Origin of the sequence: Pseudoalteromonas sp. MIP2626 (assembly GCF_013414205.1) — a bacterium.
GTDB classification, from domain to species: Bacteria; Pseudomonadota; Gammaproteobacteria; order Enterobacterales; family Alteromonadaceae; genus Pseudoalteromonas; species Pseudoalteromonas nigrifaciens.
This window is the reverse complement of the sequence record NZ_JAATTW010000008.1, coordinates 1-86,839: the sequence shown is the minus strand read 5'-3', so window position 1 is coordinate 86,839 and position 86,839 is coordinate 1. Positions and strand designations below refer to the sequence as shown.

79 protein-coding genes and 1 pseudogene are annotated in these 86,839 nt (G+C 40.1%); 47 read left to right on the top strand and 33 right to left on the bottom strand.

The genetic code is table 11. The features are described 5' to 3' along the window. Positions 1-283: 283 nt before the first annotated feature. Both HC000_RS06420 and HC000_RS06415 read right to left on the bottom strand, forming a co-directional pair. A complete protein-coding gene (locus HC000_RS06420) occupies positions 284-529 on the bottom strand; it encodes a hypothetical protein (RefSeq protein WP_011327603.1) in 246 nt (81 codons plus the stop codon). Between the two features lie 78 nt (positions 530-607). Beyond that, positions 608-1,078, bottom strand: coding sequence for a hypothetical protein (locus tag HC000_RS06415; protein WP_179807245.1), 471 nt, complete (start codon positions 1,076-1,078; stop codon positions 608-610). Between the two features lie 104 nt (positions 1,079-1,182). Here HC000_RS06415 and HC000_RS06410 point away from each other — a divergent pair, with 104 nt between their 5' ends. Further along, positions 1,183-1,566, top strand: a complete 384-nt coding sequence (locus HC000_RS06410; RefSeq protein ID WP_011327605.1) for a response regulator — start codon at positions 1,183-1,185, stop codon at positions 1,564-1,566. 175 nt (positions 1,567-1,741) lie between these two features. Here HC000_RS06410 and rpsT read toward each other — a convergent pair whose 3' ends face one another. Further along, positions 1,742-2,002 (bottom strand): 30S ribosomal protein S20, encoded by a 261-nt coding sequence (rpsT, locus tag HC000_RS06405; RefSeq protein ID WP_002958225.1) that lies wholly within the window; start codon positions 2,000-2,002, stop codon positions 1,742-1,744. 253 nt (positions 2,003-2,255) lie between these two features. On the opposite strand from rpsT, the gene murJ reads away from it, so the two are divergent. The 13 genes from murJ (at position 2,256) to HC000_RS06340 (ending at position 17,291) form a co-directional block, all read left to right on the top strand. Continuing rightward, complete coding sequence (gene murJ / locus HC000_RS06400) at positions 2,256-3,836, top strand: murein biosynthesis integral membrane protein MurJ (protein WP_255319054.1); 1,581 nt, start codon at positions 2,256-2,258, stop codon at positions 3,834-3,836. Positions 3,837-3,921: 85 nt separating this feature from the next. Then, positions 3,922-4,848: a bifunctional riboflavin kinase/FAD synthetase gene (ribF, locus tag HC000_RS06395; RefSeq protein ID WP_011327607.1), complete on the top strand. Its 927-nt coding sequence runs from the start codon at positions 3,922-3,924 to the stop codon at positions 4,846-4,848. Between the two features lie 29 nt (positions 4,849-4,877). After that, entirely contained in the window at positions 4,878-7,706 is a 2,829-nt protein-coding gene (ileS, locus tag HC000_RS06390) for an isoleucine--tRNA ligase (protein ID WP_179807244.1), read from the top strand. Between the two features lie 10 nt (positions 7,707-7,716). After that, entirely contained in the window at positions 7,717-8,217 is a 501-nt protein-coding gene (lspA, locus tag HC000_RS06385; protein ID WP_011327609.1) for a signal peptidase II, read from the top strand. Next, positions 8,214-8,654, top strand: coding sequence for an FKBP-type peptidyl-prolyl cis-trans isomerase (gene fkpB / locus HC000_RS06380; protein WP_011327610.1), 441 nt, complete (start codon positions 8,214-8,216; stop codon positions 8,652-8,654). Before lspA ends, fkpB begins: the two co-directional genes overlap by 4 nt. After that, positions 8,654-9,583, top strand: a complete 930-nt coding sequence (ispH, locus tag HC000_RS06375) for a 4-hydroxy-3-methylbut-2-enyl diphosphate reductase (protein WP_011327611.1) — start codon at positions 8,654-8,656, stop codon at positions 9,581-9,583. The genes fkpB and ispH overlap by 1 nt, the downstream gene beginning before the upstream one ends. Positions 9,584-9,630: 47 nt before the next feature. Beyond that, positions 9,631-10,665: a histidine kinase gene (locus HC000_RS06370; RefSeq protein ID WP_179807243.1), complete on the top strand. Its 1,035-nt coding sequence runs from the start codon at positions 9,631-9,633 to the stop codon at positions 10,663-10,665. After that, on the top strand, positions 10,662-11,363 hold the full coding sequence (locus HC000_RS06365; RefSeq protein WP_179807242.1) for a LytTR family DNA-binding domain-containing protein: 702 nt from the start codon (positions 10,662-10,664) through the stop codon (positions 11,361-11,363). The genes HC000_RS06370 and HC000_RS06365 overlap by 4 nt, the downstream gene beginning before the upstream one ends. Positions 11,364-11,505: 142 nt before the next feature. Then, positions 11,506-12,072: a type IV pilus modification protein PilV gene (gene pilV, locus HC000_RS06360; RefSeq protein ID WP_179807241.1), complete on the top strand. Its 567-nt coding sequence runs from the start codon at positions 11,506-11,508 to the stop codon at positions 12,070-12,072. A gap of 1 nt (position 12,073) precedes the next feature. After that, entirely contained in the window at positions 12,074-13,084 is a 1,011-nt protein-coding gene (locus tag HC000_RS06355; RefSeq protein ID WP_179807240.1) for a PilW family protein, read from the top strand. Then, positions 13,072-13,602: a pilus assembly protein PilX gene (locus tag HC000_RS06350; protein ID WP_179807239.1), complete on the top strand. Its 531-nt coding sequence runs from the start codon at positions 13,072-13,074 to the stop codon at positions 13,600-13,602. Before HC000_RS06355 ends, HC000_RS06350 begins: the two co-directional genes overlap by 13 nt. A gap of 1 nt (position 13,603) precedes the next feature. Next, entirely contained in the window at positions 13,604-16,855 is a 3,252-nt protein-coding gene (locus HC000_RS06345) for a PilC/PilY family type IV pilus protein (RefSeq protein WP_179807238.1), read from the top strand. 10 nt (positions 16,856-16,865) lie between these two features. Then, positions 16,866-17,291 (top strand): type IV pilin protein, encoded by a 426-nt coding sequence (locus HC000_RS06340; RefSeq protein ID WP_218910949.1) that lies wholly within the window; start codon positions 16,866-16,868, stop codon positions 17,289-17,291. A 6-nt stretch (positions 17,292-17,297) separates the two neighbouring features. Here HC000_RS06340 and HC000_RS06335 read toward each other — a convergent pair whose 3' ends face one another. After that, positions 17,298-17,834 (bottom strand): GspH/FimT family pseudopilin, encoded by a 537-nt coding sequence (locus tag HC000_RS06335; RefSeq protein ID WP_179807237.1) that lies wholly within the window; start codon positions 17,832-17,834, stop codon positions 17,298-17,300. 75 nt (positions 17,835-17,909) lie between these two features. Continuing rightward, on the bottom strand, positions 17,910-18,461 hold the full coding sequence (locus HC000_RS06330; RefSeq protein ID WP_011327620.1) for a GspH/FimT family pseudopilin: 552 nt from the start codon (positions 18,459-18,461) through the stop codon (positions 17,910-17,912). A 160-nt stretch (positions 18,462-18,621) separates the two neighbouring features. Between HC000_RS06330 and glnB the strand changes: the two genes are divergently transcribed. After that, entirely contained in the window at positions 18,622-18,960 is a 339-nt protein-coding gene (glnB, locus tag HC000_RS06325; RefSeq protein ID WP_011327621.1) for a nitrogen regulatory protein P-II, read from the top strand. Between the two features lie 60 nt (positions 18,961-19,020). On the opposite strand, the gene HC000_RS06320 is transcribed toward glnB, so the two are convergent. Continuing rightward, positions 19,021-19,785 (bottom strand): outer membrane protein assembly factor BamD, encoded by a 765-nt coding sequence (locus tag HC000_RS06320; protein WP_011327622.1) that lies wholly within the window; start codon positions 19,783-19,785, stop codon positions 19,021-19,023. Positions 19,786-19,926: 141 nt separating this feature from the next. Between HC000_RS06320 and rluD the strand changes: the two genes are divergently transcribed. The 3 genes from rluD (at position 19,927) to clpB (ending at position 24,312) form a co-directional block, all read left to right on the top strand. Beyond that, a complete protein-coding gene (rluD, locus tag HC000_RS06315; protein ID WP_179807236.1) occupies positions 19,927-20,904 on the top strand; it encodes a 23S rRNA pseudouridine(1911/1915/1917) synthase RluD in 978 nt (325 codons plus the stop codon). Continuing rightward, complete coding sequence (gene pgeF, locus HC000_RS06310) at positions 20,904-21,638, top strand: peptidoglycan editing factor PgeF (protein ID WP_179807235.1); 735 nt, start codon at positions 20,904-20,906, stop codon at positions 21,636-21,638. Before rluD ends, pgeF begins: the two co-directional genes overlap by 1 nt. A gap of 97 nt (positions 21,639-21,735) precedes the next feature. Further along, positions 21,736-24,312 carry an ATP-dependent chaperone ClpB gene (clpB, locus tag HC000_RS06305; protein WP_179807234.1) on the top strand — a complete coding sequence of 859 codons (2,577 nt, stop codon included), beginning with the start codon at positions 21,736-21,738 and terminating at the stop codon, positions 24,310-24,312. Positions 24,313-24,373: 61 nt separating this feature from the next. On the opposite strand, the gene HC000_RS06300 is transcribed toward clpB, so the two are convergent. Further along, complete coding sequence (locus HC000_RS06300; protein WP_179807233.1) at positions 24,374-25,921, bottom strand: PAS domain-containing methyl-accepting chemotaxis protein; 1,548 nt, start codon at positions 25,919-25,921, stop codon at positions 24,374-24,376. A gap of 427 nt (positions 25,922-26,348) precedes the next feature. On the opposite strand from HC000_RS06300, the gene gshA reads away from it, so the two are divergent. Then, entirely contained in the window at positions 26,349-27,926 is a 1,578-nt protein-coding gene (gshA, locus tag HC000_RS06295; RefSeq protein ID WP_179807232.1) for a glutamate--cysteine ligase, read from the top strand. A gap of 133 nt (positions 27,927-28,059) precedes the next feature. After that, positions 28,060-28,671 (top strand): hypothetical protein, encoded by a 612-nt coding sequence (locus tag HC000_RS06290; protein ID WP_058372888.1) that lies wholly within the window; start codon positions 28,060-28,062, stop codon positions 28,669-28,671. Between the two features lie 59 nt (positions 28,672-28,730). Here the strand turns inward: HC000_RS06290 and HC000_RS06285 are convergent, their stop codons facing one another. Next, positions 28,731-29,999, bottom strand: a complete 1,269-nt coding sequence (locus tag HC000_RS06285) for a CNNM domain-containing protein (RefSeq protein ID WP_179807231.1) — start codon at positions 29,997-29,999, stop codon at positions 28,731-28,733. A 61-nt stretch (positions 30,000-30,060) separates the two neighbouring features. Then, positions 30,061-30,867, bottom strand: a complete 807-nt coding sequence (gene ccsA, locus HC000_RS06280) for a cytochrome c biogenesis protein CcsA (protein WP_011327630.1) — start codon at positions 30,865-30,867, stop codon at positions 30,061-30,063. A 252-nt stretch (positions 30,868-31,119) separates the two neighbouring features. Here ccsA and ffh point away from each other — a divergent pair, with 252 nt between their 5' ends. From ffh to rplS, 5 genes are all read left to right on the top strand, one after another. Beyond that, complete coding sequence (gene ffh / locus HC000_RS06275; RefSeq protein WP_011327632.1) at positions 31,120-32,499, top strand: signal recognition particle protein; 1,380 nt, start codon at positions 31,120-31,122, stop codon at positions 32,497-32,499. Positions 32,500-32,760: 261 nt separating this feature from the next. Next, positions 32,761-33,009, top strand: a complete 249-nt coding sequence (gene rpsP / locus HC000_RS06270) for a 30S ribosomal protein S16 (protein WP_011327633.1) — start codon at positions 32,761-32,763, stop codon at positions 33,007-33,009. Positions 33,010-33,026: 17 nt separating this feature from the next. Then, entirely contained in the window at positions 33,027-33,563 is a 537-nt protein-coding gene (gene rimM / locus HC000_RS06265; RefSeq protein WP_011327634.1) for a ribosome maturation factor RimM, read from the top strand. Next, entirely contained in the window at positions 33,563-34,330 is a 768-nt protein-coding gene (gene trmD / locus HC000_RS06260) for a tRNA (guanosine(37)-N1)-methyltransferase TrmD (protein ID WP_011327635.1), read from the top strand. The genes rimM and trmD overlap by 1 nt, the downstream gene beginning before the upstream one ends. Before the next feature lie 33 nt (positions 34,331-34,363). After that, entirely contained in the window at positions 34,364-34,723 is a 360-nt protein-coding gene (gene rplS / locus HC000_RS06255; protein ID WP_011327636.1) for a 50S ribosomal protein L19, read from the top strand. Between the two features lie 548 nt (positions 34,724-35,271). On the opposite strand, the gene HC000_RS06250 is transcribed toward rplS, so the two are convergent. Then, on the bottom strand, positions 35,272-36,105 hold the full coding sequence (locus HC000_RS06250; protein WP_086995304.1) for a mechanosensitive ion channel domain-containing protein: 834 nt from the start codon (positions 36,103-36,105) through the stop codon (positions 35,272-35,274). Positions 36,106-36,411: 306 nt separating this feature from the next. On the opposite strand from HC000_RS06250, the gene tyrA reads away from it, so the two are divergent. Further along, positions 36,412-37,545: a bifunctional chorismate mutase/prephenate dehydrogenase gene (gene tyrA / locus HC000_RS06245; protein ID WP_041454671.1), complete on the top strand. Its 1,134-nt coding sequence runs from the start codon at positions 36,412-36,414 to the stop codon at positions 37,543-37,545. 55 nt (positions 37,546-37,600) lie between these two features. Here tyrA and HC000_RS06240 read toward each other — a convergent pair whose 3' ends face one another. Beyond that, positions 37,601-38,761 carry a chorismate mutase gene (locus HC000_RS06240; RefSeq protein ID WP_086997942.1) on the bottom strand — a complete coding sequence of 387 codons (1,161 nt, stop codon included), beginning with the start codon at positions 38,759-38,761 and terminating at the stop codon, positions 37,601-37,603. A 437-nt stretch (positions 38,762-39,198) separates the two neighbouring features. On the opposite strand from HC000_RS06240, the gene HC000_RS06235 reads away from it, so the two are divergent. Then, entirely contained in the window at positions 39,199-42,207 is a 3,009-nt protein-coding gene (locus HC000_RS06235; RefSeq protein ID WP_179807230.1) for an EAL domain-containing protein, read from the top strand. Positions 42,208-42,222: 15 nt separating this feature from the next. Here HC000_RS06235 and HC000_RS06230 read toward each other — a convergent pair whose 3' ends face one another. Next, positions 42,223-42,552 (bottom strand): translation initiation factor, encoded by a 330-nt coding sequence (locus HC000_RS06230; RefSeq protein ID WP_011327641.1) that lies wholly within the window; start codon positions 42,550-42,552, stop codon positions 42,223-42,225. Between the two features lie 130 nt (positions 42,553-42,682). On the opposite strand from HC000_RS06230, the gene HC000_RS06225 reads away from it, so the two are divergent. The 4 genes from HC000_RS06225 (at position 42,683) to HC000_RS06210 (ending at position 47,000) form a co-directional block, all read left to right on the top strand. After that, positions 42,683-42,988: an STAS domain-containing protein gene (locus HC000_RS06225; RefSeq protein ID WP_011327642.1), complete on the top strand. Its 306-nt coding sequence runs from the start codon at positions 42,683-42,685 to the stop codon at positions 42,986-42,988. Positions 42,989-43,252: 264 nt separating this feature from the next. Then, positions 43,253-44,902 carry a fused response regulator/phosphatase gene (locus HC000_RS06220; RefSeq protein ID WP_179807229.1) on the top strand — a complete coding sequence of 550 codons (1,650 nt, stop codon included), beginning with the start codon at positions 43,253-43,255 and terminating at the stop codon, positions 44,900-44,902. A 55-nt stretch (positions 44,903-44,957) separates the two neighbouring features. Beyond that, on the top strand, positions 44,958-45,617 hold the full coding sequence (locus HC000_RS06215; protein ID WP_011327644.1) for a GAF domain-containing protein: 660 nt from the start codon (positions 44,958-44,960) through the stop codon (positions 45,615-45,617). 189 nt (positions 45,618-45,806) lie between these two features. Continuing rightward, positions 45,807-47,000 carry an aromatic amino acid transaminase gene (locus HC000_RS06210; RefSeq protein WP_011327645.1) on the top strand — a complete coding sequence of 398 codons (1,194 nt, stop codon included), beginning with the start codon at positions 45,807-45,809 and terminating at the stop codon, positions 46,998-47,000. A 272-nt stretch (positions 47,001-47,272) separates the two neighbouring features. Here the strand turns inward: HC000_RS06210 and HC000_RS06205 are convergent, their stop codons facing one another. The 9 genes from HC000_RS06205 to HC000_RS06165 all read right to left on the bottom strand — a co-directional run bounded on the left by HC000_RS06205 (position 47,273) and on the right by HC000_RS06165 (position 56,494). Beyond that, positions 47,273-48,124: a Tim44-like domain-containing protein gene (locus HC000_RS06205; protein WP_089367937.1), complete on the bottom strand. Its 852-nt coding sequence runs from the start codon at positions 48,122-48,124 to the stop codon at positions 47,273-47,275. A gap of 160 nt (positions 48,125-48,284) precedes the next feature. Continuing rightward, complete coding sequence (locus HC000_RS06200) at positions 48,285-49,040, bottom strand: DUF3379 domain-containing protein (RefSeq protein WP_011327647.1); 756 nt, start codon at positions 49,038-49,040, stop codon at positions 48,285-48,287. Continuing rightward, positions 49,040-49,597 (bottom strand): sigma-70 family RNA polymerase sigma factor, encoded by a 558-nt coding sequence (locus tag HC000_RS06195; RefSeq protein WP_011327648.1) that lies wholly within the window; start codon positions 49,595-49,597, stop codon positions 49,040-49,042. Before HC000_RS06195 ends, HC000_RS06200 begins: the two co-directional genes overlap by 1 nt. A 59-nt stretch (positions 49,598-49,656) precedes the next feature. Continuing rightward, positions 49,657-51,303, bottom strand: coding sequence for a BatD family protein (locus HC000_RS06190; RefSeq protein WP_179807228.1), 1,647 nt, complete (start codon positions 51,301-51,303; stop codon positions 49,657-49,659). Continuing rightward, positions 51,297-53,174, bottom strand: a complete 1,878-nt coding sequence (locus HC000_RS06185) for a VWA domain-containing protein (protein WP_179807227.1) — start codon at positions 53,172-53,174, stop codon at positions 51,297-51,299. The genes HC000_RS06190 and HC000_RS06185 overlap by 7 nt, the downstream gene beginning before the upstream one ends. Next, complete coding sequence (locus HC000_RS06180) at positions 53,174-54,160, bottom strand: VWA domain-containing protein (protein WP_011327651.1); 987 nt, start codon at positions 54,158-54,160, stop codon at positions 53,174-53,176. The genes HC000_RS06185 and HC000_RS06180 overlap by 1 nt, the downstream gene beginning before the upstream one ends. Beyond that, positions 54,153-54,587 (bottom strand): DUF4381 domain-containing protein, encoded by a 435-nt coding sequence (locus tag HC000_RS06175; RefSeq protein ID WP_011327652.1) that lies wholly within the window; start codon positions 54,585-54,587, stop codon positions 54,153-54,155. The genes HC000_RS06180 and HC000_RS06175 overlap by 8 nt, the downstream gene beginning before the upstream one ends. Positions 54,588-54,589: 2 nt before the next feature. Further along, positions 54,590-55,534 (bottom strand): DUF58 domain-containing protein, encoded by a 945-nt coding sequence (locus HC000_RS06170; protein ID WP_086998270.1) that lies wholly within the window; start codon positions 55,532-55,534, stop codon positions 54,590-54,592. 3 nt (positions 55,535-55,537) lie between these two features. Continuing rightward, complete coding sequence (locus HC000_RS06165) at positions 55,538-56,494, bottom strand: MoxR family ATPase (RefSeq protein WP_011327654.1); 957 nt, start codon at positions 56,492-56,494, stop codon at positions 55,538-55,540. A 328-nt stretch (positions 56,495-56,822) separates the two neighbouring features. Between HC000_RS06165 and fadI the strand changes: the two genes are divergently transcribed. Then, positions 56,823-58,133: an acetyl-CoA C-acyltransferase FadI gene (gene fadI, locus HC000_RS06160; protein WP_011327655.1), complete on the top strand. Its 1,311-nt coding sequence runs from the start codon at positions 56,823-56,825 to the stop codon at positions 58,131-58,133. Then, the gene (gene fadJ, locus HC000_RS06155) at positions 58,133-60,322 is read left to right on the top strand and encodes a fatty acid oxidation complex subunit alpha FadJ (RefSeq protein ID WP_179807226.1); all 2,190 of its coding nucleotides are present in this window, start codon (positions 58,133-58,135) and stop codon (positions 60,320-60,322) included. Before fadI ends, fadJ begins: the two co-directional genes overlap by 1 nt. 345 nt (positions 60,323-60,667) lie before the next feature. Here fadJ and HC000_RS06150 read toward each other — a convergent pair whose 3' ends face one another. Then, on the bottom strand, positions 60,668-61,054 hold the full coding sequence (locus HC000_RS06150; protein ID WP_011327657.1) for an MmcQ/YjbR family DNA-binding protein: 387 nt from the start codon (positions 61,052-61,054) through the stop codon (positions 60,668-60,670). A 192-nt stretch (positions 61,055-61,246) separates the two neighbouring features. Between HC000_RS06150 and yeiP the strand changes: the two genes are divergently transcribed. Together yeiP and HC000_RS06140 are read left to right on the top strand one after the other, a co-directional pair. Next, positions 61,247-61,819, top strand: a complete 573-nt coding sequence (yeiP, locus tag HC000_RS06145) for an elongation factor P-like protein YeiP (protein WP_011327658.1) — start codon at positions 61,247-61,249, stop codon at positions 61,817-61,819. Between the two features lie 139 nt (positions 61,820-61,958). Continuing rightward, positions 61,959-62,153, top strand: coding sequence for a hypothetical protein (locus tag HC000_RS06140; RefSeq protein WP_011327659.1), 195 nt, complete (start codon positions 61,959-61,961; stop codon positions 62,151-62,153). Positions 62,154-62,176: 23 nt separating this feature from the next. On the opposite strand, the gene HC000_RS06135 is transcribed toward HC000_RS06140, so the two are convergent. Further along, on the bottom strand, positions 62,177-64,432 hold the full coding sequence (locus tag HC000_RS06135; RefSeq protein ID WP_179807225.1) for a bifunctional diguanylate cyclase/phosphodiesterase: 2,256 nt from the start codon (positions 64,430-64,432) through the stop codon (positions 62,177-62,179). 64 nt (positions 64,433-64,496) lie between these two features. Then, the gene (locus HC000_RS06130; RefSeq protein WP_179807224.1) at positions 64,497-67,220 is read right to left on the bottom strand and encodes an insulinase family protein; all 2,724 of its coding nucleotides are present in this window, start codon (positions 67,218-67,220) and stop codon (positions 64,497-64,499) included. A 192-nt stretch (positions 67,221-67,412) separates the two neighbouring features. Between HC000_RS06130 and sixA the strand changes: the two genes are divergently transcribed. Beyond that, a complete protein-coding gene (sixA, locus tag HC000_RS06125) occupies positions 67,413-67,883 on the top strand; it encodes a phosphohistidine phosphatase SixA (protein WP_089367948.1) in 471 nt (156 codons plus the stop codon). A 27-nt stretch (positions 67,884-67,910) separates the two neighbouring features. After that, positions 67,911-68,261 carry a RidA family protein gene (locus tag HC000_RS06120; protein ID WP_011327663.1) on the top strand — a complete coding sequence of 117 codons (351 nt, stop codon included), beginning with the start codon at positions 67,911-67,913 and terminating at the stop codon, positions 68,259-68,261. Positions 68,262-68,302: 41 nt separating this feature from the next. Here HC000_RS06120 and HC000_RS06115 read toward each other — a convergent pair whose 3' ends face one another. From HC000_RS06115 to HC000_RS06100, 4 genes are read right to left on the bottom strand one after another with little or no spacing between them, the layout of a single operon-like run. Further along, positions 68,303-68,950: a lactate utilization protein gene (locus HC000_RS06115; protein ID WP_011327664.1), complete on the bottom strand. Its 648-nt coding sequence runs from the start codon at positions 68,948-68,950 to the stop codon at positions 68,303-68,305. Then, a complete protein-coding gene (locus HC000_RS06110) occupies positions 68,950-70,449 on the bottom strand; it encodes a LutB/LldF family L-lactate oxidation iron-sulfur protein (RefSeq protein WP_011327665.1) in 1,500 nt (499 codons plus the stop codon). Before HC000_RS06110 ends, HC000_RS06115 begins: the two co-directional genes overlap by 1 nt. Continuing rightward, entirely contained in the window at positions 70,446-71,222 is a 777-nt protein-coding gene (locus HC000_RS06105) for a (Fe-S)-binding protein (protein ID WP_011327666.1), read from the bottom strand. Before HC000_RS06105 ends, HC000_RS06110 begins: the two co-directional genes overlap by 4 nt. A gap of 12 nt (positions 71,223-71,234) precedes the next feature. After that, on the bottom strand, positions 71,235-72,932 hold the full coding sequence (locus HC000_RS06100) for an L-lactate permease (RefSeq protein WP_011327667.1): 1,698 nt from the start codon (positions 72,930-72,932) through the stop codon (positions 71,235-71,237). A gap of 115 nt (positions 72,933-73,047) precedes the next feature. Here HC000_RS06100 and HC000_RS06095 point away from each other — a divergent pair, with 115 nt between their 5' ends. Beyond that, positions 73,048-73,950 (top strand): LysR family transcriptional regulator, encoded by a 903-nt coding sequence (locus tag HC000_RS06095; RefSeq protein ID WP_179807223.1) that lies wholly within the window; start codon positions 73,048-73,050, stop codon positions 73,948-73,950. A 39-nt stretch (positions 73,951-73,989) separates the two neighbouring features. On the opposite strand, the gene HC000_RS06090 is transcribed toward HC000_RS06095, so the two are convergent. After that, entirely contained in the window at positions 73,990-74,913 is a 924-nt protein-coding gene (locus tag HC000_RS06090) for an AEC family transporter (protein WP_011327669.1), read from the bottom strand. Positions 74,914-74,954: 41 nt separating this feature from the next. Next, positions 74,955-75,512 (bottom strand): endonuclease SmrB, encoded by a 558-nt coding sequence (gene smrB, locus HC000_RS06085; protein ID WP_179807222.1) that lies wholly within the window; start codon positions 75,510-75,512, stop codon positions 74,955-74,957. Between the two features lie 123 nt (positions 75,513-75,635). Here smrB and prmB point away from each other — a divergent pair, with 123 nt between their 5' ends. The 3 genes from prmB (at position 75,636) to HC000_RS06070 (ending at position 78,259) form a co-directional block, all read left to right on the top strand. Then, positions 75,636-76,571 carry a 50S ribosomal protein L3 N(5)-glutamine methyltransferase gene (prmB, locus tag HC000_RS06080; RefSeq protein WP_011327671.1) on the top strand — a complete coding sequence of 312 codons (936 nt, stop codon included), beginning with the start codon at positions 75,636-75,638 and terminating at the stop codon, positions 76,569-76,571. 105 nt (positions 76,572-76,676) lie between these two features. Next, the gene (gene aroC, locus HC000_RS06075; protein ID WP_179807221.1) at positions 76,677-77,774 is read left to right on the top strand and encodes a chorismate synthase; all 1,098 of its coding nucleotides are present in this window, start codon (positions 76,677-76,679) and stop codon (positions 77,772-77,774) included. A 125-nt stretch (positions 77,775-77,899) separates the two neighbouring features. Further along, the gene (locus HC000_RS06070; protein WP_179807220.1) at positions 77,900-78,259 is read left to right on the top strand and encodes a DUF4112 domain-containing protein; all 360 of its coding nucleotides are present in this window, start codon (positions 77,900-77,902) and stop codon (positions 78,257-78,259) included. Positions 78,260-78,268: 9 nt separating this feature from the next. Here the strand turns inward: HC000_RS06070 and HC000_RS06065 are convergent, their stop codons facing one another. Next, positions 78,269-78,961, bottom strand: coding sequence for a 2'-5' RNA ligase family protein (locus tag HC000_RS06065; RefSeq protein ID WP_257025436.1), 693 nt, complete (start codon positions 78,959-78,961; stop codon positions 78,269-78,271). A gap of 303 nt (positions 78,962-79,264) precedes the next feature. Here HC000_RS06065 and HC000_RS06060 point away from each other — a divergent pair, with 303 nt between their 5' ends. The 4 genes from HC000_RS06060 (at position 79,265) to HC000_RS06045 (ending at position 82,948) form a co-directional block, all read left to right on the top strand. Beyond that, complete coding sequence (locus HC000_RS06060) at positions 79,265-79,819, top strand: elongation factor P hydroxylase (RefSeq protein WP_011327675.1); 555 nt, start codon at positions 79,265-79,267, stop codon at positions 79,817-79,819. After that, positions 79,809-80,924, top strand: a complete 1,116-nt coding sequence (locus HC000_RS06055; RefSeq protein ID WP_179807218.1) for an ATP-NAD kinase family protein — start codon at positions 79,809-79,811, stop codon at positions 80,922-80,924. Before HC000_RS06060 ends, HC000_RS06055 begins: the two co-directional genes overlap by 11 nt. 30 nt (positions 80,925-80,954) lie before the next feature. Continuing rightward, entirely contained in the window at positions 80,955-81,230 is a 276-nt protein-coding gene (locus HC000_RS06050) for a YfcL family protein (protein ID WP_011327677.1), read from the top strand. 161 nt (positions 81,231-81,391) lie between these two features. Then, positions 81,392-82,948: an AbgT family transporter gene (locus tag HC000_RS06045; protein WP_011327678.1), complete on the top strand. Its 1,557-nt coding sequence runs from the start codon at positions 81,392-81,394 to the stop codon at positions 82,946-82,948. A 450-nt stretch (positions 82,949-83,398) separates the two neighbouring features. Here the strand turns inward: HC000_RS06045 and HC000_RS06040 are convergent, their stop codons facing one another. Both HC000_RS06040 and HC000_RS06035 read right to left on the bottom strand, forming a co-directional pair. Beyond that, a complete protein-coding gene (locus HC000_RS06040; RefSeq protein WP_179807217.1) occupies positions 83,399-85,249 on the bottom strand; it encodes a DEAD/DEAH box helicase in 1,851 nt (616 codons plus the stop codon). 160 nt (positions 85,250-85,409) lie between these two features. Continuing rightward, positions 85,410-85,673 carry a GrxA family glutaredoxin gene (locus HC000_RS06035; protein WP_011327680.1) on the bottom strand — a complete coding sequence of 88 codons (264 nt, stop codon included), beginning with the start codon at positions 85,671-85,673 and terminating at the stop codon, positions 85,410-85,412. Positions 85,674-86,022: 349 nt separating this feature from the next. Here HC000_RS06035 and HC000_RS06030 point away from each other — a divergent pair, with 349 nt between their 5' ends. Both HC000_RS06030 and HC000_RS18505 read left to right on the top strand, forming a co-directional pair. Then, positions 86,023-86,469: an Hsp20 family protein gene (locus tag HC000_RS06030; protein ID WP_011327681.1), complete on the top strand. Its 447-nt coding sequence runs from the start codon at positions 86,023-86,025 to the stop codon at positions 86,467-86,469. 290 nt (positions 86,470-86,759) lie between these two features. Further along, positions 86,760-86,839: pseudogene (locus HC000_RS18505) on the top strand (heat-shock protein); the annotation flags it as partial.

Genomic DNA, 86,839 nt, shown 5'->3' with positions numbered 1-86,839 from the left:
GCGTAAATCTGGTATCTTTCTTCTTGTGTCAGCTGTTTATATTTCATTAAAGCAATTTCCTTTGGCGAGAAAATGGCAGAATTATAACAGCTGGCCATCTAATCTGAGAAATTGCACTTATTATCCGAATTTAGGGTTGTAAAGTAGTAACTATACGGCGTTAATTCAGTTGCAGTTAACTATCGTAATGAGTTAGCAGTAGCTGCAATCAGCTTGGTTGTTAAATATTAGGCAAAAAAAAGCCCAGCTAAGCTGGGCTATAAAATATTCTAAGGAGAAGTGCTTAATTTTGGGTTACAGTAAATTGCCCAAAAGTATAAACTTTAAACAAATAAAATGTATTGATTAACACCAAACTCATATTCGAAACAATACTCGACGACATAAGATCTAAGCTAAATGATAAAAATAGCAAACCACAGGCACTAACCGCGGCAATACGCAGTAATGTGAGTTGGTTAATAAAGAATGCACCTAAACCTAGTGCAAGTAATATCGTGTTTAAAAGCCAATCTAGCTCGTTCAGCATGGTAGTTTCAATAGTTCATTTGTTGAAAAAAGGAGCGCCATTATGTTGATCTTTTGCACACCTTTCAACCAAGTAATTTTAAATTTTCAGATTAGTTTTTTTAATGCTAAAAGTAAGCTTTATTGCCGCAATAATTCCATTATCGGCAATTACTTTATATTTTTGACAGCTTTTTGAGTTAACCGTATCAGTACATAAATAAAGTGCCTTACGCTTACTGTCTAGCTGTGGCTGTAAGTTTGAATCGAGGAGCGTTGCGCCGTAACCAAATACCCCAGGCCAATAAATGCTATTACTCACCATACCTAATTTATGATAACTAAGCAGTGTAGGCTTAGGGATTATAATTATTATAAATAGTAATAGTCCAAGCGTGGTCAGCAAGCTGCTTTTAGACTTTTGCGCTGCTTTATTGTTAGCGCTTGTATTAGCACTTTGTTTAATATTATTAGGCTTTGTAGCCGTACTGCGGTTTTGCTTGTTTTTTGTTGTTTTTGTACTTCTAGGTGCTTTACCTAGTAATGATTGTTTTTTTGTATTTGTAGACATAAAGCAAATCTGGCCTTTTTGGTGTAGTTCTCTATAATAAATAACTGTATTTAAAGCAAATGATAGCATTTGCAAACATTGCTTTTAGCCTATAAGGATCAAATATGAACACGCAGCTTGCAATTTTAATCGTTGATGACGTTAGTACTGTGCGCAGCTTTTTAAGCCAAACATTGATGCATTTAGGCATAGAAAACGTAAAAGAAGCATCAACTGCCGCACAATGTATTAATGAGTGTCGTGCTGCAAATTATAACATGATTTTTTTAGATATAGAGTTACCTGATGGCGATGGTAAAGAGTTAATTGAGCAAATTAATCAACTGAACCCAGAAACAAACGTGGTTATGGTGTCGGCGCACTCAGGGGTTGAAAATGTAAAAGATGCAATTGATAAAGGGGCTAAAGGTTTTGTGGTAAAGCCTTTCTCTCCTAAAAAAATAGCAGCTATGCTGAAAAAGTTTTATCCCGAGCTAGAAGGGGTTTAATAACTTACGCGCCATTTTATTAAAAGCGCTTATTTAAGCGCAACTGCCCTAAATAAGAATGTGTGATGATTTTGCTGTATGAATTAGCTATATATCTGTTTAACGCTGTAAATATTAAATATAAAGCAAAAAAAAAACCGGCCAAGGCCGGTTTTTATATTCTTGCAAAAACAAATTATAGTGCTTTAATTTTAGCAGCTATGCGGCTCTTATGACGAGCAGCTTTGTTTTTGTGAATTAGACCCTTAGTTGCGTAACGGTCTAGGATAGGTGTAGCAACAGAAAAAGCTTGCTGTGCAGCTTCTTTATCACCAGCTTCAATAGCTACGATTACTTTTTTGAAGTAAGTACGCATCATTGAACGACGACTTGCGTTGTGCTGACGGTTTTTTTCGCTTGTAATAGCGCGTTTTTTTGCAGACTTGATGTTAGCCAAGGTTTGCTCCTAACAATCTTAAATAAAGCTTAAATTAAAGGCCGTGGAATATGCCTGTTTTTATCATGAATGTCAATTTAATTTTGACAATCCAAGAAAAACTGCTCCTTATAACGAACATCAATTTGCCGCTCTAGCAGTTAATATCGACATTGTAACAAAGCATGAGGATTCAGCCTAGTGCTTTAAAGCGATTTATAAAAAAGACTATGGCATAATTACTTATCTTAATGATTTTTAGTGTGGGTTTGCGGTGTCAAAAGGTTTATTTCGCTCCGGTATGATTGTTAGTTGTATGACAATGATATCGCGTATTTTAGGGTTAGTTCGCGATGCGGTTGTTGCAAACCTCCTGGGAGCCGGTGCTGCGGCCGATGTTTTTTTGTTTGCTAATCGAATTCCTAACTTTTTACGTCGTTTATTTGCAGAAGGTGCGTTTGCTCAAGCATTTGTACCTGTATTAAGCGAAATAAAAGAGCAGCAAGGCGACGACAAGGTTAAACTTTTTGTTGCGCAAGCAGCAGGAACCTTAGGCACTATTTTATTAATAGTGACAATTGTAGGTGTGGTTGCGTCTCCGGTTATTGCTGCACTATTTGGCACAGGTTGGTTTATAGATTGGTGGCAAGGTGGCCCTGATGGCGAAAAGTTTGAACTTGCCAGTGCATTATTAAAGCTGACATTTCCGTATTTGTTTTTTGTAAGCCTTGTGGCGCTAAGTGGGGCGGTTATGAATGTATATAACCGCTTTGCTGTGGCTGCGTTTACCCCAGTGTTATTAAATATATCTATTATTTTGTGTGCTATTTTTTTACATGACCAATTTTCGGTAGGTGCATATGCATTAGCTATCGGTGTATTTATTGGTGGTGTGGTGCAATTACTGTTTCAGTTGCCTTTTTTATATCGGGCAAAAATGTTGGCGCGCCCGCGCTGGGCTTGGCAAGACGAAAATGTAAAAAAAGTACGTAAATTAATGCTGCCTGCTTTGTTTGGAGTATCTATTAGCCAAATAAACTTATTGCTCGATACCGTTATTGCTTCATTACTCATGACCGGCTCAATTGCTTGGTTGTATTACTCAGACCGTTTAATAGAGTTTCCGCTGGGATTATTTGGTATTGGTATAGCAACGGTTATTTTACCGGCACTGTCAAAATTACACAGTAGTAAAAAAAGCAGTGATTTTCAGCATACCTTAGATTGGGGGGTGCGTTTTGTAATATTTTTGGGCCTGCCTGCTATGATAGGGTTAATGATTATTAGCCCACTTATTATTACTGTGTTGTTTGATCATGGTGCATTTAAAGAAGCGGGGATTGATCATGTTAAAGCGGTGAGCTTAGGGGTAATGGCTTATTCGGTTGGTTTAGTCAGCTTTATGCTAATAAAGGTATTAGCCCCTGGATTTTACGCCCGCCAAGATACTAAAACCCCAGTGCGCATTGGTATTATTACCTTGGTACTTAATATGGTGTTTAATATAATGCTTGCGCCTTTTATTGGCTATTTAGGATTGGCCTTAGCCACTTCAATGTCGGCAAGTTGTAATGCATTTTTGCTTTACAGGCAGCTTAAAAAAGAAAATGTGTACCAGTTTTCGTCAATGAGCTTATATTTTACCCTTAAATGCTTTGTTGCAAGTATTGTTATGGGGTTACTGGTTTGGTTTACCAGCGAGCAGTATAGTTGGACGACTTGGCACTTTAGCGAACAGGTTATTTTACTCCTAGTGTTGCTAGCAATTGCAGGGTTAAGTTACTTTACGCTGTTATTTTTGATGGGTGTGCGACTAAATACGATAAAAAGTGTAGCAATTACTGAATCGAACTAAAAAAAAGATTATAATCGGCAACTCTGCAACTTCATTCAATTTTGAGTTGTGAATTAATAACTCGCTTAAAAAGGCATTGGGTGGCATGGAGTTAATTAGAGGTATACACAATATTCGCTCACAACATTTTGGTTGTGTGCTTACTATTGGTAATTTTGATGGTGTTCACTTAGGTCATGCTGAAGTATTAAAAGGCTTACTTATTGATGCTAAAGCAAATAATTTACCTAGTACGGTAATGTTGTTTGAGCCTCAACCACAAGAGTTTTTTGCTAAAAGTAATGCGCCAGCGCGTTTAACTCGCTTACGAGATAAACTGCTATTGCTCAGCGAGTTAGGTATTGAACGAGTTATTTGTATTAGCTTTAATCAGCAATTTGCAAATATGCATGCAGAGCAATTTGTTAGTGATATTTTAATTAAAAAGCTAGGCGTTAAAGCATTAACGGTTGGTGATGATTTTAGATTTGGCAAGCAGCGACAAGGTAATTTTGACTTACTAGTAAGTATGGGCAAACAAGCGAGCATGGATGTTAAAAGCACCGCGAGTTTTCGCCAATTAAATGCTAGAGTAAGCAGTACTTTAATTCGTGAAGCGCTTGCCGCTGGTGATTTAAGCACTGCAAAGGTAATGCTTGGTCACAACTATGCCATTTCAGGGCGTGTTATACATGGTTGGAAACGTGGCCGAGAGCTGGGTTTTAGAACCGCAAATATAGCGCTTAAACGTCAAGTTTGCCCGGTAAATGGGGTGTTTGCTGTGCAAGCAACCATAGCAGGGAAACAAGTTTATGGGGTTGCCAATATAGGCAATAAGCCCACCTTTAATGGAACTCGTGCCTTATTAGAAGTTCATCTTTTTGATTTTGCACAAGACATTTATGGACAGTTTATGCATGTGGAGTTGATTAAAAAACTCCGCGATGAGAAAAAATTCGAGACATTAACACAATTAACGGCGCAAATAGCAACTGACGTTGCCGCCGCTAAGCAGTGTTTTGGTTTAAATTAGGTAGCCGATAGATACGGAATGTAGGATTAATGAGCGACTATAAACATACTTTGAACTTACCGGAAACACCGTTTCCAATGCGTGGCAATTTGGCACAACGTGAACCAAAAATGCTAAAAGCATGGTATGAAGACGACCTATATGGTCAAATTCGCAGTGCTAAAAAAGGTAAAAAAACCTTTATTTTGCATGATGGACCTCCGTATGCAAACGGCGATATCCATTTAGGCCATTCAGTAAATAAAATATTAAAAGATATTATTGTTAAGTCTAAAACCTTATCTGACTTTGACTCGCCATTAGTACCTGGTTGGGATTGTCATGGTTTACCAATAGAGTTAATGGTTGAGAAAAAAGTTGGCAAGCCAGGCGTTAAAGTAACCGCGAGCGAGTTTCGCGAAAAGTGCCGTGCATACGCTAAAAAGCAAGTTGAAGGTCAAAAGGTCGACTTTAAACGTTTAGGTGTATTTGCCGATTGGGACAAGCCTTACTTAACCATGAACTTTGATTTTGAAGCGAATGCTATTCGTGTACTTGGTCGTATTATTGAAAAAGGCCATTTACATAAAGGTGCTAAGCCTGTGCATTGGTGTACCGATTGTGGTTCTGCTTTAGCCGAAGCCGAAGTTGAATACCAAGATAAGCAATCACCAGCAATTGACGTACGCTTTATTTTTAACGACCAAGACGCAGTAGTAAGTGCGTTTGATTTAGCCGATGGTCATAAAGGTACAGGTAAAGTTGGTACTGTTATTTGGACTACCACCCCGTGGACGCTGCCTGCTAACCGAGCAGTAGCAGTACATGCAGAATTAGAATATGCACTAGTACAAGTTGAAGATGAAGGTAAGCAGCAACGCTTAATATTAGGCTCTGAGCTCGTTAAAGATGCAATGGACCGTTTTGGTTTTAATAACTTTCATGTATTAGGTTATGTTAAAGGTGCGGCGCTTGAAAATTTACAAGTAGCACACCCTTTTTACGACTTTAGTGTTCCTGTAATTGTAGCTGAACATGTTACGACTGACTCAGGTACGGGTGTTGTACATACTGCTCCAGGGCATGGTCAAGAAGATTTCGTGGCTGGACTTGAATACAAACTAGAAGTGGCTAACCCGGTTGGCGCAAATGGTGTGTACTTGCCAGACACTGAGTTATTTGCCGGTCAGCATGTGTTTAAAGCTAACGCGAGCATTGTTGAAGTGCTTAAAGAGCATGGCGCATTAATGCATCACCATGCTATTACGCATAGTTACCCACATTGCTGGCGTCATAAAACGCCAATTATTTTCCGTGCTACACCACAGTGGTTTATTAGTATGGATCAGGCTAATTTGCGTCAAGATTCATTAAACGAAATTAAAAACACGCAGTGGTTACCAGAGTGGGGCGAAAGCCGCATTGCAAACATGGTTGAGGGCCGTCCAGATTGGTGTATATCACGCCAACGTACTTGGGGTGTACCAATTGCATTGTTTGCTGATAAAGACACCGGTGCTATTCATCCAAATACGCAAGAGTTAATTGAACAAGCAGCACAATTGGTTGAAAAGTCAGGTATTCAAGCATGGTACGATTTAGACCCAGCGACACTGTTAGGTGAAGAAGGTGCTAAGCAATACATGAAAGTGCAAGACACTCTCGATGTATGGTTTGACTCGGGCGTATCGCATGCGTGTGTTGTTGATGCGCGTGAAGACTTAGCTGGTCCTGCCGATTTATACCTTGAAGGTTCTGATCAGCATCGTGGTTGGTTTATGTCGTCTATGATGACATCGGTCGCTATTAACGGCCATGCACCATACCGCCAAGTACTTACTCATGGTTTTACCGTTGATGAAAACGGTCGTAAAATGTCTAAGTCGTTAGGTAATGTTATTTCACCACAAAATGTGATGAATAAACTAGGCGCCGATATTTTACGCTTGTGGGTTGCCTCTACCGATTACACCGCAGAAATGACGGTGTCGGATGAAATATTTAACCGCTCAGCAGATCGTTACCGCCGAATTCGTAACACTAGTCGTTACTTATTAGCTAACCTAAATGGTTTTGATCCAAAAACAGATCAAGTAGCTGTTAATGATATGGTTGAGCTTGATAAGTGGATTGTTGGCCGTGCAGCACAATTACAAACAGAAATTTTAGCTGCCTACGATAGCTACCAAATGCTGTTAGTAACGCAAAAGCTAATGAACTTTTGTACCGGTGAGCTTGGCTCGTTCTATTTAGACGTAATTAAAGACCGCCAATACACAGCTAAGAGTGACAGCCACGCACGTCGTTCTTGTCAAACAGCGCTGTACCATATTGCTGAAGCAATGACGCGTTGGATGGCACCAATTATGAGCTTTACTGCTCAAGAAATTTGGGAAGCATTACCGGGTGAGCGTAGTGACTACGTATTTACATCAACCTGGTACGAAGGCTTACAAGCTCCTACTAACAGCCAGTTTAGTAACGATGATTGGTTAGAAATTCTAACAGTGCGCGATGAAGTAAACCGCCTATTAGAAGCTGCACGTAAAGAAGAAGTGATTGGTGCAACGCTCCAAGCAACTGTTAATTTATATACAGGCAAAGCGCTCGCAGCTAAATTATTAGCACTTGGCGACGAGCTGCGTTTTGTATTTTTAACATCAGCAGTAAACGTAACCGAAGTTGATAGCCAGCCGGCAGATACACAAACTACCGAAATTGATGGTCTTTATATTAGTGTTGCTGCAACCGACGCACAAAAGTGTGAGCGTTGTTGGCATTATAGCGCTGATGTAGGTGTTGAGCCTGCTCACCCTGAAATTTGTGGACGCTGTGTAAGCAATGTTGACGGTGAAGGCGAGCAACGTCAATTCGCTTAGGAGTTAATTAGTGAGCAAACTAGCCCAAAAAAGTGGTTTAGTGTGGCTATGGTTAAGTCTACTGCTGTTAGTAGTAGACTTTGCTAGTAAAACACTTGTTGTAAGTAGTATGGCTTATCAAGAGTCGATTAATTTACTGCCTGTTTTTAGTATTACTTATGTACATAACTACGGTGCAGCTTATAGTTTTTTAAGTGATGCAGGTGGTTGGCAACGTTGGTTTTTAAGTGCTATTGCAATTGCTATTAGTGGATTGCTGGTGTGGTGGTTAAAGCGCCTGCCAGCAACTAATAAAGTATTATGCGCTGCCTATTCATTGGTACTTGCCGGTGCAATTGGTAACTTATACGACCGTATTGCATACGGTTATGTAATTGACTTTATACACGTATTTTATAAAAACTCACATTTTCCGGTATTTAATGTTGCAGATTGCGCTATTTGTATTGGTGCAGCATTATTATTATTTGACGCCTTTACAGGCGAAAGTCCGAAGGAGCATAAAGCATGAGCCAAGCTGTAATTGGTGAAAACTCACAGGTTATTTTTCATTTTTCTATTAAGTTAGAAGATGGCTCTGCTGCCGACTCAACCAAAGTGCATAACAAGCCTGCTAAATTAACTATGGGCGATGGTAGCTTAACAGCTAACTTTGAAAAGTGCTTATTAGGCTTAAACGCAGGTGAGAGCAAAACCTTTGAGCTAGAACCAGAAGATGCATTTGGTCAGCCAAATCCAGATAATATTTACTATGTTGATCGCAGTAAATTTGGCCCAGAAACCCCAGCTAAAGTAGGTGCTATAATAGCGTTTACTCAGCCTGACGGTACCGAGCTTCCGGGGTTAGTGCGCGAAGTGCAAGGCGAGTCGGTAACGATTGATTTTAATCACCCGCTAGCGGGTCAGCGTTTAACCTTTGAAGTAGATATTATTGAGGTGCAAGGTTAATGGAAATATTACTAGCCAACCCACGAGGCTTTTGCGCCGGGGTTGATCGCGCCATTAGTATTGTTGAGCGCGCTTTAGATATTTTTGAAAAGCCAATTTACGTACGCCACGAAGTGGTGCATAACCGCTATGTGGTTGACGGCTTAAAAAGCCGCGGTGCGGTATTTGTCGAAGAGCTTGATCAGATACCTGACGACAGCATAGTTATATTTAGTGCGCATGGCGTATCGCAAGCGGTACGCACCGAAGCAAAGCGTCGTGACTTAAAAATATTTGATGCAACCTGCCCACTGGTTACTAAAGTACATATGGAAGTAACCCGTGCGAGCCGCAAAGGCATAGAGTGTATTTTAATTGGCCACCAAGGACACCCAGAAGTTGAGGGCACCATGGGGCAGTATGGCAATGATGGCGGCGGTATTTACCTGGTAGAAACCGTAGAAGACGTAGCTAAGTTGAATGTAAAAAATGCTGACAACTTATTTTACTGCAGTCAAACAACGCTCTCGGTAGATGATACTGCTGATGTAATTGATGCGCTGCGCGCTAAGTTCCCTGCTATTGATGGGCCGCGCAAAGATGATATTTGTTATGCAACGCAAAATCGTCAAGATGCCGTTCGCGACTTAGCCGACAAAGTAGACGTGTTGTTAGTGGTTGGCGCTAAAAACAGCTCGAACTCAAATCGTTTGCGTGAACTTGCCGATAAAATGGGCACTAAAGCTTATTTAATTGACGATGCCACAAACGTGCAAGAGTCATGGTTTACTGGTATTAATGCTGTTGGGGTAACCGCAGGAGCATCAGCACCTGAAGTGTTAGTGCAACAGGTTATAACCCGCTTAAAAGAACTTGGTGGCAATCAAGTTACTGAAAATCCTGGCGAAGAAGAGAACATTGTATTTGCTGTTCCTATTGAGCTGCGCTAATCTTAATTAAATATATATCTAATTAATTAGCTTAAAAGGGAGCCGTTATGAGCAAATCGCCACAAGTGGATGGGTTGCTTTTTTCGGCTCTTTTTAATGAGCGAGGCGTACTTGCCTCGTTAGTTGTATCGCAAGTTGTTGCTATTGTTCTGGCTTTTGCACCCAATGTAGAAGATGATATTTGGCTTCGCCTTGGAATAATAAGCTTATTTTTACACTTAATAGTGTTAGTCAGTACCTCTTCTTTATACTTCTGTAGATTTTTTTTACAAAAACGTACTCAAACTTTTCAGTTAAGTTTGTTTTTTGTCTTTTTTTTATTATCTACATGCATTTTTAGTATTTTATTTTCTCATTTTGCTTTTGATATAGATGATACAAATAGCCTAATTTATTTCATACTTCGTAATTGTATTATAGTGGCTTTACTGACTGCTTTATTCGTCCAGTTTTTATTAATTTATTTTGAAAAAGAGCAGCAAACTAAAGCGCTTGCCCGCGCAGAGCTTGATGCATTACAAGCACGTATTCGCCCACACTTTTTATATAACAGTTTAAATACCGCTGCAGAGCTTACCCATCATGATGCAACCGCAGCTGAGCAGGCTATTTTAGCCTTAGCTGCCTTATCTCAAGCGGCAATGCGCTCAGGGCAAAGTGTGCCATTAGAGGACGAAATAACCCTTAGCAAGCAATATGTTGCACTAGAAGCATGGCGTTTTGGTAACCGCTTAAAGCTCGATTGGCAAATACCCAATGAGCTTCCCGCGCTTAATATTCCCTGTTTAACTTTGCAGCCTTTAATTGAAAATGCCGTGTGCCATGGCGTAGAGCCTAGCGAAACAGGCGCTGTCATTAAAGTTGAGCTGCATGTTACAAGTGGCTATTTAACTATTATAGTCACTAACCCAATAGCCGTGGCAACCACCAATACTCGACCAAGTAACGGCATGGCGCTGGAAAATATTCGCCAACGACTTAATATTTATTACAAGGGTAAAGCGCAGCTCACTATTGCTAATAAAAATGGCGTATTTAGAGTGAAAGTAGTGATCCCTAAACATATTGAGAGTCAATTATGAATGTAATTATTGTTGATGATGAACCCTTAGCTAGAGCGCGTTTAGTACGTTTATTGGCGGCTCAAAATATAGTTGTACAAAATGAAGCGAGCAATGGCACAGAAGCACTTGCGTTAAGTAAAGTAAACCAGCCTGACTTAGTGTTTTTAGATGTTGATATGCCGGGTATTAATGGCTTGGAGGTAGCAAGTGAGCTTAACAAACTTGCAGTTCCACCCGCCATTGTATTTATTACCGCCCACCCTGAGCACGCGCTAGACGCATTGCAATTAAATGCGGCGGGTTATTTGGTAAAGCCTGTATCGGCGCAATCATTACAAAAAGTAGTTGAACAACTTGGGCGCTTAAATAAAGTACATATACAAAAACAACAAACAACAAAAATTACGTATCAGCTCGCGGGCACATTAAAAAGTATAGAAATGGAGTGTATTTATTATTTTGCTGCTGAAGAAAAATATACAAAAATGGTATTTAAAGGGGGCAGTGCGCTTATAGAGCAAAGTTTAAAACAATTAGAAACCCTTTATCCCACACATGTTTTAAGAGTACACCGCAATACGTTAGTAAATAAAAAAAAGGTGGTTGCTCTGCACTCATTAAGTAGCGGTAGTCATGCTATTGAACTACAAAATTGCCAAGAGCTGTTAGTGGTTAGTCGCCGCGAGCTAAAAACAGTTAAATCTAGCTTGTGTTAACTCATTTACTATAAAGCTATTTTGGCAAAAACAGTGTTTATTAACCGTTTATCAACAAAATCAACCGTTAGTCTTAGTAGTTCTTGAATCTATATTTTATTTGCATACACTTATAATCAGATAATATTTATTTGGTTTTATTATGTATTCACCCCCAATTAAGCGACGCAAAGGCTTCACTTTAATCGAAGTACTTATTGCTTTTATCATCCTCAGCTTTGGTTTGTTAGGCGCCGTTGCACTGCAAGCAAAAGCCAAACAAGCCAGTTTTGACTCTATGCAGCGCGCCGCCGCTGTGGCTTTAGGTAACGACATTATTCAGCGCATTCGAGCAAATGATACCATTGCATCAATTGGAAAGTATGGGAAAGCAGAAATAGACAGTACAGGTGCACTTGCTACAACTGATGCTTGTTTTGGGAAAAGCTGTGATTCATCAGGAATAGCGGATATGGATATAGTGCAATGGAAACGCGCCATTCGAGCTAGCGAAAATACGGGAACTTTAGATGATGCCACAATATGTATAAATCCAGCCTCAGTAGCAGATACTGGAGGGAAAGGGTTCAACATTGAAGTAATTATAGCATGGCAAGGGCGGCAAGAGTTCAAAGCAAATACGAATACAGGAAAAGTTACCTGTGGTGATAAAACTAATAATAAACGCCGTTTAGTGGTCTTAACCAGCTATATATATGTTAGGAGCTAACATGAAGCAAAAAGGCTTTACGCTAGTAGAAGTAATGATTTCGCTATTTATAGGCGGTTTAATTCTTGGTGGCGTTATGTTTACTTTTATTAGTATGAAAGTAACCACAAAAGACACTATGACTATCGGTGAACTCCAGGAGTCAGGACGTTTAGCTATAAATATTATGCAACGCGATATCGAGCAAGTTGGCTTTTGGGGAACTTATTATGATGACTCGTTCACAGCAGTAAATACAACCGTTTCTGCAACGACGATTACAGGTGATTGTTCAGATGGAACTAATAACGGCAGCTTTCCAGATTTAACCAGTAGCAGTAATTTTCGTACTATTTATGCAAAAACTACTAAGAGTAAAGATAACCTGCATTGCATAAACGATGGCATTATTCCTGCTGATAATAAAGAGACCGATATTCTTCAGCTCAAGTTTTTACAAGGTGATCCTCAATATGATGCTGTTGCAGGTACTAATACAACTAGCGATAAAATAAATTATTTTATCGCAGAACAAGAACAAGCAAGTTTTGTAACCGGTAAACATACCCCAACAAATATCAATGCAACTATTTGGCCATATAGTCATCATGTTTATTATATTAAAGAAGAAAAGTATTTAGTAAATAATAAAGAAATAAAAGTCCCCGCATTAAGACGAAAACGATTAGTAAATGGAAAAATGACCTCTGAAACGATAATGGAAGGTGTTGAAAACATGCGTTTTCTTTTTGGCCTTGATACTAATAGCGATAGCAAGGTTGATACTTATAAAAGCTCGGCAGCTATCTCTGCTACAGAATGGGAAAATCGTAAAGGTATTTTAACCGTTCAACTCTTCTTATTAATTAGATCACTGCAACCGGACCCCGGTATAAAAATAAAAAAACAAGAATATACATTAGGAGATGGACCCGAAAAACGAGTTTTAAAATTTGATGATAATTATAGACGCACTGTTTTTACAACAACTATTCGCTTAAGTAATGTTGGAGGGAACTTATGGAAAATTTAAAGTTGTTACCAAATAAGCAACAAGGCGTGGTGCTTTTAACAGCATTAATTATGGTGATAGCTGTTACCGGCATTGCAGTTACTCTTATGAGTAGTAGTACAATTGATATTAAAATTACTAATGCAGCACAAGAGCGAGAAGTTGCAGAAAATCAATTGATTGGCGAAGTGCAAAGAGTAATTGCGTCAGAAGCTAAAAAAGGTGCTGATAGTGACTTTTTTCTTACTCCAGATGAGATCGCTACAGATTCGGGTAAGCTTGATGCTGATGGTAATAAAATAATTATACCAGAGAAGGACATTACAGAGCCTGGGCACGAAATGAAAAGCATAATGACGAATTTAAATCGTGGTTCGCTAGAGCTTAATTGTCCTCGTAGTTATAGTTTTACAGCGGGTGTTTCATGCAATATGGTTCAAGTATCTACTACGATAGAATATGGCTCTAAAAGCAAGCATCAACTAACCATAGTTACTGGTATAGCTCAAGAGATGGCCAGTACGGGGAAGGGAATTTAAGATGAAATTTAAACTTTATATCGTACTCGTTTTATTATTTACATCAGTAATTAATATGCATGTATACGCTGAGGATATTGAGCTTTACGTAAATAAAGATGCAAATTCAGATGAAAAACCGCGAGTACTATTAATTTTTGATACCTCTGGGAGCATGGCCTTTTCTTCAAGTACAGGGGATGAGTGTAACGATAGGTGGTCAGGTAATCGAAGATTATGCTCTGATAGTAGGCTTGAGGCTGCTCAGTCAGCTATGAGTCAACTGGTTGAAGTTAATAAAGATTCTATCGATTTTGGCTTGATGCGCTTTAACGGCACTGACGGTGGCTATGTTTTAAATGGTATTGGCAGTTCGCCCGATTCCATAAAAGCATCTATTAATGATCTTCCTGCAAGTGGGGGGACTCCATTAGCTGAAACATTGTGGGAGGCTTATTTATATATTACAGGAAAAGAGTTGGACTATGCTTTTGATGTGAGCAGAAACAAAAGAGATATAACGATAGAAACTCCAATAGTTACGCAAGAAATTGTTAGAAAATGCAAAGATGTTCCTTATAGATATTGGAGTCGATGGTACAGTAAATGGGTTTGGGGGACTAAAGAGGAATGCACATCTGTTTTAGAAGATGTTGTTTCTAGCTATTCTTATATATCACCTTTTGCTGATAGTGTGGCTGAAGCAAAGCGGTGTGATAATTCAGTAAATATTATCTATATGACAGATGGAGACCCATCTTCGGGAAGTGATAATGGAAGCGATTATGATATTAGCGCCGAGCATAATAAGTATTTTGGTCGTGCTTTAACTGGCGATGATTATGTATACAGTAACCTTTTGCATCAATTAGCTAAAATCATTCATGGAACAGACGACACAATTGTCGATTTGTACCCTTCTACTCCCGATATTAATGAAACAGGGCGTCTATATACGATTGGGTTTGGCTCTGGTATGACTGCAGATGGTCAAAACTTATTAAAACAAGCCTCAACATTAGGTGGTGGTAAAAATTTGCCTGCAACTACACCAGAAAAGCTTTCTGAAGCTTTAAATAATGCTGTAGCAGCGATTAGACAGGAAAATAGTACTTTTACAGCCCCTTCAGTTGCAAGTAATAATGTAGATCAAACTCGGAGTCGAGATGCCATATACTTAGGTATGTTTTACCCTGAAAAGCATACAAGATGGCGTGGTAATCTAAAAAAACTGAAATTATCAGGTAACAAAGTTATTGATTCCAAAGATATTGAGGCGTTTGATAGTGATGGCCTTATAAAAACGAGTGCGCATACATTTTGGAGTGCTGATGGAACTTCCGATGGTAGCTCTGTAAAAGAGGGTGGAGTAAATGCTGCATTAATAAGCAGTGACAAAACTCGCAAAATACTTACAAACGCAAATACTAATGCATTAATAGATTTTAATCTTGATAAAATTAAAAGTGCCTATGACACTAATAAAAAAGCTGCTGTTATTTTTGATGTAAAAGAATCTGACTTAAAAAATACTATAGATTGGGCGCGTGGAGTTGATGTTGATAATGAATTTTCAACATCTGCAGTGCGCGGTGATATATTTGGTGATCCACTACACTCAAAGCCAGTTGCAATAGATTATGGTAACGGTGATATTCGTATTTTAATTGGCACTAATGCTGGTTTTTTACATATGTTTAAAGATGATGATACTAATAATAAAGTTAGTGAAAGTTGGGCGTTTATTCCCTCTGACCTATACAAAATCATTAAGCCTCTTCGTGAAAAAGAGAGTGGTAAAAAATACGGCATAGATGGACCTATTAGCGTTTATTTCAACAATAAGAGCCTAAATGGTAATGGTTTAAATGATGGAACTATTAACGCAAATAAAGGCGACCAAGTCTGGGCTGCTGTAGGTATGCGCAGAGGCGGTCGTAATTATTATGGCTTAGATATTACAAAGCCAGACTCCCCAAGTTTAATGTGGACTATTAAGGGCGGTGAAGGGAAATTTAAAAACCTTGGCCAAACGTGGTCTAAACCCCAAGTTGCTTATATAAAATCAAAAGGAAATACACCCCTTTTAATATTTGGGGCTGGTTATGATATTAATAAAGATTCGAATGATGCCGATAAAGCTAATATAAAAACGGAAGATAAAATTGGCCGCGGTATTTATATCGTTGATGCAAAAACAGGTGAAAAGGTTTGGATTTTAGCACCTAAGGGAGATGCATCTAAGGATACCGAATTTAAAGGGAAATATAGTATTGCTGCCGATGTAACGTTATTAGATTCTAATTATGATGGCTATACAGACCGGATATATGCGGCAGATACTGGTGGAGGTATCTGGCGTATAGATATATCAGATGAAGGAAAATTTAGTCATTTTCAGTTAGCAGATCTTGGTAATGATGCAGATAGACGTTTTTTTTACAAGCCCGTAGTGGCGAGAACTATGTTTAGTAAAGTAACTATAACCGATGATGGTGTAGTCACTCGATTAGATACACCTTATGATGCAATTGTGATTGGTAGTGGAAATCGTTCTAACCCTAATGGAGGAGGCACTGCTGATGAATTATTTATGATTAGAGATGAAAATACAGTTACTAAATTATTCGAATCTGCGCCTGAAGTTATAACGCCTAGTATGTTAATGGGGATGAATAATGATAAATTTGGTAGTGCATTAGATAATGTAACTGAGTTTGTAAAATTAGAAGATGAACTTGCGAATGATTTTGTTGGGTGGCGTTATAAACTCGCTACTGGTGAAAAGTCGTTAGCAGCAGCAACCGTTGTTGGTGGGGTTGCTTATTTTACATCTTTTACTCCTACATTGGATTCATCAATTAAAAATCAATGTTCATTAAGTGGAGGAGGGGGTTCTCTTTACGCATTTCATTTGCACTACGGTACTAAAGTTTATGACGATCTGAAATTTGCTACAAGTACAGAGGTGCCAGATACGCCCCAACTTTATTTTGGTTCTTCATGTGCAGATAGTGATGATAACGGAAAATGCGATGATGATCCTGATGAGGAAGTAAAAAGTCAGTTTTATTTAATTGGTCCGGGCATCAAAGGTGAAAATGCTGAAAACCCGCTGCAACCACTTGAAATTACAGGCCCAGGATTAAAAGTTGTAGATGATAAGATACAACTTGTTAATGAAAAAGCATTGGGATTTGGGTTTAAAACACAACAAACATATATTTATAAACGTGAAGAAAATGATGAAAACATGCAGAATGAAGACGATTAAGGAGGTTTGAATGATAAAAAAACAACGTGGGTTTACCTTAATTGAGCTGATGATAGCTGTTGCTATCGTCGGCATACTTGCAGCAATTGCATTGCCTAATTATACAGAGTATGTGAAGCGTGCTTCGCGCGCAGAGGCAGTTGCTGCATTATTAGATGCAGCTAATAAGCAAGAGCAGTACTTTGTAGATAACAGAGAGTATACAGAATTAGCGAGTGATTTAGGGATTCAAAGTAAAACAGAGAATGGGCATTTCGAATTAGCGATTAAAGTAGTTGATAAAAATACTTTTACAATCACAGCAAAACCTATTGCAGGGCCGGTAAAAGGAGATGGTGATTGCACTGCACTATCTATAACTGATATAGGTACTAAAGGTGCGCAAGGAGCAAAAACAAACGAAGGAAAGGATATTGACTATTGTTGGGGAAGATAATTAGAGTTACCTTTCCTGGCATTTATCAGTCGATTTAATACGTATTCTGCCAGTTTGACTTACAGATAAAGCCAATCCTTCGAGATTGGCTTTATCGCTATTAGGGCAATATATAAAAGTCCCATTTTGAAAACCGTTTAATGAGCCATCGGGCCTAAAAGTAAGTGCCTCTCGGGGGTACTCTAAGCTATCAAACTCATGGGTGTGTTCAAAGGTGCTTAGCATTAGCTCATCGTTATTAAGAGAAGTAGATTTATCGTTATCGATAAATAACGATATTTGCTCCTCCCAATCACCTTTTTGACATTCATTGTTTTTTAACGCGCATAAAGTAACGTATGTACCGTTTTCTATGGCGTAAAGGCGAGCATAGTTAATATTTCGGTGTAATAAGTTTACTTGATTATCAGCACGGTTTAGCGCTAAAAAATCAGGAAAAAACCACATAGAAAGCTGGCTAATAATAGCCACAATAGCAATTGTTACCATTAGCTCAAGTAAGGTTATACCATTATGCTTAGTTGAATATGTTATTAACTTCATCCCTGAAGCCTTAAATGGAGAGGTGATTATTTTAGTTTAGTAAATAATCAAAAAATAACAATATGGAGCTTGTTTTTAACTGCACTTAAGGTTGGTGTCTCCAACGTAAAAGGCAGTGCCCGATTGAGATACAGTTAATGCTTTATTATTCTCGTTATCGCTATTAGGGCAATATATAAAATCCCCAGGGCTTGTGGTAATGCGGCCACTGGTGTTAAAACGAAGGCTGTTAACTTTACCGCTATATTCCACTTTATCATTTCTAGAAACGGCCTCCATTACACGCAATAGGCTATCATTATCTTTTTTGTAGTTGCCATCACGATCAGCATCGACAAATAAAATAACACTACTCGTCGCTCCCCATTGACTTTGACAAGTTAAAGTTGGCTGATTGCTTGCAACATTAGCGCTAGAAGCAGGACATACAACGACTATTTCATCGGTGCTTGCCGCTTGCGCGCGCGCATAACTAATATTACGTTTTAGTTCTAATAAAAAGTTCTCGGCGCGGTTTTCCTCTAGCATGTCGCTACTGTTCCACAATGCAATGGTGGCAATAATACCTACAATAGCCACAGTCACCATCAGCTCGAGTAAAGTGAATCCGTATTGTATTTTTTTCATATTGATCCCGTAGGTTACTTATTGTTTTAGTATAGCTATTTTTATTAGCATAATCATAGCATGGCAGATTGTTTTATCAGCGTAATACAGTCACTTTGTTTGCTATGAGCCTTGTGATTGTCTAAAATCGAGGCAACTGTAGCTTTAAAAAGTAATTAATATGAAAAAAATAGAAGCAATCATTAAACCTTTTAAGCTTGATGATGTGCGTGAAGCCCTATCAGAAGTAGGCATTACAGGTATGACAGTAACTGAAGTTAAAGGGTTTGGGCGTCAAAAAGGCCATACCGAGTTGTATCGTGGTGCGGAATACATGGTTGATTTTTTACCTAAAGTTAAATTAGATATTGTACTGGGCGATGATGATGTTGACCGTGCAATTGAGGTAATAATTAAAACGGCACAAACAGGAAAAATTGGTGATGGTAAAATATTTGTCACTGAAGTTGAGCGTGTTGTGCGTATTCGTACTGCAGAGGAAGATGAAGAAGCGATTTAAGCTTTATTACAACAAGTACGCTAAAAAGGCGCTTACTCAAGTTAGTAAGCGCCTTTTTAATTATTTATTTCTGCTGTTAAAAATTCGTGTTTGTTTAGCGTCTTCGCTAAGCTCACTTAAGCCTAACTTATCGTAGCTTTTTTCCATCATTTCAAGTGCAGAATTTAAGTAGCTGCTTTGCGAGTAATGTTCTACTACAAACTTACCGCGGTTAGCTGCTGCTAAGTAGGCTTCACGTTCATAATAGTAAGTGGCCACTTTTAGCTCATACCTTGCCATACGGTTTAACAACCACACTAAACGACGTTTTGCCTCTGGGGCGTAGTCACTTTGTGGAAAACGCTTAACCAAGGTTGATAAATCGGTAAAGGCCACACGTGTACGGTTAGCATCGCGGTCAGCTCTATCAACACCAAAATATTCTTGGAATGCGTTTTTATCGGCTTTAATGTTAACTAATCCACGCATGTAATACATGTAGTCTAAATCTTTATGATTTGGGTTTAAGCGAATAAAACGGTCGATTGTTGCTAGTGCTTGCTCGGTATTACCCGATTGGTAATGCGCATAGACTAAATCCATTTGTACTTGTTTAGAAAATGGGCCAAACGGGTAGCGAGAGTCAATAGCACTTAAAAGTTCAATTGCGCGTGCATATAAACCAGAATCTAAAGTTTGCTTGGCATCTTCATACAAAGCGTGAGCCGATTTATTAGGTACACGTTGAATGTCTTCTTGGTCAGGAGCCGACGAACAAGCACCTAAACTAAGCACTGAAACTGAAAAAACAATGGCGAATGCACGTTTCCCTATTTTATTTATCATTTTATTTGTTACCTTCGTTGTCTACGGCTAGGCCAAGTCGGTAAAACCGAGTAAACTATGCGTATTATATTATGCTTTTATTAAAAGCGATTCTAACCCAGTCGAGCAAAGCTTGCACTGGTAAATTGGGTAAAATTACTAATGTCAGAGCAAATTTCTCTTCAAGCCGACGTTCCAACCGACTTAGGTGGTAAACGTCTAGACCAAGTATTAGCACAATTGTTCCCTGATTATTCACGATCAAGGATAAAAACGTGGATTTTGGATGATAAAATCACCGTTGATGGCGAAATATTCAACACACCGCGCACTAAACTGCTTGGTGGTGAAGTACTTAATGTTGAAACAACCATTGAAGCACCTCGTGAATACATAGCGCAAGATATCAAATTAGACATTGTTTATGAAGATGATGATATTTTGGTAATTAATAAACCTATGGGCTTGGTAGTTCATCCTGGTGCAGGTAATCCAGATGGCACAGTGCTAAATGCATTGCTACATTACCACCCAGAAATTATTAATGTACCTCGCGCGGGCATTGTGCACCGATTAGATAAAGACACTACTGGCCTTATGGTGGTAGCTAAAACTATTCCGGCACAAACGCATTTAGTAACCGCACTGCAAAAACGTGAAAATTTCACGCGAGAATACGAAGCGCTTTGCAATGGCACAATGACCGCTGGTGGCATGGTTGAAAAGCCTATTGGCCGCCATGCAACGCAACGTACGCATATGGATGTACATGAACAGGGTAAGCCAGCCATTACGCATTACCGTGTTGCTGAAAAGTTTCGTGCTCATACACGTTTACGTTTACGTCTTGAAACCGGTCGTACTCACCAAATACGTGTGCATATGGCTTATTTAAATCATCCGCTTATTGGCGATCAGTCTTATGGCGGCCGTCCGCGTCCACCTAAAGGGGCAACGCCTGAGTTATTTGAATTGCTGCGTAGTTTTAAACGCCAAGCATTACATGCGGTTAAATTAAGTATTGCGCACCCAATTACGGGTGAAATGATGACATGGCAAGCACCTATTCCAGATGACATGGTTGCTATGACACTGGCACTGCGTGAAGACACAAAAGCTAATCCTGGCATAGATAGATAATGCAGTTTTTATCAGCAGCATGGCAAGTCCCTATAACAGGTGTGAGTACATTAAATACCACACGTGTAGGCGGTGTTTCAGAAGCGCCGTTTAAGAGTTTAAATTTAGGGCTGCATGTTGGTGATAATAAACAACAGGTATTAAAAAATCGTGCTTTGTTGGATAAGCATTTGCCAAATAGTGCTGTATGGATAGATCAAGTTCATAGTGGCGATGTACTCATTGTTGATGGGCAATTTAAATTTAACGCTCACCATCAAGGAGATGCACTATATACACAACTCGTTGCTCAGCCTTTGGCAATAATGACCGCCGATTGCTTGCCCATTTTACTTGCCAGTAACGATGGAAAAGAAGTAGCTGCCATACATGCTGGTTGGCGTGGATTAGAGCAAGGTGTAATTAAAAATACGCTAAACTGCTTTAATGCCAAAAAAAGTGAAATAAGTGCCTGGTTAGGTCCCGCAATAGGGGCTGATAAATTTGAGGTAGGTAGCGAGGTGTTTGCATTGTTTAATGCCCGAAACCCTTTGTTTGCCAAAGCGTTTAAAGCGTGTGCAAACCAAAAGTACCTTGCCGATATTTATCACCTTGCACGTATTCAATTGCGTCAATTAGGGATTATAAATATTACCGGTGGTGAGCACTGTACGGTTTCTCAAACTGAACAGTTTTTTTCGTACCGACGCGACGGCCAAACCGGACGCATGGCAAGTTTGATCTGGCGCAACTAATTTATCAATATAATAATTATATTTACTGCAACACCTTGAACAACCCCCCTAACATACCCATTATTTAAGCAATGAGTTTTATTAATAGGTAACCCCAATGCGTTTAGATAGATTTACCAGTAAATTTCAGTCTGCGCTTTCTGATGCGCAATCTTTAGCCCTTGGCCGCGATCATCAATTTATTGAGCCGGTACACTTAATGTATGCTTTGTTAAAGCAAAGCGGCTCAAGCGTGCGCGCGTTATTAGCACAAGCAGGTGTTAGTGCTGACGAGCTTAATACTAAGCTTTCCCAAGAAATAGAAAAACTATTTAAAGTGGAAGGCGTAGGCGGCGATGTGCAGCTATCGAACAACACTATATCCTTGATCAACTTATGCGATAAGTATGCGCAAAAGCGTAAAGATAAATATATTTCTAGCGAACTGTTTGTATTAGCTGCTTGCGACGATAAAGGCCCGCTGGGTAATATTTTTAAAACCTTAAATATCACCTCCGACAAAATAGAAACGGCCATTAATGCAGTGCGTGGTGGGCAAAAGGTTGATGATCCAAATGCCGAAGAAACACGCCAAGCACTTGAAAAATACACCATAGATTTAACCGAACGTGCAGAGCAAGGTAAGCTTGATCCGGTTATTGGTCGAGATGATGAAATTCGCCGAACAATTCAAGTTTTACAACGCCGAACTAAAAACAACCCAGTATTAATAGGTGAACCCGGTGTAGGTAAAACCGCGATTGCCGAAGGTTTAGCACAGCGTATTATTAATGGTGAAGTACCAGAGGGATTAAAAAACAAGCGGGTACTTTCGCTTGATTTAGGCGCGCTGGTGGCCGGTGCTAAATACCGCGGCGAATTTGAAGAGCGATTAAAATCAGTATTAAATGAACTGGCTAAAGAAGAAGGCCAAGTGATTTTATTTATTGATGAAATACACACAATTGTAGGCGCAGGTAAAAGTGATGGCGCAATGGATGCAGGCAATATGCTAAAACCGGCACTTGCCCGTGGCGAATTACATTGCGTAGGTGCCACCACTCTTGATGAATATCGTAAATACATTGAAAAAGACGCCGCCCTTGAGCGTCGCTTTCAAAAGGTATTAGTAGAGGAGCCTTCGGTTGAGGATACTATTGCTATATTACGAGGCTTAAAAGAGCGCTACGAGCTGCATCACTCTGTTGAAATTACCGATCCTGCTATCGTTGCTGCTGCGCAATTATCGCATCGTTATATTAGTGACCGTCAATTACCCGATAAAGCAATTGACCTAATAGATGAAGCGGGCTCTTCTATTCGTTTACAAATAGATTCAAAACCAGAGTCATTAGATAAGTTAGAGCGCCGTATTATTCAATTAAAACTTGAAGATAACGCACTCGCCAAAGAAAAAGACGAAGCAAGTTTAAAACGCCGTACTGAAATGCAAGAGCTGATCACCGAGCTTGAAGGAGAGTACAATGAGCTTGATGAGGTATGGACTGCCGAAAAAGCATCTTTACAAGGCACTCAAGTTATTAAAGCTGAGCTAGAACAAGCACGACTTGATTTAGATGTAGCTCGAAGAGCCAGCGATTTACAGCGTATGTCGGAGCTACAATATGGCCGCATACCAGAGCTTGAGCGTAAACTTGATTTAGCATCGCAAGCAGAAATGCAAGAAATGACCTTGCTAAAAAACCAAGTGGGCGAAGATGAAATAGCCGAAATACTCTCACGTTGGACCGGTATTCCAGTATCGCGGATGCTACAAGGTGAGCGAGAAAAACTATTGCAGATGGAAGAAAAGCTACATGAAAAAGTAATCGGACAAGATGAAGCCGTTGTAGCGGTAGCTAATGCTATTCGCCGCTCACGTGCAGGGCTTGCCGATCCTAATCGCCCGATTGGCTCGTTTTTGTTTTTAGGCCCAACCGGGGTCGGTAAAACAGAATTAACCAAAGCACTCGCCGGCTATATGTTCGACACCGAAAGTGCCATGGTGCGTATTGATATGTCTGAGTTTATGGAAAAACATTCAGTAGCACGTTTAGTTGGTGCGCCTCCTGGGTATGTTGGCTACGAAGAGGGCGGGTATTTAACCGAAGCCGTGCGTCGTAAACCTTACTCAGTTATTTTATTGGACGAAATAGAAAAAGCACACCCAGATGTGTTTAATATTTTGCTACAGGTTTTAGATGATGGACGTTTAACCGACGGTCAAGGACGCACGGTTGATTTTAAAAATACCGTTATCATCATGACCTCAAACTTAGGCTCAGATATAATTCAAGAGCAAGCGGGCAATAACGATTACGTTACTTTGAAAGAAAAAGTAATGAATGTATTAATCAATGAGTTTAGACCTGAGTTTATTAACCGTATTGATGAAACCGTTGTTTTCCACCCACTAGCTAACGAGCACATTAAAGAAATTGCTGACATTCAGTTGAGCAAATTACGAGAGCGTTTAACGCAAATGGGTTATTTACTCGAAATAAGCGACGCTGCTTTAGATCGTATTGCCGCAAGTGGTTTTGATCCGGTTTATGGTGCGCGTCCGTTAAAACGAGCTATTCAACAAACGATTGAAAATCCATTAGCGCAAAAATTACTCAATGGTGATTATATGCCAGGTAGTGTTGTTGTAATTGATGCAAATGACGACGGTTTAGTGTTTTCAAGCCGTTAAGCGTTATAAAGTAAAAACGAAAAAGCCGCTAACATAGCGGCTTTTTTATTTGTGCTGACAATTAAATTTTAAAAGTAAGCAGTAAGTCGTTGATCTTTCTTGAGCCTTCAACTAACTCAGCAGCGCCCCTGGCAACATTAAAACTTAAGTTTAAATTATCATCACCTAGGTTTTTAATCTGCTCTACATTAGTACCTATGTCGTGGCTCACTACTTGTTGTTCTTCTGCAGCAGCCGAAATACCAGTAGCGAGTTGCGCTATTTCGCTAATTTGAGTGAAAATGCTATCAAGCTCTTGCTGTGTTTGCGTTGTAGTATTTACACAACTGTCGGCTTGTTGCTTCGTGTTTTGCATTATTTTTGACCAGCTAAACAAGGTGTCTTGAATTTCCTTTATTGAGCTGTGAATTTGCGCAGTGGCATTTTGTGTTCTTGATGAAAGCGCTCTTACTTCATCGGCAACTACAGCAAAACCACGGCCATGCTCACCTGCTCTTGCAGCTTCTATGGCAGCATTTAGCGCAAGTAAGTTAGTTTGCTCGGCAATACCTTCAATTTCACTCATTACTTGGCCAATTTTATCGGCTTCTGAAGCTAGGCTGTTAGCGGTTGTTGCTGCTTGCTCTACCTGAACGGCTAAATCAGAAACCATGGCATTATTATCGGCAATGTGTACTTTTATATCGGAGCAACTTTGATAAGTAACACTTACTTTATCGGCAGTGGTGCAGGTGTTACTTGATATTTCACCTATAGTCGAACTCATTTGCGCCATTGCAGATGCTATTTGCTCAAGCTGCGAGCCTTGCGACGAAATGCCTTGCTCTGTGAGCGTTGACTGTTGATCTAAATTTAAAGCAATATCATTAAAGCTTAAGGTAGAGTCTTTCATACGCCCCAGTACAGTGCGTAATTTAGCGCTTAGCATTTGCTCTCTGTAATCACTAATACTGTGAGGGTGTCGGCCACTATATATATAACGAGATATAGAATCGGCCTGTTGTTTTTGCTGCTTTAATATTCTTGGCGTTGTTATTAGCTCATCATAATTTAAAGCAAGTATAACTAAGCAAACCACTAAGCTAATTAGTGCAATAGCAAATGAAGCCCATACAGCAGTTGCAACTAACCAACATAATAAAGCAAATACACTTAAGCTTTGTCTTAAACTTGTGCGTTCGCGCCAATTAAAGAATGACTTTTTAGCATTTACTTTACTGTAAAATAGTTCTGCACGGCGTTTTAACTGTGGGCTTAATTTGGTTCTTACAGATTGATAACCAATTAACTGGCTGTGCTCAAAAATAGGAGTTACAAATGCATCAACCCAGTAATAGCGGCCATCTTTACAACGGTTTTTAACTGCGCCGCGCCAAGAGTGGCCTTGCTTTAATGTTTCCCACATTTCTTTAAATGCAGCTTTTGGCATGTCAGGGTGGCGTACTATACTATGATTTTTACCAGTAAGTTCTGCTATATCATACCCGGCTATAGTACAAAATGCTTGATTAGCGTAAGTGATCACTCCGCGCAAGTCAGTTGTTGATACCAGTTCTTGTTGTTCTTCGAAGGTCACTTCTTCATTTATTAAGCTTTGATTACGACGCATATTATTCTTTAATCATCCTTTGTAATACTTATTATTATACTTGCTTATATAAAGCGGTAGTAGGGTAATCCCATTATGAAGGTCACTCAGTTTATTTATTGCCTGTATTTGTGATCTAAATCAAGATTAAAGTTATATAAGCTATATATAACATACCAGTATGGGACTAATACGGCTAATAGTTAGCTAATTATTTACTTTAGTACGGTTAGCTTTTGTTTTGATAAGATAAATAATAGTGCAAAGCAATTGTATATTTTGTATAGCAATGGCAAGATTATCGTTTATGGCGTTAAATAAAGCGTGTTTAAAGCAAAGCATATACAATAGAACTATAAATAGTATTTTTTCTTAGTATTTATCTTGAGTATAGGTAATTAGACCCCATAACCTTATGATTAAGCCACTTGGCTCGAGGAAGTATTTTTTGGCAACACATGATCTAACAAACGCGCTTGACGCTCTTTCAGTAACGCAGCATAAACATGCAATTAACGGAATAAAACGTGGTATTGAGCGTGAGTCACTAAGAATTAAAAGTGATGGCGTTATCTCTGCACAAAAACACCCAGAAGGGGTGGGCAGTGCGCTTACCAATGGCCAAATTACGACCGATTTTTCAGAGTCGTTACTTGAATTTATTACCCCAGTTAGTGAATCGTCCACACAAACGCTGCAGCAATTAAAAGACTTACAAAAGTTTACCCTAGAAAAAATGGGTGACGAATTACTTTGGCCTATTAGTATGCCGTGCTTTATTGAACATCAAGACGACATAGTTATTGCGCAATTTGGCAGTTCAAATGTAGGGCAAATGAAAACACTTTACCGTGAAGGGTTAAAAAACCGTTACGGCAGTATGATGCAAGCTATTGCTGGTGTGCATTTTAATATTTCGTTTCCAGATTCATTGTGGCAGTCATTACATACGCTAAAAAATAGCGACCTTAGTTTAGAGGATTTTATATCTGATGGTTACTTAGCGCTTATTCGTAATTTTAAACGTGAATTATGGCTGATCAGTTATTTATTTGGTGCATCACCTGCGTTATGTAGTTCGTTTTTACAGGGTAGAAAAACCGATTTACCATTTAAAAAGCTAGGTAAAGGCACCCTGTATTTAGAAGTAGGCACTGCGCTGCGCTTAGGTAACTTAGGTTACACCAATAGCGCACAATCATCACTGCGTGTAATGTATAACTCGTTAGATGAATATGTAGCTGGTTTGAAAAAATCAATTAACACACCTTCAGATATTTACGGCAACCTTGACGATTACACCAGCGAAAATCCAAAACAGTTAAATAAGAATATTCTGCAAATAGAAAACGAATTTTATTCGCCAATTCGCCCTAAACGTAATGCTAAAAACGGTGAAACACCAACAGATGCACTACTTAGAGCCGGTATTGAATATGTCGAAATTCGCGCATTAGATGTTAATCCATTTAGTGAAGTGGGCATAGATATAGAGCAGTTCCACTTTTTAGATGTGTTTTTAACTTATTGTTTATTAAAAAGCTCACCGGCAATGGATTGGGAAGAGCAAACACGCAGCACAGAAAATCTTGATACAGTAGTAAATAAAGGGCGAGAAAAAGGCCTTGAACTTAATTACTTTAATCAACCGCGTACCCTTCAATCTTGGGGTGAAGATATATTTTCGCAATTAAGTGAAGTGGCAAAATACATGGATACTGCCTACGGCGTTAGTTATTATTCAAGTACTATTGAGCGCATGGCAACTTGGATTAATAACCCAGAACTTACATATTCTGGGCGTTATGTAGCTGAGTTAGAAGCTTCAGGGCTAGATAACGGCCATTATGCGCTAGCAATTGCTGAAAAGTATAAGCAAAGCCATCAAGCTGCAGACTATCAAGTGTTTTCAAAGCAATGGTTAGAGGAGCAAGTTACACGCTCTAACGACGCTCAGCGTGCTATTGAGCAAAGTGACTCAGTATCATTTACCGCATTTTTAAATGCTTATTTTGATCCTAAATAAATAGTTAGTTTTAAGCAAAAAAAACGCAGCTCAAGGTAGCTGCGTAATTATTTTAGGGAAGAAACAATGCTGCTCTGCTGCATTGTCAAAATCAGACTACTGATTTTTGCAAAAGTTCAGCGAGATAAACCAAATGAAAAAAAATGTAGTTGTTTTATCATTAGCGCTTAGTTTAGCCGGTTGTGCCACCGCTCCACCAAAGCAGCCTGATGATATTTGTAAAATTTTTGAAGAAAAAAGAAGTTGGTACTTTGGTGCCAAAGATGCTCAAGAAAAATGGGGCGCTCCCAAGCACGTACTTATGAGCATGATGTACCAAGAAAGCTCGTTTAAACATGACGCAGCTCCACCAATGCAGTATTTCTTATGGATTATTCCTACCGGTAGAGCAAGCTCTGCTTATGGCTACTCACAAGCAAAAACGATGACCTGGTCTGATTATATTCGTGAAAGTAAGAATAGTGGCGCCGATAGAGACGACTTTGATGATGCTATCGACTTTATGGGCTGGTTTGCTTATAAAACCCATAAAATAAACGGCGTATCTAAATGGGATGCCTACGGTCAGTATCTTAATTATCACGAAGGGTGGGGCGGTTACAAACGCGGTACTTACAAAAAGAAAAAATGGTTAATGGGTGTGGCTAATAAAGTAAAACACCGTGCGAGCCGTTATGGTGCGCAGTTAAAGCGTTGTGAAGCAGATTTAAATAAAGGGTGGTTAGAGCGTTTGTTTTTTGGCTAATAACATCTGTTGTATTTATTTAGCCTACAAAAAAGGAGCCAATTGGCTCCTTTTTTAGTTTATTTTTTACGTTTTTTCGGCTGTATTTTAACCAGCTTTATCATGTTTTCTTTTACTTCAAGTACTTCAATAGGGTAGCCGGCAATACGCAAACTTAAATTGGCATCAGGAATGTTTTCTAAATACTCAACTATTAAGCCGCTGAGTGTTTTAGGCCCGTCGAGTGGAAACTCCCAGCCCATTTCTTTATTTAAGTCGCGCACGTTAGCACCGCCATCTACAATGCACGAGCCATCGGTTTGTGTGGTTACTTCTTCGCTTGGCGTACGAGTTTGGGTGGTGGTAAAATCGCCTACCACTTCTTCAAGTATATCCTCTAGGGTAACTAAACCTTGAATGTCGCCATACTCATCTACCACCAAGCCAATACGCTCTTTAGATTGCTGAAACTTTAATAGCTGCGTATTTAGTGATGTGCCTTCAGGAATGAAATAAATTTCACGTACAGCGCGTAGCAACGATGGTTTATCAAATTGCTCTTTTGTAAGTAACCTAAGCGCATCACGCGAATGAATAAACCCCACCGCGTCATCTATGTTATCTCTATATAACAATACACGCGTATGTTGTGCATGAGTCAGTTGGCGGCTAATAAGTTTCCATTCATCGTTAATATCTATGGCCACAATTTCGTTACGTGGGATCATAATATCTTCAACGGTTACTTGTTCTAAATCTAAAATTGAGGTCAACATGCTTTGGTGACGCGCAGGAATAAGTGCACCAGACTCATTAAGTACTGATTTTAGCTCTTCTTTACTCATGCTGTGCTCATCTATTTGTGCCGCACTAATACCAAATAACCGCAATATGCCGTTGGTTAGCCAGTTAACAACAACGACAAATGGGAAAAGGATTTTTAGTAATCCTTTAAGCACAACAGAACTTGGGAAGGCAACTTTTTCAGGGTAGAGAGCAGCAAGTGTTTTTGGGGTTATTTCTGCAAAAATAAGCACTACTAAGGTTAACGCACCTGTTGCCACAGCAATACCTAAATCACCGTATAAACGAATACCAATAATAGTAGCAACTTGTGCAGCGGCAATATTAACTAAATTATTGCCGATTAAAATTAAACCAATGAGCCTATCCGGACGACTAAGTAATTTACTGACACGTTTAGCAGCGCGATGATTCTCTTTGGTGAGATGTCGCAGGCGTATACGATTGATTGACATAATTCCGGTTTCTGAGCCAGAAAAATAAGCAGAAAAAAGTACCAAAAAACCTAAAATGATAAACAAGGTACTGGTCGATATGGCGTCCAACGATGGATCCTTTTATTATAAACTAGCGTGTATTAGGCTAGAGTGAGTTAGTAGAGTCAAGTTAAAATTTATTTAGAATAACTTCTTGTATAAAACGACTGCCAAAATAAGCCAGTGTAAGAATAAAAGCAGCAACCATAATAGCAATAACCACAGGTTTACCACGCCAGCCTTTTTTCATATGGCCAAGCGCAATCACAGCAAAAATACACCATGCAACAAGCGATAATATCGTTTTATGGATAAATTGAGTAGCGAACATACCATCGAGAAATACAAATCCCGACAATAGTGCCAAAGTGAGTAATATAGTACCTAAGTTAACCAATTGATACAGTTGGCGTTCAACCACCATTAGTGGTGGTAAATGGCTGTGTACAATAGCTAAATCTTTACGCTTTAAGCGCTTATCAATAAAGTAAAATTGTACGCCATATAAAGTAGCAATAATTAAAATACAGTAAGCGAGTAATGATAACGAAATATGGGTTACTAAGCCCACATCAACATCAATACTTTGCAGTAAAATATGGTGTGGTATAAACAAGCTTGCCATAGTTAGTAGTGCAGCAAAGCCGTACACGACCGGCAATAATAAGGTCGCCGGAAACTTTAACGATACCGTAGTGACAGAAATCACAATAACCCAGCAGGTTAAAAGCGCCACATTGACAATACTTAAATCTTGTCCGTCTGCTCTAAAAACCGAATTTACTAACAACAGCATGTGCGCCAAAATAGCCACAGTACTCAATATAATAGTTAGCTTTTGGCTAGGCCCTTGTTGATGAAACAACCGTGAGAGCACGTAAGACGTTGCTAACACATAAAATAAACTGGCAATAATAGTTAAGCTAATAATCAGCATTGTGCTTGGGCCACTTAATTTGAGTCAAATAATTAATGATTGTTATATAGCCATTGTATTTTATAGCAAAGCAAATGCATAGACCTTAAAAAAAGAAACTCAACAAGCTGCACTTGAACACTGTATTGTAAGACACCATTTACGGTATACTGCTTTTAATTGAAATTTAATAATATTAATTCTATTAATACAGCGCACAGAGTTAAAGGCGCTTTAATTGGATTGGTATAAACGTCTTATCGGAACCGTAATATGTTTGAGAATCTCCAAGAACGATTAGGTAAAACCTTAAAAAACATTAGTGGCCGTGGCCGCCTAACAGAAGAGAATATTAAAGACACTCTTCGTGAAGTGCGCATGGCATTTTTAGAAGCCGATGTGGCGTTGCCCGTTGTTCGCGATTTTGTAAAACAAGTTAAAGAGCGTGCGGTAGGTGTTGAAGTTACAAAAAGCTTAAGCCCAGGCCAAGTATTTGTAAAAATAGTACGTGAAGAACTCGAAAAAGCCATGGGTGAAGCCAACGAAGAGCTAAGCCTAAATGCACAACCCCCTGCTGTTGTTATGATGGCGGGTTTGCAAGGTGCTGGTAAAACCACCAGTGTTGCTAAACTGGCTAAGTTTTTAAAAGAGCGCAAAAAAAAATCAGTACTCGTAGTAAGTGCCGATGTATACCGTCCTGCAGCAATTAAGCAACTAGAAACGCTCGCTGCTGAAGTTGGTGTTGATTTTTTCCCAAGTGATATTTCGCAAAAGCCGGTTGATATAGCAACCGCAGCTATTTCTCATGCGAAAAAGAAATTTATTGATGTGGTATTAGTCGATACTGCAGGTCGACTGCATGTTGATAGCGACATGATGGATGAGATTAAAAATCTTCACAAAGCAATTAACCCAATCGAAACCTTGTTTGTTGTAGATGCAATGACAGGTCAAGATGCGGCAAATACAGCTAAAGCATTTGACGAAGCCCTGCCACTTACCGGTGTTATATTAACAAAAACCGATGGTGATGCGCGTGGTGGTGCTGCTTTATCTATTCGTCATATTACCGGTAAGCCAATTAAATTTATGGGTGTGGGTGAGCGCATTGATGCACTTGAGCCTTTCCACCCTGACCGCATAGCGTCACGTATTCTAGGCATGGGTGATGTACTTTCATTGATCGAAGAAGTCGAAATGAAAGTAGATAAAGAGCAAGCTGCCAGAGTCGCTGAAAAAGTATTTAAAGGCGCTGGTTTTACCCTTGATGACTTTGCGGATCAACTTAAGCAAATGAAAAACATGGGCGGCATGATGTCGATGCTAGATAAATTGCCAGGTATGTCTAACTTACCCGATGCTGTTAAAGGTCAAATGGGCGATAAAACCTTTATTCAAATGGAAGCCATTATTAGCTCAATGACAAAAAAAGAGCGCGCCCGCCCAGAAATCATTAAAGGGTCACGTAAAAAACGTATTGCAGCAGGTTCTGGTACGCAAGTACAAGAAATTAATAAACTACTAAAACAGTTTACCCAAATGCAAAAAATGATGAAAAAAATGAAAGGCAAAGGTGGCATGACCAAAATGATGCGCGGCATGAAAGGTATGTTACCGCCGGGGATGATGGGTGGCGGTGGCCCTAAATTTTAAAGTTGAGTTTAACGTTAGCTTAAATGTAACGATATAAAATATATGAAAAGGAGCAAATGGCTCCTTTTTTGTTGAATAAATTATGCGTGCTAAACGCTATTAACGCTAATTTAAAGTTGGGATCACGCTTTAACCTACTAAACTGGCTTTTAGCATCACTTCTTACTTGCATTGTTGCTAAAAACTCGTACAATTCCCCAGCTCCCCATTCTGGGGAGTAAATCTTATTAATGAAAACAGTCAATCTTTATAGAGGACGGTATGGTAACTATTCGTTTGCAACGTGGTGGCGCTAAAAAACGCCCTTTCTATCAAATTGTGGTTGCGGATAGCCGTTTCTCGCGTGACGGTCGCTTCATCGAGAAAGTAGGCTTTTTTAACCCAATTGCTGCAGGTCAAGAAGAAAAAATTCGTTTAGATTTACCACGTGTTGAACACTGGGTAGGTCAGGGCGCGTCTCTTTCAGATCGCGTAGCTAAGTTAGTAAAAGACGCTCGTAAAGCGGCTTAATAGGCGTAAGTGTAACCATGAGTCAAGAGAACACCTCATCAATAATTGTCGTAGGAAAGCTCGGTGCCCCGTATGGTATAAAGGGCTGGCTTAAGGTACATTCATTTACTGATGATCCCGCAGGGATCTTCGATTTCAGCCCGTGGTTGATAGGGCAGCAAGGTAAATGGCAGACCTTAGAAGTGGTCGACTGGCGTCGCCACAACAAAGGCTTTATCGCTAAATTTGCGCAAGTAAACGATCGAGACGAAGCAGTGGCTTATACCCACGCAGAAATCTCAATGGATTCAGCGCAATTACCAGAACTCCCGCAAGGTGAGTTCTATTGGCGAGATCTCATTGGCATGTCGGTTGTAACTGATAAAGGTTACGATTTAGGCATTGTTGATGACCTAATGGAGACAGGGTCAAATGACGTACTGGTTGTTAAAGCAAACAGTAAAGACGCATTTGGTCAAGCTGAGCGTTTAATTCCGTTTTTAACTGATACAGTTATTATCGAAGTTAAACACGACGCAAGAGAAATTACCGTAGACTGGGATCCAGGGTTTTAATGACGCAAACGAGTTCATTATGGGTAGGGGTGATAAGCCTTTTTCCTGACATGTTTGACGCTATTACAGACCAGGGTGTTACCGGTCGCGCAGTAAAAAGTGGCTTAATTGATTTTAACTGCTGGAATCCGCGAGACTACGCTTTAGATAAGCATAGAACCGTGGACGATCGTCCTTACGGGGGCGGACCAGGTATGTTAATGATGGTTGAGCCATTAAAAAAAGCGATTGCCGAGGCTAAAAAAGCTGCAGGTGATGGTGCTAAAGTAATTTATATGTCCCCACAAGGGCGCAAACTAGATCAGCAAGGAGCTAGCGAACTCGCAAGCTCTAAAAAACTGATTTTGATTGCCGGTCGCTATGAAGGTATAGATGAGAGAATAATAGAGTCATACGTTGACGAAGAATGGTCAATTGGTGATTTTATTTTGAGTGGTGGTGAACTACCAGCCATGACATTAATTGACGCAGTAGCGCGATTAGTGCCTGGCGTATTAGGTCATAACCAATCAGCAGAGCAAGACTCATTTTCGGATGGCTTGTTAGATTGTCCTCACTATACACGGCCAGAAACATTGGACGACAAACAGGTGCCTGCTGTATTGCTCAGCGGAAACCACCAAGAGATAGCAAAATGGCGGCTTATGCAGTCATTAGGCAGAACTTGGCTACGCCGTCCTGACTTGTTGCATAACCTAGCTCTGACTGAGGAGCAAGCGGTATTACTCGCGAAATTTCAGCAAGAGTACCAAAAAGCTTGTGGCTAGAAGACAGTTACACCTAGGAAAGTGAGAAACATAATGGCAAAAGTAAACCAAAATATTATTAAAGCGCTTGAAGATGAGCAGCTTAAAACAGACGTACCTGCATTCGGCGCTGGTGATACAGTAGTTGTACAGGTAAAAGTAAAAGAAGGTGCTAAAGAGCGTCTACAGGCCTTTGAAGGTGTTGTAATCGCTAAGCGTAATCGTGGTCTTCACTCAGCATTCACAGTTCGTAAAATTTCGAACGGTGAAGGCGTTGAGCGTGTATTCCAAACGCACAGCCCTCTTATTGATAGCGTAACAGTTAAGCGTCGCGGTGCAGTTCGTCGTGCTAAGCTTTACTATCTACGTGAGCGTTCTGGTAAATCTGCACGTATTAGAGAAAAACTTAACTAATACGCGCTGTTTATCAACGCAAAAAAACGGGTTGCATCCTTCGGGTTGCAACCCGTTTTGGTTTCTATAACATAAAATTTCAGGCTAAATACTAAAGCTTAAACCACAGCTGTCGGACTAGGAGTCGCACTGTCGTAATATTCACCAGTATAGTTAGGCTTCCTTTATTGCTAAACACAAAGTGCACCTCGATAAATTTTTATCAATATGTGTTTTAAACACCTTTTCAACTTACCCGCAGAATACGTAATAACCCAATTAACGCCAGTATGAGCATAACTTTGCTCAAGTAAAACTTAAGCTAAATATACCTAAGCCAAATAAAGCACAGAAAATAAAAATTTGGCAGATGAATTATAGTATTTAACCTTGAGCTCAGGTTATTTAAGGAAGTAGGGTGATGAAAATAGCTCAAAAAGTGGAGCCAAGTGTAACTAGGTATAACTTGAAGGGGTATTGGATGGGCAGTAAGGATTGCGGTAAGGGCGCTTTATACGACCTTACCGCGACTAAGTTATTAGGCTAGTTGAACCTATGCACAATACAAATTACTTAACGTTATGAACATGTACATCGCGTTGTGGGAAAGGAATAGAAATACCTTCTTTATCAAACGCTTTTTTCACTTTTTCTTGCATATCCCAGTAGTAAGGCCATAAGTCACCTGTTGCAACCCAAGCGCGAAACATTAAATTAACTGAGTTATCGCCAAGGCTGGCAACACAAATACGTGGTGCCGGATCTGTTAAAGAGCGCTCGTCTTCTTCAAACAGGCGTTTTAAGATAGCTTTTGCCGTATCTATGTCGTCGTTATACGAAATTCCAAAGGTCATATCACAGCGGCGTTTGTCATAAATACTTACGTTCACTAGTGTCGCATTCGATAGGCTACCGTTTGGAATAACAATGCGGCGGTTATCGAAGGTATCTACTACCGTGTATAAAATTTGAATTTCGACGACTGCGCCCATAAAGCCCTGTGCTTCGATAGTATCGCCAACCTTGAACGGTTTAAAAATTAGCAACAGCACACCGCCAGCAAAATTAGCTAGACTGCCTTGCAGTGCAAGACCTATTGCCAGGCCTGCAGCACCAATCACCGCGATGAACGAGGTGGTTTCGATACCTACCATAGAGGCCACCGAAATAAGCAGCATAATTTTCACTACAGCACTAATTAAGCCACATAAAAACTTGTTTAGTGTTGGATCTTTTTTGCCTAGTCGATTATCTAAAACCTTAACAAAACGGTTGATCAGCCATAGGCCAACCAGTAAAGTAATAATAGCGAGCACAAATTTTGGTGCGTAAGTCATAACGAGTGATATGGCTTGGTCTATTAATTGTGAAGCGTCTACATCTGTTCCTAAAACTTCTTCCATTTTATGGATCCTGTTTATTTTATTTACTATATGAATAATATAAGAATAAACGTGATAACTCTACTATGCAACAAATGCAGGCTTTTTAGCTTGCTAATTTACTTTTATTGACTGCGGCTTTTAGGGTAAATAATTAATATTTACTTTAAAGGTATTCGTTGCTTCTCAAAGTATTGTTTTTCAATTTAACCTTTTACTTATTTAGTCTTTTATCAGGCTATTGATCCTGTTAGTATTTATCGTATTGATTAGTTTACTTTAATGTAAACTTAAGTTGGCGTTTTTGCTTTTTAAGGTGGTATGCAAGTGGCGGATATAAATGATTTAGCTCAGTTAAGAGTGGGTATTGATGAGTGTGATACACAGTTGGTGGCACTGCTGGCAAGGCGTAATTCGCTTACTCAAAAAATTGGCGCAATAAAGCAGCAAACTGGTGCGCCACTTCATGCACCCGATCGGGAAGCTGATTTATTAGCTGCAAGGCGCCAAGAAGCAATTAATCAGGGAGTAAGCCCAGAGTTAGTTGAAGATATTCTTAGGCGTATGATGCGCGAAGCGTATCAGAATCAGCAAGCTAAACTTGCATGTGCTGCACCGCATTTATCACCCATTGTTATTGTGGGTGGGCAAGGTGCTATGGGGCAATTATTTGCTAAGCAATTTCAGCGCTCTGGTTACGAAGTGAAAACCCTTGATAAGCAAGATCAAGTAAACGCTGCAGCAATTTTAAAAGGCGCTAAATTAGTACTATTAAGCGTACCTATTAATGCGTTAGAAACTGTAGTTGCTGAACTACCTAAGTTAGATGAAGGCTGTTTATTGGTAGATATAACATCGGTTAAGCAAGCGCCAATTAAAGCACTAAAAGCAGCGCATAGCGGCCCAGTTGTAGGGCTGCACCCTATGTTTGGCCCAGATATTTCGCACTGGGTTAAGCAAACAGTGGTGGTGTGTGAAGGGCGTGACCACGATGTTGCACAGGGCTTGTTAGCACAGTTGCAAGTGTGGGGTTGCCAGCTAGTTGAACTTGATGCGAAAAAACATGACGAAGCAATGCAAATAATTCAGGTAATGCGCCATTTAACCACCTTTGTATATGGGCAGTTTTTAGCAAAACAAAGCCATACATTAGCGGAGTTACGTAGCTGTTCATCACCTATCTATCAATTAGAGTTAATGATGGTTGGGCGCTTATTTGCGCAATCGCCAGAGTTATATTCAGATATTATGTTAGCGCAATTTGATAACGTAGAGAGCTTACTGGCGCAGTATCAACAGACTTTTGCAGACACGCTTAAAAAGTTAAAAGCAGGAGATAAGCCCGCGCTTATTGATGCCTTTGCTGATGCAAAAGCTTATTTTTCAGATTCGACAGCGCACTTTTTAACCCAAAGTCGCAGCCTGTTAAATAAAGCGAATGACGCAAAAGTGCTAGATTAAAACAGAAAAACAAAAAAGGGCTTAATTAAGCCCTTTTTACATTATAAGCTGTGCGTTATTGCGTATTTACACTCACAGCTTGGAGCGTTTCGCTTTGATAGCAGCCTAAAATACGTACATACTGAGTGTATTCTTTTAGCTCCTCTAATGCATTTTTTACTTGGCTGTCGGCAAGGTTCGCTTCTAAGTCGACGTAAAATACTTCTTCCCATGGGTTACCCGGCATAGGGCGAGACTCTAACTTAACCAAATTAATTTTATGTTGTTTAAAAATCATTAATGCATCGGCAAGTGAACCAGCCTGCTGTTTAGTGGCCATAATTAAACTGGTTTTAGTGGGTATTTGCTTTGATACCTGTAATGGCTTACGCGCTACAACAATAAAGCGGCTGTGGTTTTCGCTTTGGTTTGCTAAGTTAGATTTAATCACTTCTAGGCCTACATTTTTACCTGCTTGGGCAGAGCCAATAGCGGCACTATTTGGCGTATTTAGTGCTGATTGCAGGGCACTTGAAGTTGAGTCGCAGGTTTCGTGTTGCAGCTCACCAAGGCCTTGTAAAAAGCGGCTACATTGAGCAAACGGTTGCGGGTGAGCAAATATTTTTGTAAGTTGGCTAAGCTCAGTATCTGGGTTGGCAAGTAAACAATGTTCAACACTGTGCGTTACTTCACCAACAATAGACACTTGTGCATGTTGTAGTAAATCAAATACTTCGTTGATACTGCCTGAACTGGTGTTTTCAATAGGCAGCAAACCAAAATCGGCTTGGCCGTTTTCTACTTTACCGGTAATTTCGTCAAACGAGCTACAGCCTATTTCCACTAACTTACCTGGGCGACGGCTAAAGTATTTATGACAGGCCAACTGGCTGTATGAGCCTTGCCCACCTAAATACGTAACACGATGGGTTTCGCTTAACGCATCTGGGTTAAGGTTTTTTTGCAGCATAGCTTGTTGATGCAATACAGAGTCTTCTAAAATAGTTTGAAAAACATTATTTACGTAATAGGCGTCTAACCCTAACGATTTCCCATAACCTATCAGCTTTTCTAGAAGTGCTAATTCACGGGCTTCATCACGAATCGGTTTATTGTTCGCTATTTTATATTCCACCACACCATGGCTAATACGACGTCGTTTGGCTAGTAAAACCAGTAAATCAGAATCTATCTCATTTATATCGTGTCGAAGTGTATTTAGTACATCATTGCTCATTTGGCTTTCCTCATTCCAAAAGTATGCTGTTCATACAGCAAAAACAAAAAAGCCTCCCGGTTGGGAGGCTTTGCTATTCGATTGATTTTATCTCACAAACAGTTCAGCCTCTTCTATATAAAGAAGCTAAAAAACGAAAAAAAAGTAACTGCGTAAGTAATGTTCATGCTGATAATGTATGGAGAGTTACTGTTAATGTCAACAGCGCTTTTGTTAAATAACTTAAGCTCTGAAAAATAAATCTATCACTAGTGGCTATTTTCAAGGTTAACTGTGTTGGATTTACTTGTAATAGGCCGTGATTGTTGCATAAATTTGTCTTGTTCCCTTTGTTTTTTATATAGTTTACAAATAATTTATAAATATGATCTTGGATCTGGTATATTTCAATTACTGGTTCAAATAATAATAATTATTAATAATAAAAAGGTTAGCCTGTGGTGTATCGACGCCCCCCATCTCGTTTCGGGATAAACTCACTTAGCGTCAAGTTGTCATTGTTGATTTCTGCAATATGTTTAATTGCTGGAGTGTGTGCGGCCGCGTTAATGCTCAAATCTGAAGAAAAACAACTGGTTTTTGAAGAGCATGAAGTATTAAAAGAATCTAACGAATTACTTATAAAACAATTCAAAAACTTACTAAACACTAAAATTAAAGTTGCTCAGCAAGCAAATATAGTCGTGGGTGAGCAGCTATTTAGTGATCAGTCATCGTTAATAAGTAATAAAGTAAATACACTGCAATTAAATAATGACGGTACGATACGCAGTGCCTCTACTGATGGGCTTTCGGCTGCATTTATCCCACAAACTAGCTATACACCTTTTTATAAACAATTAATATCAGACTCTGAAACGCTCTGGAAAATTATATCGCCAACACTAACTCAAGATTTTTTTAATTTTTACCTTATTACTAAAGATAACTTTATTCGCATAGCGCCGCCTAACGAGGCTTTAAATGCGCCAGCTAATTATACATTTACACAAAGTACGCGCTTTAATTACGCTAAGGCGCTTACTAATCCTCAACATAGGCCTGTTTGGTCTAAAGTTTATTACGATACTATATGGCATAAATGGGCTATTAGCTTAACGGTTCCTATTTATAAAGAGGGTGAGTTTTTAGGTGTTACTGGCAGTGACATCGCGCTAAAAACATTAATATCGCAATTGCCAATTGGCGGAAAAGAAAAACAGTTAGTGGTATTTGACAGCCAAGGGCAGTTATTAGCGCACCCCAATTTAACCCAATCAAGTTATGCACAATATGGTAAAGCAGGTAAAAAACTACTCCCTGAGGACTTTATTGATCCCACATTACAAGTAATTGTAGATGATGCGATTAAAATGCAACGGTCTGAATATGCCGACTCATTCAAATTAAATAATGAAGCGCATATTATTAATATTCATAAAATAGATGGCTTAGATTGGTATGTAGGGGTATATAAAAAACGTTCTTCAACATTCTCAGCATTAGCAGATTTAAAGATGAAGTTTTTTGGGCTATTTATACTCTATGCCATTTTAGTCGCCTTACTCTTACATCAAGCACTTTATCAGCTAGTACTTAGGCGTATACATTCTTTGGTTTATGCCGTTACAAACTTTGGTCAAGGCCAGTTACAAATAGAATTTCCAAAAGAAAACAAAGATGAAATAGGCACTCTCAACGGCTCATTTAAAGACATGACCATTGAAATTAGAAAGCTAATAGATGGGCTTAACCAGCGTATTATTGAAAAAGAAATTGCAGAAAAAGCAGCCAGGCGACTATCCAAAGCCGTGGCGTTTTCTGGTACTGGTGTGGTGATCACCGATAAAAACTTTGTCATTGAATACGTAAACCCTAAAATGCTTGAAATGACCAGCTTTTCAGAGGAACATTTTAATAGAGCGCCTTTATTAAGCATTATTGCAAGCGAAATGGCTATATTAATTGATGATATAGATGTTGATTTACGCAGTCGTAATTGTTGGCGTGGCGACACCTTAATTGAAAGCAATAATAAAGCGCCTATTTGGGTTTCTTTAAGTATTTCACCTATTCGCGAAGATGACGGAACAATTACCAGTTACGTAGCCTCTGCGCAGGATATTTCGTTTGTTAAAGAAAGCCAGCGTAAAATGGAACAGCTTGCTTATTTTGATACTTTAACAGGACTTGCTAATCGAACATTTTTTAGAATGCAGCTGCGTAAATCGATGGCGCTTGCTGAACGCGGGCATTATGCCTTTGCATTGTTTTATTTTGATTTAGATGAATTTAAACGTATTAACGATACCTTAGGCCATAATGCAGGCGATCAATTACTCGTTGAAGTTGCAAATAGATTAAAGCAACGCCTAAGAGCCGAAGATACTATTGCGCGTTTAGGCGGTGATGAGTTTGCTATATTACTCAGTGGCATTGAGCATCAAGAGCATGCAACTCAAGTGGCAAATACGATTCAAAAAACCCTTAATGAGCCTATTCAACTTGGCAGTAACGAAGTTATTATTAGTGCCAGTATTGGCATTACTATGGCCCCATACGACAGCCAAGAAGAAGACCAACTGTTAAAGCATGCCGACTTAGCCATGTATGAAGCAAAAGCAAAAGGGCGTAACACCTTTCATTTTTATAGCCAAGAGCTCAATACTGCTGCAAATGAACGCCTGTTTATTGAAAACGAGCTACGCCAAGCGATAAAAGATAAACAACTCACGGTTTATTATCAGCCGCAGATTGATAGCCGCACTCAGCTTATAGTGGGTTACGAAGCATTGTTACGCTGGTTTCATCCAACAGAAGGGGCGATTGCACCCACTAAATTTATACCTATTGCAGAAGCTACCGGTTTAATTGTTGAACTGGGAGAGTGGGTATTACACCAAGCATGTAATTTTGCAGTTAAGTTAGAGCGCCAAGGTAGAGCGAGTAATATTGCGATTAACTTATCGGCCAGACAGTTTAAAGATGCCAGCTTATTACCTACACTGAAAAAAATAATAGCCAGTACACAGGTGTCGGCTAAAAGCCTACATTTAGAATTAACCGAAAGTATGCTGATGGGCAATGTCGAAGCTGCTATAGCACAACTACATGAATTAAAGGGACTCGGGGTTTCTATTTCTATAGATGACTTTGGTACTGGTTACTCTTCATTAAGTTACTTGAAACGTTTTCCGGTGGATATTCTTAAAATTGATCGCTCATTTATAAAAGATATTCCAGATGATAATAATGATATGGCAATAACAGCGGCAATTATAGCCATGGCGCAAAAGCTAAAACTCGATGTGGTTGCCGAAGGGGTAGAAACCGTTGAGCAAGTAGAGTTTTTGAAAAATAACAATTGCTTTATAGTGCAAGGGTATTACTTTAGCCCGCCAATTGCAGAGCGCGATTTACCCATGCTTTTTGAACGATTGGAGCAAATGGCGAAGGACGAAAAATAAAATTAAATTGCGGGTTTAACCACCCGCAATTTTTACTTTAAAGGTTAAGCTTTCTAAAATAGCTTTTAGTTTATCGCGATCATCACCTTGTACTTCAATAAGACCGTCTTTTACTGCGCCGCCTTGGCCCATTTTACTTTTAAGTGTTTTAGCTAATTTTTTTAAATCATGCTCTTTAGGATCGACTCCAACTACCAGCATAACGCCTTTGCCTTTGCGTCCTTTTGTTTGGCGCTCAATACGCACAAACCCGTCTTTAAATAGTTTACCTGCAACTTCTTTCTCTGGTTTTGGTTGCTCTATTCGCCCCGTTTGTGTTGAATATACTAAGTGACTATCGCTCATCATTACCCTATACAAAAATTGAATCAAACAATGGCGTAAATAATAGCAAATTTGTGTATTGATGTTTTTATTTTTGCTAATTAGTTTTAAACAGTTATATTTGATTCAAAGAATATTAATAGGACATAATATGAGTTTAACTAAAAGTATATCGGCCGATGCAGCTACGTTAACAATACATATAAAGGGTAAGTTTGACTTTAATTTAGTGCAATCTTTTCGCCAAGCGTATGCGCAAATAGACAAAAGCATTACTAAAGTAATTATCGACCTAAGGGAAACCGATTACATGGACAGCTCAGCATTAGGTATGCTGCTAAATATGCAAAAAAGCATAGATACACAGGTCAATAAATTTGAGATCAGCAACTGCCAACCACAATTAAAAAAAATATTACAAATATCTCGGTTTGATAAGAAGTTTGATATTAACTAGGGCCTGTTGACCTTTCAGGATTAAAATTTGTTCAATCTAGGGGCGATTAAATCGCGGCGCGAGGTTTGTAACCTAGTGGGCTAAGTAAAAACCGAACAACAAAGAGTTAATCGTCCCTAGAAAGAACCCAAAGGGCAGCGCATGTTTGGCATTTATGCTGCGTTATCGCCTATTTATGGGGAATAACCACACTACATAGGCTCTGCTTTGCCTAAATACCAAACATACTGCTGCAAATTTAACCTCGAAAGATAAACAGGCCCTATGATGCATATTTTAGTTGTTGATGATCAAGCCCTTAACCGAATATTACTGCAAAGGCTATTAACACAAGAAGGCTATACAGTTTCTTTGGCGTATAATGGTGTTGCCGCTCTAAAGATACTCGCGCAAACCCCAATTGATATTGTGCTGCTTGATGTAGTAATGCCTATTATGGATGGCTTTGAAACGGCAAAAATAATAAAACAACGCTTTAACGATATTCATTTACCTATTATTTTTATTACGGCACTGGATGATCACGCCAGCTTTGAGCGTTGTTTAGCGGTTGGCGGTGATGACTTTATTCAAAAGCCGTTCGAAAAAGTAATTTTACACGCCAAAATTAAAGCCCACTGCAGAACCCGTGAATTAAGTAAAAAGGCTAACCAGCAAAAAATATTACTTGAGGAGCATCAAAATCAGCGTGAGCGAGAGTATGAAATTATTGAGCATATTTTTAATAACTCCCTCGAAAATCAAGATCAATTTAAAACCCACCTCGATTTTAATTTATCGCCTGCCACCATGTTTAACGGCGATATGTTTTTAGTCGCGCAAAGTCCTATAGGTAATTTATATTGTATGCTGGGTGATTTTACCGGTCATGGTTTAGCGGCGGCAATAGGCGCTTTACCTGCATCGCGTGTGTTTTACACTATGGTTAAAAAAGGCATGGCGGTACACGACATTGCCCGCGAATTAAATTTATTATTATACAATTTACTGCCCGGACATATGTTTTGCGCTGCAGCTATTATAGAGCTAAGTGCATCTGGTAAAAGTATATCGGCATGGCTAGGCGGGCTTCCCGATACTTACTTAATAGATAAGCAAGGTAACCTTAAAAAAACGCTAGAATCGCAACATATGGCATTGGGTATATTAAACAATCAAGAGTTTGAACATGAGGTTATTCACTTTGAAGTAAATGAGCAAACACGGCTTGTACTTGCAACCGATGGCATAATTGAAACAACGAATAAACAAGGTGTTTTTTTTAGTGAACAACGCTTTATCGAAACCTTAAAATTGAACCCGATGATCAGCAGCGAAAACATCGTTAATAGCGTAAGTCAGTTTGCTGATGGTACTAAACAACAAGACGATATAAGCATAGTGTTACTCAATTGTTTACCACTAAGTGTGAAGCCGGAACCCAGAGAGGCATTTTCTAAATTAGCGTTTAATATGTCATTGAGTTTAGATTCGAAGCAAATAAAAAACACCGATCCGGTTTATGATTTAGTAAATATGCTCAGCAGTATTAGTGGCTTAAAAGCACATAGAGCGAATATATTTTTACTCCTATCGGAGGCATACAATAATGCGCTTGATCATGGTGTACTTAAATTAGACTCACAATTAAAAACTCAAGATGATGGCTTTTTTAAATATTATGAATTGCGCGCAAAAAAACTTGCAGAACTTAGTAATGCAAAACTCTCTATAGAGGTAAGTTACTGCCCTGATAGCTTGAACTTATACTTTATTATTTGCGACAGCGGCTGCGGGTACACTCACCAGCAAGATACCCTGTTTAATGACGCAGCTGAGTTTGGCCGCGGGCTGTCACTGCTTGACGAAATAGCACAGAGAGTGACTTATAACAGCAGCGGGAACCAAGTTGAAATGTGTTATAAGTTGAGCTAGCACTGTAAAAAAATCCATGCTAACATTTGTACACTATAGAAGTATGGATGGCCAAATGATTAATTCCTATTTACAACAAGCACAACTCAGTGCAGACACCCGTTTAATTTCAGCAGAGCTAACAGCGCTTGAGCAAGCACTTGTAAGCACTAGCTTGCCTGAAGTTCGCTGGCATTATCAAATTCCACAGTTAGGTGAGGGCGGAGCATGTAGTTTATTTGGTTATCTGCAAGATGAACCGTTTAAGTTAACTGCTTACGTAACTAACAATGAGCAAACGCACACTAAGCTTGCTAACTTACAGGCTATTGTAAACTACATACAGCAGCAAACTGGGGTTGATTGGTATGGTATTTATCAAACTCACGATACTGCACAGGGTAAACAGCTTTTAAAGTTAGCTTATCATGGCGCGCCAAGTAGGCCGCTTTTTCCGCTTACAGCCGATTTTGCCGCGGGCAGTAACAACGTGCAAGTTGCGCTCTCTAAAACGGGCCGTATTATTAATAATGTTGAGCAATACTTAAGCCAAGGAGGGGAGTATTATACTTGCGACCCAAAGGTTAAGTCTGAGGTGTGCTTACCTTTATTTAATAGGAGTGGTGAATGCGTAGGAATTATTGATGCTGAGGCGTTTCATAATGATTTTTTTGATGAAAAAGTACTCGCAGTCCTAATTGCATGCTGTATTAAAATTCCTCAATTTTTAGTTTAAATAACAAAAATAGACTATGTTGAGGTTTTTAATAATGATTTTTTGCATGCACAAGGTATTAACTGTATTAATGGCATGCTGTATTAAAATTCCTCACTTTTTTGTACCAATAACACTAGCCAACCTAGCGTGTTTTTATGATAAGCTTAAGCTCACACCAACCCCCTAAATAATGATAAGAGATAGTCAATGTTCTCAGTATTAAAACCATTACCCACAGATCCTATTCTTGGCCTTATGGCGGCCTATAAGCAAGATACTAACCCTAATAAAATTGATTTAGGTGTGGGTGTCTATAAAGATGAGCTAGGCAATACACCGGTACTTAAAGCGGTAAAAAAAGCAGAAGCGTTTCGTTTAGAAAATGAAACCAGCAAATCTTATATTGGTTTAGCGGGTAATTTAGATTACTGTCAAAAAATGGAAAGCTTACTATTAGGTGAGCACAAAACATTACTAGCTAACCGTGTACGTACGGCGCAAGCGCCAGGTGGTACTGGGGCATTACGTGTTGCTGCTGAATTTATTATGCGTTGTAATCCAAAAGCAACAGTGTGGGTAACTACGCCAACATGGGCTAATCATATTAGCTTATTTGAAGCAGCGGGCTTAACAGTAAAAGAATACCCTTATTACGATTACGAAAATAAAGATTTACTATTTGATGAGATGATCAACACGCTTAAGCAAGTGCCTAAAGGCGATGTGGTTTTACTACATGCGTGTTGTCATAACCCAAGTGGTATGGATTTAAACGAAGCACAGTGGAAGGTAGTTGCTGAGCTTGCAAAAGAAGTGGGCTTTACGCCGCTTGTTGATATTGCATACCAAGGTTTTGGCTCTTCACTAGAAGAAGATGCACGTGGTTTACGTATTTTAGCTGACGCAGTTGAAGAGTTAATTATTTGTTCTTCATGTTCTAAAAACTTTGGTCTTTACCGCGAACGTATTGGTGCGTGTTCACTAATTGCAAAAGACAGCGCAACTGCTGATATTTCAAACTCAGTATTACTTAGTGTTGTACGTAGTATTTATTCAATGCCGCCAGCGCATGGTGCCGACATTGTAAATACAATTTTAAGCAGCACTGAGCTTACGCAAATGTGGCATCAAGAGCTTGATGAAATGCGTAGCCGTATAAATGGTTTACGTACACAAATTAAAGAAACACTAGCGACTAAAGACATAGCGCAAGACTTCTCGTTTATTGAGCGTCAGCACGGTATGTTTTCTTTCTTAGGAATTAATAAAGAGCAAATTACTCGCCTACAAAAAGAGTACGGCATTTATATTGTTGGCTCAAGTCGTGTAAACGTAGCGGGCGTGAGTGATGCAAATATTGAATACTTTGCAAATGCAGTTGCCGACGTATGTAAATCATAATAGTTAACCTGAACTCTGGTTAAGAGATTTACTAACATATTGAATCATCGTTATATTTAATTTTATTTTCTCTAGCCAGAGGTTTTCAGTGAAAACAAGGCGAATTTACGCGTCAATAGCCGGCCTATTGCAAGTAAATTCAACGCAGTTAGCGCTGAAAACAGCTGCTTGAGATAAGTTTATTATCCGGAGCTCAAGTTAGTTAAATTATTTAACTAAAAAACCGCACAACCTTAGGTTAGTGCGGTTTATTTTTGCCTCGTATTTAGAGCCTATGCGTCTATTAAATCTTCAACGCCAACAATCAGCCAAGGTGCATCAGTAAGCGTTAAACGCTCTAAATGCCAAATTTCTAAAATAGGTTGTTCTTGTTTATCTGCTAAATCGCGATACTTACCTTTAAAGCGTACGCTTACTTGCCACTTGTCAGTCAGCGTATCTGCGCGTACTAGTTCTGCATCTATAAACATCACTTCAGTAGCTACGCTTGTAATTGCTTCGCGCTCTGCTTTAAATTCGGCCACTAATTCAGGGCTTAAATACTCAGCCATAGTGTGATAATCAGCTTCGTTCCACGCATTTTGTAGTGTGTGGTAATGCTCACGAGCACCTTGTAAAAAGCCGTTTGTATCAAAGCCAGGCGGTAAGTTAAAAGGCACATCGTCGCCGTGCGCAGTACTATTAGCAAATCCTGTACTTGTTGTTTGTTCATGCTCAATAGGTGCTTGTTTAAATGCATTTTGTGACATGCCAGCACTGGCCAGTTGAGGCGACTGCCTTGCGCGCATAAAGCCACGAACAAGTTTAAATATTATAAAGGCTGCACCCGCAAGTAAAATCATCTCTAGCAGCTGAAACCCTTCAAAATCACCACCTAACATAGCAGCAATTAAGCCACCAGCAAGCAGTCCACCAAAGACACCCGCCATAATGCCTTTTTTATTAGATGCTGGCTTTGCCGCAGGCGCAACTGCCTTGGTATCTGTTTGTTGCTTTTGTGCGGTTTGTTGCGTAGCTGGAGTTTTACCACGTTTGCTACTACCAAACTTTTTACGTGCTTGTGCATCAAAGCTTGCAGTCATTAGCAAGGCCAACAAAGATAAAATAACGACAAAATTCTTCATGAAAATCCTTAAATAAAATAAAGTGTCGATTATACCTATAGAAATATTATTTACTTTAAAAATCAGTTGGCTGGTTGGTAATATTTAAGGGGCAGGAGTGAAATTATTAAATATTAAGCGCACCGCTTAGCTGGTCTAAGCGGTGCGAGAAGCTACAAGGTTACAGCCAGCGAATAGCGCCAGAAACACGTTCATTATACATATTCACCGGCGCACCTAAGCTGGCAATTAATACGGTATCGGCTTGTTGGCCTCTATTAATATGGCCTTCAAATCGGTCATCATGAAAGTCATCAGAGCCCATTTCAAACACTTTATTTTTAGTCGGCACAATAAATACCGTCATAGGGCCAAAGTCAGATTCAAACACTAAATGTATGCCTTTCTCCCCTTTAAAGTCACAAAACATAGCGTAAGTAATTTTACCGGGTAGCTCACTTAATTGTCCGCCAAGTAAGGCGAGCTTTTCATTCACGCTTTGCAGGCTAATTGCTTGTGTTTTATCGAGAGAATTTATTTCGTGATAAACGTGGGCTAAAGCATGCTCACCTGCGCCATAGGTATTTTGCTCAGAACTAAAAAAGAATGCACTTATAGTAACAACAAACGAAGCGGCTAGGGCTAAATGTACTCGGTCAAACTTAAAGCGCGATCGCGATGCAATAACGTTTTTATTAGCCGGTATTTGCGCTTGTTGCTGTGCTTTTTCTTTTAAAGAGGTGTTTAAAAGAATTCGCTCGGCTAGGTTTTCAGGTACCGGAACGTCATTAGCTGCACTTTGTAAATATTTATCGAAATCTTTCATGTCGTTAATAAACCGTTGTCGCTCTGAGTTGTCTTTAGCAAACTCGGTAAGCTCATTGTCAATATCGTTTGGCTGCGCAATAGTGCGGCGACGAAACTCAAGCTCATCCATTATTTTGATGCCCCTTTAAGTTGCTCATCATCACGGCTTAAAGCCTCTTTAAGTTGGTTTCTAGCACGGTATAGACGTGTCATTACCGTGTTTTTATTTAAATCGAGTATATTCGCAATTTCTTCGCCTGAGCAGCCCATTACTACTTGCAGTAATAACGGCTCTTTGTATTCATCAGGCAAGAGTGCAATTTGGCGCTGAATAACAGTTTGCTCCATTTCATCGTCTAAAGAGTGGCTGCTTTCATCAACCAATAATTCATCTTCTATATCGCTATAATCAAATTGTTTGCGCTCAAATCGTCGCGCGTTTTCGCGACGTAAAATCGTAAGTAACCACGACTTTGCTGCTTTTTGATCCAGTAAAGAGTCGAGCGAGCGCCAGGCACGCAAAAATGTTTCTTGTACTAAGTCATCGGCAATGTGTGGATCACGGCATAACCAATAGGCAAAGCGGTAAAGCTCTTTATGGTAAACATGAACCAAGGCTTCGTAGCGCTTTTGCTTTTGTGCCATATCAATTAAGACCTGATTATTCGATTTTTTATTTCCAAACATAAGTTCTTTTTTTAGTTAAATATTATTTAATGTAATAAAAGGCCTATACGCATTAAAATTTAATGGTAAAGGTCTTTTAATACAGCTTGTTGCGACTTTAATGTTTGATCCTGATACTTTTTAAGTAATTTAACTATAGCTGTAAGATCGCTGGTTGTTTTTTTATTACTGTATAATTGTGTTTGTAACTGCATCACGTTATTAGTTAGTTCTGCATCATTAATAGCACGGCATAAAGTATCAATAGCGCCCATATTTTGCTTAGTTACTGTTTTTGCATATATATTTAATGCGCTATAAAACATTTTTGCATCGTTTTTATTTGCTGCATGTAATAAGTTTTTCAAACTAGGCAGCGCGGGCGTTTTATCAGTTGTAGCTACTACATGCGCATTATGAGTAGAACGGCTTAACCAATAAAAAATTGCAGTCACAATCCATAATAAATAGCCCAGTACAGCAACAATTATTAACCATAATGGTGTTGAGCTTTGTACTTGCAGCGGATTAGTTGCATCTATACTATTTTGTCCTGCTGCTTGGTTATTGGTATTTTGCGAATCATTTATAACCACAGGATTAGCAGCATTGCTACTAGGGAGCACAGTAATAGTGCGCTCTGGTAAAGTGGCAAAGCTAATACGATTTATTTTAGTGTTGTACCAAGGCAGTTTTATTTCGGGCAGCGTATAGGTGCCGGGTGTTTGTGGTAACAAAGCATAAGAGGCAATTTGCTGCGATACTACACGGCCATTACGCACCGCATTGTTATTTTCTTTTTGATCTGGGTAGCTACGGATCCCCGTAATATCGGGCATTGATATTTCGGGGAGTTGCTCTTTGGTTACACCAAGTGCCGTTAAGGTAATTGTGCGTGTGATAGGAGTGCCTACCTCAACAGTATTATCCTCTGGTTGCCATTGCTCATCTAAACTTACTAACTCACTAGGCAGCCAAGCGCCATTGTAATTACTTGGAATAGGCTTTATTTCTATTTGCTGATCATTGCCAAGTGCCGATACTTCTAACTGGCGGTAATTTTGTTGCACACGGCCTTGAAAAGCTGGGCCGGCAATAGTGTAGTCACCACTTTTTTGCGGCTGAATTAAATACTCTCGGGTAATTACTAAGTAACGTTTACCGTCAACCAGTTCATAATCTTCCGTTTGTTTACCTAGTTGGCTAAGTTGTGCATTTTCCATGCTAGGCGTGCCTAAACTGCCGTCGAGTAGCTCTTTGGCTAAATAAAGTTTAAGCGTATAAACACCGGCTTCTTGTACAAACAAAGATTTACTTGAGAGCGATGTTTTTAAAAATATATCGTTATTTTTATCGGCATCAGCTGCGCGCTTGGCTACTTTTAAAGTAATAGGCTGCGAGCTAAGCCCTGCAACAGTAAACGACGGTATAGTGTATTCACCTTCACGGCGGGTCATTAGTTTAACCGACCAGGTAGTTTGCTTGTTCATACTGCCATTTATAATATTGGTGCGGGTACTTAAGCTAGTAGGGCCAACCACAAAGCTTTTTAACAGCATTGAGGTATCGGGTTGTTCATCTTTAATTGTGTCGTCTACTGTAATATTAAGAATAAAAAACTCACCCGCTAACACTGGGTTTTTATTTACACTGGCTTCGAGTTTGGTGGCAGCCATCAATGGCATCGCACTTAATAGCAATAAACAGCAAAATAATCGCATTACCATGACTTTTCTACTCCTGTGGGGCGACGTTGATATTGTCTTTTTTGGGCTTCTAATTGCATTTTGTTCCGTAATAAAATAGCGGGATCGTCGGGCACTTTTCGCAGTAACTGATTAAGCTGCTGTGCTTGTTCTTTTTCTTCGTTAGTCAGCTCACTGGCTTGTACTGCTTGCGCTTGTTGCTCGGCAGTTTGTTGTTGCTCGTCGGGCGCAGATTCGTTTGCAGCCTGTGGCTCACTTTGTTGCTCAGCGTTATCATTTGGCTGTTCGGCTGGTTGATTTTCACTTTGCTCGTTTTGCGGCTCAGCTTGCATGTCAGGTTTATTTTGTTGATCAGCTTGCTCTTGTGCTTGCTCAGAGTCTTTATCCGATTTATCGTCACTGTTTTTTTCACTGTCACTTTGGGCTTCGCCTTGCTCAGAATTTTTTTGCTGATCTTGCTTGGTTTCATCAGAATCTTGTTGCTGGTTTTGCTCATCACTTTTTTGCCCGTCTTGTGATTCGCCGCCGTCTTGGTTTTGTTGCTCTTGCTGCTGATTCAGTAATTGCTCAACCAGTGCTTGGTTGTCTGCGGCTTGTGTAAAGTTAGGGTGTAATGCTTGAGCTTGTTGGTAAGCATTAATTGCTTCCTCTAGCTTGCCCGCTTTAGCAAGTGCGTTACCAAAGTTATAAAAACCGGTTGCCGATTTATCATCACTAAATTGATTAACCGCGGCCTCAAAGTTCCCTTGCTGATAAAGCGCAGCGCCTTTTAATTGGCTCGATTGGGCTGTTATTGCTTGCTCATAATCTTTATTGTTATAAGCATCAAGCGCTCGTTGGTCGGTATTCTTTAAAACAGTGGGCAGCTCTACGGCATAGGCATTTTGTTGTGGTAAAAAGCTAAACACTAAAAACACACTCAGCAAAGCCGCACGTCTAAATAAATAAAGGCTTAAAGGTAGTAGCAGTAACAAGCCATAAATACCGGCGTCTATACGCCAAAGCGCATGATTTTGTTTTTCATCTTTTAGCAACTCACCATTAGCGCTAGGTGCAAAAACAGCAATGTCGGCGCTACTTGGCTGATAACTAGCAAATTTACCACCGCTGTTTGTAGCTAAACTTTTTAGCTGACTGGTATTAATAGTCGGCACTACAATTTGCCCGTAGTGGTCTTTTAAAAATCCGCCTTCGGGTAGTTTAATTGGCGCACCTTGGGCGGTGCCTACACCGTAAATATTTAATCGGTATTGGGTGTTTTTAGTAAAAGTGCTCACCTCACTTTGCTCTTGCTGATCAATGCCGTCGGTTATTAAAATAATATCGCCATCTAGGTAACCGGCTTGTCCTAATAGCTCTTTTGCTATATCAAGGCCAGCTAAAACATTAGAGCCTTTGTCGGGCATTATTTCTGGGCTTAAGCTAGGTATTAGGTTTTCAAGTGTAGTGGCGTCGTTGGTTAGTGGTGAAATGGTATAAGCACTGCCTGCATAGGCTACTAGCGCTGTGTCACCTTCTTTAAATAAATCAATCATATCGAGGGCTTTAAAACGCGCCTGCATTAATCTATTTGGTAAAATATCTGTGCTGTACATAGAGTACGACATGTCCATAACAATAACGCGAGCGTTTTTGCTTTGAAACACAGGTACTTGCTTTTCTTCAAAGCTGGGGCCGGCACTAAATATAATCCCTAAGCTGCAAAATAGCGCTAGTAACCAAAGTGGCTGGTTAGTTTTAGTGCTTGCGTCGCTCATAATAAACTGTGCTAAATGCGGTGCAATTAGCTGCTCATTGGTGGCTTTTTTGCGCTTAATTAAGGCAACAAAAAATAACCCAACTGCGGGTATGAGTAACCACAAAATAGCAGGGCGAATAAATTCAAAATCCATTAGTTAGGCTCCTTTATTGCGCGCAGGGTTGTTAACATTACTTTTAAGCTAATTAATAAAATAGCGATTAATAACGGCAAGTAAAATAATGAGCTTTGCGGGCGAAAGGTTTGCTCATCTACACTAATGGGCTCTAATTTGTCTAGTTCGGCATAAATTTGCTGTAAACCGGCTACATCTTTAGCTCTAAAGTACAAGCCGCCAGTTTGCTCGGCTATGCGTTTTAATAACCCTTCATCTATTGTGTCGCCGCTCATACCGCCCATATTAAATAAACTAAACCCACGAGGATTATCTGAGCCAACGCCAATGGTATACACTTTTATACCAGCATCGCGGGCAAGCAGTAGGGCTTCTTCGGGTTTTAAATTACCCGCAGTGTTTTGCCCGTCGGTTAGCAGCACCACAATACGATTGCTTTTATCTTTGTTTGCAAAACGTTTTACCGACAACCCTAAAGCATCGCCAATGGCAGTGGCGCGGCCAACTAAACCAATTTGTGCCTCAGAAAGCATTTTACTTACGGTTTTTACATCACGCGTAAGGGGGGTTTGTAAAAAGGCGGTGTCGCCAAATAAAATAAGGCCGAGCCTGTCGCCTTGGCGCTGCTCTATAAAATCAGTTAATACCGCTTTAACCATAGTTAAGCGGTCAACATATTGGCCATTGTAAGCCATGTCTTGCTCGGTCATAGAGCCTGATAAATCAACCGCCAGCATTATATCGCGGCCTTCGTTTGGCATTGAAATAGGATCATCTAACCAAGTAGGGTTTGCCGCGGCTATTACCAGTAATAGCCATATAACCCACTCGAACGGGGTTAAGCGCCGTGCATGAGCTTCAACGCTTTGGCTGGTTAAGTTATGTTTGGCAAAGCTTGGGATCCGCAGTCGAGTGTGCGCATTGTTTACAGCCGGTTTTAGTAATAATAGTAATAAAGGCAGGGGGAGTAATATAAACAGCCATGGCCAGCTAAATTCAAACATTAACCACTTCCTTTAACTTAAATTGCTTAATTGCTTGGCGAAACTTATTTTCTAGCGCGCTATTGTTTTGCTCAAGATTATAAACACTGAGAATTTCTTGTTCGCTAAAACTTAATCCGGTTAGTGTATTAAGCGTATTACACCACTGCTTGGTAGATTGCGTAGCAAGGCGTTTATCGTAATAGGCAATGACTAAGCGTTTTAAAATAATATGTAATTGCTGAGGATCAGTGTGCTGTTGGCTTAAATTAACCGCGAAGCGTTTTGGTTGTTTAAATTTATAACGCTTATAAGCCATATAAATTGCGGCGCTTAGCAGCAATAACAAAACGGCAATAATAACCCACCAAGCAGGGGCAAGTGGCCACCAATTTACTTGGCTTGGCGCTATTATGTCGTGTAGGCCATCAAGTGGAGACGTTTGCATGGTTATTTTCTCACTAATTGCAGCTCAAGCGGTGTGGCTGCATTGAATGATATTAAATTAAGACCCGATTTAGTTAAGCGATTAAAGCGTGTGCTAAATGCCTGTTCGGCATTTTTAGCAAAGCGCGCTCTAAAACTACTATCCATAAGTGGTAGGGCAAAGTCTTGGCCATTGGCGCTTACTGTAACGGCTTGTTTAAATGCCGGTAACTGATGCTCAAATGGATCGCTTATGTGGCAACCAATTAGCTCGCAGTGACGGCTTAGTATTTCGAGCTGTTTAAAGCTGGCGTCGTCTAGGGCATTAAAGTCAGAAATTAAATACACTAAACTACCGGGTTTAGCCAAATGGTTAAGGCGCTTTAAGTTATCGCTAAAGTTGTTAGTGGCTTGCTCGTCAATTGCGTTAAGGGCTTGCTGGTGGCTATCACACAAATTATGACACAGCTTTAATACCGCTTTTTCACGGGCGCTGGGCTTGAGCTCTAAATGAGAGTGCTGATTAAATACAATGCCACCAATACGGTCACCACGTTGGCAGGCCGACCAAGCAACTAATGCGCTAATGTGCGCGGCTTGCACCGATTTTAATAACAACTGCGAGCCAAATAGCATCGAGTTTGAAAAATCAGTAAAAATAAACACCGGGCGCTCTTTCTCTTCTTGAAAAAGCTTAGTGTGTGTTTCGCCAGTGCGCGCAGTTACACGCCAATCAATAGAGCGAATATCGTCGCCTTGTTGATAGTGGCGTACTTCAGCAAACTCCATACCACGGCCTTTATGCGGCGCAAGGTATTGCCCGGTTAAGGTGTTTTTAATTTTTACTTTAGGAGCCAGCTCTAGCAATTGCGCTTTGGCTTTGTAATACATCAGCTCTTTAAGCGCTAAATTAACACCGTGGCTATGGCTTTGTGCAAGCCATGCTTGGGGATCTAATGGTGTTTGCATAAGTTACGGTACGGCTACAAGTTCAACAATACGGCTAATTACCTGATCTTTAGTAATGCCATCGGCTTGGGCTTCGTAACTTAAAATAATACGATGGCGCAGTACATTATGTACTACTGCCTGAATATCGTCGGGCGCTACAAAATCGCGGCCTTGCAACCAAGCATGCGCACGGGCGCATTTATCAAGGGCAATAGTGGCACGTGGGCTAGCACCAAACTCAATCCAGCTACCTAGTTGTGCATCTAACTTAGCACCTTCACGGGTAGCTATAATAAGCTGCACTAAATACTGCTCAAGTGGTGGTGCTAAATAAAGGCCTAAAATAGCTTTACGAGCGGCAAATAAATCGCTTTGACTAATTTTTTGCATTACCGCTGGTTGCTCGTTTAATGCTTCGCCTCGGGTTAAACGCAGTATGTCTAATTCGTGCTCTGCGCCGGGGTAACCTATACTCAAATGCAGTAAAAAGCGGTCAAGCTGCGCTTCAGGTAGCGGGTAAGTGCCTTCTTGCTCCAGCGGGTTTTGTGTGGCCATTACTAAAAATAGCTCACTTAGCGGATAAGTATTTTTACCTACCGTTACTTGGCGCTCTGCCATGGCTTCTAATAAAGCTGATTGTACTTTAGCTGGGGCACGGTTTATTTCATCAGCTAAAATAAGATTATGAAACAGTGGGCCTTTTTCAAATACAAACTCACTGGTTTGCTGGCGATAAATATCAGTACCAGTAATATCGGCAGGGAGCAAGTCGGGCGTAAATTGCACCCGCTGAAACGAGCCTTCAATGCCTTTAGCTAAGGCGTTTACGGCGCGCGTTTTTGCAAGGCCAGGAGGGCCTTCTACTAATAAGTGGCCGTCAGCTAAAATGGTAATAAGTAGCGCTTGAGTAAGCTCTGGCTGGCCAATAATTTGTGTATCTAAGTACGTTTTTAATTGTGAAAATGCGTTAGCTGCCATAATAAATAGACTGTCCTCGTCAGCTGGAATAATACCAAAGTTATTTGGGTACGAAATACTGACCTAGTTATAAGGTTTAAAATTGGATAACTCAAGAGTTAGACTGTATTTTTAAAAATAGTTCGTTATTTATTAACGACTTTTAGCCTATCACAAAACTTTGTAAATGCGTCTAAAAAAGCCTATTGTAGTACTTATATAGTGGGTTTTAGAGAATTTTATTTGCCTACTAATCGATAAATTTCAGTTTATCTATTGGCTTTAGTACACGGGTTGTTTAGAATCGAGTAAAATAAACAGGTCAGACCTGTCAGCGGGAGCATAATTAATGTCTGAGCAAAACATACTTAAAACACCAAAAGGCGATCGTATAGCCATAGTTAGCGGCCTACGTACACCTTTTGCCAAGCAAGCAACTGCGTTCCACCATGTACCTGCACTTGATATGGGTAAACTTGTGGTTAACGAAATGCTTGAGCGATTAAATTTCAACAAGTCAGAAATTGATCAACTTGTATTTGGTCAGGTAGTGCAAATGCCAGAGGCACCAAATATAGCACGCGAAATTGTATTAGGTACTGGCATGCCGGTATCGGTTGATGCTTATTCAGTGTCACGCGCCTGTGCGACTAGTTTTCAGGCTATTGCCAACGTTGCTGAGTCTATTATGGCCGGCTCTGTTACTGTAGGTATTGCTGGTGGCGCCGATTCTTCATCGGTACTACCCATTGGCGTGAGCAAAAAGTTAGCTGGCAGTTTAGTTGATTTAAATAAAGCGCGTACCTTAGGTCAGCGCTTAAAAATATTTTCAAAGTTGCGCTTAAAAGATCTATTGCCAGTGCCTCCTGCGGTTGCAGAGTACTCAACAGGCCTTTCAATGGGGCAAACTGCTGAGCAAATGGCTAAAACACATAACATTAGCCGTGAAGATCAAGATGCATTAGCGCATCGCTCGCATTCATTAGCAACCCAAGCATGGGCAGATGGAAAATTAAAAGATGAAGTAATGACGGCGCACTTACCGCCATATAAAAGCTTTATTGAAGAAGATAACAACATTCGTAAAAACTCAACGGTTGAAGGCTACGCTAAGCTTAAGCCAGTATTTGACCGCCAACACGGTACAGTAACTGCAGCAAACGCCACCCCATTAACCGACGGTGCAGCTGCGGTATTAATGATGAGCGAAAGCAAAGCAAAAGCACTGGGTTACGAAATCCTTGGTTATGTACGCAGTTTTGCGTTTTCAGCCATTGGTGTTGAAAAAGATATGCTTATGGGTCCAGCTCATGCCACGCCTATCGCACTAGATAGAGCGGGTATTACCCTTGCCGACCTAGACTTAATAGAAATGCACGAAGCGTTTGCATCGCAAACACTCGCTAACATGAAAATGTTTGCCTCAGATAAGTTTGCGCAAGAGCACTTAGGTCGCAGCAAAGCGATTGGCGAAATTAACATGGATAAGTTTAACGTATTAGGTGGATCGCTTGCTTATGGACATCCATTTGCAGCAACCGGTGCTCGCTTAATTACGCAAAGCTTATACGAGCTTAAGCGTCGTGGTGGCGGTTTAGCATTAACAACAGCCTGTGCTGCAGGTGGTTTAGGTGCAGCTTTTGTATTGGAGAGTGCGTAATGTCAGATTCAGTATTTAATTTAACGGTTGATGAAAATAAAATCGCCGTAGTAACTATAGATGTGCAGGGCGAAAAAATGAATACCCTGCGCAGTAGTTTTGCCGATGATTTAAAAGCCTTACTAGCCGAAGCTAAACAACAGTCTGTAAAAGGCATGGTATTTATTAGTGGTAAAAGTGATAACTTTATTGCTGGCGCTGACGTTAAAATGCTTGATAGTGTGCAAAAGCGTGAAGATGCTTTAGCTATTAGCGAGTTATGTCACCATGCATTTTTTGACATGGAAAACTTACCTTTCACTACGGTTAGTGCTATTCATGGCGCTGCTTTAGGTGGTGGGTTAGAGTTTGCATTAGCCTGTGATTATCGTGTAGGCACCGACAGTGGTATTACCATAATTGGTTTGCCAGAAGTGCAATTAGGTTTATTACCTGGCGGTGGCGGTACTCAGCGTTTAACTAAAATAATTGGCATTCAAAAAGGCTTAGAATGGATGCTAACTGGTAAGCAAATTCGTGCAAAGCAAGCTAAAAAAGCCGGTGTATTAGATGATTGCGTAGCACATAGCGTGCTATTAAAAGTAGCGAAAGAATTTGCCGCTAAAGGCAAAGCACCAGCTAAAGAGCCAAAACTCGACACCGTGAGCAAGCTGCTAGAATCAAACCCGTTTGGGCGTAACTTTATCTTTAAAAAAGCAAAAGAAAACGTCATTAAACAAACGGGCGGACATTACCCTGCGCCACTTTTAATTATTAAAGCGGTACGTGCAAGCGTAGAGCTCGATAAGCTAAAAGCGTATAAAACCGAAGCTGAAAGCTTTGCAACGCTGGTAATGAGCGATGAATCAAAAGCGCTGCGTAGTGTGTTTTTTGCAACCACAGAAATGAAGAAAGATTGGCGCAACGGCGACGCACCAGCAATTAACAAAACCGCAGTGTTAGGTGGCGGACTAATGGGCGCAGGTATTGCGCACGTAAGTGCCGTTAAAGCTAAAGTACCGGTACGTATTAAAGATGTAGCAGAGCAGGGCATTAGTAATGCAATGAGCTACACCTATAAAATTTTAGATAAGCGCTTAAAGCGCCGTATTATGTCTAAAGCCGATATGCAGCTAACAATGAGCCGTATTACAGGCGCAACCGATTACAGCGGTTTTAAAAATATAGATTTAGTAATTGAAGCGGTATTTGAAGATCTTGAGCTTAAACAAGGCATGGTTGCTGATGTAGAACGTGAATGCCAAGAAAATACTATTTTTGCGAGTAATACCTCGTCATTACCTATTTCGCAAATTGCAGCTCAAGCTCAGCGCCCTGAAAACGTGATTGGTTTACATTACTTTTCGCCAGTAGAGAAAATGCCACTGGTAGAAATTATTCCACACGCCGGCACCTCAAAAGAGACCATTACTCGTGTGGTAAATTTTGCGCGCAAACAAGGTAAAACACCTATTGTAGTAAAAGATACCGCTGGCTTTTATGTAAACCGTATTTTAGCGCCTTACTTAAACGAAGCAGCTAACTTAATGCTAGCAGGTGAGCCAATTGAAAAAATTGATGCAGCCTTAGTTGAGTTTGGTTTTCCGGTAGGCCCACTGGCATTACTTGATGAAGTGGGTATTGATATTGGTTCTAAAATTGCGCCAATTTTAGAAAAAGAGCTAGGCGAGCGTTTTAAAGCACCCGATGCATTTACTCGTATGATAGAGTCAAAACGCCTTGGTCGTAAAACTGGTCGTGGCTTTTATGAGTACGATAAAAAAGGCAAAAAGGTTGACGAGTCAGTTTATGAACTACTTAACGTTACCCCAGCTCCGCGTTTAAATAAAAGCGAAATTGCCAAACGTTGTATTGCACAAATGCTTAATGAAGCGGTTCGTTGTTTAGACGAAGGCATTATTGCCAGCCCGCGTGATGGTGATATTGGTGCTATTTTTGGTATTGGTTTTCCACCGTTCTTCGGCGGACCATTTAGCTATATGGATAAACTAGGCGCAAGTAAAATAAGCTCAGACATGTCTACATTAGGCAGTAGCAATGCAATTTTTACCCCTTGCGACACGCTTGTAGCAATGGCAGAGTCAGGTGCTAAGTTTTATGCCGTTCAGCCAAGCGCAGAGCCAACAGTTGAGTCAGAGCCTACAGAGCAAGTCACTGACGATGCTGCAGCGCCAAGTGCTAAAGAATAAGTAAATAAGCATTTACTAATAAAAACCGCATTTTATATGCGGTTTTTTTATGGCTAAATTATTTAAGCGAAAGCCTATTAAAAAGTTTACTAACCACTCAAATTATTAAACTCACTAAATATCACTCGAATAAGTAATAAACCATACCCTTAGAGAGTATTGTCTACTGCTTGAAAGTGGGTTTTTGTACTTGCTAATATTTAAAGGTAAACGCTGTGTGTTGAAAAGTGTTTTGGCATCGAGGTATATAACAGGATGTTTGAATTTAGCTTTAGGGGGGGGGCTAAATATTGGTAATAAATACGCTTGAAGTACTTCAAGCGTATTTAAAATAAAATGGGGTATTTAAAGATGGGCGGCGATAATTTTTTTATCTTTTTCAGGCATGTTATCTACCACTAAATCAAATGAATTATCAATCATTCGCTTAATCTCATTTTGCGGGATTGTGCCATCTAGTATTATGGTATTCCAAAGGCGTTTATTCATATGATAGCCAGGGATCACTGCAGTAAACATATCTCTTAATGCTAGTGCTTCGTCGGGGTCACATTTTAAATTTAACCACCAAATAGGCTCGCCATTGGCGTCGTTATTATCATCATTACCCAGTGCAAGGGTGGCAAACATTTTATGGTTTACCTTGTAAACATCAACTTCTTTAGAAAAAGGTTGGGTTACTTTAACTAGTGGTTTGTTAACTAAATACTCATGTACAGTTTGTTGGTCCATGATCCATTCCTTGAAGTCATACTCGATGAAACTACCATAACAGTTTTTTTAATGTTTGATTATATGTATTTTTGTAAAAATCATAATTTTATGAGTTAATCCAAGGTATAGCGGGGTTTTGAAGCAGTTTTAGTTGAACAAAATCTAGTTCGTGGTATGTTTCTCAGAGTCAAAAATAATAGGAATATATTCATGCCAAAGGCGAGTGAAGTTAAAAAAGGGACAGCCATTGATTTTAATGGTCGCGTTTTAGTTGTAAAAGATATAGTACGCTCAGTTCCACAAGGTCGTGCTGGTGGTAGTTTGTACCGTATGCGTTTATACGACGTAGTAACGGGCAGCAAAGTGGATGAAACATTTAAAGACAGTGATATGTTAACACTTGCTGATTTAACTCGTCGTGAAGCTATGCTTTCGTACATTGATGGTGACGAGTATGTGTTTATGGATAACGAAGATTACACGCCATATAATCTAAGTAAAGATGCGATTAGCGAAGAGATTTTGTTCGTAAATGAAGAAACTCAAGGCGTGCACGTTATTGTAATAGATGGCGCACCGGTTGGCCTAGATTTGCCATCAAGTGTTGAACTGGTTGTGGAAGAAACCGACCCATCTATTAAGGGTGCTTCGGCGAGTGCACGCTCAAAGCCGGCGCGTATGTCTACAGGGTTAAATATTTCAGTTCCTGAGCATATTTCTACAGGCGATCGTATTCGTATCAATACTGCAGAGCATAAATTTATGGGCCGTGCTGAAAAGTAAGCGCCTAATTATTTATATTAAAAAGCCGACTTGTTCGGCTTTTTTTATTGCTTAGATTCAAATAGTAAGTGCATAGCTTTAAAAATAGTCATTTTATGGTTAAAATACGCGGCTTGTTTTTACAGGTTTAGGTATTGCTTTGATTTTTGTTTTATTAAGCGCAGTGTTTATAGCGATTATGTATTTAGAGGCGATTAAAAAGGGTATGCCGGTTAAGCGTTGGCTGTTGTTAGCGGGTTTACTTGGGCCGGTTGCATGGTGTTTGTTTAATTTACATTATCGCCGTGCGTTACTGCGAAGTGTAGGTATTAACCCTTGCATATGGCGTCCTTAATTTTTTATTTCTGTTTTTTAACTTTAATTAGTGACAGCCACTTTTTTAATCGGGCTAATTAAACTAGGTACAGACTTGCTGTGCTGGAGTTTTAAAAATTCGGTAAACTCATCTTTTGATAGCGGCTTAGAGTAATAGTAGCCTTGTACTGTTTCACAGTTTAATTGTTTGAGTATTTCTATTTGCGACGCTTGCTCTACGCCCTCTGCAACCACATGTAGGTCAAGGTTATGGGCAATAGTAACAATTGAGTCGACCATATTGCGGCCGCGCTCGTTTTTCATGTCATCGATAAAGGCTTTATCAACTTTAAGCGTATTAAGCGGAAACTGCTTTAAATAGGCCAGCGAAGAGTAGCCGGTACCAAAGTCGTCCATTGCTAAATGAATACCTCGGGCGCTGAGTGAGCACATTATTGCGATAGCATCTTTAGGGTCGTCCATTACCGTGCCTTCGGTAATTTCTAGCTCTAAAAAGTAAGAGGGCAATGCATTTTTTTGTAAAATCACATCAATACGTGTTGTTAGGTCGGGTAAACTAAATTGCTTTGCCGATAAATTCACAGCAACTCTGCCATTAAATAAGCCCGCATCAAGCCACTCTTTTACATCGCGACAGGCTTTATTTAAAACCACTTCACCAATTTCTATTATTTGCCCTGTTTCTTCTGCTATTGGGATAAAAACACCCGGGCTAATAATGCCTTTTTTAGGCGTGATAAAGCGTACTAATGCCTCCATTCCCACAAGTTTACCGGTATGAATATTCATTTTTGGTTGGTAATACACGGCAAAATGATTTTCTTTTAAACCAAAGCGCATTAGGTTTTCTATTTGCAGGCGCTTTACGGCTTCACGGTTCATGGTGTCATTAAAAAACAGATAACTATTACCTTTCTTTTTAGCGTGGTACATAGCTGTGTCGGCATTTTTTAATAGTAGCTCTGGGGTATTACCATCTTCAGGGAACAACACAATGCCAACGCTTGAGGTAATGGCAAGCTCATGTCCGGCCATTTTAAAAGGCGTAGCAATAGCCGCTAAAAACTGTTTAGCGGTGCGGGTAATCGTATATATGTCGTTAGTATCAGACATTACCAGTGCAAACTCATCGCCGCCTAAACGATAAAACACGTCATTTTCGCGAGTGAGCTTATTTAGCCGCATAGCGAGTTTAGCTAATAAGCTGTCACCTAGTTGGTGCCCTAAAGAGTCATTTATTTTTTTAAAGTTATCTAAGTCGAAAACTAACAAAGCATGGTGCGAGTTTAGTTGCCCTAATTTTTGTAAGTCGGTAAAAAACAAATTACGGTTAGGCAGGTTGGTGGTGCGGTCTCTATTGGAGAGGTTATGCAGTTGCGATTCGGCTTTTTTACGCTCGGTTAAATCAGAGTATACAACGACATAGTTAGTTATTTGGTTTTGATCATTTCTAATTTCATCAATCGAAATTTCTATGGGTAATAAAACATGTGCACTATTGCGTAATTTAACTTCTTGTTGCAGGCTATCTCGCTGGTATACGGTTTTTTTAATGGTGTTAATGTAACTTTTATCGTAGCCGGGCAAATTAAAATCTTTTTTAAGGTACTGCTCGCGCACGCCACCAAATAAGGTTAAAAAGCTGGGGTTAATATCGACTAACTTAAAGTTTTTATCGTAAATAGCCAGGGCGTCGGTTAGCGATTCAACGCATTTTGCAAAAAGGTTTAAGCGCTCTTCGGTTAGCTTTAATTGTGAAATGTCGCGCACTGTGCCTGTCATGCGTAAGGGACTAAGGTTGGTGTCTTTTTCTATTATTTTGCCGCGATCGAGTACCCAGAGCCAGCCGCCAAAATGATCTTTAATCCGATAAGTCGCTTCAAAAAAAGGAGTTTGTTGAGCAAAGTGTTTTTTAAGTAAATATTCTACTTGGGTAATGTCGCTTGGGTGAATAAGGCTTTTATTAGGTGGAAACTCTGTTGATAATATTGAATCCATTAAGTACTTATCGTTAATACGAAGTACTTTACCGGTTTTTATATTCCAATCCCAAAGGGTATCGCCACTGCCTTCAACAGTGCTTTTTAAGCGTTGTTCAGAAAGCATAAGTTGATAGCGCGAGCGCTTAAGTTTATATATAACCGTTAGCATGTAGCATAAAACAAGCACAATTATTGCGCTTGCCGTAACTGCAACGGTATTTAAATTTAAGTTAAAAGTTGCCTCTAAGGCATATAGGCTATGCGAGGCAACTAATAGGGCTAATAGTAAGCTTATTTTTATTATTATTGTGATCATTATTTTTATTATTTTTATAACATTTAATTTTCAAACGACAATCTAAATCAAGCGTTACTCACTGTCAAAGAGAATGCGAGTAAAGGGCCTGATTATGCGCTTTATTAGGCTTTGCAGAGCTTAAAAACTCATATCTAGGTCTATTTTCATTAAAAAGGCTTAGCGCGTATGCTTTTATATCTGCAAGGGTTAATGCATTTAATGCATCAAGCAAGCGTTGTTGCATATGAAACTCGTGATCGCGATTACCAATAGCTAACCATAATCGTTGCGAGCGCAGTCGCAGGTTTTTATCTGCTTCGGCTATATGTGTGGTTAGACCGTGCTTTTGTTGTAACCAATCTTGTGGGGTTAAATTATCGATATTGGTCAAATAGTCATGAATAAAGTTATTATGGCGCTGCAGTATTGTTTTGGCTTCAAACTTGGGTGATTGCACATAAAAAACAATGCCCGCGCGGGTGTTAAAAGGCGCGTAACCGGCACCAACTAAATAACCTAATTGTTGCGTGGTGCGTAGTTCGTTAAAGTAATCTTGATTGATTAGATGATTTAGTGCCATCATTTTTACTTTTTCACTTACACAGTCGGTTTGTGCTTGATAGTAAATAAGCATAGCGTGATCATTACAAGGAAGCGTTAACTCAAAGCGCGTTACTTTGTTAATTTCAAATAATGGCCGTGTTAAATCGGCTATTACAGCGGCGCTTTTTAAGTGCGCGGCTACTTTTTTCTGAAAACTAATTGCATCAGCTTGTTGCCAGTTACCATGTAAAAATGACTCTACATGCAGGGCTTTAAAAAAGTCTTGTCTAAATTCATTAAACTGCTGAAAGCACGTGTTTTTTAATGCGTCAGCCAACTCGTTTGGCTGTGGATTCCACGGCATTATTTTTGCGCCTAACATGCTAAACAGCTCACCTACGGGCTTATTTTGATTACTGTTACGCCAATGCCTTACTAATTGCTTTTTATACTCGGCAAAACGTTTAGAGCAAATTTCTACGTTAAATAAAGCATCAATGAGTTCATCAACCAGCTCTAACTGGCTTGATGAGAGCCCCGCTGTATGTAGTGTTAACCCACCTTGATGAGACGTTAAGTGATAACTAAGTCCTGCAAGTTCGGCAGGGTAAAATTGCTCGCTAACGCTATCCATAAATAAATCAGAAAAGAGGCGGGTGAGTGCCATGTGCTTTACATCTTTTATTGCAAAGTCTGAGTCCATTGCCAAGTAAAAATGACCTTTGGCAACGCGAAAGGTGTTGTCTTGTTTAAACCAAAAATCAAAACCAGGCTCTGTGACTATTAGCTCAGGTTTTGTTTGTGGCTCAATTATATCAAACAGCTCAACGTCTTTGGTTAAATAAGGATTAACAACAGGTAAGCGCATTTCATTGAGTGGTTTATTAATGTTACTTAGTGCATCGAGCCAACTAGTCGAAATTTTTTCAACCTTGTAAGGTGTATTATACCAAGCTGCTTTATGTTGAGGCTCAACCTCGGGGTGAATAAGTACCAAGCGCATATTGTGTGGCTTTAACCATTGCATGGCCATTTCATGGGTGGCGTGTTTAAAGCCTTCCATTAAATAGTCGCCTTGTAAGTAGTTAGGCTGATCGTAATGTTGCATATTAATGCTTAAGTTACTTACCCAGTCTATTAAGCGCGATTGTTCTTGGTTATCGAAGGCAATTTGCAATAGCTTCTTTTTATCTTGGTATAAGCGCGGTAGCTGTTCAATATTGTTATTAATGAGGCAAATATACTCAAAGATCATTTCAATAATATCTTCAAAGTATTCAATACCTTCATCCGTTAGTGCCATACTAATATTAAAGTCTTTAAAATTACTGCCATTAATGCCACCCCCGGCAGAAAGTGCATTTATCCAGCCTTGCTGTTTTAAAATAGAGTATAACGAGCCCGCACCTTCATAACCGAGTAAGTGTGCAATAAAGCTCACTGTTTTGTGACGATAAAAGTCATCAATATTAGGCATTGCAAAGCTCACTATAAGCTTTTGCATATGCTTATGAGGTTCAATGTGCAGCAGTTTTCCTAGGTCTTGCGCTCGGTATAGCGGCGCACTAATTGCGGGTTTTGGTTGCTTGGCGTTACCACAAACCGCAGTAAAGTATTGTTTTGTCCATGCTTGGAGAGTGTCGAGCTCCTCATTAGCGCATATGACCAAAGTCATGTATTGAGCTTGGTAAAACTGCTTAAAAAAGTCTCTTAGCTCGTCGCTAATGCAGCGCTCTCTGTCGGCTAATGTTTGTAAATTACCTACCGAAAATTTAGCAAAAGGGTGAGCCGGATTAACCGTTTCTTTATGTACTTGGTATATACGACGGCCGTCGTCTTTAATTTTTAATTTAAATTCTGCTTCTATCGCGTTACGTTCTTTTTCTGTTTCTGCAGCATTTAATAATGGCGCAATAAAAAACCGGCTAAATTGCTTTAGCGCATGTTCAAATTCTTGATTATTAATGTCAAAAAAGTAGCAAGTGTGCTCAGTTCCGGTCCAGGCATTGGTATTGCCGCCCGCTTGTGATACAAAATTATTAAAGCTACCTGAGTCAGGAAATTGATCTGTGCCTAAAAATAGCATGTGCTCTAAAAAGTGTGCTAAGCCTTGCCTATCAACAGGGTCGTCAAAATGTCCAGCATTAACAGCCATAGACGCAGCGGCTTTTGTTGCATCTTTATCTTGCACTAAGAGTACTTTTAGACCATTGTCCAGTGTTAGAGCGCGGTAGGCTCTGTTATCATTGCGACTGATATTCAAATGATGCTCCTGAAACTAAATGTTTACTTGTTAACAACAGATGATAACTTCAGGACAGAGAAATACAGCGATAAGATTTACCTGAATATCATGACAGAACTATTTAAGAAAAAAATAGTGTTACCTTGTTAATATAGCGGAAGAACGGGCAAATTGGCTACTGTTTTATATTCTTTAATTGGTTGATTTATTATGAAAACAATCTTAATAATGCGCCACGGCGAAGCAACGCCAATGCAGGCCGATGATGCAGCGAGACAGTTAACCCAAAAGGGTCATATTGAAGCTGAAAAAATGGGGCTGTGGCTGGCAAAAAACTATTCACCCGATGCGCTGTTAGTTAGTCCTTACATTAGAGCTCAACAAACAGCAAAAGGGGTTGCTAAAAATAACACGTTTAAATTTAGCGAAACCTGCAAAGACATTATACCTGAAGGTAAACCGCAAATTGCAGCCGATTACATCGAAACGTTAATAGCGGCGCATCCTGCGTGTAATACTTGGCTAGTAGTGGCGCACATGCCCATAGTAAGTTATTTGGTTGATCAGTTATGTGTGGGCCATATGCCTATTTTTAATACCGGTGCAGTTGCCGTAATTAATTATAATGAGCAAACCCAGCGCAGCGAATATAAAAACATAAATGCGCCTGACACTGTTTAATGCCAAACAATTTGGAAAATATAAATTATGACAATTGAACGCCTTCAAACTAATGCGCGTATGAGCCGCATAGTAAAGCATAACGGTATTATTTATCTGTGTGGACAAGTTTGTGCAGACGCTGAAAAAAATATTAAAGAGCAAACTCAAACTATGCTCGATAAAGTAGCTACTTTACTAGATGAAGCCGGCAGCTCGAAAGAGAATATGCTAAGCGCGACTATATATGTAAAAAGCATGGAGTATTTTGCTGAGATGAACGAGGTGTGGGATGCCTGGGTACCTGAAGGCTATGCCCCTGCACGCGCCTGTGTTGAAGCTAAAATGGCTCGAGATGGCTTGCTTGTTGAAATATCGGTTGTTGCTGCAGTTAAGTAATTAGCAGCTATTAAGCTGCTAATCTTTTGAATTTAAAATGCTTAGATGATTAATACAATTAACTCTTTGGGTCCATGTGCGCCATAGGCAAGCGTCTGTTGAATATCAGCAGTTTTTGATGGACCCGAAATAAACACCACATTAGTAGGCAGCTTATTATGCCACTGCTCCTTTTCAAGTAACTCACTAAAAGTGGGGTAGAGTGTTTGGCTATCCACAATAACAAAGTGTACAGGGGGCACTAATGATAAAGTGCGCGGCTCAGCAACTGTAGGCCACAACACAATCGTGCCCGTTTGCGCAATTGCGCAGCGTGAGCCTGTAATACCAGCCGCTACCTGATCAAACAACCGCTCTTTATGTTCACTAAAGTCAAAGTTATACTTTTCGAGAGTGATAGCGCTGTTTAGCTGTTCAATCTCATTAGTATATTGGCACTGCTCGCCGTATAGTAAGTGATTAATATTACGTTTTTTTAATTCAATATAAATATGTGTCGCTAATTCGCTGCGAGCTATGCTTATCACTTGCGCATGGTTACTTTTTAATTGTGTAGTAAACTGCTCAAGGTATTGCTGCGGGGTTAACTTAGCATAGTTAACAGCGTATTCTTGAGGAAGTTTGTCATAATCTACTTCTTGTATCTGCTGTTTCAGCTTGTTTAAAATACTTCTGCGTGCATTACTCATTATGATTCCTTGCGTTGCTTTAGCTGCTTTGCTTTTTCACGTTCTTTCACCCGTTGGTGCAATGTTTTTGACGCTAGTTTTGGCGCTGTTCTAGCTTCGGTCCAAGGGCCAAGTTTCGCGGGTAATAAAAACCGTAGCCGTGTTACTAGCCACATGCTCGATTGATACAGCCAAGGAGAGCGATGAATGATGGACCAGATACTCCATATCAACACTTCTTTATTTTTACGACCACTGCCTTGGCCTTTCATTATATGTGGTTGCTGCGATGCTGGTTTGACGCTTTCTTGGCGTAGTCGTAACAGTAATTTAGGGATCGGAATTTTAACCGGGCATACATCACCGCATGCGCCACATAACGACGAGGCGTTGGGGTGATGAGTAGTTGCTTCTAGCCCAAGCATGTGGGGCGAGACAATTTTCCCGATAGGCCCAGGGTATACTGTGCCATAAGCATGACCACCAATACGAGTATACACGGGGCAGTGGTTCATACAGGCACCACAGCGAATACACTGTAATGTTTGACGTAGCTCTTCATCGCTATACATTTGACTACGGCCATTATCGAGTAACACCAAATGTACCTCTTCTGGGCCATCTTTTTCACCGAGCTGGCGTGGGTGACTAATCATATTAAAATAGGTTGAGATCGCTTGGCCGGTTGCACTGCGTGTTAATAAGCTCAGAAGCGGGGGAATATCAACAAGCTTTTCAACCACTTTTTCTATGCCGGTGATGGCAATATGTAACTTGGGCACTGTGGTACACATACGGCCATTGCCTTCGTTCTCTACTAAACATAATGTGCCCGTCTCGGCAACGGCAAAATTAACCCCAGTGATACCCACATCGGCATGGCAAAATTTATCGCGAAGTACTTTTCTCCCTTGCTGAATGAGTGCATCTACGTCGGTGGTGTGCTCAAAACCGGCGATGTTTTTTGTAAATAAATCGGCGACTTGCTGCTTATTTTGGTGAATCGCCGGCATAATAATATGTGACGGGTGCTGTTTAGCGAGTTGTACTATGTACTCACCCATATCAGATTCTAAGCACTCAATATTATTAGCTTCGAGATGATCGTTAAGCGCGGTTTCTTCAGACACCATCGACTTGCCTTTAACCACCGTTTTGCCATCTTTATCAGCAATAATTGCGCTAATAATTTCGTTGGCTTGCGAGCAGGTTTCGGCCCAATGAACCTTAATACCGTTTTGTGTCAGTTGTTGCTCTAACAGCTCTAACAAAATCGGTAACTTTACTAAACTACGTTGTTTTATTAGTTTACATTGCTCTCTAAGTGTTTCTAGCTCATCAAGGTCGCTAAAAGCATTTTTGCGTTTCTCGACCAGATAATCCATGGCGCCGCGAAAATTACTGCGCAGTTCATCGTTAGCTAGGTCGCGTTTAACATTTTCTTTGAAAGAACGCGCTGAAGCGGCATATTTACTTTCGTCTTGTGTCGCTTGACGTGGATCGATATGTTTTTCACTCATATCTCACCTCCTGCGGTGGTGCGACTTAATAGGTAGCTGGCGATATGCTCCCCTTGTAATGGCGCTTTTTGATGCCTCAGTGCGCCATTAATGTTCATCATACATCCCCAGTCAGCACTGACATAACGTACTACGTCGGCGGCTAGTAAGTTGGCGCTTTTATCGGCCACCATTGCATTAGAGATATCACCATGCTTTACTGCAAAAGTGCCACCAAAGCCGCAGCATTCACTTTCATAGTCATGGGTTATTAACTCGACTTGGCTGAGCTGGGATAATAATTTTTTGCTGGTGATATGCACGCCCATTTCTCTGCGTGCAGCGCAGGAAGTATGCATTGCAACCCGTTCATAAGGGCCGCTATCGGTTAGTTTTATTTTTAATGCATGCACTAAAAACTCAGTGAACTCAAAAATACGGTCACAAAACGCATTTATGTTAGGCTCATCTTTAAGTAGTTCTTGGTAGTGATGGCGCATCATACCGCCACAAGAACCAGAAATAACCACAATTGGAATATCTAATGCAAAATGCTTCACTTGCTCACGCGCCACCGCTTTGGCTTGCTCGGTATAGCCAGAGTTATAAGCGGGTTGGCCACAGCAGCTTTGCCCCTGCGGAAAAATAACCTCAATGCCTTGGCGCTCTAAAAACTCAATTGCGTCAATACCTGAGTCAGGAAACAGCGTATCGTTGAGGCAGGTGCCGAATAAGTAAACCTGGGTTGGGTTTGTCGGGTAGTGTCTTAGGTGTATTGTATTTAACTGGCTCATTGCTAATCCTTGTTATCCTAAATGGTTAAGTGGGTCGGTAATATTAAAGACGTAACTGGCGATCAAACCGAGTAATCCAGCAGTGAGTACGTAGTAGAATGTGGGTATGATAGTACGCTTTATGGTTGCCCCTTCTTGATTGAGTAAACCCACCGTTGCAGAGGCGGCAACGACATTATGAATTGCAATCATATTCCCAGCGGCAGCGCCGATGGCTTGCAACGCAACCAATAACGCGCCGGAAATAGACAACGCATTGGCCACTTCAAATTGAAACTGGCTAAGCATCATATTACTCACGGTATTTGAGCCGGCAATAAACGCGCCTAGGGCGCCCACCATAGGAGCAAAAAGTGGGTAGATGTCACCAAAAGTTAACGCAATTAAATTAGCCATAGCAACAGGCATGGCGTCTAAGCCGGCGTCGTTCACGCCAGAATTAATTAAAATACGTACCATAGGAATGGTAAAAATTAACACAAAGCCTGCACTGAATAGTACTTTTGAGGCATCTTTAGCGGCATCAGTAATTTCAGATACTTTCATTTTATGAATAAACAGCGTCAGCAATGATACAAACAACAAAATACCACCAGGTAAATACAATGGCGCAATACTGCCGCTAATATCCGGCTCGTCTAAAATTAGGTTAAATTGTAATGAGAATTGATTAAGCAGTGCTTTTAAATCTGTTGACAAACGACTCGCCACTAATAATAACGCCACTAGCAAATACGGCAGCCACGCTCTAAATAACGACATAGGGGCTTTGATTTTAGTGGGGGCGCTAAAAGCAATATTCCCCAGCCAAGTTGTTGGCCATTTTTCGCGCGGGGCAAAGTCCCATGACTGAGTGGGTATTAAAAACTTAGCTTTCGCGCACGGTACGACTATCGCTAGCCCAACCAAGGCACCAATTATTGAAGGAAATTCAGGGCCGATAAAAACACCGGTTAACGCATACGGGATAGTAAACGCAAGTCCAGCAAATAGAGCAAAAGGAGCCACTTGAAAGCCCTCGCGCCAGCTGTTATTTTTGCCAAAAAAGCGCGTCATCATACAGATCATTAATAACGGCATTAAAGTGCCAGTAATGGCATGGCCAATGGCAACTTCAGAGGTTATTAATACTAAAAATTGCTCCCAGCTACTGTTATTTGTCAGTAATTGTTCACTGAGTAACGCTTTATCTAAGCCATTACTAACACCAATAATAATCGGCGTACCCACCGCACCAAACGATACCGGTGTCGATTGGATCATCATGCCAATCATAATCGCTGCCATAGCAGGAAAGCCCATCGCTACCAAGAGGGGAGCTGCAATCGCAGCGGGTGTACCAAAACCGGTTGCGCCTTCAATAAATGAGCCAAATAACCAAGCAATAATAATAACCTGAATCCGCCTATCGGGACTGATATCGGCAAAACCACTGCGAATCGTGCTGATCGCACCAGAGTGTTGCAATGTGTTGAGCAACATAATGGCGCCAAAAATAATCCATAATACAGAGATGGTCACCAGCATACCTTGAAGGCTGCTTGCTAAAATACGGTTAAATGACATTTCCCAGGCAAAATAAGCAATAGCCATAGTAACGATTAACACCACGGGCATGGCACGCTTTGCTGGCCATTGCAATGGGATCAGCAATAAAGCGGCAAGTAAGATAGGAGTAAAAGCAAGCAGAGCTTGCAGGTATATCGACATAGAGTAACCACGCTTAATTTTTTATAGTAATTTTTATGCTGTTACTCTAGTAGTTAATTTATTGTTTATATATAGTCTGTAAATTAATGAATTGTTTCCAAAAAAGGTGTAATGAATGGCTAATGCCCATGAACTGACGTTATTTTCATTAGTAGTTGACGCACAATCATTTAATAAAGCAGCAGAGGTTGCGGGGATATCGACCCCGGCTCTTTCTAAAAAAATCAGTAGGCTAGAAAAGGATTTAGGTGTGCAGCTATTATATCGAACTACCCGCAAACTAAGCTTAACCGAAGCGGGCAGCTCGCTGTATCAACATGCAAAGTCAATAGAATTACAATTAAGTGACGCATTAAATAGTGTTAGTGCCTACCGTGGAGCAATTAGTGGTTCGATTAAAATGACCGTACCGACCATTTCAGGGGAGCTACTGCTAGCGCAAGTAGTGGGCCAATTTTGTGAAAAGTACCCTAATGTGAATGTTGATATGCGGCTAGAGAATGACTTTATTGACTTGGTTGATAAACGCATTGATTTAGCGATTAGAACCGGCGTATTAGCAGATTCAAGTTTAATTGCAAAGCCTATTATTAAATCGCGTTGGGTGGTGTGTTGTGCGCCTAATTATATCGAAAAATTTGGCGAACCAAGCAACTTAGACGATCTAAGTCGACATAACTGTTTAGCCTATACCTATCAAGATAAAGGTGCTCGCGAATGGCGTTTTACTCACCAAGGTGAGGAGGTTAGTATTGCCATTAAAGGAAACTTTTCGGCTAATACCGCACAAGCACTTAGGCAAAATGCGCTATCGGGTTATGGCATTGTCTATGTACCACGTTGTTGTGTGTATGAGCATTTGCTAACTGGCGAACTGGTGGCTATTTTACCTGAGTATCAACCTCGTGAACTAGGGGTATATGCTGTGTATCCGTATACGCGCCATCAGCCAGAAAAAATTAAACTGCTGATCGAGTATATTACTAATGCCTACAGTGAACTTAGCGATTACTTTTAAGCTTGTTTTGTTTGATGGGCAGCAGAGTATGTTGAGGAACTACAATAAAAGACACAACCAAATGCTAAAGCTTATACCACTTAAAACGGTCGACATAACCACAGTGCTGGCAAGCGTTGCTTGGTGCTGTTTTATTTGATTAGCAATAAGGTAGGCATTAACACCTAAAGGCGATGCGCTTAATAATATAAGTACGTTGAGTAGTTGCGCCTCTAGCATAAACACAAATCGGCCTAACAATAATACTAAGCAGGGCAGTAATACTAGCTTTAATAATGTGGCGATTAGCGCGGGTTGCCAGTTTTGGCTTATTTTATAAAATGCTAAATTAGCTCCCAACACAAATAATGCGCAGCCAATAGCGGGTTGTGAGAGTAAATCTAAGCCATTAATAATATCCAGTGGCAATGTAAGGCCTAAAACATTAGCCAATAACCCTAGGCTAATGCTAAGTACCACAGGGTTTAATAGCATGTTTTTGGCAAATTGTTGCCACGAAAACGCACTTTTTTCGCTTTTTGCACTCACTAAAAAGGTGAGAGTAAATAACAACGCACTATGAAAAGTGATAATCATAAACACTATACCAATCATTTCGCGGCCAATTGCTGCAATAATTATTGGTAAGCCAACCAGTACGGTATTTGAATAGCTACTGCCAAGAGCAAATACGCTATGGCGTTGATAATCACTGTGCTTAGTAATTAAAAACCGGTCTATTAAAGCGCCAATTATAAAAACACCCACAACCGCAATATAAAAACTTAAAAAGCCATTTAAGCTCACACTATTGTGTAAGTTAGCTTGCGCCATATTTAAAAATAAAAAAGCGGGAATACTAATATAAAAAGTAAATTTACTAATACCGGTTATGTGTTGTTGTTCTAAAAACTGTGACTTAGTGCTAATAAAACCAGCAGTAACAATAAATACCAGCGGAAATATAATTGAAAAAATAGACACTAATATCGCCTTTAATAGTATTTAACCAGAGCTGTGGTTATTTAGCGCCTAAATTCATCACTTTGCGGTAAATTAATTAAAATAAGTACAGCGCCTTTACCACCATATTCAAGCGGTGCTTGGTGCATTGCAATTACGTCAGGGTGTTGTACTAAATACTGCGGTACTTTGTGCCTGAGTATATGCCCACCAATGCCATGAATTATGCATGCACAATAGTAATGTTTCTTTTTGCATTCGTGGATCAAACCAGCTAGCTCATCTTTTGCAGACTCTTTATTTAAGCCATGCAAATCTAGGGTTAAATCTGGAACAAAGTCACCACGGCGTAGTTGCTTAGCTAAAAAGCGGTCTTGGCCATCTTGTACATAATTAACCATACCATTGGTATCAATATCAGGTATATATTCATCCGAAAAGAAGAATTCTGACTGTTGTTGCTTTTTTTGCTGGGCAAACTGCTTTGCTTGTGACACTTTAGGCTTATTAGTAAAGCGGTGAGTGTCTTGTTTAAAAACGCGCGCACCAGTGATACTTTGACGAAACATGTCAATGTCATCATTGCTAATTGGGCTGTTTGAATAAGGATCTTTTTTCATAGCGGCAGTCTAAACAAAAAAAGGGTAAAAATCGAGATAAAAGGCGTTACAATAGGGCAATCGGGAGGCGATTGTGGCCTCGATTGAATTAATAATTTTGAAAGTAGCAGGCAGGCAATACACATGAGTGAATTACAAATAGAAGAAGCAACGCTAGAAGAAGCTGTAGCAGAACTTTCAACCTTACACGACTGGTTACGTTGGACTACAAGCCAATTTGCCAGCAGTGGTATTTTTTTTGGTCACGGTACTGATAATGCGTGGGACGAAGCGGTAAATTTATTATTACCCGCATTAAGCTTACCAATAGATGCGCCGAAAGAATTAATGCATGCGCGTTTAACGAGTACAGAAAAAAACAGCTTAGCGGGCTTAATTGCTGAGCGTATTAACGATTTTACCCCAGTGCCGTATTTAACCAACATTGCTTGGTTTGCGAATATGCCATTTTATGTAGACGAGCGCGTGCTTATTCCACGTTCGCCATTTGCAGAGTTAATTAATAACCGCTTTACCCCTTGGCTTGAAGAGCCTGAGTCGGTTAAGCGTATTTTAGATTTATGTACGGGTTCTGGTTGTATCGCGATTGCACTTGCACAAGCGTTTGAAAATGCGCAGGTAGATGCGGTTGATATTTCTTATGAAGCTCTAGAAGTAGCCGACATAAATATTACAGACTACCAGTTAAGTGAACGAGTACTGCCAATTCAGTCAGATGTGTTTAGTGGTGTACCAGGGCAAACATACGACCTGATCATAGCTAACCCGCCGTACGTTGATGCTGAGGACATGGCCGACTTACCGCGTGAGTTTCATCATGAACCAGAACTTGGTTTGGCTTCAGGCCACGACGGCCTAGACGTAACCCGCACTATATTAAGCGAAGCAAGTAAGCACCTTACTGCAAACGGCTTATTGTTTGTAGAGGTAGGTAACTCTATGGTACATATGGATGCATTGTATCCGGGTGCGCCATTTGAATGGGTTGAGTTTGAACAAGGTGGTTTAGGTGTGTTTGTTATTAGCAAACAGCAACTTGATGAGTATTTTGCACAATAAAAATCAATATCATTTATAGAATATGTATTTGAATATAAATTGATATAAGTAAATAGCCGAGTGTAAAGCTCGGCTATTGGTAGTCATTAGGAATGAGGAAAAGTAATGGCAGGTAATAGCATTGGACAGTTATTTAAAGTGTCTACTTTTGGTGAGAGCCACGGCGTTGCATTAGGCGGCGTTGTTGATGGTACACCAGCAGGTCTTGAAATCACCGAGGCCGACCTACAAATAGATTTAGACCGTCGTAAACCGGGGCAAAGTCGTTATACCACGCAGCGCCGTGAAGACGATCAGATAAAAATTCTTTCAGGCGTATTTGAAGGTAAAACCACAGGTACTAGCATAGGTTTACTTATTGAAAACACCGATCAACGCTCAAAAGATTACGGCAAAATTAAAGATGTGTTTCGCCCAGGTCATGGCGATTACACCTATTGGCATAAATACGGCCTGCGCGATTATCGCGGTGGTGGTCGCTCATCAGCGCGCGAAACGGCAATTCGTGTTGCTGCGGGCTCTATTGCTAAAAAATATTTAAAACAATTTCATGGTATCGAAATAAAAGCCTGCTTAAGTCAGTTAGGGCCAATTAAAGCAGACATTTTTGATTGGAACGAAGTTGAAAACAACTTATTCTTTTTTCCTGATGTGAGCAAGTTAGAAGCGCTTGATGAATATATGCGCGGCCTTAAAAAGCAAGGTGACTCAGTAGGCGCAAAAGTAAAAGTAGTGGCAAGTAATGTACCTGTAGGCCTTGGTGAGCCAGTATTTGACCGCCTTGACGCCGAACTTGCACATTCATTAATGAGCATTAACGCGGTTAAAGGTGTTGAAATTGGCGACGGCTTTGATGTAATTGAGCAAAAAGGCTCAGAGCACCGCGATGAACTAACACCACAAGGGTTTACCTCTAACCATGCGGGCGGCGTATTAGCGGGTATTTCTACTGGGCAAGATATTATTGCTTCTATTGCGCTAAAACCAACGTCGAGTATTACCATCCCAGGTAACAGTATTAATACTGAAAACGAAGCGGTTGAGATGATCACCAAAGGTCGTCACGATCCGTGTGTAGGTATTCGTGCTGTGCCAATTGCTGAGGCGATGATGGCCATTACTTTAATGGATCATTTGCTACGTCAACGTGGACAAAACCCACATGTACACCACGAGCATGGGCCGATACCCGGTTCGGTATAATTAGAGTTACATTAAGTAGATAATAAAAACGCGGGCGATCCGCGTTTTTTGTATTTGTTTATCAGTGCAAGTTCAACTTTTTAACTAAAGTTAATTAAACAGGTTTGAGGGAGCTAAATGTGACAATGACAAATAACGTAAAGGCTCAGCAACAAGCTGCACTGAAAAGGCTGGAGCGATTTAGCTTCATTACCGACAGTAGTTTAAAAATTCCTTTTACTAATTTTAAAGTTGGTGCCGATGCGATTATTGGTTTATTGCCTGTTGCCGGTGATATGGCCGGTTTTATTTTATCTGCTTATGTATTAATTGAAGCGCAGCGCTTAGGTGTTAGCTGGACTATAAAACTACGTATATTAGCTAATATGCTTATCGACTTTGTGGGCGGTTTACTACCCATAGTAGGCGATATTTTTGATGCTTACTTTAAAGCAAACACCCGAAATACCCAGCTGCTAAAAAAATACTTAGCGCAGCAAAAGTAATAAAGCAATTTAGCTTTTACCGTTGTTAAAAAAGTATTCTGCAATAACCTGCTTTTGTTGACCAAACTGATCTGAAATCCCTATACCTACACCTATTATTTGCCCCTGTGCTTTAGATGGGTTAGCCTGTATTTGTTTATTTATAACAGCCAGTTGAGGGCTTTTCTCGTTAGCTAATAATGTTAAATGTGGCTGAAAGTTTTGAAAAACATTAGGGCTGCCGTAGCGCTTAAATGCAGTTAACTTGTTGGGGTAGTTTTTAACCCAAGTAGGCACAGTAACATTTCGCTCGCGCAGCGGTTCAATAGCAAGTGTTATCTCGTCAGATAGTCTTTGTAATTGGCGCGACGGCTGTAAATTAATAAAAGCCCAATTACTTTTAGTTACGCTAAAGCCTTCAGCGGTTATGGGAAATGGTTGCTGTTGCGCTACGATGTTTTTTACCGCAAGTTTAATTGCCTCCTCTGTACCGGGCGCAAAGTCAGTTAAATATAAAGTAGCGTGTACCGGCATGCCTTTATCGTAAAAGCTAACCATACCCGCTTGTTTTAATACATCACTGGTTTGCGCCATTAAAGTAATGATTGGTTGCGAAGGAATAGCAAACACATTAATACTGATGTTTTTTGCAACAGCAGGCAGTGATACACCCATAAGCCCAAGCAGGGCAATAAATAAAAATTTAACCTTTTTTATACTCATTAGTTTAAACATAATTTTAGTATTTCATTAAGCAGCTTTGTCGTTATAGTGATGGTAAGGGTTATTGCTCAAGCAGTAAATACGCCAAACAGTATAAATACCAGCTATTTGGCAGCACCTTGTATAGCCATTATTAGCCAACCCCACGGGCTTTATAAAACGCCGTTACATGGAAGTGTTAACCCGCCATCCAATTTTTTACATTCGCTGCGAAAGCCCGTACAATTCACCTCGTTTTTAGCGCGCACATTTTTAATATAATGAGCAGTAAGCCCTATATTCAGAGTAAGTAATTAAACTTTTATGCATAAAATTGCTGATTTAATTTCTATTTTTGCAGCCACTTTTGACCAAAGCTATAATACGCGGCTGGTTAAAGGCGAGCACGAACCTATTTATATTCCTAGCTGTGATAAAACACCGTATCACCAAATTGTGTTTGCTCATGGTTTTTACGCCAGTGCCCTGCACGAAATAGCACATTGGCTGGTGGCGGGAGATAAGCGCCGTTTACTTGAAGATTACGGCTATTGGTATTGCCCCGACGGCCGCGATAAGCAAAAACAAGCCGAATTTGAAAATGTAGAAATAAAACCGCAAGCCATTGAGTGGCTATTGAGTACCGCCGCAGGTTTTGAATTTAATGTGTCGGTAGATAATTTAAATGGCGAGCAAACGTGTCGTTTTGATTTTCAGCAGCGAGTACACCAACAAGTTTTAACACTTATTAATAACGGTTTTAACTCCCGTACCGAGGCATTGCTAAAAGCACTCAGCCATTTTTATAATACGCCATGGCCAATGAGTGCACAGCAATTTAATTGGCAACATCCCAAGGAGCTCACGGATGCAGTTTAAATTAGGTTTAATTATAAACCCGCTAGCGGGTTTAGGCGGCACTGTAGCGTTAAAAGGTAGCGATGGCGCAGCAACTGCAGCCAAAGCGCTAGCACTTGGCGCTCAGCCTAAAGCTAATAGTCGTACAAAAGCCGCACTTGAAGTATTACTGCCTTATAAAAACCAATTAACTATTTACACTGTAAATGGCGATATGGGCGAGCACTGCGCTAAAGCACTCGGCTTTAAGGTACAAGTAATATATAACAGCAATGCTATAACCACAGCCACCGACACAGAGCAGGCTGTAAAAGCACTTAAAGAGCTAGGTGTAGATTTAGTTTTATTTGCTGGAGGCGACGGCACAGCGCGTAATATTTGTCATGTTGTTGAGGACACAATACCCGTACTGGGTATTCCTGCTGGCTGTAAAATACATTCAGGGGTATATGCAATCACGCCAAAAGCAGCAGGGCGTGTAGTCGAAATGCTGGTAAAAGGCGATTTAGTTACCTTAGGTGACGCCGATGTAATGGACATTGACGAAGAGGCATTTAGACAAGGCACTGTTAAAGCAAAACGTTATGGCGAAATGCAAGTACCAAGTGAAGTGCGTTACATGCAAGCGGTTAAAAATGGTGGTAAAGAAACCGACGAGTTAGTGCTTGTAGATATTGCCGCCTATGTGGTGAGTGAAATGGATGAAGACACTTTTTACATTATGGGCAGTGGCTCAACCGTTGCTGCAGTGATGGAAGAAATAGGGCTAGAAAATACACTATTAGGTGTCGATTTAGTTAAAGATCAAGCACTTATAGCGCAAGACCTAACCGCAGCGCAATTACTTGAGCATACGCAAGGTCAAAAAACTAAATTAGTGATCACCTTAATTGGCGGCCAAGGACATATTTTTGGTCGTGGTAATCAACAGCTTAGCCCCGCGCTTATTCGCGCTATTGGCACTAATAACATTATAGTAATAGCTACAAAAACAAAATTGCAGGCTTTAAATGGCCGCCCACTTATTTGTGACACCGGCGATAGCAGTTTAGATGATGAACTAACCGGTTATATTAAAGTTACATGCGGATTTAACGACCACATTATGTATGCAGTAGGGTATTAATACCCATTGCAAAACCAGGAGACAGAATAAATGAGTTTAGTAAACTATATTGATGCAGCCCAACACTATTTTGATGATTTAGTGATTAAAGCCACCGATGATGAATTATTTGCAGGAGGCTATTTGCGAGGTCACTTTGACTTAGCAGTAGGGTATGCGCAAGTAGAAAAGCTAACTATTAGCACAGATGAACTTAACGAAACCGTAGAGCAAAGCTTAGTGAAGGCTTATCATAATGGTGAACTTAATGAAGATGACAAAACCCTTGTTGCTCGTTTGTGGGAAGAAGTAAAAGCATTGGCCTGAGTAAACCTAGGCTAAAACTAATTTAAACGCGATACGCTACTGGCTTATCGCGTTTTTTTTGTTTAAAAGTATTGATTTGAGGGAGTTAGCCTCAGGTTAATTTACTGTTGTGTAAAGATAGGATATGGTTATTGAAAATATGATTTAGAGAGCTTTAAAGAATGAATAATAACCAAAGTGCAGTGCCAACTGGTTTAATTGCACGATTTTTAAATTTTGTTGAACGGGTAGGTAATAAGCTTCCTGATCCGGCCATTATATTTTTGTTTGCCATGTTACTAATTTGGTTTTTGTCGTGGTGGTTTTCAGGCGTAAGCTTTGATGCAATAGATCCACGTACCGGCGAAGCCATTATTATCAATAATATGCTAGCAAGTGATTCGCTCGCCACCTTTTTATCCTCTATGGTAAAAACCTTTACCGGCTTTGCACCCTTAGGCGTAGTGTTAGTGGCTATGTTAGGTGTGGGGGTTGCAGAGCATTCGGGCTTTATTAATACCGGCCTTAAGTTAATGCTTAAAGTGACGCCTAAAAAGTTATTAACGCCTTCAATTATTTTAGTGGCCATTGTAAGCCATACCGCAACTGATGCAGGTTATGTATTAGTTATTCCACTAGCTGGGGTTATATTTTATGCTGCAGGGCGCCATCCGCTTGCGGGTATTGCTGCTGCATTTGCTGGTGTGAGTGGTGGTTTTGGGGCTAACTTTATTCCATCGGGTATCGACCCATTGCTACAAAGTTTTACCCAAAGTGCGGCGCAAATAATTAATCCTGCAATGACAATTAACCCGTTAAATAACTGGGCATTTGCTTCAGCATCTAGCTTATTTATAGTGGCATTAGGCTGGTATATTACCGATAAAATTATAGAACCACGTTTACAAAAAACCGCGGTAGATGGCGCTAAAGAAGATTTACCCGTATTTGAAGATGCCCGCAGTGATGAAAAACGTGCATTTATAATTGCCAGTTCAGTTATGGTTGCAGGCCTTGCGTTACTTGCTTATGTATCGGCAGATAGTAACTCGGCAATGCGCAGCAGCGATGGCTCGTTAACTAATTTTAGCTCGCCATTAATGCAATCTATCGTACCGTTAATCTTTTTATTATTTTGGATACCCGGCGCGGTTTACGGCTTTACCGTAGGCACCTTCAAAACCTCTAAAGACATGATAGATGCCATGAGTAAAGCGATGAGCGGCATGGCATATTATATTGTAATGGCATTTTTCTGTTCGTTATTTATTGCCGCATTTAGTAAATCAAACTTAGGTGCATTGCTAGCAATCGAAGGCGCGCAGTTATTAAAAGCAATGCAGTTGCCAAGTGCAGTAACGGTTGTGGGAATTATCTTTTTAACCGGCTTTGTTAACTTATTTGTAGGTTCAAGTTCAGCAAAATGGGCATTACTTGGCCCCATATTTGTACCTATGCTAATGCAACTTGGTATTTCGCCAGACTTAACTCAAGCGGCTTATCGTGTTGGTGACTCAAGCTCTAATATTATTACACCGTTAATGCCCTATTTCCCATTAGTGGTGGTGTACTGTCAAAAGTATGTGAAAGGCACCGGCATAGGCACTTTAATTGCTATTATGCTACCGTACTCAATCGCCTTTATGATTGGCTGGAGTATCTTTTTATTAGGTTACTGGGCACTTGGTATCCCGCTAGGGCTTGATGCCAGCTACGTTTACCCAGCGCTAGCGCCTTAACGTAAAACAAATAGGTAATATAGTAAAAGCCTCATCATGAAATTGGTGGGGCTTTTTTGTGTTAAGAGATCAGATTTAACCGTAGGGCAAACACTGTACCCCGAATAAAGTAACCTTAATAAAAGTAATGCTAAAAGTTACTATGGCATTGCCTTCCTCATTTACTGCTGATTGTCTGCTCTTTGTTTAAATGCTTTTAAGTGAGTTATTCACCAAGAGGATAGGAGACACTGCGCTTTAGAGAAGTAATAGAGCAGTGCAGATAAGAAAGGGGTGTGCAGGCGAGAATTTAGCTGTGAGGTAGAAATAAAATATCGGGTTTATTTTCTCAGGGGAATATTATTTTTTGCCTAGAGCCTAGAGCCTAGAGCCTAGAGCCTAGAGCTTTATTTTAGGCACAAAAAAACCTTGCTCACTTACGTGGCAAGGTTTTTATTAAAGAGTCGTTGCTTATTTCGGCGTTGTAAAGCTTACTGGGCGACGTTCTTTACGAGGACCGCTGCGCTTATCACCGCGTGCGCTGTCATCTTTATTAAAGCTGCGTTTTTCGCCGCCAGCTGGACGCTCAGAGCGTTCGCCACGTGGCTCAGCAGGACCTTGATCAGCAGTGATTGTTAAGCCCATAGGACGTTTACAAATAAACACTTTTTGGAAATGATCAAGTACATCTTTAGGCATGTTTTTCGGTAATTGAACCGTGCTGTGATTATCGTGTAGACGAATATCACCAATAAACTTGCTTGAAATGTCAGCTTCGTTAGCAATAGCGCCAACAATGTTCTTAACCTGAACACCATGTTCACGACCTACTTCGATACGGTATGTATCCATAGGACCTGCATCACGGCTGTTACGCTCACGAGGTTTACGTTCAGCGCGCTCGCCACCACGTTCACTGCCACGTTCGTTACGACGACCACGATCACCACGGTCATTGCTACGTGGGTTACGATCATTGCGCTCGTTACGTTCGCGAGGTTGAATCTTAACTTCTTCAACCTTAATTGGTGATTGTTGCTGTGCTAAACACAGTAACGCACCAGCAAGGTCTTCAGCAGAAAGTTCAAGCTTTTGAGCCATGCTTGCTGCTACTTCATTAAAGAAAGTAATATCTTTGTTTTCAAGAGCAAGTGTTAACTTGGCTTGTAACGCTTCGATACGTTTTTCTTCAACAATTTTAGCTGTTGGTAATTCAACTTGTGCAATATCTGAATTCGTATGACGAATGATATTTTTAAGTAAATAACGTTCGTTATGTTTTACGAATAAGATTGCTTTACCAGTACGACCAGCACGACCTGTACGGCCGATACGGTGAACGTAGGCTTCAGAATCTTGTGGAATATCGTAGTTGATAACTAAACTTAAACGGTCAACATCTAGACCACGTGCCGCTACGTCTGTTGCAATAACAACATTTAGCATGCCGCTTTTTAAGCGCTCTACTGTGCGTTCACGTGCTTGCTGGTTCATGTCACCGTTAAGTGGAGCGGCAGAGAAACCTTCGCGCTCTAATAATTCAGCAAGTTGTACTGTATCGTTACGTGTACGTACGAAAACAATAGCGCCTTCATATTGCTCAGCTTCTAAAAAGCGAACAATGGCTTTATTCTTATGAATGCTTGCATTCCAAAACACTTGCTCTACTGATGATACAGTTGAGTTACGCGCAGAGATATGAACCTGTTCAGGATTGTTCATATACTTGCTGCTGATGTTTTGAATTTGCTTAGGCATGGTCGCAGAGAAAAGACATGTTTGCTTTTCGCGCGGTGTTTTTTCCATGATGCTTTCTACATCATCGATAAAGCCCATACGTAACATTTCATCGGCTTCATCAAGTACAAGTGCTTGTAGAGCATCAAACTTGATAGTGCCACGGTTAATATGATCGATTAAGCGACCTGGAGTAGCTACGATAACTTGCGCGCCACGACGAAGTGCACTTAGTTGGATACTGTAGCTTTGGCCACCATAAAGTGCCAATACTTCAATACCACGAACATGTTTAGCATATTGTTCAAATGCCTCAGCAACTTGGATCGCAAGCTCACGGGTTGGTGTGAGTACAAGGATCTGTGGCTGTTTCACAGACGGGTCAATATTATTTAATAGTGGTAGTGCAAATGCTGCGGTTTTACCTGTACCCGTTTGAGCTAGTCCCAGTACGTCCTTTCTTTCTAGCAATAACGGTATACATTGAGCTTGGATTTCAGATGGTGTCTTGTAACCCAACTCTTCAACTGCCTTCAAAATTGCAGGAGAAAGATTTAGAGATTCAAACGTGACTGGTTCTGACATTAATACGCCTCAACGAATTTAAAGAGGCGCGCATTATAAAGGATAAATGCGGTAAATGCTTGTAGAAATTACAACTAATTTATAGGTGATTGATGTTGGTCGAAATTTAACCAGCTAAGTAACTAGATTACTTAACTGGTTAACATATTTGATACAGAACTTATTGATAAAGTCCAAGATTCTCTTTGGCGTAGGCCTCAAACTCTGTAAAACCACCAATGTGTTTTTGGTCTACAAAGATTTGCGGCACTGTTGGGCAAGGTTTGCCGGCAGACTTTTCAAGATCTTCTTTACTTATGCCTTCTTTAATAATGTCGATATAGCGAAATTTAAAATCATCACGTTCATTTGATAGTTGTTCTGCTACGTCTTTAGCACGAACACAAAATGGGCAGCCTTCACGACCAAAAATTACAGTTAACATAGTGAACTCCTCAATTAAATTGCTACTAGTGTAACCAATTGAGTTAAATATTAAAGAGCAAACAAGCGATTAAGCTGTTCGCTTTTATTGATATGCCTTAGGGATCAGCGTTTTTAAATAATCGCTACTGTTATTGGGCGCTTAATGTGGTGTTAAAAGTAAAATAAATAATTTTTTGAAAAATCATCTTGAAAACAATTTTGCAGTCCATATCTAGATAAGTAGAGGACGCCTGATGGGTCCTTGTTAAACAGAAGTAATTGAAATTTATATTATTAATTAAACTTCATTTGTGTTTGTTCACTAGAAAAGCACAACTGAAATATCGCTTAAATATGAGGATATTATTATGCGTACAGTAGATTTATCACCCCTTTATCGTTCATTCATCGGTTTCGATCATTTAGCGTCTTTAATGGATGCGGCAGCGAGTTCAGATAAGCAGCCAAGCTTTCCTCCTTACAATATCGAAGCGCTCGATAAAGACAAATATAGAATCACTATGGCGGTTGCTGGTTTTAGCAATAGCGAACTGACAATCGAGTCAGAAAATAACACCCTAAAAGTTAGCGGGGTTAAACAAAGTAAAGACGATAGTAAAGAGCGCAAATTTATTCACCAAGGTATTGCAGATCGCAACTTTGAGCGTAAGTTTCAGTTAGGAGATCACGTCAGAGTTATCGCTGCTGATTTAGCCCATGGTTTACTCAGCATAGATTTACAGCGTGAAATACCTGAAGCGTTAAAACCGCGCAAAATAGCAATCGGTGGCAATGATTTGCTCGAAGATAAGTAAGTCACTTTAAATATTTTCCACTGTTTAAGCCGCCTCGCTTGAGGCGGTATTTTTACCATTGTAATTTATGTTTAACGACCTTGTTGTGTATTTTAAAAGAGTAAATTTAAAAAATTATTTGTTATTTGCTTGAAAACAATTTTAACGTCCATATATAGATAAGTAGAGGACGCCTGATGGGTCCTTGTTAAACAGAAGTAATTGAAATTTATATTATTAATTAAACTTCATTTGTGTTTGTTCATTAGAAAAGCACAACTGAAATATCGCTTAAATATGAGGATATTATTATGCGTACAGTAGATTTATCACCCCTTTATCGTTCATTCATCGGTTTCGATCATTTAGCGTCTTTAATGGATGCGGCAGC

Bases quoted from the DNA above. Each gene is read 5' to 3' on its own strand.
- HC000_RS06420 (WP_011327603.1), bottom strand. From the start codon at position 529: ATGCTGAACGAGCTAGATTGGCTTTTAAACACGATATTACTTGCACTA.
- HC000_RS06415 (WP_179807245.1), bottom strand. From the start codon at position 1,078: ATGTCTACAAATACAAAAAAACAATCATTACTAGGTAAAGCACCTAGA.
- HC000_RS06410 (WP_011327605.1), top strand. From the start codon at position 1,183: ATGAACACGCAGCTTGCAATTTTAATCGTTGATGACGTTAGTACTGTG.
- ribF (WP_011327607.1), top strand. From the start codon at position 3,922: ATGGAGTTAATTAGAGGTATACACAATATTCGCTCACAACATTTTGGT.
- ileS (WP_179807244.1), top strand. From the start codon at position 4,878: ATGAGCGACTATAAACATACTTTGAACTTACCGGAAACACCGTTTCCA.
- fkpB (WP_011327610.1), top strand. From the start codon at position 8,214: ATGAGCCAAGCTGTAATTGGTGAAAACTCACAGGTTATTTTTCATTTT.
- ispH (WP_011327611.1), top strand. From the start codon at position 8,654: ATGGAAATATTACTAGCCAACCCACGAGGCTTTTGCGCCGGGGTTGAT.
- HC000_RS06370 (WP_179807243.1), top strand. From the start codon at position 9,631: ATGAGCAAATCGCCACAAGTGGATGGGTTGCTTTTTTCGGCTCTTTTT.
- HC000_RS06365 (WP_179807242.1), top strand. From the start codon at position 10,662: ATGAATGTAATTATTGTTGATGATGAACCCTTAGCTAGAGCGCGTTTA.
- pilV (WP_179807241.1), top strand. From the start codon at position 11,506: ATGTATTCACCCCCAATTAAGCGACGCAAAGGCTTCACTTTAATCGAA.
- HC000_RS06355 (WP_179807240.1), top strand. From the start codon at position 12,074: ATGAAGCAAAAAGGCTTTACGCTAGTAGAAGTAATGATTTCGCTATTT.
- HC000_RS06350 (WP_179807239.1), top strand. From the start codon at position 13,072: ATGGAAAATTTAAAGTTGTTACCAAATAAGCAACAAGGCGTGGTGCTT.
- HC000_RS06345 (WP_179807238.1), top strand. From the start codon at position 13,604: ATGAAATTTAAACTTTATATCGTACTCGTTTTATTATTTACATCAGTA.
- HC000_RS06340 (WP_218910949.1), top strand. From the start codon at position 16,866: ATGATAAAAAAACAACGTGGGTTTACCTTAATTGAGCTGATGATAGCT.
- HC000_RS06335 (WP_179807237.1), bottom strand. From the start codon at position 17,834: ATGAAGTTAATAACATATTCAACTAAGCATAATGGTATAACCTTACTT.
- HC000_RS06330 (WP_011327620.1), bottom strand. From the start codon at position 18,461: ATGAAAAAAATACAATACGGATTCACTTTACTCGAGCTGATGGTGACT.
- glnB (WP_011327621.1), top strand. From the start codon at position 18,622: ATGAAAAAAATAGAAGCAATCATTAAACCTTTTAAGCTTGATGATGTG.
- HC000_RS06320 (WP_011327622.1), bottom strand. From the start codon at position 19,785: ATGATAAATAAAATAGGGAAACGTGCATTCGCCATTGTTTTTTCAGTT.
- rluD (WP_179807236.1), top strand. From the start codon at position 19,927: ATGTCAGAGCAAATTTCTCTTCAAGCCGACGTTCCAACCGACTTAGGT.
- pgeF (WP_179807235.1), top strand. From the start codon at position 20,904: ATGCAGTTTTTATCAGCAGCATGGCAAGTCCCTATAACAGGTGTGAGT.
- clpB (WP_179807234.1), top strand. From the start codon at position 21,736: ATGCGTTTAGATAGATTTACCAGTAAATTTCAGTCTGCGCTTTCTGAT.
- HC000_RS06300 (WP_179807233.1), bottom strand. From the start codon at position 25,921: ATGCGTCGTAATCAAAGCTTAATAAATGAAGAAGTGACCTTCGAAGAA.
- HC000_RS06290 (WP_058372888.1), top strand. From the start codon at position 28,060: ATGAAAAAAAATGTAGTTGTTTTATCATTAGCGCTTAGTTTAGCCGGT.
- ccsA (WP_011327630.1), bottom strand. From the start codon at position 30,867: ATGCTGATTATTAGCTTAACTATTATTGCCAGTTTATTTTATGTGTTA.
- ffh (WP_011327632.1), top strand. From the start codon at position 31,120: ATGTTTGAGAATCTCCAAGAACGATTAGGTAAAACCTTAAAAAACATT.
- rpsP (WP_011327633.1), top strand. From the start codon at position 32,761: ATGGTAACTATTCGTTTGCAACGTGGTGGCGCTAAAAAACGCCCTTTC.
- rimM (WP_011327634.1), top strand. From the start codon at position 33,027: ATGAGTCAAGAGAACACCTCATCAATAATTGTCGTAGGAAAGCTCGGT.
- trmD (WP_011327635.1), top strand. From the start codon at position 33,563: ATGACGCAAACGAGTTCATTATGGGTAGGGGTGATAAGCCTTTTTCCT.
- rplS (WP_011327636.1), top strand. From the start codon at position 34,364: ATGGCAAAAGTAAACCAAAATATTATTAAAGCGCTTGAAGATGAGCAG.
- HC000_RS06250 (WP_086995304.1), bottom strand. From the start codon at position 36,105: ATGGAAGAAGTTTTAGGAACAGATGTAGACGCTTCACAATTAATAGAC.
- HC000_RS06240 (WP_086997942.1), bottom strand. From the start codon at position 38,761: ATGAGCAATGATGTACTAAATACACTTCGACACGATATAAATGAGATA.
- HC000_RS06230 (WP_011327641.1), bottom strand. From the start codon at position 42,552: ATGAGCGATAGTCACTTAGTATATTCAACACAAACGGGGCGAATAGAG.
- HC000_RS06225 (WP_011327642.1), top strand. From the start codon at position 42,683: ATGAGTTTAACTAAAAGTATATCGGCCGATGCAGCTACGTTAACAATA.
- HC000_RS06220 (WP_179807229.1), top strand. From the start codon at position 43,253: ATGATGCATATTTTAGTTGTTGATGATCAAGCCCTTAACCGAATATTA.
- HC000_RS06215 (WP_011327644.1), top strand. From the start codon at position 44,958: ATGATTAATTCCTATTTACAACAAGCACAACTCAGTGCAGACACCCGT.
- HC000_RS06210 (WP_011327645.1), top strand. From the start codon at position 45,807: ATGTTCTCAGTATTAAAACCATTACCCACAGATCCTATTCTTGGCCTT.
- HC000_RS06205 (WP_089367937.1), bottom strand. From the start codon at position 48,124: ATGAAGAATTTTGTCGTTATTTTATCTTTGTTGGCCTTGCTAATGACT.
- HC000_RS06200 (WP_011327647.1), bottom strand. From the start codon at position 49,040: ATGGATGAGCTTGAGTTTCGTCGCCGCACTATTGCGCAGCCAAACGAT.
- HC000_RS06195 (WP_011327648.1), bottom strand. From the start codon at position 49,597: ATGTTTGGAAATAAAAAATCGAATAATCAGGTCTTAATTGATATGGCA.
- HC000_RS06190 (WP_179807228.1), bottom strand. From the start codon at position 51,303: ATGGTAATGCGATTATTTTGCTGTTTATTGCTATTAAGTGCGATGCCA.
- HC000_RS06185 (WP_179807227.1), bottom strand. From the start codon at position 53,174: ATGGATTTTGAATTTATTCGCCCTGCTATTTTGTGGTTACTCATACCC.
- HC000_RS06180 (WP_011327651.1), bottom strand. From the start codon at position 54,160: ATGTTTGAATTTAGCTGGCCATGGCTGTTTATATTACTCCCCCTGCCT.
- HC000_RS06175 (WP_011327652.1), bottom strand. From the start codon at position 54,587: ATGCAAACGTCTCCACTTGATGGCCTACACGACATAATAGCGCCAAGC.
- HC000_RS06170 (WP_086998270.1), bottom strand. From the start codon at position 55,534: ATGCAAACACCATTAGATCCCCAAGCATGGCTTGCACAAAGCCATAGC.
- HC000_RS06165 (WP_011327654.1), bottom strand. From the start codon at position 56,494: ATGGCAGCTAACGCATTTTCACAATTAAAAACGTACTTAGATACACAA.
- fadI (WP_011327655.1), top strand. From the start codon at position 56,823: ATGTCTGAGCAAAACATACTTAAAACACCAAAAGGCGATCGTATAGCC.
- fadJ (WP_179807226.1), top strand. From the start codon at position 58,133: ATGTCAGATTCAGTATTTAATTTAACGGTTGATGAAAATAAAATCGCC.
- HC000_RS06150 (WP_011327657.1), bottom strand. From the start codon at position 61,054: ATGGACCAACAAACTGTACATGAGTATTTAGTTAACAAACCACTAGTT.
- yeiP (WP_011327658.1), top strand. From the start codon at position 61,247: ATGCCAAAGGCGAGTGAAGTTAAAAAAGGGACAGCCATTGATTTTAAT.
- HC000_RS06135 (WP_179807225.1), bottom strand. From the start codon at position 64,432: ATGATCACAATAATAATAAAAATAAGCTTACTATTAGCCCTATTAGTT.
- sixA (WP_089367948.1), top strand. From the start codon at position 67,413: ATGAAAACAATCTTAATAATGCGCCACGGCGAAGCAACGCCAATGCAG.
- HC000_RS06120 (WP_011327663.1), top strand. From the start codon at position 67,911: ATGACAATTGAACGCCTTCAAACTAATGCGCGTATGAGCCGCATAGTA.
- HC000_RS06115 (WP_011327664.1), bottom strand. From the start codon at position 68,950: ATGAGTAATGCACGCAGAAGTATTTTAAACAAGCTGAAACAGCAGATA.
- HC000_RS06110 (WP_011327665.1), bottom strand. From the start codon at position 70,449: ATGAGTGAAAAACATATCGATCCACGTCAAGCGACACAAGACGAAAGT.
- HC000_RS06105 (WP_011327666.1), bottom strand. From the start codon at position 71,222: ATGAGCCAGTTAAATACAATACACCTAAGACACTACCCGACAAACCCA.
- HC000_RS06100 (WP_011327667.1), bottom strand. From the start codon at position 72,932: ATGTCGATATACCTGCAAGCTCTGCTTGCTTTTACTCCTATCTTACTT.
- HC000_RS06095 (WP_179807223.1), top strand. From the start codon at position 73,048: ATGGCTAATGCCCATGAACTGACGTTATTTTCATTAGTAGTTGACGCA.
- smrB (WP_179807222.1), bottom strand. From the start codon at position 75,512: ATGAAAAAAGATCCTTATTCAAACAGCCCAATTAGCAATGATGACATT.
- prmB (WP_011327671.1), top strand. From the start codon at position 75,636: ATGAGTGAATTACAAATAGAAGAAGCAACGCTAGAAGAAGCTGTAGCA.
- aroC (WP_179807221.1), top strand. From the start codon at position 76,677: ATGGCAGGTAATAGCATTGGACAGTTATTTAAAGTGTCTACTTTTGGT.
- HC000_RS06070 (WP_179807220.1), top strand. From the start codon at position 77,900: ATGACAAATAACGTAAAGGCTCAGCAACAAGCTGCACTGAAAAGGCTG.
- HC000_RS06065 (WP_257025436.1), bottom strand. From the start codon at position 78,961: ATGAGTATAAAAAAGGTTAAATTTTTATTTATTGCCCTGCTTGGGCTT.
- HC000_RS06060 (WP_011327675.1), top strand. From the start codon at position 79,265: ATGCATAAAATTGCTGATTTAATTTCTATTTTTGCAGCCACTTTTGAC.
- HC000_RS06055 (WP_179807218.1), top strand. From the start codon at position 79,809: ATGCAGTTTAAATTAGGTTTAATTATAAACCCGCTAGCGGGTTTAGGC.
- HC000_RS06050 (WP_011327677.1), top strand. From the start codon at position 80,955: ATGAGTTTAGTAAACTATATTGATGCAGCCCAACACTATTTTGATGAT.
- HC000_RS06045 (WP_011327678.1), top strand. From the start codon at position 81,392: ATGAATAATAACCAAAGTGCAGTGCCAACTGGTTTAATTGCACGATTT.
- HC000_RS06040 (WP_179807217.1), bottom strand. From the start codon at position 85,249: ATGTCAGAACCAGTCACGTTTGAATCTCTAAATCTTTCTCCTGCAATT.
- HC000_RS06035 (WP_011327680.1), bottom strand. From the start codon at position 85,673: ATGTTAACTGTAATTTTTGGTCGTGAAGGCTGCCCATTTTGTGTTCGT.
- HC000_RS06030 (WP_011327681.1), top strand. From the start codon at position 86,023: ATGCGTACAGTAGATTTATCACCCCTTTATCGTTCATTCATCGGTTTC.